102 protein-coding genes and 7 pseudogenes are annotated in these 115,343 nt (G+C 57.5%); 53 read left to right on the top strand and 56 right to left on the bottom strand.

Going from position 1 to position 115,343, the window contains the following annotated elements; translation table 11 throughout:
• Positions 1–497: 497 nt before the first annotated feature.
• Positions 498–1,412: a LysR family transcriptional regulator gene (locus tag IFT66_RS22530; protein ID WP_092665419.1), complete on the bottom strand. Its 915-nt coding sequence runs from the start codon at positions 1,410–1,412 to the stop codon at positions 498–500.
• A gap of 98 nt (positions 1,413–1,510) precedes the next feature.
• Here IFT66_RS22530 and IFT66_RS22525 point away from each other — a divergent pair, with 98 nt between their 5' ends.
• A complete protein-coding gene (locus tag IFT66_RS22525; protein WP_199864921.1) occupies positions 1,511–2,236 on the top strand; it encodes an SDR family oxidoreductase in 726 nt (241 codons plus the stop codon).
• Here IFT66_RS22525 and IFT66_RS23650 read toward each other — a convergent pair.
• Together IFT66_RS23650 and IFT66_RS22520 are read right to left on the bottom strand one after the other, a co-directional pair.
• Positions 2,222–2,714 (bottom strand): annotated as a pseudogene (locus IFT66_RS23650) (aminopeptidase P family protein); the annotation flags it as partial. The gene IFT66_RS22525 and the pseudogene IFT66_RS23650 overlap by 15 nt on opposite strands.
• 63 nt (positions 2,715–2,777) lie before the next feature.
• A complete protein-coding gene (locus IFT66_RS22520; protein WP_192079029.1) occupies positions 2,778–3,686 on the bottom strand; it encodes a LysR family transcriptional regulator in 909 nt (302 codons plus the stop codon).
• A gap of 168 nt (positions 3,687–3,854) precedes the next feature.
• On the opposite strand from IFT66_RS22520, the gene IFT66_RS22515 reads away from it, so the two are divergent.
• Positions 3,855–4,892 carry an aldo/keto reductase gene (locus tag IFT66_RS22515; RefSeq protein ID WP_192079028.1) on the top strand — a complete coding sequence of 346 codons (1,038 nt, stop codon included), beginning with the start codon at positions 3,855–3,857 and terminating at the stop codon, positions 4,890–4,892.
• A gap of 76 nt (positions 4,893–4,968) precedes the next feature.
• On the opposite strand, the gene IFT66_RS22510 is transcribed toward IFT66_RS22515, so the two are convergent.
• A complete protein-coding gene (locus IFT66_RS22510) occupies positions 4,969–5,376 on the bottom strand; it encodes a winged helix-turn-helix transcriptional regulator (RefSeq protein WP_192079027.1) in 408 nt (135 codons plus the stop codon).
• 72 nt (positions 5,377–5,448) lie between these two features.
• On the opposite strand from IFT66_RS22510, the gene IFT66_RS22505 reads away from it, so the two are divergent.
• Positions 5,449–6,255 carry an NAD(P)H-binding protein gene (locus IFT66_RS22505; protein ID WP_192079026.1) on the top strand — a complete coding sequence of 269 codons (807 nt, stop codon included), beginning with the start codon at positions 5,449–5,451 and terminating at the stop codon, positions 6,253–6,255.
• Between the two features lie 262 nt (positions 6,256–6,517).
• Here IFT66_RS22505 and IFT66_RS22500 read toward each other — a convergent pair whose 3' ends face one another.
• Positions 6,518–8,500: a putative bifunctional diguanylate cyclase/phosphodiesterase gene (locus IFT66_RS22500; RefSeq protein ID WP_192079025.1), complete on the bottom strand. Its 1,983-nt coding sequence runs from the start codon at positions 8,498–8,500 to the stop codon at positions 6,518–6,520.
• A gap of 262 nt (positions 8,501–8,762) precedes the next feature.
• On the opposite strand from IFT66_RS22500, the gene IFT66_RS22495 reads away from it, so the two are divergent.
• The 6 genes from IFT66_RS22495 (at position 8,763) to IFT66_RS22470 (ending at position 15,646) form a co-directional block, all read left to right on the top strand.
• Entirely contained in the window at positions 8,763–9,806 is a 1,044-nt protein-coding gene (locus IFT66_RS22495; protein ID WP_249406559.1) for a class I SAM-dependent methyltransferase, read from the top strand.
• 170 nt (positions 9,807–9,976) lie between these two features.
• The gene (locus IFT66_RS22490) at positions 9,977–11,362 is read left to right on the top strand and encodes an FAD/NAD(P)-binding protein (RefSeq protein WP_192079023.1); all 1,386 of its coding nucleotides are present in this window, start codon (positions 9,977–9,979) and stop codon (positions 11,360–11,362) included.
• Positions 11,363–11,792: 430 nt separating this feature from the next.
• Positions 11,793–12,716, top strand: a complete 924-nt coding sequence (locus IFT66_RS22485) for an ABC transporter substrate-binding protein (RefSeq protein ID WP_249406558.1) — start codon at positions 11,793–11,795, stop codon at positions 12,714–12,716.
• 11 nt (positions 12,717–12,727) lie between these two features.
• Positions 12,728–13,579: an ABC transporter permease gene (locus IFT66_RS22480; RefSeq protein WP_192079022.1), complete on the top strand. Its 852-nt coding sequence runs from the start codon at positions 12,728–12,730 to the stop codon at positions 13,577–13,579.
• Positions 13,576–14,298: an ABC transporter ATP-binding protein gene (locus tag IFT66_RS22475; RefSeq protein WP_192079021.1), complete on the top strand. Its 723-nt coding sequence runs from the start codon at positions 13,576–13,578 to the stop codon at positions 14,296–14,298. The genes IFT66_RS22480 and IFT66_RS22475 overlap by 4 nt, the downstream gene beginning before the upstream one ends.
• 10 nt (positions 14,299–14,308) lie before the next feature.
• Positions 14,309–15,646, top strand: a complete 1,338-nt coding sequence (locus IFT66_RS22470; RefSeq protein ID WP_192079020.1) for an LLM class flavin-dependent oxidoreductase — start codon at positions 14,309–14,311, stop codon at positions 15,644–15,646.
• A gap of 197 nt (positions 15,647–15,843) precedes the next feature.
• Here IFT66_RS22470 and IFT66_RS22465 read toward each other — a convergent pair whose 3' ends face one another.
• Together IFT66_RS22465 and IFT66_RS22460 are read right to left on the bottom strand one after the other, a co-directional pair.
• Positions 15,844–16,137, bottom strand: a complete 294-nt coding sequence (locus IFT66_RS22465; protein ID WP_192079019.1) for a type II toxin-antitoxin system RelE/ParE family toxin — start codon at positions 16,135–16,137, stop codon at positions 15,844–15,846.
• Positions 16,134–16,442 carry a type II toxin-antitoxin system RelB/DinJ family antitoxin gene (locus IFT66_RS22460; protein WP_092665447.1) on the bottom strand — a complete coding sequence of 103 codons (309 nt, stop codon included), beginning with the start codon at positions 16,440–16,442 and terminating at the stop codon, positions 16,134–16,136. The genes IFT66_RS22465 and IFT66_RS22460 overlap by 4 nt, the downstream gene beginning before the upstream one ends.
• 207 nt (positions 16,443–16,649) lie before the next feature.
• Between IFT66_RS22460 and IFT66_RS22455 the strand changes: the two genes are divergently transcribed.
• Positions 16,650–18,998 carry a hypothetical protein gene (locus IFT66_RS22455; protein WP_192079018.1) on the top strand — a complete coding sequence of 783 codons (2,349 nt, stop codon included), beginning with the start codon at positions 16,650–16,652 and terminating at the stop codon, positions 18,996–18,998.
• 305 nt (positions 18,999–19,303) lie between these two features.
• Here IFT66_RS22455 and IFT66_RS22450 read toward each other — a convergent pair whose 3' ends face one another.
• The 4 genes from IFT66_RS22450 to IFT66_RS22435 form a co-directional block, all read right to left on the bottom strand.
• On the bottom strand, positions 19,304–20,260 hold the full coding sequence (locus IFT66_RS22450; protein WP_446737953.1) for an aliphatic sulfonate ABC transporter substrate-binding protein: 957 nt from the start codon (positions 20,258–20,260) through the stop codon (positions 19,304–19,306).
• 23 nt (positions 20,261–20,283) lie between these two features.
• Positions 20,284–21,099, bottom strand: coding sequence for an ABC transporter ATP-binding protein (locus IFT66_RS22445; protein ID WP_192079017.1), 816 nt, complete (start codon positions 21,097–21,099; stop codon positions 20,284–20,286).
• Positions 21,096–21,830 carry an ABC transporter permease gene (locus IFT66_RS22440; RefSeq protein ID WP_192079016.1) on the bottom strand — a complete coding sequence of 245 codons (735 nt, stop codon included), beginning with the start codon at positions 21,828–21,830 and terminating at the stop codon, positions 21,096–21,098. The genes IFT66_RS22445 and IFT66_RS22440 overlap by 4 nt, the downstream gene beginning before the upstream one ends.
• Before the next feature lie 111 nt (positions 21,831–21,941).
• A complete protein-coding gene (locus tag IFT66_RS22435; protein WP_192079015.1) occupies positions 21,942–23,378 on the bottom strand; it encodes a sulfatase family protein in 1,437 nt (478 codons plus the stop codon).
• Positions 23,379–23,548: 170 nt separating this feature from the next.
• Here IFT66_RS22435 and IFT66_RS22430 point away from each other — a divergent pair, with 170 nt between their 5' ends.
• Positions 23,549–24,640 carry a LacI family DNA-binding transcriptional regulator gene (locus IFT66_RS22430; RefSeq protein WP_192079014.1) on the top strand — a complete coding sequence of 364 codons (1,092 nt, stop codon included), beginning with the start codon at positions 23,549–23,551 and terminating at the stop codon, positions 24,638–24,640.
• Here IFT66_RS22430 and IFT66_RS22425 read toward each other — a convergent pair.
• The gene (locus tag IFT66_RS22425) at positions 24,637–26,133 is read right to left on the bottom strand and encodes a sulfatase family protein (RefSeq protein WP_192079013.1); all 1,497 of its coding nucleotides are present in this window, start codon (positions 26,131–26,133) and stop codon (positions 24,637–24,639) included. The genes IFT66_RS22430 and IFT66_RS22425 overlap by 4 nt on opposite strands.
• Positions 26,134–26,291: 158 nt before the next feature.
• On the opposite strand from IFT66_RS22425, the gene IFT66_RS22420 reads away from it, so the two are divergent.
• Positions 26,292–26,963 (top strand): SDR family oxidoreductase, encoded by a 672-nt coding sequence (locus IFT66_RS22420; RefSeq protein WP_192079012.1) that lies wholly within the window; start codon positions 26,292–26,294, stop codon positions 26,961–26,963.
• A gap of 9 nt (positions 26,964–26,972) precedes the next feature.
• Here IFT66_RS22420 and IFT66_RS22415 read toward each other — a convergent pair whose 3' ends face one another.
• The 4 genes and pseudogenes from IFT66_RS22415 to IFT66_RS22390 form a co-directional block, all read right to left on the bottom strand.
• Positions 26,973–27,908 carry a formylglycine-generating enzyme family protein gene (locus tag IFT66_RS22415; RefSeq protein WP_192079011.1) on the bottom strand — a complete coding sequence of 312 codons (936 nt, stop codon included), beginning with the start codon at positions 27,906–27,908 and terminating at the stop codon, positions 26,973–26,975.
• A gap of 659 nt (positions 27,909–28,567) precedes the next feature.
• Positions 28,568–29,100, bottom strand: a pseudogene (locus IFT66_RS22400) (IS3 family transposase); the annotation flags it as partial.
• Between the two features lie 138 nt (positions 29,101–29,238).
• Complete coding sequence (locus tag IFT66_RS22395; protein WP_192079010.1) at positions 29,239–29,607, bottom strand: DUF6481 family protein; 369 nt, start codon at positions 29,605–29,607, stop codon at positions 29,239–29,241.
• 330 nt (positions 29,608–29,937) lie between these two features.
• Entirely contained in the window at positions 29,938–30,147 is a 210-nt protein-coding gene (locus tag IFT66_RS22390) for a cold-shock protein (protein WP_192079009.1), read from the bottom strand.
• 1,452 nt (positions 30,148–31,599) lie between these two features.
• Here IFT66_RS22390 and IFT66_RS22385 point away from each other — a divergent pair.
• A complete protein-coding gene (locus IFT66_RS22385; protein ID WP_192079008.1) occupies positions 31,600–33,411 on the top strand; it encodes a putative bifunctional diguanylate cyclase/phosphodiesterase in 1,812 nt (603 codons plus the stop codon).
• A gap of 510 nt (positions 33,412–33,921) precedes the next feature.
• Here IFT66_RS22385 and IFT66_RS22380 read toward each other — a convergent pair.
• Complete coding sequence (locus IFT66_RS22380; protein ID WP_192079007.1) at positions 33,922–35,442, bottom strand: GumC family protein; 1,521 nt, start codon at positions 35,440–35,442, stop codon at positions 33,922–33,924.
• 171 nt (positions 35,443–35,613) lie between these two features.
• Here IFT66_RS22380 and IFT66_RS22375 point away from each other — a divergent pair, with 171 nt between their 5' ends.
• Positions 35,614–37,134 (top strand): hypothetical protein, encoded by a 1,521-nt coding sequence (locus IFT66_RS22375; protein WP_192079006.1) that lies wholly within the window; start codon positions 35,614–35,616, stop codon positions 37,132–37,134.
• Between the two features lie 30 nt (positions 37,135–37,164).
• Here the strand turns inward: IFT66_RS22375 and IFT66_RS22370 are convergent, their stop codons facing one another.
• Positions 37,165–38,361: a cellulase family glycosylhydrolase gene (locus IFT66_RS22370; protein WP_192079005.1), complete on the bottom strand. Its 1,197-nt coding sequence runs from the start codon at positions 38,359–38,361 to the stop codon at positions 37,165–37,167.
• A gap of 817 nt (positions 38,362–39,178) precedes the next feature.
• On the bottom strand, positions 39,179–39,826 hold the full coding sequence (locus IFT66_RS22365; RefSeq protein ID WP_192079004.1) for a transcriptional regulator: 648 nt from the start codon (positions 39,824–39,826) through the stop codon (positions 39,179–39,181).
• A 787-nt stretch (positions 39,827–40,613) separates the two neighbouring features.
• On the opposite strand from IFT66_RS22365, the gene IFT66_RS22360 reads away from it, so the two are divergent.
• Together IFT66_RS22360 and IFT66_RS22355 are read left to right on the top strand one after the other, a co-directional pair.
• Positions 40,614–40,862 (top strand): DUF982 domain-containing protein, encoded by a 249-nt coding sequence (locus IFT66_RS22360; protein ID WP_113469383.1) that lies wholly within the window; start codon positions 40,614–40,616, stop codon positions 40,860–40,862.
• Between the two features lie 15 nt (positions 40,863–40,877).
• Entirely contained in the window at positions 40,878–41,150 is a 273-nt protein-coding gene (locus IFT66_RS22355) for a DUF6894 family protein (RefSeq protein ID WP_192079003.1), read from the top strand.
• 112 nt (positions 41,151–41,262) lie between these two features.
• Here the strand turns inward: IFT66_RS22355 and IFT66_RS22350 are convergent, their stop codons facing one another.
• From IFT66_RS22350 to IFT66_RS23985, 6 genes are all read right to left on the bottom strand, one after another.
• Positions 41,263–41,721, bottom strand: a complete 459-nt coding sequence (locus tag IFT66_RS22350; RefSeq protein ID WP_446737949.1) for a response regulator — start codon at positions 41,719–41,721, stop codon at positions 41,263–41,265.
• A 575-nt stretch (positions 41,722–42,296) separates the two neighbouring features.
• Positions 42,297–42,692 (bottom strand): ArsR/SmtB family transcription factor, encoded by a 396-nt coding sequence (locus tag IFT66_RS22345; RefSeq protein ID WP_192079039.1) that lies wholly within the window; start codon positions 42,690–42,692, stop codon positions 42,297–42,299.
• Positions 42,693–42,796: 104 nt separating this feature from the next.
• Positions 42,797–43,243 (bottom strand): periplasmic heavy metal sensor, encoded by a 447-nt coding sequence (locus tag IFT66_RS22340; RefSeq protein ID WP_192079002.1) that lies wholly within the window; start codon positions 43,241–43,243, stop codon positions 42,797–42,799.
• Between the two features lie 411 nt (positions 43,244–43,654).
• Entirely contained in the window at positions 43,655–43,984 is a 330-nt protein-coding gene (locus IFT66_RS23390) for a sigma-70 family RNA polymerase sigma factor (RefSeq protein ID WP_199864920.1), read from the bottom strand.
• On the bottom strand, positions 43,885–44,280 hold the full coding sequence (locus tag IFT66_RS23385; protein ID WP_249406557.1) for a sigma factor: 396 nt from the start codon (positions 44,278–44,280) through the stop codon (positions 43,885–43,887). Before IFT66_RS23385 ends, IFT66_RS23390 begins: the two co-directional genes overlap by 100 nt.
• Positions 44,231–44,512, bottom strand: a complete 282-nt coding sequence (locus tag IFT66_RS23985; protein WP_446737952.1) for a hypothetical protein — start codon at positions 44,510–44,512, stop codon at positions 44,231–44,233. Before IFT66_RS23985 ends, IFT66_RS23385 begins: the two co-directional genes overlap by 50 nt.
• A gap of 453 nt (positions 44,513–44,965) precedes the next feature.
• On the opposite strand from IFT66_RS23985, the gene IFT66_RS22320 reads away from it, so the two are divergent.
• From IFT66_RS22320 to IFT66_RS22310, 3 genes and pseudogenes are all read left to right on the top strand, one after another.
• Entirely contained in the window at positions 44,966–45,199 is a 234-nt protein-coding gene (locus IFT66_RS22320; RefSeq protein ID WP_192079000.1) for a hypothetical protein, read from the top strand.
• Positions 45,200–45,267: 68 nt separating this feature from the next.
• Complete coding sequence (locus tag IFT66_RS22315) at positions 45,268–45,768, top strand: helix-turn-helix domain-containing protein (RefSeq protein ID WP_342344815.1); 501 nt, start codon at positions 45,268–45,270, stop codon at positions 45,766–45,768.
• A 158-nt stretch (positions 45,769–45,926) separates the two neighbouring features.
• Positions 45,927–47,305 (top strand): annotated as a pseudogene (locus IFT66_RS22310) (chloride channel protein).
• 205 nt (positions 47,306–47,510) lie between these two features.
• Here IFT66_RS22310 and IFT66_RS22305 read toward each other — a convergent pair.
• Positions 47,511–48,470 (bottom strand): bile acid:sodium symporter family protein, encoded by a 960-nt coding sequence (locus tag IFT66_RS22305; RefSeq protein ID WP_113469374.1) that lies wholly within the window; start codon positions 48,468–48,470, stop codon positions 47,511–47,513.
• A gap of 748 nt (positions 48,471–49,218) precedes the next feature.
• The gene (locus tag IFT66_RS23640) at positions 49,219–49,389 is read right to left on the bottom strand and encodes a BA14K family protein (protein WP_249406567.1); all 171 of its coding nucleotides are present in this window, start codon (positions 49,387–49,389) and stop codon (positions 49,219–49,221) included.
• On the opposite strand from IFT66_RS23640, the gene IFT66_RS23635 reads away from it, so the two are divergent.
• The 6 genes and pseudogenes from IFT66_RS23635 (at position 49,318) to IFT66_RS22275 (ending at position 54,867) form a co-directional block, all read left to right on the top strand.
• Positions 49,318–49,572 (top strand): hypothetical protein, encoded by a 255-nt coding sequence (locus tag IFT66_RS23635; RefSeq protein WP_249406571.1) that lies wholly within the window; start codon positions 49,318–49,320, stop codon positions 49,570–49,572. The two genes, IFT66_RS23640 and IFT66_RS23635, sit on opposite strands and share 72 nt — an antisense overlap.
• A 412-nt stretch (positions 49,573–49,984) precedes the next feature.
• The gene (locus IFT66_RS22295; RefSeq protein ID WP_192078998.1) at positions 49,985–50,158 is read left to right on the top strand and encodes a hypothetical protein; all 174 of its coding nucleotides are present in this window, start codon (positions 49,985–49,987) and stop codon (positions 50,156–50,158) included.
• 24 nt (positions 50,159–50,182) lie between these two features.
• On the top strand, positions 50,183–50,836 hold the full coding sequence (locus IFT66_RS22290; protein ID WP_342344814.1) for a zeta toxin family protein: 654 nt from the start codon (positions 50,183–50,185) through the stop codon (positions 50,834–50,836).
• Between the two features lie 85 nt (positions 50,837–50,921).
• A pseudogene (locus tag IFT66_RS22285) lies at positions 50,922–51,158 on the top strand (pantothenate kinase); the annotation flags it as partial.
• Positions 51,159–52,223: 1,065 nt separating this feature from the next.
• A complete protein-coding gene (locus tag IFT66_RS22280; RefSeq protein WP_192078996.1) occupies positions 52,224–54,482 on the top strand; it encodes a PAS domain S-box protein in 2,259 nt (752 codons plus the stop codon).
• 4 nt (positions 54,483–54,486) lie between these two features.
• Positions 54,487–54,867, top strand: a complete 381-nt coding sequence (locus IFT66_RS22275; RefSeq protein WP_342344813.1) for a response regulator — start codon at positions 54,487–54,489, stop codon at positions 54,865–54,867.
• A 659-nt stretch (positions 54,868–55,526) separates the two neighbouring features.
• On the opposite strand, the gene IFT66_RS22270 is transcribed toward IFT66_RS22275, so the two are convergent.
• The 3 genes and pseudogenes from IFT66_RS22270 to IFT66_RS22265 all read right to left on the bottom strand — a co-directional run bounded on the left by IFT66_RS22270 (position 55,527) and on the right by IFT66_RS22265 (position 56,544).
• Positions 55,527–55,739 (bottom strand): hypothetical protein, encoded by a 213-nt coding sequence (locus tag IFT66_RS22270; RefSeq protein ID WP_062576813.1) that lies wholly within the window; start codon positions 55,737–55,739, stop codon positions 55,527–55,529.
• Positions 55,740–55,992: 253 nt separating this feature from the next.
• Positions 55,993–56,085, bottom strand: a pseudogene (locus tag IFT66_RS23630) (phospholipid methyltransferase); the annotation flags it as partial.
• 27 nt (positions 56,086–56,112) lie between these two features.
• On the bottom strand, positions 56,113–56,544 hold the full coding sequence (locus IFT66_RS22265; RefSeq protein ID WP_342344812.1) for a VOC family protein: 432 nt from the start codon (positions 56,542–56,544) through the stop codon (positions 56,113–56,115).
• Between the two features lie 661 nt (positions 56,545–57,205).
• On the opposite strand from IFT66_RS22265, the gene IFT66_RS22260 reads away from it, so the two are divergent.
• Complete coding sequence (locus tag IFT66_RS22260; protein WP_192078993.1) at positions 57,206–58,099, top strand: helix-turn-helix domain-containing protein; 894 nt, start codon at positions 57,206–57,208, stop codon at positions 58,097–58,099.
• A 71-nt stretch (positions 58,100–58,170) separates the two neighbouring features.
• Here the strand turns inward: IFT66_RS22260 and IFT66_RS22255 are convergent, their stop codons facing one another.
• Complete coding sequence (locus IFT66_RS22255; protein WP_192078992.1) at positions 58,171–60,306, bottom strand: TonB-dependent siderophore receptor; 2,136 nt, start codon at positions 60,304–60,306, stop codon at positions 58,171–58,173.
• 281 nt (positions 60,307–60,587) lie between these two features.
• On the opposite strand from IFT66_RS22255, the gene IFT66_RS22250 reads away from it, so the two are divergent.
• From IFT66_RS22250 to IFT66_RS22235, 4 genes are read left to right on the top strand one after another with little or no spacing between them, the layout of a single operon-like run.
• The gene (locus IFT66_RS22250) at positions 60,588–61,592 is read left to right on the top strand and encodes an iron-siderophore ABC transporter substrate-binding protein (RefSeq protein WP_192078991.1); all 1,005 of its coding nucleotides are present in this window, start codon (positions 60,588–60,590) and stop codon (positions 61,590–61,592) included.
• A gap of 2 nt (positions 61,593–61,594) precedes the next feature.
• Complete coding sequence (locus IFT66_RS22245; RefSeq protein ID WP_446737951.1) at positions 61,595–62,638, top strand: FecCD family ABC transporter permease; 1,044 nt, start codon at positions 61,595–61,597, stop codon at positions 62,636–62,638.
• Between the two features lie 2 nt (positions 62,639–62,640).
• Complete coding sequence (locus IFT66_RS22240) at positions 62,641–63,675, top strand: FecCD family ABC transporter permease (RefSeq protein WP_192079037.1); 1,035 nt, start codon at positions 62,641–62,643, stop codon at positions 63,673–63,675.
• Between the two features lie 8 nt (positions 63,676–63,683).
• Positions 63,684–64,487, top strand: coding sequence for an ABC transporter ATP-binding protein (locus IFT66_RS22235; RefSeq protein ID WP_192078989.1), 804 nt, complete (start codon positions 63,684–63,686; stop codon positions 64,485–64,487).
• Positions 64,488–64,638: 151 nt separating this feature from the next.
• Here the strand turns inward: IFT66_RS22235 and IFT66_RS22230 are convergent, their stop codons facing one another.
• Positions 64,639–65,850: an MFS transporter gene (locus IFT66_RS22230; protein ID WP_249406554.1), complete on the bottom strand. Its 1,212-nt coding sequence runs from the start codon at positions 65,848–65,850 to the stop codon at positions 64,639–64,641.
• Positions 65,851–65,960: 110 nt separating this feature from the next.
• Between IFT66_RS22230 and IFT66_RS22225 the strand changes: the two genes are divergently transcribed.
• The 10 genes from IFT66_RS22225 to IFT66_RS22180 all read left to right on the top strand — a co-directional run bounded on the left by IFT66_RS22225 (position 65,961) and on the right by IFT66_RS22180 (position 77,929).
• Complete coding sequence (locus tag IFT66_RS22225; RefSeq protein WP_192078988.1) at positions 65,961–66,569, top strand: TetR/AcrR family transcriptional regulator; 609 nt, start codon at positions 65,961–65,963, stop codon at positions 66,567–66,569.
• Between the two features lie 1,124 nt (positions 66,570–67,693).
• Positions 67,694–68,878 (top strand): GGDEF domain-containing protein, encoded by a 1,185-nt coding sequence (locus IFT66_RS22220; protein WP_192078987.1) that lies wholly within the window; start codon positions 67,694–67,696, stop codon positions 68,876–68,878.
• Positions 68,879–69,269: 391 nt separating this feature from the next.
• Positions 69,270–69,857, top strand: a complete 588-nt coding sequence (locus IFT66_RS22215; protein WP_446737950.1) for a bestrophin-like domain — start codon at positions 69,270–69,272, stop codon at positions 69,855–69,857.
• 380 nt (positions 69,858–70,237) lie between these two features.
• Positions 70,238–70,909, top strand: a complete 672-nt coding sequence (locus IFT66_RS22210) for a response regulator (protein WP_113469391.1) — start codon at positions 70,238–70,240, stop codon at positions 70,907–70,909.
• The gene (locus tag IFT66_RS22205) at positions 70,906–72,330 is read left to right on the top strand and encodes a sensor histidine kinase N-terminal domain-containing protein (RefSeq protein WP_113469371.1); all 1,425 of its coding nucleotides are present in this window, start codon (positions 70,906–70,908) and stop codon (positions 72,328–72,330) included. The genes IFT66_RS22210 and IFT66_RS22205 overlap by 4 nt, the downstream gene beginning before the upstream one ends.
• Before the next feature lie 77 nt (positions 72,331–72,407).
• Positions 72,408–73,400, top strand: coding sequence for a tripartite tricarboxylate transporter substrate binding protein (locus tag IFT66_RS22200; RefSeq protein WP_192078986.1), 993 nt, complete (start codon positions 72,408–72,410; stop codon positions 73,398–73,400).
• A 10-nt stretch (positions 73,401–73,410) separates the two neighbouring features.
• Positions 73,411–73,851, top strand: coding sequence for a tripartite tricarboxylate transporter TctB family protein (locus IFT66_RS22195; protein ID WP_192078985.1), 441 nt, complete (start codon positions 73,411–73,413; stop codon positions 73,849–73,851).
• A complete protein-coding gene (locus IFT66_RS22190; protein ID WP_342344811.1) occupies positions 73,743–75,380 on the top strand; it encodes a tripartite tricarboxylate transporter permease in 1,638 nt (545 codons plus the stop codon). The genes IFT66_RS22195 and IFT66_RS22190 overlap by 109 nt, the downstream gene beginning before the upstream one ends.
• A 9-nt stretch (positions 75,381–75,389) precedes the next feature.
• On the top strand, positions 75,390–76,295 hold the full coding sequence (gene prpB, locus IFT66_RS22185; RefSeq protein ID WP_192078984.1) for a methylisocitrate lyase: 906 nt from the start codon (positions 75,390–75,392) through the stop codon (positions 76,293–76,295).
• 200 nt (positions 76,296–76,495) lie between these two features.
• Entirely contained in the window at positions 76,496–77,929 is a 1,434-nt protein-coding gene (locus IFT66_RS22180; protein ID WP_192078983.1) for a CapA family protein, read from the top strand.
• Between the two features lie 879 nt (positions 77,930–78,808).
• Here IFT66_RS22180 and tnpC read toward each other — a convergent pair.
• The 4 genes and pseudogenes from tnpC to IFT66_RS22160 form a co-directional block, all read right to left on the bottom strand.
• Positions 78,809–80,401 (bottom strand): IS66 family transposase, encoded by a 1,593-nt coding sequence (gene tnpC / locus IFT66_RS22175; protein WP_192078982.1) that lies wholly within the window; start codon positions 80,399–80,401, stop codon positions 78,809–78,811.
• A 73-nt stretch (positions 80,402–80,474) separates the two neighbouring features.
• Positions 80,475–80,819 carry an IS66 family insertion sequence element accessory protein TnpB gene (tnpB, locus tag IFT66_RS22170; protein ID WP_192078981.1) on the bottom strand — a complete coding sequence of 115 codons (345 nt, stop codon included), beginning with the start codon at positions 80,817–80,819 and terminating at the stop codon, positions 80,475–80,477.
• Positions 80,816–81,103, bottom strand: a pseudogene (locus IFT66_RS22165) (transposase); the annotation flags it as partial. The gene tnpB and the pseudogene IFT66_RS22165, both read right to left, overlap by 4 nt.
• Before the next feature lie 210 nt (positions 81,104–81,313).
• Positions 81,314–82,021, bottom strand: a complete 708-nt coding sequence (locus tag IFT66_RS22160; protein WP_192078979.1) for a GntR family transcriptional regulator — start codon at positions 82,019–82,021, stop codon at positions 81,314–81,316.
• Positions 82,022–82,212: 191 nt separating this feature from the next.
• On the opposite strand from IFT66_RS22160, the gene IFT66_RS22155 reads away from it, so the two are divergent.
• The 4 genes and pseudogenes from IFT66_RS22155 to IFT66_RS22140 all read left to right on the top strand — a co-directional run bounded on the left by IFT66_RS22155 (position 82,213) and on the right by IFT66_RS22140 (position 85,197).
• A complete protein-coding gene (locus tag IFT66_RS22155; protein ID WP_192078978.1) occupies positions 82,213–82,872 on the top strand; it encodes an aspartate/glutamate racemase family protein in 660 nt (219 codons plus the stop codon).
• 445 nt (positions 82,873–83,317) lie between these two features.
• Positions 83,318–83,518, top strand: a pseudogene (locus tag IFT66_RS23625) (KUP/HAK/KT family potassium transporter); the annotation flags it as partial.
• Between the two features lie 568 nt (positions 83,519–84,086).
• Positions 84,087–84,575, top strand: coding sequence for a twin-arginine translocation pathway signal (locus IFT66_RS22145; RefSeq protein ID WP_192078976.1), 489 nt, complete (start codon positions 84,087–84,089; stop codon positions 84,573–84,575).
• 1 nt (position 84,576) lies between these two features.
• Entirely contained in the window at positions 84,577–85,197 is a 621-nt protein-coding gene (locus IFT66_RS22140) for a ferric reductase-like transmembrane domain-containing protein (protein ID WP_062463490.1), read from the top strand.
• A 390-nt stretch (positions 85,198–85,587) separates the two neighbouring features.
• On the opposite strand, the gene IFT66_RS22135 is transcribed toward IFT66_RS22140, so the two are convergent.
• Positions 85,588–86,586 carry a 3'-5' exonuclease gene (locus IFT66_RS22135; protein ID WP_192078975.1) on the bottom strand — a complete coding sequence of 333 codons (999 nt, stop codon included), beginning with the start codon at positions 86,584–86,586 and terminating at the stop codon, positions 85,588–85,590.
• A gap of 38 nt (positions 86,587–86,624) precedes the next feature.
• Between IFT66_RS22135 and IFT66_RS22130 the strand changes: the two genes are divergently transcribed.
• On the top strand, positions 86,625–86,807 hold the full coding sequence (locus IFT66_RS22130) for a hypothetical protein (RefSeq protein ID WP_192078974.1): 183 nt from the start codon (positions 86,625–86,627) through the stop codon (positions 86,805–86,807).
• A 562-nt stretch (positions 86,808–87,369) separates the two neighbouring features.
• Here the strand turns inward: IFT66_RS22130 and IFT66_RS22125 are convergent.
• Positions 87,370–88,023: a transcriptional regulator gene (locus IFT66_RS22125; protein WP_192078973.1), complete on the bottom strand. Its 654-nt coding sequence runs from the start codon at positions 88,021–88,023 to the stop codon at positions 87,370–87,372.
• Positions 88,024–88,467: 444 nt separating this feature from the next.
• Here IFT66_RS22125 and IFT66_RS22120 point away from each other — a divergent pair, with 444 nt between their 5' ends.
• On the top strand, positions 88,468–89,562 hold the full coding sequence (locus tag IFT66_RS22120) for a hypothetical protein (RefSeq protein WP_192078972.1): 1,095 nt from the start codon (positions 88,468–88,470) through the stop codon (positions 89,560–89,562).
• A gap of 196 nt (positions 89,563–89,758) precedes the next feature.
• Here the strand turns inward: IFT66_RS22120 and IFT66_RS22115 are convergent, their stop codons facing one another.
• The 5 genes from IFT66_RS22115 to phnF form a co-directional block, all read right to left on the bottom strand.
• Positions 89,759–90,271: a hypothetical protein gene (locus IFT66_RS22115; protein ID WP_192078971.1), complete on the bottom strand. Its 513-nt coding sequence runs from the start codon at positions 90,269–90,271 to the stop codon at positions 89,759–89,761.
• A gap of 117 nt (positions 90,272–90,388) precedes the next feature.
• Complete coding sequence (locus IFT66_RS22110; protein ID WP_192078970.1) at positions 90,389–90,886, bottom strand: hypothetical protein; 498 nt, start codon at positions 90,884–90,886, stop codon at positions 90,389–90,391.
• Between the two features lie 343 nt (positions 90,887–91,229).
• The gene (locus IFT66_RS22105; protein ID WP_192078969.1) at positions 91,230–91,493 is read right to left on the bottom strand and encodes a hypothetical protein; all 264 of its coding nucleotides are present in this window, start codon (positions 91,491–91,493) and stop codon (positions 91,230–91,232) included.
• 679 nt (positions 91,494–92,172) lie between these two features.
• The gene (locus IFT66_RS22100; RefSeq protein ID WP_199864915.1) at positions 92,173–92,961 is read right to left on the bottom strand and encodes a Type 1 glutamine amidotransferase-like domain-containing protein; all 789 of its coding nucleotides are present in this window, start codon (positions 92,959–92,961) and stop codon (positions 92,173–92,175) included.
• 311 nt (positions 92,962–93,272) lie between these two features.
• The gene (gene phnF, locus IFT66_RS22095; protein ID WP_192078968.1) at positions 93,273–93,992 is read right to left on the bottom strand and encodes a phosphonate metabolism transcriptional regulator PhnF; all 720 of its coding nucleotides are present in this window, start codon (positions 93,990–93,992) and stop codon (positions 93,273–93,275) included.
• Between the two features lie 108 nt (positions 93,993–94,100).
• On the opposite strand from phnF, the gene IFT66_RS22090 reads away from it, so the two are divergent.
• Complete coding sequence (locus tag IFT66_RS22090) at positions 94,101–94,811, top strand: HAD family hydrolase (RefSeq protein WP_192078967.1); 711 nt, start codon at positions 94,101–94,103, stop codon at positions 94,809–94,811.
• Positions 94,808–95,464, top strand: coding sequence for a pyridoxine/pyridoxamine 5'-phosphate oxidase (locus IFT66_RS22085; protein ID WP_249406552.1), 657 nt, complete (start codon positions 94,808–94,810; stop codon positions 95,462–95,464). The genes IFT66_RS22090 and IFT66_RS22085 overlap by 4 nt, the downstream gene beginning before the upstream one ends.
• 460 nt (positions 95,465–95,924) lie before the next feature.
• Here IFT66_RS22085 and IFT66_RS22080 read toward each other — a convergent pair whose 3' ends face one another.
• From IFT66_RS22080 to IFT66_RS22070, 3 genes are read right to left on the bottom strand one after another with little or no spacing between them, the layout of a single operon-like run.
• Complete coding sequence (locus IFT66_RS22080) at positions 95,925–96,323, bottom strand: nuclear transport factor 2 family protein (RefSeq protein WP_192079032.1); 399 nt, start codon at positions 96,321–96,323, stop codon at positions 95,925–95,927.
• Positions 96,324–96,328: 5 nt separating this feature from the next.
• A complete protein-coding gene (locus tag IFT66_RS22075; RefSeq protein ID WP_192078966.1) occupies positions 96,329–97,225 on the bottom strand; it encodes an MBL fold metallo-hydrolase in 897 nt (298 codons plus the stop codon).
• Positions 97,226–97,246: 21 nt separating this feature from the next.
• Positions 97,247–97,912 (bottom strand): DsbA family protein, encoded by a 666-nt coding sequence (locus IFT66_RS22070; RefSeq protein ID WP_192079031.1) that lies wholly within the window; start codon positions 97,910–97,912, stop codon positions 97,247–97,249.
• A 108-nt stretch (positions 97,913–98,020) separates the two neighbouring features.
• On the opposite strand from IFT66_RS22070, the gene IFT66_RS22065 reads away from it, so the two are divergent.
• A complete protein-coding gene (locus tag IFT66_RS22065) occupies positions 98,021–98,944 on the top strand; it encodes a LysR family transcriptional regulator (protein WP_192078965.1) in 924 nt (307 codons plus the stop codon).
• 433 nt (positions 98,945–99,377) lie between these two features.
• Here IFT66_RS22065 and IFT66_RS22060 read toward each other — a convergent pair whose 3' ends face one another.
• From IFT66_RS22060 to IFT66_RS22025, 8 genes are all read right to left on the bottom strand, one after another.
• Positions 99,378–100,565, bottom strand: a complete 1,188-nt coding sequence (locus tag IFT66_RS22060) for a hypothetical protein (protein WP_192078964.1) — start codon at positions 100,563–100,565, stop codon at positions 99,378–99,380.
• Positions 100,566–100,621: 56 nt separating this feature from the next.
• Positions 100,622–101,635, bottom strand: coding sequence for a succinylglutamate desuccinylase/aspartoacylase family protein (locus IFT66_RS22055; RefSeq protein ID WP_192078963.1), 1,014 nt, complete (start codon positions 101,633–101,635; stop codon positions 100,622–100,624).
• 148 nt (positions 101,636–101,783) lie between these two features.
• Entirely contained in the window at positions 101,784–103,097 is a 1,314-nt protein-coding gene (locus tag IFT66_RS22050) for an alanine racemase (protein ID WP_192078962.1), read from the bottom strand.
• Positions 103,090–104,046: an amidohydrolase family protein gene (locus IFT66_RS22045; protein WP_192078961.1), complete on the bottom strand. Its 957-nt coding sequence runs from the start codon at positions 104,044–104,046 to the stop codon at positions 103,090–103,092. Before IFT66_RS22045 ends, IFT66_RS22050 begins: the two co-directional genes overlap by 8 nt.
• Positions 104,043–104,984: an ABC transporter permease gene (locus IFT66_RS22040; protein WP_192078960.1), complete on the bottom strand. Its 942-nt coding sequence runs from the start codon at positions 104,982–104,984 to the stop codon at positions 104,043–104,045. The genes IFT66_RS22045 and IFT66_RS22040 overlap by 4 nt, the downstream gene beginning before the upstream one ends.
• On the bottom strand, positions 104,981–105,943 hold the full coding sequence (locus IFT66_RS22035; RefSeq protein WP_192078959.1) for an ABC transporter permease: 963 nt from the start codon (positions 105,941–105,943) through the stop codon (positions 104,981–104,983). The genes IFT66_RS22040 and IFT66_RS22035 overlap by 4 nt, the downstream gene beginning before the upstream one ends.
• Positions 105,940–107,472, bottom strand: coding sequence for a sugar ABC transporter ATP-binding protein (locus IFT66_RS22030; protein WP_342344810.1), 1,533 nt, complete (start codon positions 107,470–107,472; stop codon positions 105,940–105,942). Before IFT66_RS22030 ends, IFT66_RS22035 begins: the two co-directional genes overlap by 4 nt.
• Positions 107,473–107,482: 10 nt before the next feature.
• Positions 107,483–108,550, bottom strand: a complete 1,068-nt coding sequence (locus tag IFT66_RS22025; RefSeq protein ID WP_192078957.1) for an ABC transporter substrate-binding protein — start codon at positions 108,548–108,550, stop codon at positions 107,483–107,485.
• A 235-nt stretch (positions 108,551–108,785) separates the two neighbouring features.
• Here IFT66_RS22025 and IFT66_RS22020 point away from each other — a divergent pair, with 235 nt between their 5' ends.
• From IFT66_RS22020 to IFT66_RS22000, 4 genes are all read left to right on the top strand, one after another.
• Complete coding sequence (locus IFT66_RS22020) at positions 108,786–109,889, top strand: LacI family DNA-binding transcriptional regulator (protein ID WP_192078956.1); 1,104 nt, start codon at positions 108,786–108,788, stop codon at positions 109,887–109,889.
• A gap of 756 nt (positions 109,890–110,645) precedes the next feature.
• Positions 110,646–110,933 carry a metal-sensing transcriptional repressor gene (locus IFT66_RS22010; protein ID WP_192078955.1) on the top strand — a complete coding sequence of 96 codons (288 nt, stop codon included), beginning with the start codon at positions 110,646–110,648 and terminating at the stop codon, positions 110,931–110,933.
• Positions 110,934–110,943: 10 nt separating this feature from the next.
• Positions 110,944–112,152 (top strand): HoxN/HupN/NixA family nickel/cobalt transporter, encoded by a 1,209-nt coding sequence (locus IFT66_RS22005; protein WP_342344809.1) that lies wholly within the window; start codon positions 110,944–110,946, stop codon positions 112,150–112,152.
• On the top strand, positions 112,137–113,438 hold the full coding sequence (locus IFT66_RS22000) for an MFS transporter (protein WP_192078954.1): 1,302 nt from the start codon (positions 112,137–112,139) through the stop codon (positions 113,436–113,438). The genes IFT66_RS22005 and IFT66_RS22000 overlap by 16 nt, the downstream gene beginning before the upstream one ends.
• 117 nt (positions 113,439–113,555) lie before the next feature.
• Here the strand turns inward: IFT66_RS22000 and IFT66_RS21995 are convergent, their stop codons facing one another.
• Entirely contained in the window at positions 113,556–114,878 is a 1,323-nt protein-coding gene (locus IFT66_RS21995) for an MATE family efflux transporter (protein WP_192078953.1), read from the bottom strand.
• A gap of 102 nt (positions 114,879–114,980) precedes the next feature.
• On the bottom strand, positions 114,981–115,343 hold a 363-nt coding region (locus IFT66_RS21990), incomplete at its 5' end, for a zinc-binding dehydrogenase (RefSeq protein WP_192078952.1).

Raw genomic sequence — 115,343 nt, 5'->3', positions numbered from 1 at the left:
GGGAGGTCAGCCTCGGTTCGGCCTGACCTCTTCATCCCGGTTGTGGAGCATAGGAGAGACCCGGTTTCGCGGGTCCGTCTTGCAACCTAATTCTCCAACCTAGCCTGCCGCAAACCGCCAGATTGAAGCAAGGTTCCGCTCACGATGGCCTTGGTGCTCAACCCACTCCAGTCACCGTCCGGACAGAAATCCTACGATATCGTCGAGCACTAGCTGCATTATCTGCGCTATCTGTTTCGCAGGCCTCCATGAAGGTTGCGTTCGGAAATAGCAAGTTGCGTGCCCTGTTCCAGGGAAAGGGTCGCCGCGAACTGGACCGCCGCATCTTCTATTGCTGTGCGCACGCGGCCGGTCATCGCAGCATGCTGGTTCGAACGAGCAAGAGACATGAGCCCCACAGGAGCCATGTCAGCTTACGAAGGTATGCATTGGCAACCACTATGAAGGCGCGAAGCATAAGAGCGCCTTCCGGCCTAAGCGAACCACAATGGCGCAAGTTACTTACTTCTTTCCGAGGCAACAAAATCGATGAACGCTCTCAATGGCGCAGGCATAAACCTGCGGGAGAAATACAGTCGTGGACCGTCAAAACTTGTCCACCATTCCGGTAGCACGGGTTCGAGATCTCCGGAATCAAAGTGCGGTTGAAGCCAATTCTCGAACGTGTAGATCAGGCCACATCCGTGCCGGGCAAAGTCGATCGCCGCGGCGGCAGCATCCACACCGACGACCAGCCGTCCCTGAGGGTCGACCGCAAGTGCCTCGCCTTCCCTTTCAAACTCCCACATCACGTAAGCCCCGCTGGAGAACCTCAGGCGGATGCATTCGTGATCGAGCACATCGCTCGGATGCCGAAGCCTTTTTCCACTTGCGAGGTATGACGGACTGGCCGCGAGCGCGGCTCGCTGTCTTGCTGGACCCAACGGTACGGCAATAACGTCTTGAGCGAGATGCTCGCCATAGCGAATGCCGGCATCACATCCGGCTGCCACAGCATCCACAAGCCTATCCTCGACCACGAACTCGATGCGCACGCCAGGATGCTTCTCAAGGAAGCCTTCGACAAGTGGCGGAAGGATATCGACCATGACTGCGCCGGTTACATTCAGCTTCAGCAAGCCACGGGTTTCGGCTTGGGAGCTTGCGGCATCCTGAAGGGCCGCGCGCGCTTCCGCATAAAGAGGCAAGAGGCGTTCCGCCAATGAGCGGCCCGCATCCGTCGGCGAGACGCTGCGTGTCGTCCTTGTCAGCAAAGGAACGCCGATCTGCTGCTCCAAACGCTTCACACGTTCGCTGACCGACGACGGGGACAGCCCAAGTCGCTGCGCAGTCTTCCGAAAGCCGCCGGTCTCGCAAATGTCGAGAAACACCGCTAGGTCGTTGAAGCCAGAAATGTCTTCATTGTTCGCCATGACGATCACGGTATATAGGATTAGGGGGATTATCGGGCGCTAAATCTACATCTATCTCCATGAGCAGTCCACCGCAATGGCCAATCTCAAAGGAAAACATGATGCACAAGAAAACAGTGTTGATCACAGGTGCGAACAAAAGCATCGGATTTGAAACGGCGCGTCAAATGGGTCGCAATGGCTACAGCGTGTGGATTGGAACCCGCGATGCTGCGCGCGGCGAAGAGGCTGTGCAGTTGCTATCTGCTGAAGGCGTTGAGGCGAGGCCGATTTACATCGACGTAACGGACGAGGCGTCGGTGAGGCAGGCGGCCAATCGCGTCCAGACAGAGGATGGCAAGCTCGATGTTCTCATCAACAATGCGGGTATTCCAGGTGAGATGGTGCCGCCCTCTCAGCAGTCGATCAATGACATCCGCACCATCTACGATACCAACGTCTTCGCACCTGTTCTGGTGACCCAGGCCTTTCTTCCCGCTCTCAAGAAGGTTGGGAACGCAAACATCGTCATGGTCAGCAGCGGCCTCGGTTCCCTTGGTTGGCTCTCGGACCCGGGCAACCAGTTCTACGGTGTCAACTTTCTCGGCTACAACAGCTCCAAAACGGCACTCAACGCCATAACGGTGGCTCTTGCCAAGGAACTTGCAGCCTCGGGCATCAAGGTTAACGCGGCTGATCCAGGCTACACAGCAACCGACTTCAACGGTCATTCCGGCTATCGCACGGTCCAGCAGGCTGCAAGCGGCATCGTGTGGCTTGCGACGCTGGGTGAAAAAGGTCCGACAGGCGGCTTCTACTTCGACGGGGTGGTGGTGCCCTGGTAAGCTTATGCTGATCTGATATCCGTCACCCGTCTCGCCGCCGAAGGAGAGCTGTGATCGCATGAAAGGTTCATAGATCTCGTGGTCGGTCACGCCGGGTCTTGCCACGTGGTGAACCGCTGCGTGGCAATTCTGACGAGCTGAGCCGCGGCGAGGAACATTTCGATCTCACGTGGCGAGAATGGCGTTGTCGGCCACGAATTTGGCTTTGGGCATCAACTCATCGAGTCCTGCCCATAAGTCAGCGAGGTGCGATCAACGAAGCGGCCGATCTGTGCTCTCGTGCGCCCATACGCATGAGAAGTTAGGCGCATTTCACCGCTGTCTTGATGACGCTGTCGCCGGGACGGTCGACATATTCGTGAACGATCGGTCCGATCTGCCCATGTCCTCGACGAGAATTGGTTCTCCGCCCGGCCAGCAGCAACGATTGGGTGAGGAAGGACAGCAGTGTCAGCCGCTTGTCGCTGTCGGTCGGCAATCGCCGTCGGAATTGACGGGGCCGTCGCAACTTAGCAGAGCGATGACGAACAAGTCTTTACCGTCAACCCCGCACTTTCCCACGCTCGGCAAGAAAATCCAGGAGCGCGCGCACCCTCGAAGGGAGCAGTCCCCCCTGGCCGGTGTGGATCGCATGGAAGGCCTCGCGATCGCCGGGGTTGAACTGCTCCAGAACGGGTACGAGACGCCCGGCATCGATGTCGTCTTGGACCGTGAACTGGGCAAGGCGCACGAGCCCGACACCGCAAAGCGCCAGACGGCGCAGCGCTTCGCCGTCGCCCACCTGAACCCGCCCAACGGCCGGAATGACGACGGTTCCGGCTCCCGTCTTCAACGGCCATCCATCGACGTTACGGATATAGGAGAAGCCAAGGCAGTTGTGGCGATCGAGGTCTTCAACGGTCTGCGGCTCACCGAAGCGCGCTATGTATGCAGGGCTGCCTGCGACAATCATGGCTGTATCCCCAAGCTTGCGCGCCACCAGGCTTGAACTCTTCAGTGCTCCTGCGCGAACTGCCACATCCGTCCGCTCCGCCAGCAGGTCTACAATTACGTCGGTCTGCACGAGATCAAGGGTGACGCCGGGATAGCGCTCCAGGAACTCCGGCAGGATCGGAGCGAGAATGTGCGTGGCGTAGGATGCGCTGGTGTTGAGACGGATGCGTCCCACCGGCTGCTCGCCTGCACCAGCGCTACGCTCGGCATCGCCGATGTCGGCAAGAATACGGTTCGCCCTTTCGTAGAACGAGCACCCCTCGGCTGTGAGCTGGAAAGCCCGGGTTGATCGGTTGACCAATCGGGCCCCAAGCCGTGCCTCTAGCCGGGCGACAAGCTTGCTGACTGCGGACGGCGTCATGTGGCAAGCGCGCGCTGCGGCCGAAAATCCGCCGCGTTCTACCACGCAGACGAAGACCTCCATTTCACCGGATCGGTTGATATCAGAGCGCGCCATTGGTCTTTCAATTCACAGATGATGTTCTTCTGGGCAGACTATATCGGAAATTGGCAAGCGTCTACTTTGTGGCCTGGTCACCAGGGGTTGCGGGACAGATCGTGGCTAGCGCCCTCGACCTGCCACTTGAGCGACCGCTAAACCCTCGCTCGTTGCAAAGGACAAACAATGGATTATCGCTATCTCGGCCGCTCCGGTCTCAAGGTCTCGGTGCTCAGCTTCGGCGCCGGCACATTCGGTGGTTCAGGGCCGCTGTTCGGCGCATGGGGTAACACGGATGTCGAAGAAGCGCGACGGCTGATCGACATCTGCCTGGATGCCGGTGTCAACCTGTTCGACACCGCGGATGTCTATTCGAACGGCGCATCCGAACACGTGCTCGGTGCCGCTCTCAAAGGCCGTCGCGACAAGGTTCTGATCTCGACCAAGGCTAGCCTGCCGATGGGCGATGGTCCAAACGATGCAGGGTCTTCGCGTTTCAGGCTGATCCGATCGATCGAGGATGCGCTGACGCGGCTCGGGACCGATTACATCGACATTCTGCAACTTCATGCCTTCGACGCCGCAACGCCGGTAGAAGAGGTCCTGTCCACGCTCGATACGCTCGTTCGCGCCGGAAAGGTTCGCTATATCGGCGTCTCCAACTTTTCCGGCTGGCAGATCATGAAGGCACTCGCCGCGGCCGATCGCTACGGCTGGCCGCGCTATATTGCCAACCAGGTGTATTATTCGCTGGTTGGCCGCGACTATGAATGGGACCTGATGCCGTTTGGAGCAGACCAGGGGCTTGGCGCTCTGGTGTGGAGCCCACTTGGCTGGGGACGGCTGACCGGCAAGGTCAGGCGCGGCGATCCCATTCCGGACGGAAGCCGTCTCCACGATACGGCAAGCTTTGGCCCACCCGTAGACGATGAACTTCTGTTCCGTGTCGTAGATGCGCTGGAAGCGGTTGCCGCAGACGTCGGCAAGACAGTACCGCAGGTGGCACTCAATTGGCTGGTCCAGAGGCCAACCGTCTCATCCGTCATCATCGGCGCGCGCAACGAGGCTCAGCTTCGCCAAAATCTCGGTGCCGTCGGCTGGACGCTGTCTGCCGAACACGTCGCCAAGCTCAACGATGCCAGCGAGGTGACGGCACCCTATCCGCATTTCCCATATTACCGGCAGGAAGGGTTCGCACGGATCAATCCGCCGATTGCGAGATAACGGTTCAGGCTTGCTCAGTGGGTCAGGCGTTTGTAGTCAGCGACAACGCTGCTCGCACTAATCATAGACGCACGGCTCAAGCGCCTTGTCGTGCGTCAAAACTCGCCTGCGCAAGCTCGATCTGATGTTTGCTGTCTCGGCTCCATTCAACAAGAGCCGCGACCTGGGAAGCGAAGGAGCGGCCAAGGTGCGTGAGCTCATAGGTTACGCTTGGTGGAACGCTCGCTTCGACATGGCGCACAATATGTCCGTCCCTTTCAAGGCGGCGCAGTGTCAAGGTCATCATCCGCTGGGATGTGCCCGACAAGGCCCGTTCCAATTGACGGTAACGGCGCGGACCGGGAGTAAGCTCCGCCAACGCCATGACCGTCCACTGTTCGCCCAGTCGATCGAGGATGAGCCGCAGACCGCAGTCTTCGTGGCCGGGCGCTCCACAAGGGATCAGCACTGCGGCGGGACGAACATCGATGTGCGTATCGGACAAGATTGTGCCTCCTTATGCGTGCGGTCAGAACCTCCTAAGTGAGGGGCAGCACTGACACAAAAGGAGCATAGCATGATTTTGATAACGGGAGCATCAGGCCAACTCGCTTCGCTTGTTGCCGATAAGGCGAAAGAGTCGGGCTTGCCGGCTCTGACAGCCAGCCGGTCACCTACTGCTGACAGAAGAATGGACTTTGATCGGCCAGAGACCTTGGATTTCTCGGAAGTTGAAACCCTGTTTCTCGTCTCCGCCGGATATGCGGAGGACGATGTCGTGATCCGTCGACATGGCGCGGTGCTGGAGGCAGCCGGTCGGCAGGGGGTCAAGCACGTCGTTTATACGAGCCTTTCCAAAGCGAGTGATCATCTCGGCTTCGCGCTCGCCCATCGATGGACCGAACGGGCTGTCATGAACAGCGGCATGGCATGGACCATCCTGCGAAACGGCCTCTATGCCGAACTGATCGGCGCCCTTTCCGCACCTCGCGAAGGCCGGATCACCACCCCCTTCGGCACAGGTCCCATTTCCGCCGTGGCACGGGCGGACCTTGCCGACGCCGCCGTCGCAGTGCTGGCGAAGCCCGAAGCCCATGCTGGCGTCACATACGAGCTGTCGGGGATAACGCCGTTCTCAGTTGTCGATCTGGCCAGGCAGCTGGATGTTTCCTATCAGCCGACGAGCCTGGAATCGGAGCGCGAACGGCTCTCTGGCTTATCACTCTTGCCGTTTCAACCCGCCATGCTCTTGTCGATCTCGTCGGCTGCAGTGGCGGGTTTTCTCGGGACCGATGCGGGCGACCTTCCAAAATTCGTAGCAAATCCACGCGACAGCCTGTCCATCGCCTGCGTGGCGGCTCGGCAGGCCTATGCTCTGGAATGATGACGTAGGGAGTGAGCCGAGGGCAAACCTGCCACGTGATGACTAAGAGCTCAGCGCACTGCTTGTCGTAGCGGGTCGCGTAAGAAGGACGGCTCGTTGCATCGAAGTGCTAGCGCTCCTTCTCGCGACAAGATGAAAGATCCGTGCTCAGTTGTATGGCATTGAGAGGAATTGAACTCATGGCCAGGCGAGGTTGTCGAACACAGGCTGCGTTAGTCGCATCAGTGCCAACAGGCTCAAAACTACTCTCAATGCTTGGAACCTAGCCTACGCGGCTCTTCATCATATCGAACGGTAACACGTTGATGGATTGAAGTTGGTCTGCAGCTGCCGGTCGGCCAAGATAGTACCCTTGTAGCTGATGAATGCCGTACTGCTGCATCAGACGCTGATGCTCGATAGTTTCTACCCCTTCGACAAGAATGCGGGTTCCACGATTACGAAGCAGGCCGATGATGTCCAACATCATTCGTCGTCCTTTCTCCGTGTTGCAGTCATGGAGGAAGGACCGATCAATTTTGACGGTATCGAATTCTATGAGACGCAGCCACGACAATCCCGCGAAACCCGTACCGAAGTCGTCCAGCCAGACCTGGACGCCCAACTTTCGCAAATCGTTGATGCAGCGCACTACGTCTTGGTCTATTTCCAGCTCCATCCCTTCTGTAATTTCGAGAGCGAGCCTCGCTCCTGCTAAACCGAAATCAGAGAGAGTTGAAGCGACGAAACTTGAGAAATCCGACATTTTGAGCTCAATCGGCGAAACATTGACACTGGCTACCTCAACCTTATTTCCTGCCAGAATGTCGCTGCAGACGGTGCGTATCGCCCAACGCCCCAGCTCGATTATTGACCCTGATCGTTCCGCGACGGGGATGAAATCAACCGGCGCGATCGATGTGCCATCCGGCCGACGCAAGCGCATCAGAGCCTCTGCAGCCGCCACTCTGCCCGTCTGAACATTTCGGATCGGTTGATAGACGAGGGATACAAGCTGGTGGTTTACCGCGACCTTTAGGATCGCTGCTATGTCTTCCTCGTCATCCCGTGTCCTCGCGTCACCAGGATCGAACACCACCACCGTGTTCCGACCGCCTTTCTTCGCGGCGTAGAGGGCAAGATCCGCTTCGTGGACAACTCGGTCGAGGTGCTTGGTCTGGTTCCTAGCGAACGATAATCCGATGCTGACCGTAACGATCGAGGTTCCATCTCGTCGGTTCTCATGAGGTAAAGCCAGCGCACGTATGGCAGACTTGATCGCCTCTGCAAAAGCGATGGCGTCCTCAACGCTTTGCTGCTGCGCGATGATGATGAATTCCTCGCCGCCGTAACGTGCAATCCTAGCTCCGTGGGAATTGACAACCTCTTGAAGAAGATGGGACACAGCGACAAGGCACCGGTCACCCTCTTGATGACCATAGCGGTCGTTGTATCGTTTGAAGTAATCGACATCGAGCAGCAGCACGTAGAACATCGACCTATGGTCGAGCCAACGTCGCCAGTAATCACGCAGTCGCTCATCGACAGCCCGGCGGTTTTCCAGCCCAGTGAGCGAGTCAGTGTTGGACAAAAGGAGGAGAGCTTTACCCCTCTCCTCTGCCGCGTTGTGCTGGACACGGGCCTCGAGAGCGTTGAGGAACACGTTGTAACGCTCTCGGTTAAGTTTCAGGTTCACGTACGAAGTAAATATGAAGCACGAGATGCAGAAGGCTCCGAGGATCAGCTTATAAAGCGGCAACATGGGTGAATATAGGTAGAGCGTGCCCAGAAAGATGAGCATATTCGCTGCAGAGGCTGTGAGTGCAACGGGAAAGCGAAAGCTGAAAAACAGGTTCACGCTCATCATGAAGATGGCGCCGAAAACCATGTAGTAGGAGAGCGCCTCCACAGCACTGGACATCTGTGCAGTGAGAATCCAAACAAGATAGGCTACGGATACGGCTGTAGCCGCGACAGTGTCGATCAGGCCGGATCTTGCTCCGGCGTAGATCAAGACCTCTAAGATCGCTAAGGCACAGACCCCAACGACGAGACGGCCCGCGACGGTGTAGTAAGCGACGTCGGGAATAAAGAGGTAGTCGGTAAGAGAATACGCCAGATACGCGACGACGGCTATCCATAGGCCTTTGCGCGTGACGCGTCTCCTGCCCCGCTCGCTCTCACGCACGTACAAATCACGCAAGTCTTCCGGCGAGGGCGTCGTACCTGCTGCGACGTAACCTGCCTCGGCAAACATGTGCAGCATGGCCTAAGAACCAATTCGGTTGTAGCTACGCGTCGTAGATCGCCGCTGTACGTTAAGTAGCGCCATGTGACATCCGCGACAAACGATAACGAGCTTATCGTGCGCGCACTCGATACGAACCGCCCAGCTTATTTAATAATTTCTAAAGTTGGTGACGCTTGATTGGCCCAATGCGGGACAGGCTAATAATCCTTGACGAATGACAAATCGGTGAAGAATTTAACCTTGCATTAACATTCCATTAATCATGAGGTTATTTTTCTTGGCTCAGCCCCTTTTCTCGCCTGACGGCAAAAGCTTGATAATGCCCCGATCCGTCAGCGACAGTCTTATTTCTCAAAAACCGACCAACCAGGCAGAACTTCTAGCTGAAGCAAAAGCTCAATTTGCCATTGTCATAAACCTGGCGATGCAGCGGTTGGATGCCGGGAAGGATCTGCCCGAGATGACCAGATGGTTGATCGGTCAACTGCATGATATCAGGCAAAAAGCAGGGCTCGAAGTCTGGCAGATGCTCGTCCCAATCATACAAGCGCATCCTTCCGCGCAGATATTGCAGCAGTGCCCCTTCACCCGGTGGTCGTTCGAGAAGCCGCGTGGGTATTCGGGAGATGCCGGACTGATAGACTTCATCTATGGACATGAAGCGGTAGCTGAAGAAGTTGCCAAGGCGACTCCTGTCGGGCTTCAGATCTTTGAGTACACAATTAACGCACCAGGGCCGGTTGCGGTCAGGGAAAGGCGAGACATTCTAACCAGCTACGTCGATGAGACCGCGGCGAGGACCGCCTCGGATACTGAAATCCTGGCGATTGCCGCCGGACACCTCCGGGAAGCGGAGGCATCGACGGCCCTTTCAAAAGGCGAAATCAAGCGATGGGTCGCCCTTGATCAGGATCCCCAAAGCATCGGCTCAATCATAAGACAATTCGAAGGGACGTCTGTCGATCCAATCGATGGATCGGTGCGTGGGCTCCTCACGGGAAAGCATCAACTCGGAACATTTGATTTGATTTATGCCGCGGGTCTCTACGATTACCTTAGTGATAAAGTAGCGATTAGACTTACGCAGATTTGCGTCGAGATGCTGAAGCCGGGCGGAGTATTCTTGTTCGCTAATTTCTCCGATGAGATGTCTGACGACGGCTATATGGAATCTTATATGAACTGGGAGCTCTTGCAGCGTTCGGAGTCAGATATGTGGCGTATCGTCGGTGCCAGTGTCGATGCGGAGGCAATCGATGCCCGCGTCTGGTTCGGGACCAACCGCAATATCATCTACAGCACGATTAGAAGGCTGCCGTAGGCGCAACATCGAGAAGGTTGCGCGCTAGTAGCCTCACCTTCGCCTCCGTGATACCCGCACTTTACATCCCCTCAATCTCTACTAAATTCGTAGCGATTGAGGGAATGACCTGACTTGTTTGCGTCGGGCACCTCAGACAGAGCGCCCCCCAACGGCTAAGGAGAACGTCCTTGACCTACGATGTCGCCATTGTTGGAGCCGGTTTCTCGGCGATCGCACTGACAATCAATCTTCTCGATATCCTGCCACCAGAGGCGACTATTGCCGTGATCGGAGACGATCCGGGGTTCGGACGGGGAACGGCGTACCGGACAGAATTCTATCTCCACCGCCTCAACGTGCCCGCTGCGCGCATGAGTATCTTCCCCGACCAGCCTGACGACTTCACCGACTGGCTCACGTCGCGGGGTAAAGCCGTCAGTCCCGACGCTTTTGCGTCTCGAGGTGACTTTGGTCTCTACCTGCGTGACAGGCTCGCCTCCCGGCTTCGAGCGCGGGAGCATCGCGCACGTCTTGATTTTGTTCGGGCGAAAGCCGTGAGCTGCAACGATGGGCAGGGAGACGGGATCTCATTCGTTCTCGACACGGGTGGAAGCCTGCGGGCCCGAACTGTTGTCCTTGCGCTCGGCGTGGGAAGCGCAGGATTGCCGGTCGCGTCAGACCGGGTTTCGGCGGCTGCCCGCGGGCGAATTATCGAAAATCCATGGACCATGGGCTGGCTTTCGCACGTCGGGCGAAACAACGCGATCTGCGTGCTGGGCTCAGGCCTGACGATGATCGACCAAGTGCTGTCGCTTCGCGCCAGAGGGCATCGCGGGCAGATCCGCGCGCTTTCGCGTCGCGGCCTCGTGCCGATGCCGCATCTTGATCGCCGAAGCGAGCCCGTAGCGGTCGACCTTCCGGACGGAGCCGAGCTTAGCCAGGTGCTGCATGCACTTCGCCGGTCCGCTGACGATGTCGCGGATTGGCGGTCCGTCATCGACGGATTGCGTCCGAAGACCCAGGCACTCTGGCAGGGGCTAACCATGGCGCAGCGATCGCGGTTCATGCGTCATGCGCTGGCCTGGTGGAATATTCACCGTCACCGTATCGCTCCGGATGTGCACCGGAAGTTCCAAGCCCTGGTGGCGGACGGCACAGTGAAAGTTGAGGCGGGCTTTCTCTCCGGCATCCATGACGACGGGGACGGCGTTCGAGTCGAGTACCGGCCAAGAGGCAGCCAGAACGCCACGACCTTCATCGCAGATCTGGTGGTGAACTGTACGGGAATGGAAAAGGCCGGAACCCGACATTCGCCACTTCTTAGAACGATGTGCGACCTCGGGCTGATCCGAATCGACGAACTGGGCCTCGGGATTGTCGTCGACAAGACGTCGCGTGTCCTCGGTGATACGCAGTTGCAGAACGCAGGACTGTTTGCTGTCGGGGCCCTGACTGCAGGCCAGTTCTGGGAAATCACGGCGGTGCCGGACATTCGTGTCCAGGCCAAACGGATCGCAGAGGCAATATCCGCGGAGCTTCACGTCGCCGAAGGACGCGCGACGCGCCGAGCATAATCCAACCGATCTCGATGGCTCTTTCTGGCGCGACACGGATAGCGAAGCTGACTTCATCTCATAGTCCGGCAAATACGGAGCCTGAGCCAGGCAGAAGGGCGGCAACAGCGCCAAAAACCGTATGGGCTCTCAACACGGAGGCCAGCCCCTTATGAAAAAAATATTGAGGGCAAACATCCTACCCCAGCGTTCCAGTTACTCGTGAAATTAGAATGATCGCCTCAACAGATTCCATCTTGAAGAACGAAAATGCGCAGCTCCGCTGTTCGGCGCATCGGTATCTCTACCAATGCGGTCGAGTTAAACTACACTGAAATCTCTTTCCTCACCACCGCGTGTCCTCCGGGCTTGCAGGTTCAGAATGGAGCTTTCTTTGTATCGTAGAACATTTCTGCAAGCGTCCGCGTCCTGCGTATTCGCGGGTCTTTCCTTGGTCGCGTCTGCGGCGAGCGCAGCCGATCCGGCAACCAAGCTGATCGTAGCCGACCAGGCCGAACTCGTGCGCAATCTGCTGGACGCCAGCGGAGAGCGAAAGAACCTGGCATTCGACATCGAGTTCCCAAACTTTGCCGGTGGCCCAGCCATCCTCGAGGCAATCCGGGCAGGCGCGGTGGACATAGCCTATGTCGGCGACACCCCGCCGATCCAGGCGCGTTCCTCCGGCACCTTGCTGCCAATCGTCGCCACGTTCACACGCGAGATCGCCCAGTATCGGCTGACCAGTCGTCCCGGCCTAAATATCAACGCGTTGTCCGAACTCAAGGGCAAAAAGCTAAGCTATGTGGAGGGTTCCGGCCGCCAGGTCTTTCTGATCGAGGCGCTCAACCGGGCCGGGCTGACGCTGAAGGATGTTACCCTGGTTAACCTTCGCGTCGCGGACTTGCCCGATGCTCTGCGGTCCGGCGCCGTCGATGTCGCGGTCCTCCAGGAGCCCTTCGTCACACGGCTGACGAACCAGTCCGGCGCGAGCCCGGTACTTGATCCAGAAGAGCGCAAGCTTCTGCCGAGCACATCCTACTTCTATGCACGTCCAGATGTTCTTGCCGACCCGAAGAAGACGGAATCGATCAAGCAATTTCTGGCCGCCTTCGTTAAAGCCGGCAACTGGAGCAACGAGCACCAGCAAGAATGGGCGAAATTCTACTATACCGCCTTCCAGCGTGTATCTCCGGAAGACAGCGCCGCCATCCTTGCAGGACAGTCGCCCCTTCTCTTCCAGACATCGGTTGAGGCGATCCCCCATCACCAGAAGCTGATCGACATCCTGTACCAGGCAGGCTCCATCAAGGAGCGTCTGGATGCCAAGGGATCGTTCGTCGATACGTTCGACAAGGTCGTAGAGCAATCACGCTGATCGGAGGTAGTATGATGGACATATCTTCAGGCAGGGTAGTCAACGCGCGCGCGGAGCGGATAAAAGGTCGTGCCCTCGACCGCAGGCCGACACAACTGACGCCCGCAAAGCTTCCACCCGGATTGAGGCTTCTCGGCCCCATCATCCTTCTGATCGTTTGGGAGACGGCGGCTCGCATCGGCGTCCTCTCGCCCAGCACGCTCGCCGCCCCTTCCACGGCGGTAAAGACAGGCTATGACATGGTCGTGGACGGCAGCCTTCTGCCTCACCTCGCCGCCTCGGCAGCACGCGCCTATTCCGGGCTCCTCCTTGGCGTTGTGGTTGGTGTTGTCCTCGCTCTCCTGTCGGGACTGACGCGAACTGGCGAAGCCCTGATTGATGGTCTTGTGCAGATCAAGCGTGCGGTGCCGACACTTGCGCTCATCCCGCTAGTCATCATTTGGCTCGGGATCGGCGAGGCCATGAAGGTCTTCCTGATCTTCACGGCGGTCCTCATCCCCGTCTACATCAACACCCATGCGGCGTTGCGCGGAATCGACATAGGGCATGTGGAGCTTGCACGCACGCTTGGTCTGACCCGCGCCGAGTTCATCCGTCATGTCGCACTGCCCGGGGCGCTACCCGGCTTTTTCGTGTCACTGCGGCTTGCCGTCGCGCTGTGCTGGACGGCACTCGTCGTGCTGGAACTCGTCAATACGCAAACAGGGATCGGCTATCTCATGAACCGGGCACGCGACTGGGGCCAGACCGACATCATCGTCGTCGGCATTATGATCTACGCGCTGCTCGGACTGCTTTCCGACGCTGTCGTCAGATTCATCGAGGCCCGCGCGCTTTCCTATCGACGGGCTCTGGGCTCATGAATGCGCATGTGACGAATGCCGTGGTCCTTCGAGACCTTTCCCGCAGTTTCAAGGGGAAGACTGTGCTCGACCGCATCTCGCTCGATATTCCGACGGGGCAGTTCGTGGCTCTTCTTGGAGAGTCCGGTTCCGGCAAGACAACCCTGCTGCGGGCGCTTGCCGGGCTCGACGACGATGCGGAAACCAAGGGACATTACAGTACGCCGGTAAGTGTCTCCGTGCTTTTCCAGGACTCACGGCTTCTGCCGTGGAAGACGGTGATCGACAACGTCACGCTCGGGCTGCGCCGCGCCGATGGTCAGGCTGCCGCACGTGATATGTTGAGGGATGTCGGGATAGGTGACAAGACGGATGTCTGGCCGTCGACACTCTCTGGCGGACAAAAGCAGAGGGCGTCACTGGCGCGTTCCCTCCTGCGCGAGCCAGACCTTCTGCTGGCGGACGAACCGTTCGGTGCGCTTGACGCGCTCACGCGGCTGAAGATGCAGGCGCTGCTGATGCGCCTTGTCGAACGTCAGCGACCGACCATTATCCTGGTGACCCACGACGTCGACGAAGCCCTGCTTTTGTCAGACCGCGTCCTTGTCCTCAAGGATGGCAGCATCATCGAAGATCACTCGATCTCGCTTCCCCACCCGCGCCACGAGCATCAGGCCGAACTGTTTTCGCTTCGGTCAAAACTGCTCAAGAGCCTCGGCGTCGAAGCCGACAATATTTGAAAGGCACCCCATGTCGCACAAGTTGCATCTCAATCTCTTCCTTATGTCCCGCGGCCACCATGAAGGGGCGTGGCGTCATTCGCATGCCAACCGCAAGGCTCTGACCGACCTTCAGCTCTACGTTGAAGCTGCCGCGATCGCGGAGAGCGCAAAGTTCGATGCTGTCTTCCTTGCCGATACATTGGCGGCCGGAAACAGCAGCGGCCTGGCGTCGTCGGGGTCGTTGGAGCCGATCGTGCTGCTGTCGTTGCTCGCGGCTAATACAAGGAAGATCGGTCTCATCGGAACGGCCTCGACGACCTACAGCCTGCCCTACACTTTGGCACGCCAGTTCGCCACGCTCGACCACCTCTCTAATGGTCGCGCCGGATGGAATATCGTCACATCCTGGGCACCTGAGGCCGGTGCGAACTATGGCCTGCAGCAAAATCTCGACCACGCGGATCGATACAAGCTGGCGGAAGAATTCGTCGAAGCGGTCGATGCCTTGTGGAAGAGCTTTCCGGCAGAAGCTGTTCTCGATGACAGGGAACGAGGACTGTATCTAGACGTCGATCGGATCAAGCCTGTTAACTATGCAGGTGACCACTACCGCACCAAGGGTCCGCTCAATGTGCCGGCAAGTCCGCAGTCCCGCCCGGTCTACATTCAAGCAGGTCAATCCGACGCCGGTCGCGGATTTGCGGCAAGATGGGCGGAAGCGATATTTACCGCCCACATGACGAAGGAATCTGCCAAGGCCTTCTACACGGATGTGAAAAACCGCGCTGTGGGTTATGGACGCAGCCCGGAGGATGTCGTCATTCTGCCAGGCATCAGCGCGGCGATCGGGTCGACGACAAAGGAAGCGGAACAGGTCTGGGAGGAGCTCGACGCGCTGACCAGCACGGATGTGGGACTGACGCGGCTCGCGGCCCGGTTCGGCGGTCACGATTTCAGCGGCGTCCCGCTGGACCGCACTTTGACCAAACACGACTTTCCAGATCCGGATTCCGTCGAAGCTTCGAAGAGCCGGGTCATTGGCTATATCGACATGACATTGAAGGAAAATCTGACGCTCAGGCAATTGCTGCGCAAGCTTGCGGGCGCCCGTGGCCATTTCGTAGCGACCGGCACGCCCGAACAAGTCGCAGACATCATTGAAGACTGGTTCCGCACCGGCGCCGCCGACGGCTTCAACGTGATGCCGCCGATTATCAACAGCCAGCTCTCACTGTTTGCCGAGGAAGTCGTTCCAATCCTGCAGAAGCGGGGGCTATTCCGGACGGAGTACGAAGGCCACACGCTACGCTCACATTTCGGACTGGCCCCCGTTGGAAACTCCGAGTCGCTTGCACGATCCGCGTGATCCCCACGGCGAACTTCAAGAACGGAAGTCACCTTAGCTTCCGGGTGATGGGAAAGCTTGTCATAACTTCCTTGCTCATCGCGCGCAGCCGCTGTTCAGGTAAAACGAAATTGCATCGGTCAATTTCGCAGGATGTGCTCTTCGCCTTGAACCAATTCGAACCGCGGACCCGTTGCTCTTTGCCGTGACGACGAATTTTAGCTCGTTGGCAAAGTGTCTGGCCATTCCTGCGCTCCATGAAGGACGCGAAGGATACGGACCACGGTTTCGGAAATTTCATATGCCGCGACGTACGGCGTCCCCTTGATGACAAGTTCGCGGGTGCCGGCAATTCTGCCAACACGACCGCTCGCGGAAAATTCCCCCAACCGGCTGACGGCGGCAACGATCCGCTCATCGACCAGAATGGCCGCTGACGGATTTTCTAATTCTATATACGTAAAGATGGCGTCGCGATCGGATAACGCGAACGCAGACCAGGTAAGCTTCAAGCTTTGCGCTCACCCGCGTTGAGACGGGCTGCTGCTCGGCGTTTAGCGAAATGCAACTCGACTTCATCGTCCGAAACGTCCGGTCGAGTATCGTTTAGCGCTTCAAGTACCTTGGTGCGAAACCAAGCGTCATGCGCCTCACTGCCAGAAAGAAGTTCCAGCGGCAGCGCACCCTCGTTGGCCGTCCGGGTGAGTAATATACGGACCGCGTCCGAGACGGTCAGTCCCATATTTCCAAGCACCGCTGAGGCACGATCCCGGACCTCGGCGTCAATACGAGTTTGTACCAGTGCATTTGCCGCCATAACCAATCTCCACTTTGGCCAAGATCATAATTCATATGAATGACAAATGCGATAGCTAGTAGGGCTGCCGTCACCAGTTCTCGTTTCACTTACTGCTCTTGAGCACCTGGCCCCAAATGCTTGCAGCTGTGGCAAAACCATTTGTTAATTATCCGCTCCTATTCCGGCCCGCCCTCGGCACTGGTGTCGAGAAAATGGAATAAGAGCATGGCAAAAAACAATCTTTCAACTCATCGCTTTCAACGAAAAATCTCTGATTTCTGCGAAGTGCGCCTTGCGCCAATCGCCTCAAAGCGGATGCTGGAATGCATTCGGCCCTACCTCATAAGTCTCGTCGTCCACCGCCAGCCGCCCCCGGTAGCGAACGGCCGCATTGACTGGACGATCATTGGCCAGGCATGCGGGATTGAAGGCGAATTGACGGCTGAGTTTAACAAGGCGCTCCGTCCGGGCCTGGACGCTATTATCCGCTGGCTCGGAGCGCCACCTGCCGCTGAGGACATACGGTCCACAAGACAACGTGCGAAATCGAACAATGCTGTTCGGCGCAAGCTGGAAACTGCGACGTGCTCCAAACCACGACAGATCCTCTCCGATACGCCCACCGTTCAATCTTCGTCGTTGCCCAGAGGGCCAGAACCGAAGCCGATCAGTCCCTTCCCTGAGCCTTTGTTCGAGGCGACCAATGATCCGGCCAGCTTTCACGATGCGCTCATTTATCAGATGCGCCGGTTCGGGGAGAGTTATTGGCAACTCTATCGCGCCGTGGTTCGATTGGGCGAGACCTTCGATGAAAAGACGCTACTGTCCTGGATACAGGGCAAGCGAGTACCGCGATCTTTGACAAGCTTCGAGATCCTGTCCCGCATCGAACGGCGTTATCGGCTGGAGCAAGGCTATTTCAAAGCGAAGTTGCCGCACCAATCCCGCTCCCTGTATGGCCATGATATGGGTGACATCAGCGCTGCGGAACATCGACGGCTTGCATGGCATCTTCCGGACGATTTCAGCAGCCTGCCGTTCTCCAAGCGGGAGGAGATCATCGAGTGGGTGCGCAGGGTCATCATCTCGGGCTCAACAGACTATCGCCGCTATCAGGCGGCGGCGAGCAAGCAGCGTTATGCAATTCGGTTCCCAGGCGTGACCTATGGCGGAGGAGCTCTGTCCCCACGATCGCAAATCAATCCAGACAGCACGGGCCACAATTCCGAAACCTTTGAAGATCCAGATCTCCTGTCAGGCGTCGTCGATGCGCCACCACGGCTGGCTATGGAGATGGCCGATCTCATCCGCTTCAAGACATCGACGCTGACAACTATCGGCTTCCAACGAAATGGAGTTTGGGGAGAGGAAACCGCGTCTCAGAAGGTCGAGCATCTCGGCCTCATGTTCGGTGCGCTCGCCGCCTCGCCTGCCGGCGTCGTCAAAGGGCGTGGCGTGCCTCTCAGCCAACTGACCTTTGGACTGCTGATCTTCCCAGGCGTCTGGGATTGGTACCTGCAATGGCGCGAGCAGCGGCGTGGCTTCTATACCAAGTGGGAGGAAGACATGTTGATGGTGGCAATGGCGCTGACCCGTGCCGAAGTCGGCTGGATACGCCAGCATCCAGAATTGTTGACGAAGGTTCAGCCAATCGAAGGGCTGATCGCGCCCGAGGAGATAGAATTTGCGGCGCGAGACTGGCACGGCGCATGCGATGCATTCCACCGGCATGCCGCCAATCGCTCGAAGGAGATCCAGCGGGTCATGCGTGTGCATCGCGACCCGTTCGAGCCGATCATGGTGATCCTTGAGGCGGACAGCCCGCTGGCAGAATATCGCAAGATCACAGACGAGATCCTGAAGCGAATGCCGGACGAAAACCGCTATCCCCGGCCGGCCGCAGAGGCTGTACGATCCTTTCTGTTACTCCGCCTTGGCCTGCATCTGGGACTTCGGCAAAAGAACCTTCGACAGCTTCGCTTGTGCCCACGCGGGCATTTTCCGACGTCAGAGCGACGACTGGAAGACATGAAATGCGGTGAGCTACGCTGGAGCGATCGAGAGAACGGATGGGAGGTACTCATTCCATCGGTCGCCTTCAAGAACTCAGGCTCATCCTTCTTCGGACAAAAGCCGTTTCGGCTGATCCTGCCGGATCTGCTCGACCTCTACAAATACCTCGAGGCGTATATCGACAGGCACCGCGGCGTACTGCTGGGCAGCGCCAAGGATCCTGGCACCCTGTTCGTGAAAACGGTGAAGACGACAAGCATCGACGCGGCGTACGACTCGACGAAATTCTACGAGGCTTGGCGAACCGTGATCCAACGTTATGGGATTTACAACCCCTACACCGACCGCGGCGCCATAAAGGGGCTGCTGCCGCACGGACCGCATAACCTTAGAGATATTCTAGCAACGCATATCCTCAAACAGACCGGATCCTACGAGCAGGCCAGTTATGCCATACAGGACACACCGGATGTCGTTCAGCAGCACTACGGTCGCTTCCTACCCCAAGACAAGGCGGCACTTGCGGCGAAAATTCTCAATCAGGTTTGGGAAGCTGCATAACCAGTAAGTTGAATAGCTGATCCACATCGCCCAGGCAGATGCGGAAACGATCTCCGCGTCTGCCTGGGCGTCAGTCGTCTTCGCCTTGATGAGGTTCGAAGCTTTGGGAGCCGCGTTATGATATTCGAACCGTTCCGACGCGTTGAACGGCTCTGCCCCATGACCGGTCGATTGGACTGCTCATCTAGATCAACAAACTAGTATCTACTGTAACTTCAGCTTCCTCCCAGATCTGCGTGCTGCTAGGACAGTCGGAGCGACTTTTGACTGCTGTGCAATCTTGACGTCGACTTCTGTCTGCACGATCAAGCGCTGGTGAAGAGCTCGCCGGTGTAAAACTTCTCCGGCGCCAGCGGGTCCTTGACCGTGCCAAAATCCTGGAACATCCTGTTGAAATCAGCCAGCCATCTGTTGACCGTGCCGTCCTTGGTAAAGCCTTCAAGTTCCTTGGATGTCAGCATCTTGCGGCTGCGGGCAACCTTGTCGGTTGCTTCCTTAGGTGCGTTGAGAAACGCCGTGGTGATCTCGATCGAGTGATCGAGATTGGCGACGCGGTAATCCATCGCCTTCTTCATCACCCGCAGGAATTTCTTCACCAAGTCCGGGTTCTGTTCGACGATTTCGTTGCGTGCCACAAACGTGTTGATGAACGACGTCTGCGGATAGAAATCCTGGTTCGAGGCCAGTTCCTTCATGTCGGGCACGCGCGGCTTGATCGTGTCGATCAGCGGGTACCAGATGCCTGCGCCATCGATTTGTTTCGACGTGAAGGCCGCGACAACGGTCGACGGGTCCATCGGCACCATCTGGATGTCGGCGATCGTCATGCCAGCTTTTGTCAGCGCCATGCGCAAGATCATATCGCCAGACGTTCCTTGAGGAACGCCGACCTTCTTGCCCTTGAGATCGGCCATCGAGGCGATACCGGCCTGGGCGATAACGCGGTCAGAAAAGCCGATATCGTTGACGCCAACCACCTTTGCGCGGCCGCTCGCTGGCAACCAGAGGGCGCCGGGGCCGATCGTCCCGAAATTCAGACTGCCCGCACCCATCGCCTGGATCTGGATCGGACCATTGGTAAAGACCTTCACCGTTGGCTTGAGACCTTCTGCCTCCCACAGCTTCTGGTCCTTGGCGATTGCCAGCACACTGGCATTCGGGAAATCGGCGATATAGCCGATCGTCATCTCGGCGGACTGGGCGCGAGCCCCGGCGCCGATGGAAAACGCGCTGGCGCCGGCAAGTGCGGCGCCGGTTACCATAAGATGTCGTCTCGTCAGCATGGTCATTCCTCCTTTGACGGGCTGCAACGCTTCATAGGCAAGGAACAGGCGGCTGCGGCAGGGTGATACACCGCCCGCCAGACCTCGTTGCGCAATTCTGAAAATTCTAACGAAAGCCGCATATCCTCGGTGCGAGGATAGGGCAGATCGACATTGACAATCTTATAAAGCCGGCCCGGCCGGGCTGCCATGACAACGACACGGCTTGCGAGATAGACGGCCTCGTCGACATCATGGGTAATGAACATTACCGTGCGCCGTTCCTTGCTCCACATCGTCAGCAACTGATCCTGGAGCTGCACGCGGGTCAAAGCATCGAGCGCTCCGAACGGCTCGTCCATGAGCAAGATCTTCGGATTGACCGCATAGGCACGGGCAATCGCGCAGCGTTGCTTCATGCCGCCAGACAGAGTCTTCGGCAGTGAATTGGCAAAGTCGGTCAGCCCGACAAGGGCGATGAAATGATCGGCGATCCGCCGCCGCTCATCCCGTTTGTGGCCGGCAATCTTCAGGCCGAACTCAACATTCTGCCGCACAGTCAGCCACGGAAAAAGCGCATATTGCTGAAAGATCACGCCGCGTTCCGGTCCCGGCCCACTGACTGGCGTGTCGTCGACCAGAACCTGTCCGGAAGACGGCGCGGTCAGGCCGGCAGCAATATTCATCGCCGTCGACTTGCCACACCCGGAGGGTCCGACGACGGTGATGAACTCGCCATCCTTGATATCAAGGTTCAGACCTTCGAGTGCCGTAAACGCTGGCCGACCGGCGATATCAAACGTCTTGTTGACGTTTTTGAATGAGATTTTCGGGGTCATAGCTTCTCCTGCCAGGCGGTCAGCACACTGTCGATCGCCATGACGATGCGATCCATGATCAGTCCAAGAAGACCGATCGAGATAAGGCTGACGAAAATGGTCGCCAGGTCGTAGTAGAGTTGTGCCTGCTGCATCCGGAAACCGAGGCCCGACTGTGCTGCGATCAGCTCGGCAGCCACCACGGTCGACCACGAAGAACCAAGACCGATACGGACGCCGACCATAATATAGGGCAGCGACGCCGGCACGATGACGCGTCGGAAAATGGTGAAATCGTTGGCCCCCAGCACCCGCGCCGCGTTGATCATTGTCCTATCGACGCTGATGACGCCTTGATAGGTGGCGACGACGGAAGACAGGAAGGATGCGAGGAAGATGACGAAGATCTTCGGCGTCTCGTCGATGCCCATCGTCACGATTGCCAGCGGAATGATGGCAAGTGGCGGAATGGTGCGGAAGAACTGGACGTAGGGCTCGATGATGGCGCGGGCGACTTTGTACCAGCCCATCAGGAAGCCGACCGGAATTGCAACGAGAATGCCGAGCGCGAAACCGGTAAAGACGCGGCCGAGACTTGCCAGCGCGTCGGACCATAGAAGGCCGCTTTGCGCTTGGATCACAGCTTGTCTGGCGACTGCCAGCGGCGTAGGTAGCCCGACAACACCATAGGCTGTTACCAGGGCCCACATCGAGATACCGAAAACGACGGCAACGATGTTGATCATCAGCATTGTGAGTGGACCCGAACGCCGAGGCACAACACCTGCTCTATCCGATGTGTTTTCGTTCTCTATAACTGCCAAGACCACTCCTCCCGAGCATTCGGCCAGTCCGTCATCCGGTCAGCGCGCCGCCGCCATAACATCCCGAGTCTTGAAATTTGATTCGATTAGCCAGTCGCGCATCACGTCCAAAAGCTCGCGCTTGCGATCCTGATAGTCTGAATCGCTCCAGAGGTTTCTAACCTCCTTCGGATCATTCTCGAGGTCAAACAACTGTCCGTCGGTCGAGCCCTTGAAATGAACCAGTTTCCATCTGTCGCTGCGCACACCGGTCATGAATTCGACGCCGCCAACCATTGCCACGTCGCCGATCTGCTCGCAGAAGACGTGCGTGCGGGGCGTCCAGTCCCTGCCTTCCAATGCAGGCCGCAGGCTTTTCGCCTCAAAAGTCTCCGGCGGCGTGATGCCGGCATAGTCGAGAATGGTCGGCCCCAGGTCGAAAAGCTGACAGAGCCCGTCGATCGTTCGACCGCCCTCGAACCGGCCGGCAGTCGACCAGATGACCGTCGGAACGCGGGTCACGATATCGTACATCGACCATTTTTGGATCAGCCCATGTTCGCCAAGGCACTCCCCATGATCCGAGGTGAAGATGACGATCGCGTCCTCAAGATATCCACGCTCTTTCAACGATGCGAGCAGTTCGCCGACCTTTTCGTCGATCAGCGTCACATTGCCGAGATAGTGAGCCCACAGCCGCTGCATCTGGTCCTCACTCGGATCCAGACTCCAGACGACGGAATCATGGTCAACCTCGACATCGTGCTGACGCTTGTCCTTCAGCTCCTGATGCAGGCTGTCGAGTTCCTCTTTCGTCGGCTTCGGCAGCGGCAGATCGTTGCGCTTCAAATAACGCTCGGTATAGCGCGCCGGCGGATCGAACGGCGGATGGGGCCCGGGAAAGCCGACCTGCAAGAACAATGGCTCTGCCGGCGGATAGGTCTCGACCCACCACTTCGCCATGTCGCCGACGAAGGCATCGGAATGCATGTTTTCTGGAAGCTCCCAGTCAAAACATCCAAGCCGCTCTCGATAGTCCGCACGCTCGCGGTAGAATTCGCGCTGCTGCTTGACGAGACCTTGAGCGGCGAGCGCCTTGTCCCACTCGTCAAAGTACCAGCGTCCCTCCATGTAGCGGTCCTTGTTTTCCACGACGTAACGCTCGTGGAAACCGCTGTCCGAATTATAGGGGATGGTGTGCATCTTGCCGACATTGACGCAGCGATAACCGGCGTCGCGCAGGCTTTCGACCCAGGTCCGCTGCCATTTCTGACCGTTGGCGAGAACGCCGGTCGTATGCGGGTAATAGCCGGTAAACAGGCTTGCTCGTGACGGCACGCAACTCGGCGCTGTGATGTGGCAGTCGGTCAGCGCCACACCTTTCTCGATCATCGCATCGATATTCGGCGTATGGGCGTAAGGGTAACCGAGCGCCGAAATGGAATCGTAGCGCTGCTGGTCGGTCATGATCAAAATGATGTTCGGCCTGTCAGCCATCAAACAGCTCCTCCCCACTGCAGCCAAACGGCGCGGCGGACATTACAGCATGCGAAGGAACCATCCCCCTGTTTCGCTTGCCTCTCGACGCAATGGATGACACAAAGTTATCGATAACGCAACGATCACTATCGCTGCTCGAACGACGTTAGTTGGCAGGTTTTGGATCTATGACGATCAGTACGAAAGCCAGGGACGGGGACGACGACCGAAGTGCGAGTGAGAGGAAGGACCGCCCTGCCCCAACGCTCGCCTCGATCGCCGAACGGGTGGGCGTTTCCGTCAACACCGTATCGCGCGCACTTCGGGCACCCAATACGGTAAGGGTCGAACTGCGCAAACGCATCAACGTGGCGATGGAAGAACTTAATTACGTTCCGAACCGCCTAGCCGGTGGCCTTTCCGGCACGCGCACCGATATCGTCGGCGTCGTCGTGACCTCGCTGTATTATTCGGAATTCGCCAGCATCATTGATACGTTGCAGTCATCCCTTCTCGAACACGACCTTCAGGTCATGCTTGCCAATACCCGCTACAATCCCGACCAGGAGCTGAAACTGGTCCGCTCGATCCTGAGCTGGCGGCCGGCGGCCGTGGCGATCATCGGAATCGACCATCCGCCAAAAGTGGTCGAGCTCCTAAAATCCTCCGGCATACCGATCCTCGAGATGTGGGATACCAGCGGTCCGGTGATCGACACGGCGATCGGCTTCGACCACCAAGCGGTGGGGGCAGCCCAGGCCCGACACCTGATCGATCGCGGTTACCGAAAGCTAACCTTTGTCGGCAGCCTCCGCGAAAACGACCGGCGCGCCCGCAAACGTCTTCTTGGCCTCGAAACCGAAGCGGTCAAAGCCGGGCTCCCACCAGTCGTCACCTGCACAGAACCAGTAGGGGGCAGCCCCGATCTCGGCGAAAAACTGGCGCTTGACCTGCTCCAAACCCATCCCGGCATCGATGCCATCGTCTGCAACAGCGACGTCGTTGCTTTCGGCGTGATGCGGGGCTTGAGGAAACTCGGCTTACGCGTGCCGGAGGATGTCGGCGTGATTGCATTCGGAGACAACGAGGCTGCGGCCTGCATCACCCCGCCCCTCACCACCATCCGTCCCGATCGCGAACGGATTGGACGCTTGACCGCCGACGCCATCGTCGCCCGCATCAACGGCGGCGAACCGCAGACCACCGTCGTCGACTGGAAACTCGTTGCCCGCCAGAGCACACAACGCGATACGGTTCGGGCGGAGGCGAGAGACGGCTAGGCGCCGTCCTGCCGCGATCTGTTTTCTGGCGTGCGACTGGAATTGGCGCCGAGGCGCACACTCGCGAGCGTCCACCCTTGAGTCCTCAGCGAACTTTCGATGCGCCAAGCCAAGATCGCGCTAATCAGTTCCTGCTTCACGGCCTGGTGCGCCGGGTCGGACCATAAATTGTTCACCTCCGTCGGATCGTGGTCCATGTCGAACAACTGGCCTTCGTGGCTGTCGACGAAATGCACGAGTTTGTGGCGCCGGCTGCGGATCATCGTCATGAACGTCGTGCCGCTGAATATGCGGTCGCCGGCATGTTCGGAAAAGACGTATCGTCGGGGCTCGCACTCCTCACCGCGCAGATAAGGCATCAGCGACTGTGCCTCCATCCAGTCCGGCACCGGCACGCCAGCCATGTCCAGAACAGTCGGAGCAAAGTCAAAGAGCGAGACGAGATCGTCCACCACCCTGCCCTCGGCCACCCGCCCCGGCGCCCAGACAATTGCCGGCACACGAACACTGTGCTCGTACATCGACCATTTCTGGCTGTGTCCGTGATCGTTTAGGCTGTCGCCGTGGTCCGACGTGAAGATGATGATCGTATCGTCCAGCACGCCGCGCCTTGTCACGGCCTCGATCAGCTTGCCCATCTGTGCGTCGATCATAGAAACGTTGGCGAAATAGTGCTGCCGCTGGCGGCGCGTCTGTTCCCTTGTCGGCTCGGCTAGATGCACGACGGCATCGTGGTCGACCGCCAGATGCTGATCGCGCAGCACTTTCAGCGCCGCCGGCTGCGCGGCGATGTCATCCTTGCTGAGAATAGGTTCCGGCAGCTCGGCATCCGCATAGATGTCGAGAAATTCCTGGGTCGGATCATAGGGCGGGTGCGGCCCGGGGATACCGATCTGCAGAAAGAAAGGTTCATTGCCGGTGTAGGTATCGAGCCACATCTGGGCGAGCGCCGAGACGAAGTTGTCGGAATGCAGGTCCTCGGGCAGGTTCCAGACGAAGCCGCCGAGGGACGAGCGGTAATCCTCCCGCCGACGATAGGTGACACGGCTCGGCTTTTCAAAGCCGCGCGTCCAGATCGCCTTGTCCCACTGGTCGAGGAAAAACGGGAGCCGCGGCGTGGCACGGTCTTTGTTTTCCACTACGTGCCGCTCGTGAAACCCGAACGAATCCTCGAAGGGAGACGTGTGCATCTTGCCGACGTTGACGCAGCGGTATCCCGCCTCGGCCATCAGTTGCACCCAGCTGAACGCCCACGGCTCGTCATTGCGGAACACGCCGTTGGTATGCGGATACACACCCGTAAACAGGCTTGCGCGCGACGGCGCGCAGGAGGGCGAGGTGACGTAGGTCTGGCGGAAGTAGGTGCCTTCCCTGACCATCCGGTCGAGATTGGGCGTCTTCATATAGGGAAAGCCGCCGGCAGCAATTGTGTCGAACCGCTGCTGGTCGGTGATGACAAAGATGATGTTCGGCTTTTTCTTCTCGTTTGACATGATGTTTCTCCCAGTCCGACACCCGCTTACAGCCCGAGCGACCGCAAGCCTTTCACTCTCAACAAGCAGCTGTTCTCATCTGCCGAAAACTCTAGTACCAAATATGATGCTGCGCCCAATGCGGACGCAAGCAATGCCGGCGAGCAGGAGGAGAACCAATGGCGACCGTTCTGATCACCGGGTGCGATCGCGGGCTTGGCGAGGAATTCGCGCTTCAATACGCGGCCAAAGGCGATCGGGTCATCGCCACTTGCCTTGATCCCGACGCTTTTAGCAAACGGCACAAACATCTCCGCACTATAGAAACCGTCAAGCTGGACGTGACCGACGAAGCGTCGGTCCTTCGCCTCGCTGCGGAGCTGGACGGCGTTGCAATCGACGTGCTGATCAACAATGCCGGCATTCCGGGCCCGCATCCGGACTTGCACGAAACGGACCTCGTGCTCTGGCGAAACATGCTGGAAGTCAATCTGATCGCGCCTTTCGTCGTCACAAGGGCCTTCACCGAGCACGTTGCCCGCAGCGAGCGCAAGGTGATCGCTTTCATAACAAGCCGCATGGGGTCGATCGGGCTGAACAATACAGCTAGCGCCTACGCCTATCGATCCAGCAAGGCAGGCCTCAACATGGTCATGAAGAGCCTTGCCATCGATCTCGCGCCCCGCCAGATCTGCGTGCTTGGCCTTCACCCCGGCAAAGTCGCCCGTCAAGGGGACGGCGGACTGAGCATATCCGAGAGCATCGTGCGGATGCGCGAGGTCATCGATCATTCCGGCCCGCACCAGACAGGCAGCTTCTACGATTACAATGGCCAGATCCTCCCTTGGTAAAAGTCACGGTTACGGCAGCACGTCATAGGCGACACGGAAACCCGTATTGCTCGAAGCACTGTCGGCCGAAAGGCCCATGCGGGCAGCTATTCGGTAGCGATAGCAGTAGCTCTTGTGGCACAAGAATGAGCCACCTTTCAGAACCTTGTCAGCGGACTTTTTCGCCTGGTCGTTGCGAAGCTTCGCAGCCTTGGAGAGCGACCGCACTTTGAAGGCATCCGCGGTCCATTCCCAGACGTTACCGGAAAGGTTGTAGAAACCTGCTTCTGATGGTTCGAAGCTGCGTGCCGGCGCCGTGCCGAAGTAGCCGTCAACCATCGTATTGTGGTTCGGAAACCGGCCCTGCCAGATATTGCAGAAACTCAGATCGTCGCTCGGCTCAATGTCGCCCCAGGGATACCGGCGCCTCCGGTTGCCGCCGCGTGCGGCATGTTCCCATTCGGCTTCGGTAGGCAGTCGGCCACCTACCCATGCGGCAAATGCCATCGCATCATGCCAGGAGACGTGCGTTACTGGATGATCCAGACGGTCCTCGATCGAGCTGCCTGGCCCTTCTGGTTGATTCCAGGTCGCGCCGTCGACGCGTGTCCACCAGGGGGTGTTGACGACACCTCCAGTAGCGAGGGACTGGTTTTTGAGGAGTGGGGAGAACACCGCCGACATGCCGAACCGCTCCGATTCCGTCACATGGCCCGTCGCCTCGATGAAGTCGGAAAACCGGGCGAGCGTGACGGTTTCGACCTCAAGATGGAAATCCTGCAGCAAGACCCTCCGCTCCGGACCTTCACCATCAGCGGCGATGACGGGATCATGGGTACCGACGAAGCTCTCTGCTCCCTTCACCGCAATCGTCTGGCCAGGGCAACCTCGAACCGTGAAACTTTTGGCTCCTGCCGCCGCCTGGCCGTCCCCGGCTCGCGCCGCTCCCGAACAACATCCACTCATGTGTCCCTCCTAGAAAGCGGTTCGACCCGCCTTAAACTGCGAAACCTGTATCAGCCCTTGAGGCCGACAGCGCAATACTCATCCAGAGCTGGCTCGGGCAGTTTGCACAGCTGGGAAAAGTGGAATGTCTGCCTGTCATCGCGTTAGATGCCGGGAACAGGACATATCGATACGACCGCGCGGGGACCGTAGCCCGGCTTTCAAGGCAAAGATGGCGCTCGCTGCGATCCGTGGCGAGCAGACGCTGGTGGAATTTTCCCAGCAGTTTGACGTGCATGCGAACCTAATCAAGCAATAGAAAGACCAGACTGCGCGAAGAGATCACCAGCACCATCGTCACAGCAGGAAAGCAAAAGATCAGCTTTACCACCAGCGTTGAGTGCAAATTGGGGACCACTTCAGCACGCGCTTTGGAGGATGACATCCAGCGTGCAGATACTGCTCTATACGAGGCAAAGACAAGCGAGCGCAACTGTGTGACAATGGACGGCGTTGCTGCCGAAAGCCAACGAACGCTTGAGATCATTGCACCTCATTATCGGTGTGAAAATAGTGACTGAATTTCGGGTTGACCGCCACCCTTTTAGGGTAGTGAACATTCACGATTGCAGTGCGAGGGCGTGGCGTGAATAGCCGCGAGTTTCGTAGACACCCTCCGGTTACGTTTTCTGCTGCTTTTCGAACTCGACGGGCGACAGCATCCCGTTTCTGACATGTTTGCGCTTCGGGTTGTGGAACATCTCGATATAGTCGAACACGTCCTGCCTGGCTTGGTCTCTTGAGCGATAGACCTTCCGGCGTATCCGCTCCCGCTTCAACAGATTGAAGAAACTCTCAGCGACGGCATTGTCATGGCAGTTGCCCCGTCGGCTCATCGAATGAACCAGATTGTGGTGCTTCAGGAACGCTGCCCGGTCCATACTGGTGAATTGCGATCCCTGTCCGAATGCACTGGAACCTTTTCCTCTGGCTTTCGCCTCCAGACAGCCATCAGCAACGCCTGCATCACGACATCCGTTGTCTGATGGCTCTGCATCAACCAGCCGATAACACGGCGGGAATAGAGATCGATCACCACCGCGAGATAGGCGAAGCCTTCGTTGGTCCGGATGTAGGTGATGTCCGTGACCCACGCCTTGTCTGGAGCAGCAACGTCGAATTGACGGTCCAGAGTGTTGCCGATGACAATAGAAGTCCATTGTCGCCGAACGTTTCGGTGAGGGCGTGACCTCGACCCATGGCCCGCCGGACGGCAGGCCTAGAGACCTTAGTTTGGTGAGGACGACTTAAGACCTGGAGGCCCCGACAGCTGTAAGGCTTTAGCAGTTAACTAACGCTTCCGCGCCTTGCGATTTGCGTATCGGCGATCGCGCTCGGCTTTCCGTTCAGCTTCATCTTTAACAACGCGCGCAACGAGTTCGTCCTCAGTCGCTTTACGTGTCTCTATTTGTGCTTCCGCGGTAGCTTTTGCGTCGGAAGCCACTGCCTCTAGCCGGAGCCGCTCTTCGAACCTGATGCGATCTCGTTCAACGCGGCGAGCTTCACGAGCTTCAACAATCGAGACACGCTCAGCCTGTCTGGCAACTCGCGAAAGTTCGATGGAGCTCTGCGCTTCACGGTAGGCATTGAGGAGGGATGCCTTCGCGTCAGCCGCTGCAGAGCGACGGTCAACAAGCTCGTTGTTTCTTGAGTTTTTCAAATCGTTTCCTTATTGGGTATTAAGCGTCTGTCAGCTTACTGCCATGCATTCGTAAATAGGAATGGACTCTAGTGGCCAAAGCTCGATCTAATACAGGCGATGTATAGTAACGGTTTGCCATCACTTCCTGCACTACCTACTGAGAAGACGTTGAGCGAATCGACGCGGCACCGGCAAACGCCGAAGGCGATCACGTGCTTCTGGCACATTTGCTAGATCTTTTTTCAATGGTGATGGAGTCTAATAGATGAGGCAAGCCGCAACGCCTGGCGTTAAGCTAATAACGTAGTTACAACAAAATTTGAACAGTCCGTGAACGACGAAAAAGGATTACGTGGACTGCAAGTTGCCAGCCGACATCTTACCGGATTTTGCATCGCGCTCGAACTCAAAAGAGACCTTTTGACCTTCCACGAGTTCGCTCCTACCTGCACGTTCTACAGCCGAGATGTGAACGAAGGCGTCAGCGCCGCCGTTGTCGGGCTCGATAAAGCCGAAACCTTTGGTGGAATTAAACCATTTTGCTGTGCCAGTGGTCATAGCGAAGCCTTTCAAAGCAAAGAGTGAGCCGCGCAGCAGGTGCTGTGCAGATGACGACCGAATATTTTTGAAAGAGAAGTTCGCTCAAAGCGCGGTGCCAATCGCGCGGTAGACAAAGCTCGGCAAGCAAAAGATCGATCAGTCATTCCTAAGGGCTAGAAGCTTTTGCGTCAACGTTTAGTTTCCGGCAGCGGACCTGTACAGTGCGGAAGGCGGACAAGGATTCCCCTGCTGGACACGTTCGGCGCTTCCATGTGAGCAGCGGCTTCGTAAGGTGGCGGACGCCATCCTTGCATGCGCGACCGAAGGATACCCTCCGCTGCGGATAACGCGCGACTCTACCGCCTACATCGGTTTGTGATCCGTCCTACAAACTTGACTTGCCGAACTAGAGGTCCTGCAGGATGTCACAACGGCTAGCGACAGCCTGACCGGACGCGAGGCTATACAGGCGCAGTATGCCTACTGGCACAGATCAGTGCGTGGCAGTTCGCCTTCACAGAATGCCTCTCTCCAGTGCTGCAAACGGACTGGCGGCAGCAACAGTTGGATAGGGTTTGGCAATGGCCGCTATCTCTGCAGCTGCCGCTTACACAGCCAACGGTAGGCTCTACGTCACTGTATCCATGGAGGACGTCGCGGCTCAGCTCAGTGTGCGTCACGACGATCTAACCTTTTAAGAATTACTGTCCGCGCATTCGGCTCTCGCGCATGACTATCACTAAAGCAGTTATCTGAGGTCATTTGGTCATTTTTAGCATATGAGCTCGGCATATGCTTGACCCTCTGCCACCGTTTTGGCGAAGCAACCGTTGCTAATACCAACAGCTGCAAAATCCTTCCAAGCCGCTGAGACGACAGCGTACTTTAGAATCTCGTATTTTAGCGTGTCTTAATGTTTCTGAAACCTCGACGTATCAATGTCTAAACGCTTCGAGTCGTGAGAGGTAAGAGGCAGTTGGTGGGCTCGCTTCAATCAGCACGGGCGAGCCTACCTTCTTCATCAATATCGACGTCCTTAAAGAACTTGTCCCCGGCAGGCTCATTGGCTCTTCCCGACGGCCTCAGGCGAGGATCACTGTGGCCGCAACATGGGCAGCCGAGGCCCGCTAGTCTTGAATGACTCGTCCGCCTGCGGAGACCGATATGGTCGTCGAGATAGCGAAAGGGAAGTGCCACGGCTCGATGAGGCATGTAAGGCCTCAATCTCATTGCCACCGAAGCATTTGTTTTGGTTTGGTGGCAGGGGGGTAGCATGACGCGCAGTCAAATAGGTGAGGCGCCATTGGGTGATTATCAAGGAGCATGTCCGCGAGGGGTATAGCACGTTCTTGGTGCCGGGTCGGGTTTGCGTTGAACGACAGAATTGCCTGTGAGGCTAAGATTACTATCGACAATGCATGGTTAAGGATCTGAGCTGGCAGCCTTCCAGCCTCCGAGAAAGCAATTGCGATGATACTAAAACTGCAGAACACCATTTTGGAAATGATCGCCCGCGGCGAAGCTTTGCAGGCAACGATCGAGCGGCTGTGTGTCGAAACTGAAGCCTTGCTCATCGGGACGGTGTGTTCAGTGTTGTTAGTTCGTGATGAACGTCTTCAAGCTCTCGCTGGCCCATCACTCCCGCAATCTTTTCAAGAAGCCTTGGATGGTTTGCCGATCGCGGGTTTTATTGGGTCCTGCGACACTACAGCTTTTGAAGGGGAAGCGGTGACCGTCACAGAGATCGAACATGATCCTCTTTGGGCAGGCTTTAACGCCATAGCACTCCCGCTCGGCTTCAAATCACGCTGGTCGACGCCGATTTGCAGTGGCGGCCGCGTCGTCGCGACGTTTAATTTTTACTTTCAGGACTGCCGAGGCCGAAACGAGCTAGAACAGCGCATAGTCAATGCGTGCACTCATCTTTGTGCTATCGCCATAGAGCGAGATGATAGGGTTCGGGAGCGCCAGCGCCTGACTTATACTGACGTACTGACCGGGCTTCCGAACCGGGCAGCGTTCAATCAGGTTCTTTCAGCGCTAGCCGGGCGCGCAGGGGGCGGTTGGGCCGTAATCCTAGCGGACCTGGATAATCTCAAAGTCATCAACGATACATTCGGACACGGCGCCGGTGACGAACTCATACAGATCGTTGCAAAAAGGATAGACGCTGTAGCCGGCACGGGTCGTGCGTTCAGGATCGGTGGCGACGAATTCGCAGTCGTTGTTGAGAGCGACACTACGTCTCCGCTTTCGACTTTAGCAGGAAGGCTCCTTGAGGCCATCAAGGGGCAAGCGCATTGCGGCGACCACGTTGTCCTCCCCAGCGCCACGCTAGGCGGGTGTGTCGCGAGCCCAGATGAGCCTGCCGATCAAGTGCGCCAAGGCGCTGATGTCGCGTTGTACCATGCTAAAGAGCGCAGTCGCGGCCAATTCGTCGAACACCGACCTGGGCTTGGAACCGCACTAACGCGGCGCTTTAGGGCGATCCGAGACGTTAGTCTCGCACTCGTTGAAAAGCGAATACATCCTTACTACCAACCAATCGTACGGCTCGAGTCGGGTGAAGTGGTAGGGTTTGAAGCGTTGTGTCGGATGTCGGAAGCCTCAGGTGACATCATCGCGGCTGCCAATTTCCACGAAGCAACCAAAGATGCCCATGTCGCTGCCGAACTAACCCAGTGCATGCTCCAACGTGTCGCGCGTGATATGCGCAGCTGGCTCAACAGGGGCCTTCCTCTCCAGCACGTTGGCATCAATCTTTCTGCTGCTGATTTTCATGCGGGTCGGCTACAGGAGAGGATCTGTACAGTCTTCGCGGACGCCGGCGTCCCGCTTGATCATGTCGTCCTTGAGGTGACCGAGTCCGTCTATCTTGGCCACCGCGATCATGTGGTTGCCGACGAAATCAAACTGCTTCGCAGTTGCGGAATGCGCGTCGCGCTCGACGACTTTGGGACAGGGTTCGCATCACTCACTCATCTCCTGACGGTCCCGGTCGACATCATCAAGATCGACAAATCTTTCGTCGACAGGCTGACGCCTGATGACGGGGCTGTCGTTATAGTCGAAGGGCTGGTCAGCATAGCAAACAAGGTGGGTCTCAGGGTTGTCGCCGAAGGGATCGAAACGGATCTCCAGCTTAAGCAACTCGTGTCGTTCGGCTGCAAACTTGGACAAGGATACTTATTCTCCAGGGCCGTTGATGCAGATGCTGCTGCAAGCCTAATGGCCCTCTACGGTCAGCATGTAGGAAATGATCACGAACCGCTTAGAGCCTGATTGGCCGTTTGCCGTCAGTTTAAAAATTGACTGGGAACCGGCAGTCGCCGACTTTTCAGAAACTGTACGCATGTACCGCTATGCCTTGAACTAACCAATTTAAAGCAAACATAGTCTTCTACCAACCGCGGCGGCTGCCGCAGACGACTGCTGATCACATGTCCTATCTCAATGGTCCCAGTTCTAATCACTTTAGTTTCCTCAGTATTACCTTCTTCGCTAGAGCCAAGCGTTCCATCGGGTGCCGAGACTGCATCGAACGCGCCGGCCAGCGAGCTCATGCTTCGCGCGGCCCCTTGATGCAGGCGTGTAAGAATGACGAGGCGATATTCTGGTTCTATGCGGGACAGCTTCGATGGCGCTCTCAGCTGAACGCAAACCCGGACAAGGATCCGACCGGAGGCCCCACTTTGTTTTCGTTGTTGTTCGAGACTCTAGGACCTGCAGTCAATGGCAGGGTATCTGGAACGGCAGCACCAACGCACAGCGTGGTCTCAATTGCACGATACCTCAATGAGCCCGGTTATCAGGCAGGAGAGAGAGTAGAGACCACTGTTCGCTCCGATACTTGCGATCGGAACTTTGACCTGGCTCGACCGCATTCTCCGGAGGGTTTTCCGAATAGGACGTGGAATTTTGGCGACGAAGCGCAGGTTTTAGTGGTCGAAAACTGGCTAGAGCGACAAGAACGATTGCCAACACCAAGCTGATGAAACCAATGACTGGCACGAGAAGAACTATTGGCGGACGGGAGGATAGGATTGGAACGACTGCTGGCGATACAACGCGGACGTTATCGGTCGGCTGCTGGACAAGTTCGTTGGTTGCCTTGTTGCGGCTGAGAAGCTGTTGGTAGAGTTCGCGGTTAGCATTCGCCTCCCGTTCCAAGCTTGTGAGCTGCACGCGCTGGTCTTCCGTTTGAGAGATATTGCTACTGAGATCGTCGACCTGCCTTGCCAGCTGCTCTTGCTTGACGAGATTGATATCGCGCTCTGACTTGATCTGTTCTGCCAGCCGAGTCCTCTGCTGCGTGATCTGGCGCTCGAGCCCATTGAGCATCTGCTGCGTATCAACGAGACGCGGGTGGCGAGGGCCATATGTGAAGATCTGCTGATCGCGAGCCTGGATCAACTGCGTCCACTGCCTCCTGAGAAACGAAAGCTGCTCGTTTTCGTCATTTCCCTGGGTTGCGGAGCGCGTGAAAGTTCCGTTTGCCAAGAATTCTGCATAGCGGGCACCGGCCTCCTCGGACGCACTCTTCACCGTTGCCAGTTGCTGACTGAGGTCGGAGAGCTGGCGCATCTGAACGGTGTTGCGTTCATCGATATAAACGATGTTATTATCAGCTTTGAACTGGGCGACCGCCTCTTCTGCTGCATTGAGCTTCGAGCGTAACTCTACGAGGCGGTCGGTCAGCGCGCGCGAGGCGTTAACATTGGCACTGCTGCGCAAGCCATTCTGGTTTGCGGCAAAGGCAGCGGCGATCTCGTTAGCAATCCGGGCCGCGTCGTTGCCGTTCGCTGCGTGGTAGGAAATCTTGACGAGATAGGTGGCGCCCATTCGCTCGATGTCGATCTTCTTGCGCAATTTCGCCAGTTGCTTGATTTGGTCTTCACTACCTGTCCAGGGCTGACCGTCTTCGAGGAGATGGAGCTTCTGTATGAGGTCAATCAGGAAACCGTCAGACCGTACGATTTGGACCATACTTTCCAACACGGCGGCGTCTGTGCCTATCGCTGGTAAAACCTCCTGCTGCATCGTGACGTTCTGGTCGCGTGGATCGACGAAAACCACGGCCGTCGCAGTGTAGGGAAAACTGACAAGCAAAACTGTGGTCAGGAGGAGAGCTGCGATGACCATGGCAACGACAGCGATGAGAACCCCCTTGCCGGCCAAAAAACCCAGAATGCGAGCGATATCGAAGAGCGCGTCGCTTTCGCGGTTACGTGATATCATGTCATGGGAGCGGCGACGCGCGAGAGCGGCGTTCGGCAAGCGCTCGGATTGATCTGACATATCCCAAGCCGACATCGGATTCTCCTGCATCTCAGCCCGGTCGCGTCCGCCGGTGGAGCCATTTATGGACGCAATTATTAAACCTCCAGTTAACCTATCGGTGACCGAAATCCGATAGTCTTCTTATCATGCTGGAAGACTCCGAACTGGCACCATGCAAGGCAGGCGATATGGGCAGTTCCTGAGATGCAGATACCGCAGGTAGATAGGGGCTTATCCAATCGCGGCGGCTCGACGACGGGTTATTTCATCAGGGATATCGAAGGTTCGGTTCTGACGCTGATGGCAGCCTTCGTCATCGTGGCGTTGCCAATCGTTGCACATATCGTGCATCCTCTTCTGGGAATACTGACCGTCCTGTTGCTTGCAACGATATGCGCGATCGTCGCGCCGGGCGTCGCCATCGTGACGATCCTTGCCTCGTTCATGTTTCAAAATCTCGTCGTCTCGCTCGTTTCGAACTGGGTTCATTCGAAGGCCGAGTTCGACGTCATTCGCGCCTACAACTTCCTGATCCTGTGCACGTGCTGGCTGACGATTGCGATCCGGTTCCTCATGAACTGGCGAACCAAGCCCGGCAATATCGTTATATTCCTAAAAGTCACCACCGCGGCACTCACTGCCATCGGCGTGTACTTCGTTGTCGGCTTCGTGCTTTACGGAACCGCGGCGATCGTCAATCTGCGCAATATCGCGATGCCGCTGCTGCTGTTCCAGATATGCCTCGTTGTGTTTGCCGAGCGGACGGTGCGGATCACGCCGGCACTGACGGGTCTTGGGATATCGGTAATTTTCTGTGCCATCATCGAAGTCCTGTTTCGAGATCAGTGGCTGAATTACACGAACAGCGAGAAATACTGGACGCTTTTCAACGGGCCGAACTGGGTGACGCTACAGCTTGACGAGCAGGCCAGAAAAACCGGGGAAGTGATCACCACACTCACGGATACGTTTAGGATTTCCTTCTTTAATTCCCCGCTGCTCTCCGATATCGGCGTTCCCGTCATGCGCATATTCGGCCCGAACATGCACGCCATCAGCTTTGCCTATTGCCTGATCATGTTCGCCATCTTCACGCTTTATCGCGGGCGACTGCTGCAGGCGACAGTCTTTATTGCACTTGCCGTCCTGTGCAGCGTCAAAGGGCCGGTCATAGTGTTTCTAATGGTGGCGATCAGCTGGTCGATCTACTGCATAATTGGATCTAGGCTTGCCTTCGTGTTCCATTCGATCGCGGTCGTTGCTTATGCGGTGGTCGGGGTCATCGTGGGTTCGCGGATCGGCGATTACCATGTGCTCGGATTAATGTCGGGCTTCTACAATTTCTTTGAGAACCCGATCGGTCGTGGGATCGGCATCGGTGGCAATCTTTCTCCGCTGTTTAACACAATCGACTTCCAGCAAGCGCAAGCAGTCGGCCATACCCCGTTTCCGGTTGAAAGCTCAGTAGGCGTCCTTCTCTATCAAATGGGAATTTTTGCTCTAGCGCCGATCGGCGCTTATGTGTGGCTGTCGTGGAAACTTCTGAAGCTTGGAAGTATCACGCAAAATGGCCTCCATGTTGCCATGGCATTCACCCTGCTCTCGATCGTCGCCAACGGCCTGTTCCAGGAAGAGGCGTATTTTGCACCGCTATCGCTCACCAGTTTCCTTGCGCTCGGAGGCATGATCATCGGAGCCGGCGTCCGCGAAGGAATGACCGGGTGAACCGGCGTCGTCAGTATTTTATGGGAGCACCTAATCGGCATCCCGTAGCGCCCGCATGATACCGGCATCAGGCAATCGGGTCTTGCGATCGATGAGGCCGAAGCCCTGCTGGAAGTCCCAATGCGTCCAGCCGAGACATCTTTTCCGAGCCAATCGGTTCACGTTCTCCAACCAGTTCAGCCTGGATTGCCGGTCAACGACGAAATCCAGAACGCCGAACTCGTTGATGATGACGGGCCTTGAATAGGTCTTCGCCCAACCAGCCATAATGTCAAACGCCTCACGCAGCGTGTCTTCGTTCCAGTCACGATCGAGGCTCTTGCGGATCGCCGTCGCGGCTTCGAACTGCTCTTTCGTATCAAGTTCGGCGAGGATCTTCACGATGCGGGCATCCCTGAGCGATGCCGGAAACGGCAATCCTCTCATCACCCGCAGGGGATCGGTTTCTCGTCCCCATGTCGCGCCCTGATGCGTGAACAGGAATGGATCGTAATAGTGGATCGCATACACGATATTGGGGTCTTCGAACGGCTGCATGCCGGAGAGCGTCTCATGCCGCTGCGGCCCGGAGGGGCCGACGATGATCGTGTGTTGCGGCGCGATCTGCCGGATTGTATCGATCAGGCCGTCGGCTGCACGCATCCAGTCTTCCTGTCCGATATTGGGTTCGTTGAGTAGCTCCAACGCGACCTTTTCGGAGTCCAGGACCTGCGCCATCAAGGCCACTTTTTTCCAGATGCTTTGGAGATACAGGAAGCCGATTTCATATCCTTCAGCGAACTTCTTTGAAACGGCGTCATCCGCATGAAGATCGAGCGAGACAACATATCCCATGCTAATCAGCGAAATCAGCTCGTCATAGATCTCGTTGAGATAAACACTCGATGACGCGTCGCTCAGCCGGTTGTTGTTCAGCAGCAACCGAATATGCGTCAACCCTTGTGCCCGAAGAGCTTTGAGGGCCATGGCTCCCGGCCGTTGCGAACGATCGGAATGATCCCAATCCGGAAGATTAACGCCGCGCTGTAACGCGTTCAGAAGGGAGGGATTTGGAAAGCGATGCGGCGGGGTGCAGGACCCTCCAGCGGAGGCTGCTTCAATGGACAAGACCGATAGGATCAATACCAGAACAACTGCCATGACTTTACCGGAAGATCGCTTCCTCAGCGTGCCTATCGAGCAGAGGATTTTGCCCTTATTGAAGTAACTCCGCGACGCAATGTCCACACTCAACGACCCCGACACGTTACGCGTCCTCCTTGCAAGGTTAAACATCACATCCAGCCGCTTTACCGAGGAAGACGACGCGTTGGTGAAGGTGAAGCGTTGGGTTCCCAGCTCAATTGGGAGTAAGGACGCCTGCGCTATCGCTCAAACCGCAAACATTTTCCTCAGTTGCGCGTTCTGCAGTCGAAGCTTTTCAGCTAGTTGGCCCCTTAGCACCCTGATCTCGTCGTCGAGGCTTAGCGGATCGTCAGACGGGCTGCTTTGGTCAGGTGGGAAAGGCGCTGTTTCAAATGGATTGGGTTTCCTGGCTCGACCCATCTGCTTGCGCGGTTTGGTCTCTCCTCGCACCTGCAAATCCGCTGAGTTCGGAGATGGGAGGACGGCGATGTCCGGGAGATCGGAGGGCGTCAGATCATGATCAGCGACAACGTCAGCTACGACATTGGCTGGCATGTCATCAGCTTCGCCTGCAGCGCTTGCAATCGTGGGAGGCTCTACCGAAACAGGATCCGATCTATCAGTCGGTGGTAGCTCAGTAGCTGCGCGTGCGCTTGAGACCGATGGGCTCTCCTCTGCAGCGGTCTCCGCTTGGCCGGGAAGAGCCAGGACATTCGGCTTTGCATCGGCAACCTCCGCGTCCTGCTTCGGCTCACGGCGGCGTGGCACAAGTCGGCTTAGAAACTTCCAGGGAGATGCCATGAGACAGGCCTCGCATCAGTTAGTGATCTATGCGCACTCAGTCCGGCGACTGGCTAAGGCCGCCAAGCTGACTATCTTAAACTAGAGATGTGAGACGTTTCCGGCCGCAGCGGTCAAATCAATCGAGATTGAGCTTTTTGCGCAAATCAGCGTTTTCAGCACGGAGCTTTTCAGCCAGCATCTTGCGCAACTTTTGGTTCTCCGCCTCTAGCTGCAGAAGATCAGCCATTTCGTCGCGAGATGAAGTCGCAGCGTCATCAGCGATCCGGTCAGGCGTCGGAGCAAGCTTCGGCGCGGCGGGCTCGACCGGCGTTGGGTCTACGCTCACACGTGGCTTGCGGCCCCGCTTTTTTCGGCCATCGGTACCGGCTGTACCTTCTGCTGTCGTTGCGACAACGGAGGTCTTCTTCGCCCGAGGCTTACGCTGCTTCTTTGCGGCAATAGGCTCTTCTTCCGGCGCGGGCATTTCAACATCGTTCATTGTCTCGGTATCGTCGGCCATGAGCATCTCCTTCGGTTCTTCAGCAATTGTCGGCGTCGCGTCAAGTAGTGTCAATAAAGTCTGAGTGGGTTCCACCGGCGCTAGTGAGTCAAGGCCGGTTTCATCCGCCACCAGTCCTTCCGGCAGCAATGGCATCGCCTCCTCCTCTACATCACGGGCAACGGACTTGAGGTCCATATTTCCCCAGATGGAGTTGGGCTTGGCGTCAAGTTTCCGGCCGCCGGATTTGTACGCGACGGCAAAACTACGTTGCGGTTTTTTCACTCAAAACGCTTTCAAATCATCTGGAAGGGACAGGAACACCGACGCGACAAGCTCGGGCTCACCTGCTTCACAGTATATATCCATTTCAATCTGAGATTTGCAACGCCCGGCATTCGGTCCTTCTTTCGCAAAGGGAACATTTCTCCAGAACATTGATTAGTAGGCGATCAAACGCTGATTTTTGCGGCACCCCTTCCACAACCTCAGCCAATGTTTAGCAGGCCAATCTCCATCGGTCCTTATGAACTCAATACGGTGTACCTTGACTGACGACTCGCACCTTTCCTCTATCGAAAAACTGACTGAATATTTGAAGCTTTTGAAGGAAAGATCAAAGACCGGTGCCAAAAACAGATCTCAGGTTGAAACAGTGATCGAAACTCTTCGGCGAATGGGTCGACGCTCCGACCGAGATTACAAAGCTGAAGACGAATAACGCCGCTAGATGGTTTTTGGACGTTTCGGTATTTTTTCGGCGTGTACACAATGCCGATATTCCATTCCAATTTAAAGCGACCTTTGCCTCGTTTCAGCCCGTAGCATTCCCGGAGTTCGAGACGGCCCTTCGCTTCTTCCTGCCGACGCGGCCGAGAGCAAATCCAAACGTCGCCGCAATGAAGTCTTACACTTGGACAGTTTTTTGGCAAAAGTTGCGAGCAGTACGGTCGTCAGGTCCCCCACTAAATCATTGTATGATGGCTGCTATTTTAAATTGATTATTTTGTAGCGGCAATTTCTGCGCGATGGTAAGCTGCGGACTGCTGGTATTTCCCGGCTAGGGGCTGCGATGAAACACAACGAGCCCACCTGGTTGATGCCAGTGACGATACAAATTGCCTACGGTGAAGTTGAAGTCATTGCGGGTCCACCTGAAGCACTTGAGTGTCTTCTAAGCCGATGGCCAGCAGACTCCGGTATGTATTTCGAAATGGCCAAGCGGAAATGCGAGCGCTTCGCAAAACGTACCGTGACCTCTCAGGAAGCTCGAGACGCTTTCATCGCTGCCGCGATTGAAGCGTTTGTCTTAGTACCATGAAGCGCCGGAGCATCCATGCCGAGATATAAGTTTCAAATGCGATTTACGGACCGCATTGTTGAAGACGACGACGGCGCAGAATTTTCGGATCTTCACGCAGCAAGTTCCGATGCGGCAAATGTGATCTTGGAGGTTGTTGCCGAGCAACTTCGATCGGAACGGAATGTAGATCTCGTAGGTATCACCGTCATCACCGAGATCGGGACTGTTGCGGCGCATATCGAGACCGCAGATGTATTGGCAGGGGCAATACATCTGCTTGTTGCGAGGATTGGCTCGCCTTACTAAGTAACATCAATGCACTCGGCGGACCCCAGCGAGTGTCAGGTCAGCAACTTCCACAAGAAAATTGCGTCGACAACGAGAGCGAGGCATCGTGTCGTCAGTCATCGTTATGGTCTCACTGCTGAAAAAACAGTTTGAGGTTACGGGGTGGCGGATGGCTGGACCCGCTGCAGTGAGATGCTGCATATCTGACTAACTCACCCAACTCAGCATCAAGTACTGGTTTTGATATGACGCCAAGCGCGCCATCAACCCCACCAGAAACTTCGTTGGGATTACCGGTCATGAAGATGACGGTCTTGCCAGCTGCCGCTAGCGCGGCTCCGATCTCTGGCCCTGTTCTTCCATCGCGCAAATTGATGTCAACCAACGCGATGTCTGTTTGCGGCACAAGGTCCATTGCCTCCTTTTTGCAGGTTGCCAATCCACAGACCTCAAAGCCAGCTTCAATTACAGCATCCTCAACGGAGATAGCGATCAGGTACTGGTCCTCGACAATGAGGACATTCTGGCAGGGCTTTTTCTTTTCCATGCCGCTAGAAGCGTCGAGGGGCCAGAACGTTCCGGTCGACATGTCGTTTCGGGAGCTGGGACACATGTCTGTAGGGTGCAAAACAGTCGTAGCGTGGGCGGTGAGCTATCAGTTAGGTTTGAACATCAGACGTGGCCAGCGGCCTTGACTGACTCGCACCCGTTTACATAGGGGTGTGGCGGGAAAGGAGTTCAGTATGCGCAGATTTCTCGAAACGGCGTTCGGACCACAAGAGTTATTGCTTGTCGAACAGGCGTTCAACGACTGGCTGAATATCCAAAAAATTTAAAAGGATAGTCCTGAGGGTGAGCTCGCCGCCGCAATAGTTATCAACCTGTACCGTGAGGGACATGACACCAAGAACGCTCTAGAGCTTGCTATGGCCGACCATCGCGGTCTCAAGGATTTGATCGACTTAGCGTCCTGAACCAAGTTGCACACCGATGCGGTGAATGCCGGATCCGTGAAGCATCATTCTGCTCTGGGTAAATTAGCGGGCTGATGTACACCGGACCTCCGCCTGCGCCTCCGCATCAAGCGACCTACCGGAACGAGTTATGCGTAGATGCACGCTCCGGGGGCGCCGCTGCTGAGTAGCACACAAAAAGAGCTCGTTGTCACTTTGCTCTGGCTATCCTCCGCACTCGGCCAGCTTGCTCTCTCGATTCCACAACTGAGCAATCATCCACCAGTTCTGCCAAGACCGTCAGAACGGCCAGCACTGCTGTCGAGTTCGATGAATAGAAAATTCGCTGAGCGTCTCGCCGGGTATCCACCATTTCGGAGGCCCGAAGTTTTGCGAGATGCTGGGAGAGCGCTGATTGCGTAATTTTCAGCTCCAGTGACAGCGAGTTTACATCCCACTCCCTCGCCGTAAGCCTTTTCAAGATCTCGATCCGGACGGGGCTTGCCATCAGGTTTAGCAGCTGAGCTGCTTTGTTTTGATGGAATGTGAAGTGTCTAGCGGGCACGTCTTGCAACTTATTTCTCCAATCTGCCCCGCTGCAACCCATTGGATCGAAGGAAGGTTCCGCGTACGATGACCGAGGTGCTCTTCCACTCCAGTCATCGTCCAGACCGATACGACGATATTCGAGCACGAGCTGCATTATCTCCGCTATCTGTTTCGCCGGCCTCTGTGGAGGTTGCGTTCGGCAATGGCGTCAGCAAGTTGCGTGCGTTGTTCGAGGGGAAGGGTCGACGCGAACTGGACCGCCGCATCTTCTACTGCGGCGCGTACGCGGAAGTTAGCCTCGCGTCCTTCCTCTAAAGTGTCTTTTACAGCTGTTTGGTCGACGTCTGGCGCTTTGAGAAGTTCAGCGGCGTTCGCGCGCGCGCGGCGAGACTGTTGTACATGCTCGTTTGCGCCGGCACGGGCCTGTCGAAGAACCTTGCGAAACGCTCGTGCCTGGTCGGCCGGGAGCTCTGACCCTGCTACACGAAGTGATCCGGCTGCGATCATTCTTGAGCCGTAGTTCAACCATGCGGCGCCACCGCCCAACGCGCCGATTAAAAAGACGTTCAGAACGATCGACAAGGCCAAGATAGTGCGCATCTTCGTCATCAGTCTAGTTGTCCCCTTCGTCATCGACGTCCCCGAAGATCGTGTCGCCTGCCACGTGCTGGGGCATCACAAACATCGCAGTGCCCGCTGTGCCTGTGGCTGCCCCAGAAAGCGCTGCAGCAAGACCAATAGCCGCCCACCAGTATCGGGTCGTCCCCCAGGATCTGCGAACCGAATTTGCTGCGGTTGCGGCAATCTGCTGCCGGAATGAGGGCGATGGGAGAGGCATTGTCCATTGATCAAGGACTGCATCAAAATCGGCCTCTGCCTGGAGAATAGATGCACCGCCAGGTCGCGATGCCAAAAGGCGAGCAGACACCTGAACCTCTGAGGGCCACCGGTTGATGTCGGACCCATAAGTCTCAGCAACGGCTTTGAACTGTGCAAGATCGATGGGCTGCGTTGACGGGCTCATATGCGATTTTCCTTCGCTAGCAGTTCTTGCTTGAGACTTCTGCGGCCCCTCGCTAACAACGATTCCAAGGCTTCGATGCTGATATCCAAAACACGGGCGGCATCGGCGGCGTTCATATCCTGGTAATGAACCAACATGATCGCTTCCCTTTGCCTCTCTGGCAATTGGCCTATTGCAGCCGATACCTGTTGGCCTCGCTCTGACTCGATCAGAGCCTCTTCGGGATTTAACGCCGCGTCGGCGCTATCAGGCACCTCAGCGGTGCTGGCTCGTTGACGCTTGCGAAGGCGATCGCACAGAGATTGAGCACCACCGCATGGAACCATGTATCCAGCCTTGCTGTGCCTGATTGCCATCGGGGTGCATAGCGCACAGCGCGAATGACCGCCTCCTGTGTCACGTCTTCAGCATCTGCGTTGTTACCGAGGATACGGGCAGCGAAGGCGTACAAACGTGAACCCGCCATCGTTGTCAGTTCGCGCATCGCACGGGGGTGCCCCTGTGCAATGCGCTTCATCAGCAAGTCGTCCTGATTATCGTGATTCAAAGCAACCTGCCCTACGGCATCGCCATCAACCGTTTTTCTTCCTGCCCGGACGTTCCTTAGAGGACAACGCGCCATTCTTATCTCTGTCCAGTCGGTCGAAACGACGGTCGAGAACAGCGTTCAATTCTTTGGCGTCGATGGATCCATCTTTGTTTGCATCCATCCTTGCGAACCGCTTTGCACGTTTGTTTGCCTGGGCGGCAGCACGGTGGGTGTCAAACTCCTGCTGACTGACCATACCGTTGCCGTCAGCGTCCGCTTGAAGGAAGCGCTTCGTTTGTCGCGCTTCGTATTGCTGCTTGGAGATTTCAGCTTTCCCATCTGCGGCAAATGCCGTCGACGTGACATGTCGTCGTCGTCCTCTACCGATGCGTACTTTTCGCCTCCCTCCACCCCGAGACCGATGATGGCGAGTTCGCTTTTGGTGACGTTCATGTCTGACGGAAGCGACGCTATCGCTCGCCAGCTGCGCTGTCTGTTGAGCGCGACATCGCTGATCAATCCCGCGGCTGGTTGATTGCTTTGCTTTGCTTCAACTATGGTGAACTTGAAGCGATCGCAGTCGGCGAGGGAAGTGGTTATTGACCCCCACGACCTACGGCTACGTCGCTGTACCAGGATGCGGGTTTCCGATCGACCACGTCTCGGCATCCCGAGCGCTATGGTTTCGGCAACCATTGCAGGAAGTTTTTATCAATGCACTTGCTAAAATTGTAGTATGCTGGGACGCTGATGCAGCGTCCTGACGATTGGAGAGCAGATGCCAAAGTTCAATTTGCACATTATGGACGGCAAAGAGGCGGAAGTTGAGATCGAAGCCATGCACTCGCATGAGGCCATTGAGACAGGCGTAACCGCGCTCGCTCAGTTTTTCTGTAACCACTTCCCGCCGCCTGAGAATTTACAGGTGGACATCAGTGATGAACAAGGTCGATCCGTCGCCACAGTCAGTTTTGCCTTCAATATAAAAATAACTCCAGGTGTGGCAAACTGACCTTGTGTTCAGAGCCGGGTCCTTTCGAGACATAGGAGAGCAGTTAGCGCCTCTATCGAATGTAATCGATGACTGCCTGTGCTATGGGCAGCTTGGCTCTCGTTGAGTCGCGATTGAAACACGAGGGACTGATGAGCCGAGGCAAAATGAACGCTGAGGGCCCGCACCCTGTCGATATTCACGTGGGCCGCCGCGTCCGGATGCGGCGAAACGAGGTAGGAATGTCTCAGACAAACCTCGCGGACGGGTTGGGGATTACATTCCAGCAAGTGCAGAAATATGAGCGAGAGACGAACCTTATAAGCACGTCGAAGCTCTACGAGATAGCGATCGCTCTTGAGACGCCAATAACGTACTTCTTCGAGGATCTGGCTCTCAGCGACAAGATGGCTGGAGAATCCATTGCAAACCTCGAACTTCAACAGTCGTACAGATCGAGCAAAGAGGGATACGACGTCATCGATGCAATGAGTAAGCTTCCCCGTTCGACAAGATCGAAGATACTATCGCTCCTACTGGTACTTCAGCCTGGACAGGTCGCGGACGACTGCGGTGGTATAGACGCGTAGCGCTCGGCGGTTCCGTCCTCGTTGTATCGATTATAGCCCAAAGTCAGCTGCGAGTGAGGGCGTTCCCGCCTAGTGGTCGCTCAAGCTTGTTCTGAATGCTTGCATCATTGTTCGGCTGAGCCGATAAGCCTGCGATCCCTTTATAACCGGCAGGCAGAATGTCCATCTCCTATCGCAAGTCTAAATTCATACGGCGATCTCGCCTGTTTCGCGGATCGTTCAAGCTGTGGAACCTCGTCTGATCTTTTGGACTGGGGCGATGGCAATCGGAGTGACGAGCGTTGCGTTTGCTTGGGTCGCCGACATGGCGCAGAACGCTTTCTTAGGTATCACGACATCGGGTGGTCGTACCCCTCTCCTGCCGCTTGTCGTAACACCGCTCGGTTTTATCCTGTCCGCTTGGCTCGCGATAACTCTCTTTCCAAACTCCCAAGGAAGCCGCATCCCCCAAGCTATTGCTGCTAGGCACCTGCATGACGAGGCAGACCGCTCGGCTCTCCTGTCACTCCGTATTGCATTTGGCAAGATTGGCATGACCGTCCTCGGTCTCTTTTGCGGTGCCTCAATCGGACGAGAAGGTCCAACAGTTCAGGTAGGCGCTTCCTTTATGTTAGCCGCAGCCCGCTTTGGTGGAATGGCCCAGGCGCGAGGGCTCATTCTGGCAGGCTCTGCCGCCGGTATCGCAGCAGCATTCAACACGCCGCTTGCAGGCATAGTCTTTGCGATCGAGGAAATGAGCCGGGCCTATGAATCACGCGCCAACGGGATCGTGCTGACGGCGGTCATCTTGTCGGGCCTTGCAGCACTCGGCCTGTCGGGTAATTACAACTATTTCGGGACGGCGAAGGCTGCTCCTTTCAATGTCATAGATTGGCTGCTTGTGCCGATTTGCGGGATCGGCGGCGGCATGCTCGGCGCCGCGTTTAGCGGGTTCGCACTGTACTCGGGTATTCGCATTCGTCGATGGGCTCAGCCCTCCCCTCGTAAGCGCATGATTCTGCTCGCGGGCATATGTGGGCTCGGCGTAGCCGTCGTCGGTGTCGTGTCTGGCGGTGATACCTTCGGCACAAGCTATGATCAAGCGCGTGGTGCGATTGAAGGTCACCCTACACAATCGCTGTTTTTTGCTGAGAAACTGTTAGCGAGTTTCCTGTCGATGATGTCTGGAATCCCAGGTGGCATATTCGCCCCGTCACTTGCTGTGGGCGCGGGTTTCGGCAGCACCGTTGGCTCACTTCTTGGAACAAGTATAGCGCTTGCGGCTATTCTCGGCATGGCCGGATACTTCGCTGGGGTCGTCCAGGCCCCGATGACAGCCTTCGTCATCATTCTGGAAATGACCGGAGATCGTCAGGCCGTTATCCCAATCATGGCGGTGTCTATGCTGGGATATCTCACTTCGCGCGTCTTCTCGCGCGAGCCGCTCTATCACGGTCTCTCACGCAATTTCATTGCAGGGGCGATGCGTGCCAAACGTGCGAAAAACCATGCGGCCTTGAACGAACAGCAGGGACGTGATCAAACCAACAATCCATAGCGATATTGGCCTAACTTAGTCCAGTGTGACTTTGTGGCTCAAAGCGACCTGGTCTCGTATTACGGCGGAACGTTGGCCTTATCGCCGGTCTTTCTACTGTCATCCCTCGTATCTCAGACAAGGTGGTGCCTAAGGAATTGCGCACACAAGCCTTTGGCACTCGCGCCTAGCTCTCAAGCATGTTGAAAACCTACAATCGCCTTTGTCAAATCGGCCGCTCGGATCCGACTTGTGTATCCTCCTCAACCCTTCCAGAAAACCAGTTAGCCAAAAGCGCACCTGAGATATTGTGCCAAACGCTGAAAATGGCGCTTGGGACGGCGGCAAGAGGCGAAAAGTAAGCCGTCGCCAATGCCGCACCAAGCCCCGAATTTTGCATTCCCACCTCGATGGCGATCGCCTTGCGCTTAGCAAGAGACATTCCACTTGCTCTCGCTGCAAAATACCCGAGCAAATAACCTAAACCATTGTGAAGAACGACGACCGCAAAGATCATTAAGCCAGACTGCACGATCGCGCCCTTCGAAGCCCCGACAACGGCTGAAACAATCAACACAATACCGATGACGCTGATGAGTGGCAGCGCAGGAACTGCGGCCTTGACTACACCGGGAAGCAATCTTTGCAAGATTGCACCAAGAGCCAGCGGCATGAGCACGACCTTGACGATGCTCAAAAACATCGCCCATCCATCGACCGGAAGGAACTGGCTGGCAAACAACCAAACCAAGAACGGCGTCACCAATGGCGCGGCAAGCGTTGTCACCGACGTGCAGGCAACCGACAAGGCCACGTCGCCCTTTGAAAGATATGTCATCACATTGGATGAGGTTCCGCCTGGGCAACAACCGACCAGAATAACACCGGCCGCTACTTCTGGGGACATCGGAATGATCTGCGTGAGAAGAACGGCGAGAAGGGGCATGATTAGAAACTGACAGAAGACGCCGATACCCACGTCTACCGGACGCTTTACGACTTCACGGAAGTCATCGACCGATAGGGTCAGGCCCATACCGAACATAATGATCGACAGTAGTGTTACGATAAAGGGAACGATCTGTTTGAACGTATCAGGGAGAAAGAACCCCAGAACCGCAAAAAGAATCACCCAAACGGCGAACGTCTTGCCTACAAATGCCGATACGGTTGCTATCGATTTCATGCCCTACTCCCATACTTCCGCAATTCGTCACGGGGGTCCTAGTCGGGTGCGTTGTGGTGTCAAGGCCAGGATAAGCTAGCAACGACTACATTGGTCAAATGAACGGTCGTTCATACATCTAAGTCGCGAATTGTAATCCAAACGTCTGGACCGAAAATCGTACAGACTTAAGTTCCCGTGTCATCTGCCGAGGAACCTGAGTGTCGTCTACGGACTGCAGCAATGACCGGATAGCTCCAGACAATCAGAGTCACCACACCAAGCGTCCCTGAAGGCGGACGGTCGAAGAAGTTAATGTAGCTGCCGTTCGGTGGCCTCGTTTCCGCATATAGCGCCAATAAAAGCGGAGTTGCGGCTGACGAAGTACCTTGCGATTGCCTATGCAGCGGAGAAGACATGAGTATTGGTAAGGACGGCGAAATTGAGACATTCCCGTCGTCGCCGGCGCGCTAACATCACGCTTCGATATGTGTACGCTTCCTTGCGTCTCCAACGCTACGCTAGAGAAAGCTACGCAGGTCCGGTGGTCCCTTCCCGCTAGATATGTGCTCCAACAGAAAGACTTGCCTATCCGATCCCTGCCAGATTCAAATCAGCGGCATGGCAGCGCATAAGTTTATGAGCAGTTGATGATAACAACCAGTCGAGACTGTGTAGTTAACCGTAGATCTGGAGCAGCCGGGTGTAAAGCAGTATCAGCCCTCAAAAAGGCGGTATTCCTACCGCCTTCCTTCATGCGTTGTTACTTTCAATAAGGCGAAACGCACTGAGCTCGATAACCTACACGCGGAACGTATGTGTTGTCGGAGGCTCGGTAGGTCCGGTAGCGGTTCGCGCACCATGACTGATGACTATTACCGGCATATGCCGGTCGCGATGGGCTAGCGAGAGCACCGCCGATTATCGCACCTGCTGCCAACCCACCTATAATTGCGCCAGCGTTGTTGCGATGATGACGGCGGTAGTGCCGACCGTAGTGTCGATCACCGCGGTGGTGGCGGTAATGGTGACGGTGTCCGCGATGATGTCTGAATTGATGGTGTCGGTGATGCCGGTGATTTCGAAATTGCACCTGCTCGACATCGCTGACCTTTGGAGCTGAGACCGCGGGCAACGGCATTGCCGAAACGGAACCTAGCGACGTCAAGGTTAACATAACCGAGATCGATAGGGCAGAAAAAGCTTTCGTCAGTTTACGCATTGGTGTCTCCTCATGCAAGAAATCAGAATGCATAGCTGAGGACATGTGTTCCACGAACGAGGCACGAGAGTTTATCTGCATTTGCAGAGGCAAAAGGCTCGATCTAACTGCGCGCAGATCGTTTTGTCCCCAGGTGCGGGTGTTTCAGACTGGTGCGATTAGTAGATACAGGCACCCATGACACGTTGATCAAGCCCTGTCGCTGGTACGTGGCGGTTCCTCGGTCCAGTGTTGCTGTCGGCAGGCCTGGCCAAGCAGAATTTGCAGCGGATGGCTTGAAGCGGTATATCGAGACAAGGAAGGGAGATCTAACATGCTTTTGAAGAAGTACCGCGAAAACAAGGAAGCTCTAAAGCAGATTGGCCGTGAAGCTATTGCCGAGAGCCGTCGCATGGGTTTGTCGATCTCCGCTAAGGACAAGCAGAACGAGGCAAAGGATCGGTCGGCAACCGAGCGCAAGGATCGCGCCCCGGCGACGGTGAGGTAGCAGTCGCTTCATGCCGGAATTGTCGTGCATACTCCTCGCAGGCCGAATGGCTCCGGCAAGTCTTCCGCGTTCGCGAAGCTCGATCTCGAAGGTGTCTGGATCAACGCAGATGAAATTGCCAAGGCGATACCCTCGGACCACGACGGCAGATCGACCGACTTGCAGGCTGGCAGAGCCGCACTCCTGAAAATTGCCGAGATGATCGAAACTCGGCAAAGCTTTATTTTCGAGACTACACTGAGCAGCCTGCAATCAATACGGTTGATGCAGGAAGCAAAGGCGGCCGGGTTCACAGTAGGACTGTATTACGTCGCCCTGGATTCCGTCGAGACGAATGTCGAGCGCGTTAGGCAGCGTGTCCTCAAGGGCGGTCATGACATTCCTGAAGAAAACATCCGCCGGCGGCATAAGGGATCACTGATGAAGCTGACCGAAGCCCTGAGGATCGCGGATGAAGTCCTGCTGATCGACAATAGCGGCCTTGAACCTCATGAGGTCTTCGCAATTAGCTCCGGCGTGGTCCAGTCATTCGACATCGACGACAGCCAAGAGTTGCACGTTCAGATGGTGGCCAGGGTCTGCGAGGCCTACGATCTCGTCCGCGTAAAGGAGGGCTTTCGATCTACGGAAAAGGTTCAAGGATCCGGAGGAACATCCAGTCGGATCCCTAGCCTATAAGCATTTCGGGTCTCAGTCTAAAGCCTGCTGGCGTGAATGAGAGCGGAATGTTCGTGAGACACAAGCCGCGGAGGCAGTTTATCANTACGCTCAGGCTGTCCGGGAGTTCGACGACTACGCTCTCCAGCATCCCAACTCATTCCACGTGTTTGAGTCCAGCCCGGCGTCGCTCCTGTCCAAGCTTCGCAATTTCGACGAAAAACTCGAAATGGCCAAAGGCGACGCCCGCAAAGGCGCGGGCGACAATCTCGAATGGCTTGTCTCTGACTACAACACGATGGTCTCCACCTCAGAGTCCGCTACGGTGTTTGCCAAGGACTAAGATCCAATTACGCCATGCGCTGACCTCCGTTACTCAGGCGCTCGCTCCCTACGACGAGACGGCGTTCTCCGGCCGTTTCAGGAGAGGTGCCGAGGATTGGGTAGCAGAGGCATATGTGACGGGTCGGGTCTTCTTTGGCAGCGATTGAGCCGAAGGACGTCTCGGGGTCGGTCGACGGCGACGACGTGTTTTTTGCCTGAACCGAAGAGGCGCTCCCGAAGTAATTACACCGCAAGGTGCGGGTAGCTACCGCAGCATTCTGATTTAGCGGACCGTGTCAGCCCATCTTGGCGGAACGTTCTCCTATCACTGGGCCGCGGTCGGCGCCCTTGTCACGCTGACATTGGATGCGCGCCGCCTGGCCTCCTGATCGCTTCTTCCGGTAACTTCAACCTTGCATTGAGGCAAACTTGGATCGAGTTTGTAAGGATGGCGACCTCCACTTCGTCCGAACAATGTGTGGTCAGCGCGGCAACCCCACGTTAGCCTGGGATGAGATAGCGAGAATAGATGTGATCGTGCTTGTAGAACCCGCACGAGGGGAGGCAGTGTCTCCACAGCATGTTCTGGCCGTTGCGGCCTCTTCCAGGTGCCTTTTCTGGGGGATCGGCGAAGATTTCGACGTTCTCTGCCTGTACAAGGTCATCATCGGCAATGGCAGGTTTGACAGTAGGCCGGTTGCGGATGCCATCTAGGTAAGGCGTTGCCTCGCCGCTAGAGAGGAGGCGCTGGAGCGAGCGCCTCAGCTTATGAAAGGCGATTGGGACGACGGGCCAGCAGACTACGGACGGGTACACTGATGGCGCTGTTCCAGTACTCGAACGCGAGGACCGGGCTTCTCGACCTCTCTGCGCGCAACCGCCTTCTCAACGTCCCAGGTTTACAACTGCGCAAAGACCATCGACCTACTCGATGAGAGCTGGCTCGCCCCCCCTTTAAGATCACACTCTCAGAAAGTCCCTTGCCCTTGCTTTGTTGACAGACATGACATTGGATTTGCCCTAGACAGCTCCATATCGGCTGAGTGATTACTCCGACAGTGCTCGGACCGTTTTGGTGGTGAAGTTGCGCGACAGCATTTCCGAGGCAAGAGACGAGACGCTCATTTTGATACCTACAAATAATCGCATCGATGCCATTAGGCGAAGCGGACTTCTGGATCGCGCGGGGAGCGAGCAGTTCGGACATCTGACGGAACATGTTCGAACTTCCCTTGAGGTGCCCGTAGCTATCATCTCCATCGTTGATCGGCACAGGCAGGTATTCGCGGGGCATTGCGGACTTCCCGAGCCTTGGGCATCGCAGGGCGAGACACCTTTGACGCATTCATTCTGCCAGCATGTGGTCGAAGACAACGCACCTCTTGTCGTAAGGAATGCCAACGCTCACGAGCTGGTCATGGATAACCATGCGATAGGCGACCTTGGCGTCGTCGCCTACCTCGGTGTTCCGATATCCCTCCCTACCGGTGAACTTGTGGGTGCCTTGGCGGCTATCGACACGAAGCCGCGGAACTGGACAGAACGGGATCGTCGATCGCTTGAGTCGTTGGCCAAAGTCGTCGAGAAAGAAATCGCCGTCGGGATTTCGGAGCTTAAATACCGCAGCCTCTTCGCTGACATGCACGAAGGGTACTACGTCGCGACCGCGATCAGAAACCAGCAGGGTGAGTTGACGGATGTGCTTTTTGAAGACGTGAACCCGGCATTTACGAAACTGACGGGACTGCCTTCTGAACGAGTTGTCGGAAGCACTTTGACGGGTCTTTTCCCGGATGTCGTCCAGGAAATGATTCCCGCCTATGATCGTGTGCTGAAGTCCGGTGAAAGCTATCTTCATTCCAACAGCGCGACTGTACTCGGCGGACGTTGGTTCGAGAACCGTATCCGTAGGCTGGATTCCGAGCGTATCGCTTCGATCTTTACCGACATTACGGATCGAAAGACGGCTGAGATCCGCCTGTCTGAAAGCGAGGCCCACTGGCGCGGACTGTTCGAGCAACTCGAAGAAGGTTTCATCCTCGGAGAACTGATCCGCGACGACCGGGGAAATGCCGTTGATTGGCGTTACAAAGAGGTCAACCGCGCATGGGGCGAGTTGGTCGGAGTGCCCTCGGAAACTGCTCTGGGCCGTACGATCCGTGAGGTGTTTCCTGGGATCGAAGACGAGTGGGTCATGGAATTTGCCGACGTGGTTGGTTCCGGGACGGCGAAGGTCTTCACCCGTCAGGTCGGCTCGCTCGAACGCTGGTACGAGGGCCATGTCCAGCCACTAGATGACGAGCGTTTCGTCGTGATGTTCGTGGAAGTGACCGAGCGCCTTCGTATGGAAAACGAACTACGGGATCGCGAGCAGCAGTTGCGGACGGTCCTTGACAGCATGCCCGTGGGCGTGGTCCTCGCCTCGGCCCCAAGCGGCCGGATCGTCATGCAAAACCAGCGTTTGCGCCAGATCATCGGCCAGGACGCAACCGATGTCGGAAGCAAAGATCAGTACGACGTATTTGTCGCTGAGCACCGCGACGGGACTGCGGTAAGGCCGGAGGAATATCCGTTATCTAAGATATTGGCGGGAGAGTGCCTTTCGAACAGGATGGAAGTGCGATTCAAGAAACCTGACGGAGACTGGGTGTGGGTAGCAATCGTAGGAGAAGCTATTCATGACAATGCCGGGAAACTTTCTGGTGCAGTCATAGTCGTTTCCGATATTGCCGACCAGAAGAAGCAGGAAGAACAGCAGCGGATCATCAACCGCGAGATGAGCCATCGCCTGAAGAACATGCTTGCTATGGTGCAGGCTATCGCAAGCCAGACACTGAGGCCAGTTAGCGACCGTTCCTATGTTGAGGCTTTTGATAATCGCCTCAGGGCCCTGAGTTCCGCTCAGGACGTGCTGTTGCTGGATAACAGGGACGAGGCTCCGATATCCCAGATCATTGATGCAACCCTCAACCGCCTTGTTCCGACGGAGCGACTAGCAGTAAGGGGACCAGAGATCACCATTGGGCCAAAGGGCACACTATCACTAGCTCTGATGCTCCATGAACTGGCAACCAACGCGCTCAAGTACGGGTCTCTTTCAGTTGATGCGGGCCGTGTCTCGATAGACTGGTGTGTGAAGACCGTTGAAGACGAGCCATCCGTCATATTCTCATGGCAGGAATCCGGAGGTCCGCCAGTCCGCGAACCGGACAGAAGGGGGTTCGGTTCCAAGCTTATTCGCATGGGACTAATCGGAACAGGCGGCGTAGAAATCAGTTACGCTCCTACAGGCTTCAGAGCAGAGATGACGGCTCCGTTACACCAACTCCAGCATGCGGAATAACCGGGTGGGACAGGCAAATGCACCGAAGAAGCAGGTGGTGCTCGTCGTAGAGGACGAACCGCTTTTACGGCTGATGGCGATCGACCTTGTTGAGGACGCTGGTTTCGAAGCAGTTGAGGCCCGCGATGCCGCCGAAGCCATCCACATCCTGGAGGGACGCAGCGATATCCGCATCGTGTTTACCGACATTGACATGCCAGGGACAATGGACGGATTGAAGCTCGCGGCGGCTGTAAGGGCTCGCTGCCCACCGATTAAGATCATCATCACATCCGGTCACTTCCGGCTCGAAGACGGCGGCATTCCTGCCCACACCGTCTTTTTTCCAAAGCCCTACGATCCGGCAGAGATAACATCGACCATGCATTGGTTGGCTTTAGACTAAGAGGGTTTGCGCCAATCGCATCAAATGGTGACAGACGATGATCGACCAGCATCTGTCAGCTAGGCGGGCGGCGCGACGTAAGATTTCTTTTCACGCTGATGCGGTCTGATCGCAGGTGTTGTGTAGTCATTCGAAAAACGCTTGAGTCTCAAACGGAGCGCGTCTTCGACATATCTCATCGTACGCAGTCGGCAGTGCTATTGGGGCATCAATGGATACTGCATGACTGGCGCCAATGGTACCTGAAATCGATTTGCAGGATACGCGGCACGCTTAGCAGTCGCTATCCGGTGATGCCCCTTGGGAAAGTCCAAGCATAGGCGTGCCGCGCTGATGTTGTCTTTCCTTTGCGGCGTCGATATCTCGGCCTCTCTGGCGCAAGTAGGACTTCAGTGTGAACGGATGACAGCGGACCCGATGGAGCTGAAGATTGTTCGGTGATGCCGGATGTAGAAACGCGTTGGTACTCCGCCCGGAAAAACAAAATGGGCGGATGAGCAGCTAATCCGGCGAGTTTTTCAACGATATCGGCGCTTCTGCGTCATGCCGCCTGTCGGCCCTACGCAGAAACCGCCGAGAAGAGCAGCGTACCTAAACCCGATCAAGGATGTCAGGAGGTTGACAGGAAATTTGTGAGGGCCGCCAAAGCTAAGAGTTGCTTATAACTTGGATCGGTCCCTGTCCCGCCTCCATTGGATGAGGTAGCCAAAACCTGGACCGATCAGCGCTCCGCCGATAATCCAATGGATCATTGTCAGCGGCTTTTCGTCAGGATCATGCCCTGTCACAAAAAGGAAAAGAAAAAACGCGGCGACACCAGCAAACATGAGAGTGATCGGAAATAATATGCTTTTACGGAAGCCTTGCGTCATAGATCTCTCCTATCATTCAGAGTCACGGATTGACTGGCCCTAGTCCTTCATAAGGTTGGCTGCCGCCACGAACGTGGAACACAGCCTCGCAAATATCCTAGTTATAACGACACTTATTTTCCTGACTTCTGCGACGTGGCAGAATAGGGAGTTTTGCGGCAGCCGCAATGACCGTAATTGGTGCATCGGAGACCTCATTTCTTAGCTCGTTTCGGCCCAAAGCGGACAAGTCAGGGTGTGCAAGCTGTCCGGTTCATGCGACTGTCGTCCTCATGATGCGATATACGCTTGCAGGCGGCAGGTTTGCATAGGTGGTGCTGATGCGAATAGCCTTGAGCCCCAGCCGCTAGAGTAAAGTATCAGCAATCCTTCACTAAGCAGGCGGCTGCATTAGTTCTATAGTGATACCATCCGGGCCGGAGATGTACGCGACCATTGTTCCGCATCGGGGGCCGGCTGGTATCGGCTGCGGCGAACCGTTCACTGCCCACCCCGCCGTCTCAACCCGCGCGATCGCCGTGCGGATATCCTTAACCGTGAGGGCGATATGAGCGGCGCCGATCGCACCCGCGCTACGAGGTGTCTGGCCCAGCGTACGGCCTGTCGAATACTCGAGAAGCTCGATAGGGTAGCCATTTGGAGCCGTCACCAGCGCCATTCGGCAACGGGGGTCGTCAACCCCAGTAGCCTCCCGTAGAAACTCCCCACCCATCTCTCCTTGGCGAGCAAGGTCGAAACCCATCGCCTCAGTCCAGAACTGGATCGCCTCCTCCAACGAGGCGACCGAGAATCCCGTGTGGTCCACAGCTATTACGCCGGCATCTTCGGCCATCTTTAATCCTCACATACCTACCAGTTACGTCTGCCCGATCTAGCGTCGGTTGGATAGCCTTACGAACTTTCTTTCGTCTCTCGACACCATTCCGAGCATCACTTCACGTCACTGCGATGACTGCTTTTGGCGCATAGGCGACGACGTTACATCGCCGCGAGCAATGTCTGCTTTCAGGTGCGCGCGGCGATGACTTCTACGACCGAATTGAAGGCGCAAAGCTGCCATGGGCGGCAGCCCCTGTTGAGCAAAAGGTCGAACCATTGGTCTTGATTGGATCTGAGCCAGCGACGCCTTCCACGACTTTCTCAAAATTCAATAAGTTAGGATTTGCAAGCGACGTTGTCCGGCACTGTTGTATCTGCAATCGCCGCTTAGATTTTTAAAGCTGAACATTGCCGGAAAACGACAGAATTCTGCAAAATATTCTACTATTTGAGCCAATATTATTTTCGTTCTGGAAGCCTTGAGAAATCCATCCAGCGGACGCCTCTTTACCCTGATATCAAACCGAGCCCGGCCGACTGATCCATCACCGTTGATGAATCTCTCTCTAGCATGATACATCTCTCAAGATTGTTAGACATGCATTGGTGTTAACGCGCAACGCGAGCCGCTAGGAGCTGTGTGCCCTTTGACTTTCTGGCATTCCATGATTTGGCGCACAGATGGCATTCGCGTGATCTCCCAGGTCAAATGGAGACGCTTCGATGGCATAGTCGGCGCTCTCTGGGAGGCGGAAAGCCAAGCAGGCGCCAGCGGCTATTACCTTGCAGCCGACCCGCGCATCATGGTCTTCTTCGATGACGTATCATCGCGGGTCCGCATCTCGAACCAGAGTGGCGACTTCGAGCTAAATCACCGGCCCTTGACCCGGGCAATCTACATTCCGGCGGGCGTGCCGATGTGGACGACGAGCACGTCACTTCATCGCTTCTCGCATCTCAACCTGCATATTCATAAAGACCGTCTGCTGCGCTTCCTGTCGCCATCGGTCGGGCAGGCTGCCGCATTGTCAGCGCTGAAACAGCCTGCGGAATTACAGGATGCGCCGGGTCTGCAGGTGCTTGCCGGTCTGCTCGCCGAAGAACTGGACAATCTCTCTCGTCATGAGGTCTATGCGGAAAGCTTGGTCGGCAGCATCGTCACCGGACTGCTCGAGATCTCCGAACAGGGTGCTGGCAAAGCCGACGGCCGTCTGACCCAGGCGCAGATGAACAAGCTTGCCGCCCGCATCGACGGGCTTGGTGACTGCCGGATGACCGTCGCTGAAATGGCGGCCACCGTCGGCCTGTCGGAAAGCTGGTTTGCCAACGTCTTCAAGCAGACGACAGGCAAGACCCCTCTCCAGTGGCAGCTCGCCCGGCGGATCGATCTTGCCAAGAAACTGCTGCTGGACAATGACTTGAGAGTTGCAGGTATTGCAGCGCAGCTCGGTTTCTCCGACCAGGCGCATTTCACTAAGGCATTCCGACAGGTCGCCGGCGATACCCCCGCCGCCTGGCGGCGGATGCTGCAGGTACGCTAGCCACGATGTGATCCCAAAGAAAAAGCCCACCCGCTTTAAGGCGCGTGGGCTTTATCGTTTCGAGTTCCGCGTTACCAGGTCTGGCGCAGCGTCGCCATGACGGTACGGCCTGGATTGTAATAGACGCCGCCGCTGTCCTGGCTTGCAATGTGCTTTTCATCGAACACGTTGCTCATGTTGAGCTGGAACGTCGTATTCTTCTGGATCTTGTAGGTGAAGGAGGCATCGAACACGAAGGCGCTTTCCGAAGATCCGCTATTGGCAAGATCGAGGAAGTAGGAGTCCATGTATCGGCCGCCGACGCCGAACGTCATGTCGCCGCGGGCGCCCTCGCCGTCCAGCGTGTAGGTCGTCCACACAGATGCCAGGTGCTTGGGTACACGCATCAGACGATTGCCGTCATTGACGCCACCGGGCTCGTCGATCTTAGAGTCGATATAGCTATAGGCTGCGATCACGTCGATGCTCTCGGTCACTTCTGCCTTAGCTTCAAGTTCGAAACCACGGTGGCGGACCTTTTCGACTGTCGACGGCAGATAGGTGACGCTGTCGTAGACGGTGATATTGCTCTTCGTCAGGTCATAGACGGACGCCGTGAACAGTGCGGGGAAGGCTTCCGGACGGTACTTGATGCCAACCTCATACTGGCGTCCAGTCGTGGGCTCGGTCCCGATGCCGGGAGGTGCAGCAGACTCGGCGTAGCTTGCGAATGCTGCGACTTCCTCGGTGATCTTGTAGCTTACGCCGAACCGCTTTGTGAACTTGCTCTGCGTATCGGAATCCGACGCGCTCGAGAAAAGGTCGTCCTGGCTCAGATCGAACCAATCGTTGCGCACGCCGATGCTGGTGGTGAGCTTGTCCCAGAAGGTCAGATCCTGCTGCAGGTACAGGCCCGTCGTCTTCTGGTCGTTTGCGGTACCGTAGGTTGGGTCGGTCGAAACCGGTCCGCCGGTATAAACCGGATCGGTCGTGCTGATCGGCGGTGCACTCGTATCGTACAGCCCGTAATTGTCCGACTTGAAGTTGTTGTAGTCGATGCCGACGAGCGTCCGGGTCTCGACATTGTCGAAATCCTTTTCGTACATCAGGTGCGCATCGACAACGAATTGCTCGGTCGAGGTATCGCTTCCAAAGAAGTAGCGATCCGCGAGGTTCGAGCCGTCGGTACGCGTATTCGACAGATAGGCGCTTCCGAACGCGGTATCGGAATTGCTGTAGCGCGCTTTCGAACCGAAGCTCAGGCCGTTGTCGAAGTCGTGGTCGAACATCAGGCTGTAGGAATTGCGGTTTGTGGTCAGGAAGTAATAGTCCGGCTCACCGAAGAACTTGTCGCGATCGAAGTCCGACCCGATCGGCTGACCGCCGCTGCCCGGAATGCCGTCCTTGTCGAGATGATCGAAAACGAAGGACAGGCTGGTAAGATCGGTCGGGCGCCATGTGAGGCCGCCCATGAGGAACTTCTCGTTGTCCTTGGAATAATCGTATTCCGCATCAGCATTCTGGAACTTGCCGGTGAGACGGTAGGACAGCGTATCGTCTTCGGTCAGATTGTCGCCGAAGTCGAAGCCACCTTCCTTGTGGCTGAATGAGCCGCCGGTGGCATAGGCCTCTCCGAAGCGTTCGGTCTTCGGCAGCTTCGTCACGTAATTGATTGCGCCGCCCGGTTCGGCCGCGCCGAATCCCGAAGAACTCGTGCCCTTCAGAACCTCGATGCGCTCATAGGCATAGGGTTCTTCCTTGACGCCGCCGAATGTGCGGCCGATCGCCAGCCCGTCGCGATAGGTGTAAGGCGTGAAACCACGAATATCGATATAGTCGTAACGATCGTCACCACCGTAATAGTCGGTCACCACACCAGCCGTATACTGCACCACCTTCTCGACGCTGTCGGCGCCACGCTCCTCGATCTCCTTCGACGTGATGACGGAGATGGATGCCGGCGCAACGAGAATATCGGTCGGCATTCTGCCGACTGCGGTGGTCTCCGTCGCGACGATCGATAGGGAATCGTTGCTCGTATCGAGCGTCGTGCCGCTTCCGCTGATCACGATCGGCGCCAAGGTCGTATTGGACATCGAGCTGCCGGCTTCCTGCGCGGCCAACATGGTCGGTGACAGCGAGACAAGCGCCGTACAAGCGAGGAGGACAGCTTTCGAGGAGCGAGTGGTAATCCGGTACGCGCAGCGGCCTGCTATATCCATATCCATATTGCGAATTCCAAGGTTGGCGTGATCTTCGGGGGAAAGGCCGCAAAGTCATTACCCGCCCAAGCAATGAACTGCTTTAGCCGCAGCAAGTGTCTTACCAGAAATGTCCCCTGAAACGCTGATAACTTGAGAATGATACTCCGGTATTGTATCTTTTTCTGAAATTGTAGAAAACCACGGAAATTGCAAGCCGACATTTGCGCAACTGTCGGCTTCTCGTTGACGCCGTCTCGTGAACCTGAGAATGAGTGTCCACTTTTAAGTGAGGAAAAGGTCACCCGATGAAGCTGTCTTTTATCCTTGCCGTGCGATTTGCGGCAGTATGTCTTTTCCCTGCGCTTCCGGGCGTGGCGGCCGCAGCCGACGGTCAGGCCTATCCCATCGTCCTCAAGAACGCGCTCGGAACCGCTGATATCACGAAGAAACCCGTGCGTGTCGCAACGGTCGCCTGGGCCAATCACGAAGTGCCGCTCGCGCTTGGTATCGTGCCTGTCGGCTTTGCCCGCGCAAATTTCGGCGATGATGACGGTGATGGCGTACTGCCTTGGGTGGCGGAGCGACTGAAGGAACTTGGAGCTGAAACGCCTGTGCTGTTCGACGAGGGAGACGGCATCGATTTCGAGGCGGTCTCCGCGACCCGGCCCGATGTGATACTCGCCGCCTATTCCGGCCTCAGCCAAGCGGATTACGACACGCTGAGCCTGATCGCGCCGGTCGTTGCCTTTCCCGACGCGCCGTGGTCGACCGACTGGCGGGCAATGATCCGGCTCAATAGCGCCGGCATGGGAATGTCGGCCGAGGGAGAGGCCCTTATCACAAGGATCGAGGGACAGATCGTCGATACAGTCGCAGGCCATCCGGAGATAACGGGCAAGTCGGCGATGTTCATCACCCATCTCGACCCGACCGACCTCAGCACGGTCAACTTCTACACAGCCCACGATACCCGCGTGAAGTTCTTTGCCGATCTCGGCCTGACCTCGCCGAAAAGCGTGGTGGAAGCATCGCGCTCAGGCAAGTTTTCCGGATCCGTCAGTGCCGAGCGGATCGATGCTTTCGACGACGTCGATATCGTCGTCACCTATGGGGGCGAGAAGCTTTTCGATGCTCTGAAAACCAATCCGCTGACCTCGCGCATGCCGGCGGTGGCGAAGGGCGGGCTCGTCATGCTCAGCCGCAATCCGCTCGGCACAGCCGCTAACCCGACGCCGCTTTCGATCTCCTGGCTGCTGAAGGACTACGTGGCGCTATTGTCCAAGGCCGTGGGCACGACCGCTCTAAACTGATGATGACGGCTCGCCCCCCCGACGCGAAACACCGCGTATCTGCCATCGCGCTAACGAACCGCAACCGCGCCCTGTGGCTTGCCGGTGTCGTGGCGCTGCTCGCCGCGCTCTGCGCGTTGTCGGTTACGGTCGGCACACGCGACGTGAGCTGGAGCGATATCACTGCTGCTCTCGCTGGCCGAACGGACAGCCTCGGCCAGGCTGCCGTCGCATTGCGTATCCCGCGAACGCTTCTTGGTCTCTTGGCCGGTTCGGCACTTGGTCTTGCCGGCGCCGTGATGCAGGGCGTCACCCGCAATCCGCTTGCCGATCCCGGTATCCTTGGGGTCAACATGGGTGCGTCGCTCGCCGTGGTGATCGGCATTGTCTGGTTTCAGATCGAGACAGCGGAAGCCTTCATCTGGTCGGCGATTTCAGGAGCGGCGCTCGCTGCCGTGTTCGTCTACACGATCGGCTCGCTCGGACGCGGCGGCGCGACGCCGTTGAAGCTGGCACTGGCGGGGGCCGCGACGTCAGTCGCCTTTGCGTCCCTCGTCATTGCCGTGGTTCTGCCCCGCGCCGATATAGCCGGCGGCATCCGCTCCTGGCAGATCGGCGGCATTGGCGGTGCGACATCAGAGAGGATCTGGCCGGTCCTGCCGTTTCTCGCCGTCGGTTTCGCGATCAGCCTTATCTCGGCCCGCAAATTGAACCTGCTGGCACTGGGTGACGAGATTGCTGTCGGCCTGGGCGAACGGGTTGCCTTTGCCCGAGCCTCCGCCTCGATCGGCGCTATTCTTCTCTGTGGCGCAACGACTGCCGTCTGCGGCCCGATCGGCTTCCTCGGACTTGTCGTTCCGCATGTCTGCCGGCTTCTGGTCGGGATAGACCACCGCTGGCTTCTACCGTTTTCGGCGGTCGGCGGCGCCTGTCTTCTGATCGCAGCCGACGTTGCAGGCCGCATTGCCGCGCGGCCGGCGGAGATCGATGTGGGTATCCTGACTGCATTGATCGGAGCGCCGTTCTTCATCTGGATCGTACGCCGCCAGCGCGTGCGGGAACTCTGATGATGGTTTCCACCTCGCTCCGGACACTGATTGACAATCGCCGACGCCGACAGCGCCGCTACCGAAGCGTGATCTTCATTCTGACCTTGCTTGTCCTGGCACTGTTTGCAGTCAGCCTCACGATCGGCCAGGCCTTCACGCCACCACTCGATGTGATCCGTGTCCTGCTTGGCGAACAGATCGCCGGCGCATCCTTTACTGTCGGGCAGCTGAGGCTGCCGCGTGCTGTGACGTCGGTTCTCGCCGGATTGAGCTTCGGTCTTGGCGGCGTCACCTTCCAGCTGATGTTGCGCAATCCCCTAGCCAGCCCCGACATCATCGGGATAACTTCGGGCGCAAGTGCTGCGGCGGTGTTTGCCATCATTGTCCTGTCGCTGAACGGTCCGATCGTTTCGATCATCGCGGTCGTCGCGGGACTTGGGGTCGCGATGCTTGTCTACGGCCTCTCCTTCCGCAACGGGGTGGCCGGAACGCGGCTGATCTTGGTCGGCATCGGCATTTCGGCCATGCTGGAAAGCGTCATCGCCTATATTCTCTCCAGCGCACCAGCCTGGAACCTGCAGGAGGCGATGCGCTGGCTGACCGGCAGCGTCAACGGCGCGCAACTCGCTCAAGCAGTTCCGCTTCTGGCTTCGCTCGCCGTCTTCGGCGGGCTCCTACTCTCCCGTATCCGAGATCTGGAAGCTCTTCGCCTGGGAGACGACACGGCATCCGCACTCGGTGTCGAGGTAGCCCGCACCCGCATGCTGATCATGGTTGCGGCCGTCGGCATGATCGCGTCGGCGACCGCGGTGTCCGGGCCGATCGCATTCGTCGCATTCCTGTCGGGGCCGATCGCTGCGCGCATTGTCGGCAATAGCGGATCACCACTTATCCCGGCGGCTCTAATCGGCGCTGTACTGGTGTTGGCGGGCGATTATGTCGGTCAGTTCATTCTGCCGAGCCGTTATCCGGTCGGCGTCGTCACCGGAGCGCTCGGCGCGCCCTACCTCATCTACTTGATTGTACGCGTCAACCGGATCGGAAGCTCGCTATGAAAGAGGCAATGCCAGACCATATGCTCGATGTCCTCGGGCTGTCGACGGGATACGGCACGAGTGACATCCTGCATGACCTCGACCTTTCGGTCGCGCCGGGCCGGATCACGGTTATCGTCGGCGCCAATGCCTGCGGCAAGTCCACGCTGCTGAGAGCCATGTCGCGGCTTTTGTCGCCGCGTGGCGGTCAGGTCCTGCTCGACGGCAAGTCGATCCACCGCATGTCGCCGCGACAGCTCGCCCGGACCATGGGCCTCCTCCCCCAGTCGCCGATCGCACCTGAGGGCATTGCGGTCGCCGATCTGGTCAGCCGCGGCCGACATCCGCACCAAAACCTGTTCTCCCGCTGGACGCGAAAGGATGATGAGGCCGTCGATGCGGCATTGACCGCCACGCGCACGACCGAACTTGCGGAAAGACCGGTAGACGAGCTTTCCGGCGGTCAACGCCAGCGCGTCTGGATTGCCATGGCACTGGCGCAGGAGACCGACATACTACTGCTCGACGAGCCCACGACATTCCTCGACATCAGCCACCAGATCGAAGTTCTCGACCTACTGACCGATCTAAACCGCGAGCGCGGCACGACGGTCGTCATGGTTCTTCACGATCTCAATCTCGCGGCGCGCTACGCCGACCATCTGGTCGCCATCGCCAACGGTCGGGTGCATGTCTCCGGCTCGCCCGAAGAGGTCCTGACACAACAGAACATGCGCGCCGTGTTCGGCCTCGAAAGCCAGATCATCACCGACCCGGTCTCCGGCCGTCCTATGATGCTGCCGATCGGCCGGTATCGCGTTTTAGGGTGTTGAACGACAAGATCATATAGCGCCTTGAACGGAATCGAACCGCTGACCCGTTGTTACTACGTGCCAATGGGAGACATGGCTCCGCATTTCAGTCGCGGTCGTGTTTCGGCCCCATCGCTGCAACGATAGGACCGATCCATGTCTTGGTGAAGCGTCAGTGTCCCCCCACCTTTGCGTTGGAAGTGCGTGCACCCGGAGTAAATCCGCGCGCCCGTCCGGACCAGGCGATCAAAAGGGCGATGATCAGCAAAACGGTCAGCTCCCATGGAAACGCCGTTGGGCCATAGGCGTCCAAAAGAATACCGCCCATGATTCCCCCGCCCGCGATGGCGCCATTCCAGGCGACGACGTTCATCGAAAGAGCAACGTCTGCACCATCACCCGCGGTGTCTGCCAGGGCGGTTTGCAAGAGCGTTGCGGCGCCGCCGAATGTCAGGCCCCAAATGGCAACGCCACCATATATCAACCAAGACGACATCGAAACGGTCCCGAAAAGCAGGGATACCAGTGCAAAGGCGGCCAGACTGGTCAGCACGGTCGCTCGCGGGAGACGGTCGACCAGCTTTCCCGCCATCCAGATACCGACGAGCGCGGCCAATCCAAATACAAGGAGAACAAGGTCGACCCGATCCTGGAGCCCGGCCGACTGAACGAAGGGTGCGATATAGGTGTAGAGAATGTTGTGCGCGAGCATCCATGCAACGACAACGGAAAGGACCGGTCGAACGCCGGGGGTTGAAAATACCCGAAGCAGGGGCAGTCGATCGCCCTTCTTCTGGCCTGGATAGTCCGGCACTTTCATTATGACCCAGCCGATCAGGATCAATGTCAATATCGACATGATCCAAAAGGCGGTTCGCCAGCCGACCTGCGCACCAAGCCATGTCCCCATCGGCACGCCAAGCGACAGCGCGATCGGCGTTCCTACCATAGCGATCGCCATCGCCTTCCCCTGTTGATGTGCAGGGACCATGCGTCGTGCATAGCCTGCCAAAAGGCTCCAAGCCAAACCAGCGGCAACGCCAGCAAAGAAACGTGCGACCAATGTGAGTGTGTAGTTGGACGAAATCGCAGTCACAGTGTTGAAGATCAGAAACCCAATGATGGTGGACAGCAGGACTGTCCTGCGCCGCCAACTGCTTGTGGCAATGGTCAAAGGAATCGCCGCGAGCAGCGAACCGAGGGCGTAGACAGTCACCATCTGGCCAGCAAGGGATGGAGAAACGGCTAAACCCTCAGTGATCTGCGGCAGAAGCCCCGCGGGTAGGGTCTCTGTAAGAATACAAATAAAGCCAGTCATCGCCAGTGCCAGCAACCCAGCAACAGGCAATCGTTGGGTGTCTTTTTCAAATTCGGTAGTTCTCATTGATTTCATGAACCTCGACATATGGATCGAACGATCCAGATATCGACATCAAGCACCCTTGGCAAGATATTCTGGATCGAATAGTACAGAATAAATCACGGAGGCACGATATGGCTCGAACTGGGCGGCCAAGGGCGTTTGACAGAGACAAGGCACTGCATGCCGCGATGATCCTATTCTGGGAGCAGGGCTATGAGCCGACCTCTCTCAATCAACTGAAAGCCGCGATGGGAGACATTTCTCCGGCAAGTTTTTATGCGGCCTTCGGGTCTAAGGAAGCCCTCTTCGACGAGGTCGTCCTGCGCTATCAGGCCTCCTACGGGCGCGTAACTGCAAGCCTAAAGAATGACGCTCTGCCACCACGCGAAGCTATCGAGACGGCTCTGAGGCTTTCCGCAAGGATGCAAACCGACAAGACACACCCGCCAGGATGCTTAATGATCCTGGGGGCCAACAACTGTGCGCCCGAAAATCGTCACGTAGATGATGTGCTCGCAGCCGACCGGATGCGAAATCGTGCGGGCATCGAAACCTGCATCAGGCGTGCAGTCGATGGAGGAGAGCTTGTCAGCACCACGAATGTACGTGGGTTGGCGACCCTGTTTCATACCTTTCTGATGGGTATCGCATTTGAAGCACGGGACGGTGCTGATGGCGGCGATATCAACGAAGCTGTGACAGCACTGATGCAGATATGGGATCGGCACATGGCGACGTGAGAGTGGCCTGGGCAAAGGGGCGGTACTGGATGACTGCTTTGGGGCGACTGCAAACCAATTGTGTTTAGCTTAGCTTTTGATGGGATCAGAACCTACGACCCGGTCATTAGAGATCAAATCACTAAGATTCCTTAGGCAGTTCATCAGCTCATTAGTGGAGGAACGCTGTGTCAGCCTGCCGAGGGATTACAAGTTGGCGGGTAGATGAGCCTACGCCCTCCGCAATGACGACCAGATCGTACTGTTCGATCTTTCCGCTTTCGAAGGTAACCGAGACGGCANTCGTACTGTTCGATCTTTCCGCTTGCGAAGGTAACCGAGACGGCATCTGCTACCTCATCGCTCTCGATCGGGTCAAAGGGCGCAAGGTCGGCTTTCAGCAACCACGCTTCGGCCGCTGTCAGCAGTTTCTTCTCGTCTCTCATTCCTTCCTGGAACAAGCGGAAAAGCAGCATCGCGAGCTCGTCGGGATGCGTGTCGTGTATCGGCACTGCCTGCGCAAATACTCTTTCGAGCAGAGCCAGGTCTTCAGGCCGGAGAAGAACATCAGATGGAATTCTACCGCGCATAACGTAAGCTATTGTGAGGTTGGTCGATTGGCAAGTGTTCGTGGAAGTATGATAGCGCTACCACTTCGTCGTCGGCTCGTTCTCGCCAGACTGACCAGGCTGCCACTGTTCACAGAAACACGACCCAGACTTTGTTGCGGCGCAACACGGTTGAATCTTGCCACACGGGCGCCGAGCCGCAGAGAACGCGCCGCCCAGCGAGATCATGCTTCGCTCGGCTACCTTGGTGCAGGCGGTTGGGAATGACGAGGCGACATTCTGGTTATATGCCGGGCAGCTTCAATGGCGCTCTCGGTTGGATGCAAACCGATGATGTTTTCTGTACTGAAAACGATATCACCTTCCACCTGGTGCGGGTCTAGCGGCGGCTAAAGATGCGACCGTCTCATTCGATTCGCTGGAAAGTTGTATGACAGCGAGAAACAACCCACTGCAGTAGTGCAGGCATTTAACGCCACGCTTAACGTTACGCCAACCATGTCGGCGGCATAGGAGGCTACGTAAAGAATCCTTCAAACACCTCTCTGTAAGCTTTGACTCGAGGCAGGCAAAGCAATGCAGATCGATTTACAAACTCTCTGGTACTTAACAATCGGAACGCTGCTGGTGTCAGCTTCGCTTCTCCTTTGGGAAAGGCAGGCTCATCCAGGTCGCGCACGCGTGCTCGGTGTTATGGCCGCGGCTCTCTTCGCGTTTGTTCTCGGCTGCGCACTTGCAATGAACCGCAGCCACATCTCGGTCGCGCTCGGCATGGGGGCGACGAACATCCTGATGATGTTGGGCTACCTTTTGGTCCTAAACGCCATCGCGGGCCTTGACGGTCACCGATATGTCTGGTCGTCTGCTGGAGCGCTAAGCTTCCTGGCCCTCGCCTGGGCGATCGCGGGCACGCACTTCCCGGCCGCCTTCTGGAACCATGTCTCGTCTCTCCCCATCGCGCTGACCTGCGGCCTGACAGCGTGGATACTTCTGCGCAGCCGCACGGTTCAGGGACTGCGCTCACGTCCGATCGCAGTAGCGATCTCGGCCGTCCATGCCGTGTTCTACCTCGGCCGCGCGTTCATTGCCCCTATCCTCCTCCAGCGGTACGGGGCAGATATTCTCTCCACCATCGGAAAGGCGACGATGTACGAGGCCGTCTTGTATTCTGTAGCGATGCCGATGTCCTTTTTGATGATCGTTCGAGAGGAGGAGAAGCAGCACCTGCTCCGCCTGTCGCAAACCGATCAGTTGACCGGGCTTGCGAACCGCCACGCCTTTTTTGAGCAGGCAGCTCGGATCATCAGGGAGCGGCAAGGCCACCCCGTCTCCCTGCTTGCCTTCGATCTCGACCACTTCAAGGCGATCAACGACCGTCACGGCCATCCAGTCGGAGATCAGATTCTCAAGCTGTTCGCAGAGACCGCCCGCGAAGAAGCGGGACCCGACGCGCTTCTTGTCCGGCTGGGTGGTGAGGAATTCGCCGCACTCCTGCCACGGTGCGACCATCATCAAGCTCTCAGTCGTGGCTCGGTGATCGCACGCCGGTTCGCCATCACAGCCGCGCGAGCAGAGGGCCTGAAGACCCAGGCGACCGTCAGTATTGGTCTTGCGGCACCGGACTGCCATGACCTCGCCGAAATGCTCGCGAGCGCCGATGGTGCTCTGTACCGAGCAAAAGCCCTTGGACGAAACCGGGTTGAGACCGCCTGCCTACACGAAATGCCCGCTGCGGCCTTGAGCCGTTCCCTTGCATCTTAAGTCAGTGATAGCGGTGGCCGGCGCGTTCTAATCCAATGTCGCGTTTTTCGAACGAGAGCGCCATCGCTTCAGAGCTGTCAGTCGATCTGCGCGCGTGGCTGGACTATTGCGGCTCTTCGCTGCCGAGGCATCATCCATAAGAAGCAGGATCTTAAGAATCAGGCAGCTTGGCTCGACAGCATTTGATACGGTAGGATAGAGCGATACCTGATCTATGCGCGCTGGAATATCGATGAACGAAATTTGGATTGCCGCTACGATATTCCTAAGCCTGTCGGCCGCATCTAACGGAGCGATGGTTCTGTCCCCGAAGATGCCCGCCCGGCACCGCGACGATGAGACAAACGCGGTCGTCCGGCTTGTTGCCAACATCTTCGTTGTAATGTCGTGACTGGTTTTCGGTCTTATGATCAACTCGGCCAAGAACACCTACGAAAGCATCGATACCAGCGTCCATGCTTTCTCGACCAATATCATCCTACTCGACCGCTCGTTACGGACGTACGGCCTTACAGGCAGGGAGGCCCGAGACAGGCTTCAGGACTACCTGGTGCATGCTGTTGAAAATCCCGCCAGAGCTGACATGACCAAGCCTGATGAAGCCGGGCGTGCGCTCGATGCGGTCGGAAACGCGCTCCTCTCAATCCAGCCGTCTGGAGACTTCCAGCAGAATTTGCTGATCGACATCCGGCAGCAGTATCACCGGCTGGTCGAACAGAGGTGGGGTATCGTGGAAAACGCTGAAGGTGCAATACCAATGCCGTTAATCGCCCTGCTGGCCGCCTGGCTCACGCTAATCTTCGGCAGCTTCGGTTATCGTGCCCCCCGCAATGCGATCGTGGTTCTGTCTTTTGCGGTTGCAGCCGGTCTGATTGCAACGGCTTTTTACTTGGTCCTGGATATGGACATTCCGTTTCATGGTACGATCCAGATTTCAGATGCCCCTCTGCGACGCGCTCTTGCGGAAGTGAAGTCCTGAGCGCGCTCCAGATTTCGGCACAACCGCTGTTGGTTTAAAGGGATGATGGTGGCGCCGGCTAAGAGGATGACTGCTCTCAGTTAGGCGAAACGGTGGCCTCAGTGACCGACATGAGGGCGTAAAGGTGCCGTAGCGATACGCTCATTCGCCTTGAAAGAATATTAACCAGCGACAGGTCGGCCAGATAGAGCAAGTGTCTGAAAAGATATACTTCGTGAGATAACGGTCGAATATGAGACTTGATACTGCCTGTTCTGCAATTTCAAGGACGGTTGCTAAACGTCCTCCGATGAGCCGAATGGCAGAGTGAAGCTCGCCAAATTTCTGGTCTTGTCATCTACGAAGACATGCGGACATATCTCCAGCACTGGAGGACGCTCGTGAAAATACTACTGATCGAGGACGATATCGAGCTGGCGGAATGGCTCATGAAAGCCTTGAGCCAGCGATACGACTTCATGACCGAATGGTCAGAAGACGGCCTTGTCGCCAATAAGCGCCTCCAGACGGAAGAATTCGATGCCATCATTCTTGACCTCGGATTACCACAGATGGACGGGCGGTCGCTGCTCTCAGCAATGCGATCAAGGGGTGACACTACGCCTGCCCTGATCTTGACTGCACGGGATTCTCTGGCCGAGCGCATCGAAAGCCTGCATCAGGGGGCTGACGATTTTCTGGCCAAGCCTTTCGCTATTGAGGAGCTCGAAGCGCGACTTGTTGCACTGGTTCGACGTGCTCACGGCAAGAACGCCGGCACTTTTGCATCCGGTCCCTTGAGTTATCATTCGGCCGAGCAACGCTTCTCTCTCGATGGAGAGCCTCTTGAGCTTACACCGAGAGAGCATTCGATGCTTCGCATCCTTCTGCAACATGCCGGCGAGCCGATGTCGAAGCAGAAGATCATCGACCGGATGTTCTCATATGATGCGGACATCCAACTTGATGCAATCGAGGTGATCGCACACCGATTGCGCAAGAAGCTTGGGGAAGCCGTACACATACGAACACTACGTGGACTAGGCTATGTGCTGGAAGTGGATGCAACGTGATCAATCGGAAGGCTGGGGCGCTGCCCGGCCGCCGGCTGGCGGTCACACTGGGTTTATGGACCCTGCCGGCGTTGATCGTTGGGATGATTTCAACGCTCTGGTTCAGCGCCACCACCATTAACGAACTGGCAGACAGCGCCTATGATCGCTCACTCGCCGGCGCGATCCGCGCGATCGACTCCAATGTTTCAACACAAAGCGGTGGTGTCGGTGTTGAACAGCCTTACCAGCTATTCAAATTCTTCGAGTTGACAGCACAAGGCGCGGTATACTTCAACGTCACGACCGACGACGGGTTCGTGCAAATAGGTGACGTTCTGTTGCCGCCTCCTCCTGACCTGACCAGCGGCGAGATCCGCTTTTCGGACGATACCTATCTCGGCCAGGCGATCCGCGTCGGTTCCCTGAAGCGACCGCTCTCGCCGACCGCTCCCGAAGGTACGCACATCATTATTCAGGTTGCCGAGACAAAGGGCTCGAGAGTGGCGTTCCAAAACGAGCTGATCGGTCGTGCGGTGTTGCGAGATTTTCTGGTTATCCTGGCGCTGGTATTGCTCCTTGCCGCAGGAGCCTATGCGGCGGTCAAGCCGCTCAATCGGCTGCGTGAGGCAATCGACAAACGTGAACCTGACGACCTGACGCCTGTGGAAGTCGCTTCGCTGCCGCTTGAAGTGCGGCCGCTGGTCGAGGCGGTCAATCGGTTGATGCAACGAAACGTCGAGCAAGCTGATCAGCAACGACGTTTCCTGGACGATGCTTCGCACCAGCTGAGAACGCCGATGGCGATAATGAGGACACAGCTGGATGTCGCATTGCATCAGCAGAACCTCGACGATATCAGGCAGACCTTGCTGTCATCCCGGAACGTCCTGGATCGATCTGTCCGCACCACCAACCAGTTGCTTGCACTTGCGCGCGCCCGGACCTCTCAAGGTTACGACGCCTATCCACAAGAGCAGATCGCGCTTGAGGAAACGATCGCCGAGACGGTGCGTATGTTGTGGTCACGTATTCGCAGCCGGCGGATGGACTGCGTGTTCGAGCCGCCGGATGCCACGGTGGTCGTGCGGGCAAACGAGGGGCTGCTGCAAGAAGCCCTCGTCAACGTAATCGACAACGCCATTGCCTATGCGCCACCCGGCTCGCTCATATCGATCCGCTTGCAAATCGAGAATGATCGGGCCCTTACCGAGATCATGGATGAAGGCCCGGGCATGGCTGATGACGAAATCGCGCATGCGGGTTCGCGCTTCCGGCGTGGCTCGACCAAGCGATCGGTCGATGGCAGCGGCCTTGGACTAGCAATTGCCCTCACCGTCGCACGTGCTTCCGGTGGCAGCATGGAGGTCCGCAATCGTCCGGACAGAAGCGGCCTTGTGGTCAGCATCAGCCTACCTGTCGTCTCACCCATCCCCGGTTGAAAGCTGTTTGAAAGCTTCGATCCGATATAGCGCTTCCACGCAGATGGAGGTCTGCGAAATCTTGGAGGAGATTGTTGATGACCAAGCGTATTCAAGCCACCATTGCAGCTGCTTTTGCGTCCGTAGCCGTTCTGGCGTTTCCGACGGTCGGCAAAACCGAGCCCGCAAAACCCGAATGCATCGCACCTGCACAGCCAGGCGGCGGTTTTGATATCACCTGCAAACTGGCCCAGGCCTCACTGCAGAACTCAGGCGCCCTGAAGGCACCACTGCGCGTCTCATACATGCCGGGTGGCATTGGCGCCGTCGCTTACAATTCAATCGTCGGCCAGCGGCGTGCGGAAGCAGGAACGATCATCGCGTTTTCTGCCGGATCGCTTCTCAATATCGCCCAGGGCAAGTTCGGCGCCTACACCGAAAAGGATGTCCGCTGGGTCGCCAACATCGGTACCGACTACGGTGCCGTGGTGGTTCAGCAGGACAGCGTCCATAAGTCACTCACCGAATTGATGGCGGCGATCAAGGCCGACCCAGCATCGGTAATCATCGGTGCAGGCGGAACGATCGGCAGCCAGGATTGGATGAAAGCCGCGCTTACGGCCCGCGCAGCCGGTATCGACTACAAGACGATGCGTTTCGTCGCATTCGAGGGCGGTGGTGATTGCGCGACGGCACTGCAAGGTGGGCACGTCCATGTCTGCATGAACGATGTCGGCGACAGCCAGGCGGCAATCGACGGCGGGGCACCTTTGAAGCTGCTTGCGATTTTCTCCGAACAGCGCCTCCCTGGCAAGCTGGCTGAGGTACCAACCGCAGCCGAGCAGGGATTTGACATAAAGTGGCCGATTGCACGCGGCTTCTATGTCGGACCCGACGTCAGCGATGCCGACTACAGGTGGTGGGCGGATGCCTTTGCCACGACGATGAAGTCGCCCGATTACGCCAAGCTTCTACAGGAGCGCAACCTGTTTACGCTGCCGATGACTGCCGAGGAGACGACAGCTTTCGTCCACAGCCAAGTCGCCGCGTACAAGAAGCTTGCCACCGATTTCGGCCTCGCAACCAAGTAGGGCTGCATACATGACCCAGGACCGCTTCCTCGGACTAGCCGCGATCGCGTTAGCGGCCGTGATGGTCATTTTCGGCTATGGCCTGCAGGCGCCGTTTGCATACGAGCCCGTTGGACCCCGCGCATTCCCGTTGATGGCAGCTGCCGCCATCGCAGTCTGCGGCATCATCCTGGTTTTGAAACCGGGTGAAGCGAACACTGAGGAAGGATCGGGCATCAGTCGCCCGATCCTCATCCTCTCCGGCTGCCTGCTGGCCTATGCTTTGCTGTTTCAACCACTCGGCTTCGTACTATCAACGACAGTGTTGATGGTTCCGATCGCCATGGTGTTTGGAGCGTCGTGGTGGCAAGGGCTTATCACCGGTGCGGCGCTGGCAATATCCTCCTATCTGCTTTTCGACAAACTGCTCGACGTCATTCTGCCCGTAGGCCCGTTCGGAGGATTTATCTGATGGAAACGCTCTCCTATCTGGCGCACGGTTTCGGAATCGCGCTTGCCCCGACGAATTTGCTTCTAGCCGCCATCGGCGCGATCGTCGGCACCATGGTCGGCGTTTTGCCGGGGCTTGGGCCAATTAATGCCGTTGCGATGCTGGTGCCGGTCGTCTTCGCACTCGGCCTGACGCCCGAATCTTCGCTGATTCTGATGGCAGCAATCTACATCGGATCCGAATACGGTGGGCGCATCAGCGCGATCCTGCTTAATGTCCCAGGCGAAGCGTCTGCTGTCATGACTGCGATTGAGGGGTATCCCCTAGCCCGGCAGGGAAAAGCTGGCATAGCGCTTTCGCTGTCTGCCTGGACCTCATTCGTTGGCTCGGCGATTGCCACACTCGGCATCGTGATTGCCGCGCCTCTTCTGGCGAGATGGGCGTTGGCCTTCGGGCCTATCGAATATGTCGCACTGATGGTGTTCGCCTTTGCATGCTTGACTGGGCTGCTTACGGATCAACCCGTAAAGGCACTGCTCGCAATCATGCTTGGCCTCGGGATATCGACCATAGGCATCGACGCCAACTCAGGCGTTTATCGCTACACTTTCGATTCACCGAACCTGGTCGACGGCGTCCAATTCGCGACGGTCGTGATTGGGCTTTTCGCCATCAGCGAATTGTTGATCATGCTAGAAAGCATGAAGGGTGGAGCAGCGCCACGCATCGAGCAGCTCGGCCGGCCACTGTTCAACCGTGCCGAAATGAAATTCACAAATGCAGCGACAATGCGCGGTTCGCTGATCGGTTTCTTTGTCGGCATTCTTCCAGGTGCAGGCGGCACCGTCGCCTCGGCGCTAGCCTATACGACGGAAAAACGCGTCGTTGAGCGTACCGACCCGGAGGGCAGCCGTTTCGGCCAAGGCGACATGCGCGGGCTCGCCTCCGTGGAAGCTGCAAACAACAGCGCTTCAAACAGCAACTTCATCCCGATGCTAACGCTCGGTATCCCAAGTTCTGGAACCACAGCAATCATGCTGGGCGTTTTGACCCTTTACAATATCACTCCCGGGCCTGCACTATTCCGCTCTCAGCCAGATCTCGTCTGGGGTTTGATTGCTTCACTGTTCATCGGCAACGTTTTTCTGCTGGCCATCAACATCCCGCTGGTTGGGCTGTTTGCCAGAATGCTCTCCGTCCCAGCCTGGGTTCTCGTACCATTTATCGTCGTGGTCAGCACGATCGGGGTATATTCAGGAAAGTCTACGACGTTCGACCTCGTGCTGATGGTGGCTCTTGGCGTCGGCGCATACTTCCTGAGACGCTTCGGAGTGCCGATGGCGCCGCTAATCCTGGGCCTAGTGCTTGGCAAGATCCTCGAGCAGAGCCTTCGGCGCGCGCTTTCGCTATCGGCGGGGGACGTCGCAATCCTCTGGTCCAGCCCTATCGCGATCGTCCTGTGGGTGATGGCTGCATTAGTATTGCTGGTTCCGCTTCTCATGCCTCGGTTTAGACGTTGGCGCGAGGAAGCAATCACTGAGCCGGATTGAGGTCGTCCAATGCCATATCTCGTCGGAAATGACCTCGAAACCAGTTCTGCCGGAGTGCGTCTAAGACAGTTGTTGAATAAACCTGCCATCGTCAGGATGCCAGGCGCTCATAATGGTTTCGCTGCCCTGCAGGCAAAGCAAGCAGGATTTCAGGCACTATACCTTTCAGGCGCGGCCATGAGTGCTTCGATGGGCATGCCGGATCTCGGCATTCTGACGCTCGAAGACGTCCTATTCTTCACCCGACAGATCGTACGTGCCAGCGACTTGCCGCTGCTGGTCGATGCAGACACCGGGTTTGGTGAAGCGCTGAACGTTATGCACACCGTTCGAAGCCTTGAGGACGCCGGAGCTGCCGCCATCCAGATAGAAGACCAGCTGCTGCCAAAAAAATGCGGCCACCTGAACGACAAGAAGCTAGCGCCTGCTCAAGACATGGCCGCGAAGGTTGCCGCGGCAGCCCGTGCTCGGCGGTCGTTGCTGATCCTTGCCCGAACCGACGCGGTTGCGGAGGAAGGTCTTGCACGGGCCATCGATCGGGCAAGGCTCTACGTCAAGGCAGGGGCCGATGCGATTTTTCCCGAGGCACTGACCTCGCCAGCGATGTTTGCAGAGTTTTCTGAGGCAATGAAAGGAGTTCCGCTGTTAGCCAATATGACCGAGTTCGGCCGCTCGCCACCCATGACGGCTGAGGAGCTGGAAACGCTTGGTTATCGGATAGTCATCTGGCCGGTTTCTTCGCTGCGGGTGGCAAACCATGCCCAGCAGAAGCTTTACAAGGATCTGGCGCTCGCCGGCACGACGGAAAACATGCTCTCGAGAATGCAGACCCGAGCCGAGCTCTACGAGACGATTGGCCTCGACGCATACGAGGCGCTTGACACGTCTATTGCGAAAAGCCAGCTGCCGGGCTGAACCGGATGCAACAGACTTACGAAGACTGGTGATCATAGCGTGTTCAATCGACACGATCTTCCGACCGCTACCAACGGGTAATCCAAACTTCGCAACCAACAGGAGCGTCGTGGCGTAATCAACCAGCGTTGCAATCAAGGAAACATTGAATGAAAAACCTTGCCATCTATCTCCTCGCAACATCGGCAGCCGTCTGCAGCGTGGCGACCACCGCCCACGCACAGTCTTCACGCACCCGCACCGATCCCGACAGCTTTGTAGCCCGCGACCTGACCAAGGAACTGCGCAACAAGATGACGGGAAACTATACGCTGGCGCTCGCCGGTGACGTACTGATGCAGGAGCCAATGGGCAAGCGGATCAGCCCAGAGCTGAAATCCGTCTTGCGCGATGCCGACACAACGATCGGCAATGCGGAAGTGTTCATCGTCGATCGTCGTTTCTGGGCAGGCCCTAACGGCTATGGCAACAACTGGGCACCGAAAGAACTGGCAGCGGACTGGGCCGATCTCGGTTTTGACCTGATGGGCGCCGGGGAGGCTGCCGGTGGCGAAGCGGGAATGATATCGACCCTCAAGATCATGGAAGAGGCCGGCATCAAGGTCGGCGGCTATGGTCCCAACTTGACCGTTGCGCGCCAGCCGGTGTTCCAAGAGCTAGAACAGGGCCGCGTCGCGATGGTCTACGCGCTTCCCGTGGGACCTGTTGCGTCATCGTCCGAGACGGCGCGCGACAAAAAGGGCAACGAAGGCGCTGAGCAGTGGGGATTGAATACACTGAAGCTCACTCAAAGCATGACGGTGACAGCCGAGCAACTGGCGGAGTTGAAGGCGATCCGCGACTCCGTTGTGGCCCGCCGGACTGAGCCTGACGTCACGCGGCCGATAGACATCCCCAGGGACAAACCGGACTTTGTCGAACTTCAAGGCAAAAACTATGTTCTCGGCGACAAGCCCGGCAACTATCTATACGCCATGGACCCGAAGGACGAGCAAGCTCAGGTGCTGGCGGTTCGCGGTGCCAAAGAATATGCTGACTTCGCGATCTTTTCGATGCACATGCACGAAAACCGGTATGCTTTCCAGGCTTATTCGCAGGATCACTATCCAACCGACTATGCGGTCCGCCTTGCTCATGAGCTGATCGACAATGGCCTTGATGTCTTTCATGGCCAAGGCAACCATACCATGCAAGGGATCGAGATCTACAAGGGCCGTCCGATTTTCTATAATCTCGGTAATCTCTCTGTCCATCGTTTTGGCGCCGATGGCACCCCGGACGGTGGAGACGGCAAGACCTATATCGAGGACGGTGAAGTCGGCGAACAGTGGCTGCAGCAGGATATCAATCTGATGGCCTATCTTGCTGAGGTTGACTACAAGGACGGTCGCCTGACTCAGATTAGAATTCATCCGACCGACCTTGGGCTAGGCAGGGAGCGGCCTTGGTCGCGTATGAACATTCCGATGAAGCCATCGCCGGAGAATGCCGAGCGTATCCTGCGACTCGTTCAGGAATACTCAAAGCCCTTCGGAACTGAGATGATCATCAAGGGCGGAGTTGGCTATATTGACGTCCCTGAAACTGCGACCGTCTCTGTTGGTGCAAATATCCGGGCCGGCTTTGCAAAATAGCGTTTAACGGATCTCGGGGCGGCCAACAGGCCGTCTCGCAGGTGCTGCACGCGCATCAGTACTCGTTGCCTTGAAGGGATCTGAACCATCTACCCGGTTATTGGATAGGGCTAACGGGCTGAAGTTCGACAGCGACAAACGACGGTTTGTTTTACGGTGAACGACGGATATGGGGCCGAAAGGGGACTGTCCGGTTCTGCGCCAAGGAGGGGATAGCTGTCGTTCGCGCAAGGACGGTTATTGATCAGTAATTAGTCGTTCCACGGTCTCAACGTTAACGTCTGTTACCGACTGAAACAGCTATCTACTGGCGAGAAGGAGCGTGACGGATCCGACGGCACCTCCACCGAGTATGAGACACCACACAGCAACTCCCGCCGAACCGGACGGGGACATTTCAGGTGGGCCATGGATGCGCTCGTCGTATTCCTGGTGACAGTCGTGGGCTGGGTCCACCTGACTATCGGGGAAGGCAGCGACTCGGCTCCCTCCGACGCGCAGCAGATCGCTGACGATCCGGCCAGAGTTCTGGAAGGATAACGCACTGCGTTCAAAAAGCGGTGTCGGCAAATTCTGGCCCCATGTCGCGCTTAGCAAGAACCACATTGGGAGCGGTAATTATTTCCGTTTTGAACAGGCACCGAAAGCGGACTGGTTTAGCATCCATAGACCTTCCGCAACAGCGAGCCGCTTCTTTCGCATGTGCCAACGACGGGCCTGATCGCGCGGAGAGTTTTTAAAACCCTAAAAATATGGTGCAGTAGGCCAGGCCTTTAGCGCAAGAACTATAGTCATAGCTGTGAGCTATTGGTTCATTGGCGATAGATGCAATTTCCTCAGGAGTCATTCACAGGTTAGTAAGCGGCAAGCTGAGGCCGTTCAGGCTTCGTAGTTCCAGGGCATGAGTGCATCGAGATCGCTGCTCGGCCAGCCGTTGGCGATGCGCTCGAGGGTCTGGGTGAGCCAGGCCTGCGGATCGACGTTGTTCATCTTTGCCGTCTGAAGGAGCGTGGCGATTGTCGCCCAGGTCCTTCCGCCGCCGTCGCTGCCAGCGAACAGACTGTTCTTTCGCGTAATTGTCTGGGGCCTGATGGCGCGCTCAACGATGTTGGAGTCGAGCTCGATGCGGCCGTCGGTGAGGAAGCGCTCGAAGATGGTGCGACGCGAGGTGGCATAGCGGATCGCCTCAGCGAGCTTCGACTTGCCGGAGATCCGCGGCAGGGTCTTCTGCCAGAGAGCGAAGAGCTCCATGACAACCGCAGCAGATTTCGCCTGGCGCGCCGCGACACGGGCGTCAGGGATTTGACCACGGGCCGTATCTTCCACCTGCCAGAGCTTCGCCATCAGCTCCACTGTCTCGGTGGCGATCCTAGAGCTGTCCGAAGCGTGCAGCTCGTAGAACTTGCGTCGGGTGTGGGACCAACAGCCAGCGAGCATCATGCCGTCATTGCCGCCGTCAGATCGGGCAAGCTTGTTGTAGGCACCATACCCGTCGACCTGAAGGATGCCTCGATAGCCACTCAGATGCCGGGCGACCCTATCGCCAGCGCGGCTATCTTCGAAGCGATAGGCGACCATCGGCGGACCGCTGCCACCGAAGGGTCTGTCATCCCTGGCATAAGCCCATAGCCAGGCCGTCTTGGCCGATCCGGATCCGGGCGCCAGCGTGGGCAACGTCGTCTCGTCAGCGAAGATCCGCTCAGCTTTCTTGATCTCGACCAGGATGTAATCGGCCAGAATATCGAGCTCGAAGCCGAGCTTGCCCATCCATTGAGCCATCAGCTTCCGGTCAAGCTCGACCTTGTCGCGTGCATAGATTGCCTCCTGCCGATAGAGCGGAAGGCCATCGGCATACTTCGAGACCGCGATCTGGGCCAGAAGCGCTTCCGTCGGAATGCCGCCCTCAATGATATACGCGGGCGCGGCTGCCTGGATGACGCCGTCTTCGTTTTTGAAGGCATATTTCGGCCGGCGGGTGACGATGACGCGGAACTTCGCCGGCACGACGTCCAGCCGCTCCGAGACGTCTTCTCCGATCAGCACCTTCTGTTTGCCAACGTGCTCGGGCAGATCATCTGGCTCGATCACTACTTCGACCCGTTCCAGATGAGGTGCAAAGCCCTTGCGCGGCCGGGGCGGACGTTTGCCATCGATATGGATAACACTCTTGTTCACCTGGGCTCGGATTGCAGCGATGCCGGTTTCGATTTCCTCGAAGACAAAAGCCTGCTGCTCATCGTCGATGCCTGGAGAGCCGAGCTTCTCCGATCGCCGACCGAAGCGGGCTCGATCGAAGGCTTTCAGGATCTGGGTCAGTCGCTCGATGCGTTCATCAGCATCGGCGTTTCTGGCCTTCAGATCTGCGACCTCGCTCTCCAGAGCATCGGCGCGCGCAGCCTTCTCGGCCATGGCAAGGACCATGCCTTTCAGGGTCTCTACATCATCCGGGAGCTGCAGATCGGGCGGCGTCATAAGGCCTACCAGAGCATATTTCGCTCCGGTTTTCCTGCCCTTTCAGGCGGTTGATTCACTTCGCCGCAGGCCTTTACCCAACAATCTCCGGCGGCTTTACCGCCACCGAGCGGACCCGTTTCCAGTCCATGCCATCAACGAGCGCCATGAGCTGGGCATGGTTGAGCTGCACCCGATTATGGCCGATCCGAGGCCAGCAGAACTGCGCCTTCTCCAGCCGCTTCGAGTAGAGGCAGACCCCGGATCCATCCCACCAGACGATCTTGACCCGGTCCGCCCGCTTCGCCCGGAAGACATAAAGGGAGCCATTGAACGGATCACTGCCAGCATCTCGCACCAGCGACAGCAAGCTGTCCGGTCCTTTGCGGAAGTCGATGGGATGGCTGGCGAGGAAGACCTTTACACCTACAGGGATCATGCTGAGCGAACCGCCCGGATCACGCGCTGCAGATGAGCTTCGTCAGCATCAACGGGAGCGCGCACGACGACATCGCCAATCAGAACTTCGATTATCGCAACGCCTGCCGATGGCGTGACTGCCTTATGACCGCTCGAGCCTGTGCTCTCCTTGTGAGGACCAAGCGCGGCGCGACGCCAGCCAAATAGTTGTGACGGGTGGATATCGAGCCGACGTGCAATCGCTGAGACGCTCGCACCAGGCTCAAGTGCCTCTGCCACCGCCCGCGCTTTAAAATCATCCGACCAGCGTCGGCGAAGCTACCGGGGTGCGCCCTCAAAGCGGTCCGCAACAGCCTCGATCATATGGAAAGTTCTAGTTCCAGAGCTAGGCGCAGACATAGAAGCTCACAGCGGTTCATCTTGTCCGCTACCGATAGCCGACCGCTAAGCTGCTTCGCCAGATGGGGTCTGCTTGTCGCTTACACAGGTTAAACACGCCGTCACTTTGAACGACTATAGCGTCAACGCCGTGGTGTCGCTTGAAAGCAACGCCTTGAGGATACCCTTCTGCGTGTGGTCGCTGTGCTCGACCATCGCCGCTCGGGCAAGATCCGGGTCGCGCAGACGCAGGACATCGACAATACGTCGATGATCCGCACTGGTTTCCGGATTGACGTCTCGGCTGACGGCGCCGAGGTAAAAGAGACGCGTGCACTCGTCGAGATGTGCGGCAACCAGCGCCAACAGCCGGGAATTGTTCGCTCCCTCGGCGATCGCCAGATGGAAATCGCGGTTGGCTTTGACGAAGGACTGTACGCTCTCGCCCTGTTGCGGGTCGTAGCGAGCCTCCGCCAGAGCTTCGAGCCGATCGAGATCTTCAGCTGATAGATTTAGAGCGGCCATGGCAGCGGCGGTGCCCTCCGTCATCGCGCGGATGGCGAAGAGATCGTTGATGTCCTTTACCGTCACGGGCGTTACCCGGTAGCCCCGTCGCGGAAACGCTTCGATCAGACCTTCCGCCACCAAGCGACCGAGCGCTTCCCGTACCGGCGTCTTGCTCATGGCAAGCTGTTCTGCCAACTCGAGCTCGGAAAACTCGGTTCCGGGCCTCAGGGCGCCGGAGAGCACGCGCGCGCGCAGAGAAACATAAGCGGTTTCCGTCAGGGAAATTTTCTTCTGCCGGGCCGGCGAGGTATCACTTTCGACGCTGAGGCTCTGCAAGACAGCTTCTCTCCAAGCTCGTGGGATCTGTTGGACCCGCTCGCGGATCACGAGGCTTCACGCCCCTTTCTGTCTTCCTCCACTTTTTCTGACTTCGCAAGACGGCCAGCCTTTGACATGAAATATTTTGTAGTATATCACAATGCATATCACAGTTTGACGGCTTGGGAGAGCCGCCCTTGGGAGGAACCGTGGCACAGATCCTAGTGATCAATCCGAACAGTTCGAAGGCCGTCACACGCTCGATGGAGGCGTGCCTGAAGCCGTTTGAAGGCAATGGCCACGAAATCCGCTGCACCGAGCTCGAGGGCGCGCCTGTTGGTATCGAGACGGATGCCCATGTCGCCGAAGTCGTGCCGATGCTGATCGAAGCTGTGCGTGCGGCAAAGGCAGACGCCATTGTGATCGCTTGCTTCTCGGATCCCGGAATTTCGGCCGTACGCGCCACCACGAATGTCCCGGTCATCGGCATCGCCGAAGCAGCCTATCTGACAGCACTCGGACTAAGTCGGGGTTTCGGAATCGTTTCGATGGGACCCTCCTCGATCGACCGCCACCGACGCTACCTTGAAGCCCTGCGACTCGACGGTAGGCTTGCAGGCGATCGGTCGATCGACATGACGGTTGCAGAACTCGTCGCCCAAGACGCGGTCATTCCCGTCACTCGGATCGCCTCCGTGCTTCGCGATCAAGACGGTGCCGAAGCAGTCATCCTCGGCTGTGCCGGTCTTGGGACCTACCGGGAGGCTTTGCAGGCGGAACTGGGCTTGCCCGTCATCGACCCGGTTCAAGCCGGCGTCGCGCTTGCCTGCATGCAGGCTGAACTCGGCTACCGCAGGAGAACGCTGTGAGCATTGATCTCGTCATTCGCGGGCGTATCGTTACACCTCAGATGACCATCCCCAATGGTTGGGTCGCGATCTCTGGCTCGCTCATCCACGCGATCGGTGAGGGCGAAGCCCCTGCCGCAGCCACCGTTCACGACGCAGGAGATGCCTTTGTCCTGCCGGGCATCNCATGACCTCGCCGAAATGCTCGCGAGCGCCGATGGCGCTCTGTACCGAGCAAAAGCCCTTGGACGAAACCGGGTTGAGACAGCCTGCCCACACGGATTGCCCGCGACGCCCTTGAGCCGTTCGCTTGCATCATAAGTCAGGGGCAACTGTGGCGTTATAATCCAGTCATGATCTGGCGAAGAGCATCGCGTACATGATACTGGCGAAAGGCTTCGACACCACATACCTCGCAACTCAGCTTTTCGAGATTTCCTGACCACACCCCGCGCTGTACAGCGAGAAGGCAGGCTTCGAGTTCGAGATCATGCAAACCTCATTCTACCTTGGTCGCCGAAACCTGGTTTCGACCCCGAACACGGGCCTGCCGCGGTGGCAGGAATGCCTCTAAATCGCGCTCGCCGACTTTGGAATCGACCCGTCCGCTTACTTCAAGCTACCCCCGAACCGGGTCGTCGAGCTTGGCGAACAGGTTGCGATCTGATGGTTAGATCGCAGCTATGCGAACGACCACACTTGCCGCCAAGAGCATGCCAAGCGTCGCGACCGTCAGGCAGAAAACTCCTAGCGACGCATTAAGCCGCTTTCTGCTGGTCACTTCGATGTTGTCCTTGTTCGCCGCAGTTGTGGTTATGGCGAGCCTTTGTCGTTGTCCCCGAGCTTCAGCGAGATGAAGGTGGTAGAAGTATCCCAGGCGTCCGTACATGTGTCATGTCCTTGTGTAGGCGCGCGCATCCGCGGCACGACAAACGTAGCGACATGCTCATATGTTTTCGATTGGGACTGGATGACAGAGAAATAGGAAACTCATAGGGTTCGGTAGGGTCGTCGCTTCGCCTCTCGGCCGCCCTTCTTGCTGTCAACTGGACACGGATCTAGGCCTCAGAGTTCAACTTTGAAGGCGCCACCGATATGACGCAGATGGCGACGTTTTGACCCAATCGATCTCCATCACGTAACCATGGCTCTTAGTGTTCAAGGTCCCAATTCGTTGCGGGCAGCGAAGGTGCTAACCTTCGAGCCAACTGAATGCGAGTTCGAGGGTTATCGATATGTCTGAAATCGGTTTCGAGCGCCGGGCTTTGCTTCTCGGAGGCGGCGCACTTGCAACAGCCGGCGTTGCTGGTCTCGACTTGCCTGCTCGAGCCTCTGGGCTTGCGGCAACGCCAACGATACGTGGAGGCGCCAATAATTATATCCCGGGCGCTCAGATCGTTGAGCGTATCGGCGGCGGAGGCTTTGTCATTTCGGGCACAGTGCGCCGCGCTGGCGACGGCGCACCGCTGGCAGGGCAGCGGATCCAGATGTGGGCTCATACCAAAGAAGGTAGTGAAAGCGATCCGCGCAGCCACGGCGCAACGCTGACCGACGCCAATGGTGTTTTCCGCCTTGAAATGCCGCAAATCATTCCGGCGCTCGGTCAAGCCCACGCGCATCTTGCCTACGATAGCATGGAATTCGAGACCGTCTTCCTCCGTCCCTTGCTCTCAAGCGCAAGGGATACCAGTCTAGAAGCGCATTTTGTCCTGCAGCGGGCCTGACTTGGGCTCAACAGCGCGCAGGACTCGTGCATTCTTTATCTGGACCGGGTTGCTTCTGACGCTTGGCGTTCCTTTGGGGTTTGCCGCATCGAGCGAATACCTGGCTTGGCGCGATCCGATCTACATCTCCGCTGGCTTTGCGGGCGTCATCGCCCTCTGTCTGCTGCTTGTGCAGCCACTTCTTGCCGCTGGTTGGCTACCTGGCCTGCATGTGTTGCGCAGTCGTCGCGCCCACCGGGTGGTCGGAACCGCACTTGTTGTTTCAGTCATCGTTCACGTTACCGGCCTTTGGATTACCAGCCCGCCGGATATCGAAGACGCGCTTCTGTTGCTCTCCCCTACCCCTTTCTCCGTTTGGGGCGTCGCTGCCATGTGGGCGCTATTTGCCGCCGCGCTTCTTGCTGCCGTCCGCCGCCGGTTGTCGCCGCGGACGTGGCGTCTCGCACACACGAGCCTTGCCAGCGTCGTGGTGTTCGGTGGTGCAGTCCATGCAATGCTGATCGAAGGCACGATGGAGCCGATCTCGAAGGCCGTGCTCTGCGCACTCGCCGCTATTGCAACCGCTGTCGCGGCGGTCGTCCCTTGGCTGCGTGCCCGGCGGCGCGCGCCAGGGAGAAGGTAAATTCTTCCCGAGATGGCGTGATGGCCAAACCATGTCATACTTTTGTGGAAGTGTTGCGCAGAACGCATCTAATCCAGAACTTTCTGGATCCACTAGCGCGGCTGATCAATCCGGCATTGCACCAGTCAGGAAAAATGGAAAAGCCTGCCGCGGGAGGAGCGGCAGGCTTTCGAATAATCGAACAGCGGCTGGGAGGAGGAGCGCCGTTGTTCTGCCAGGTGCCCCATGGGAGGAGCGTGGGCGCCTGGAACACGAAGCTCGGCGGGAGGAGGTGCATCGCTTCGTTGACGCCAATCTACCCTAGCCAGCGATATTAGTAAGGAGGTCAGGCGCAGCGCAGCTATGCACTTTATGCATCGCCTCCTCAGAAAACGCCCAAGTGTTGTCCTGTCAGGCTTTAAAACGATCAAACGCCGTTAGGTTTTTGGTTTGCGGATCTGCTTCGGGATACTGGTAGATCTCGGTTCGCAGGTAGCGGAGCTCGTCCTCGAGGTCGGGCTCATCGACCTCTATCCACCAGCTTCTCGGTCCACCCTCTGCTCCGTCCGACCAACGATAGCCACGAGCCTTCAGATGATCTTTGAAATCGTAAGGGCTGTTTTCCGCGAAGATACGGACACGTGACCGCTGGCTCGCGTTGTAAAGCTCTGCGAATGGTGAGATGCCGTCGGCTTCACCCTTCCGATCGAGGATCTCCAGTAGCGCAAAGCAGTCGTCAACCGCTCGATGGCCATTGTGGAAAAAGCCAGCCTGTCCGATCAGGTAACCGAGCTTCGTGCCTTCGAAGCCCCGCGACGGCCAGTCGATTTCGGCGTTCGAGCACGCCCATGCCTTGCTGGAAAACATCGGCGAAAATGCCTCGCAGAAGGGGCGGTCGAATCTGGCATTGTGGGCGATAACCAGATCAGCAGGTTCGATGAGCGACCGTAGCATCGGGATATCGATGAACTGACCGTCAACCATCTCATCAGTGATACCGGTAATCTTGGTAATTTCGGCTGGAATGGTGGTTGCCGGCTGCTGCAGCCCGCCATACACTCCGGTGATATCGCCGATGACCCCGCATCCGTCGAAGGTGAAAGCAATCACGCCAATCTCGATAATCTCATCTTTGCGATGATCGAGACCGGTAGTTTCCGTGTCGATGATGACGCCGTGCAGAGGGTATTCGGGTCGAACGCTGCCTGCGACCTGACGAGGTTCAAGCCTGTGCAGGATCCGGTAGCGGCCCGTCGCGGCAAGATGCGCCAGCATCTCAGCCTCTTGCATACGGTGGCTTCTAACGCGTCTGACAAGCGAGGGGGAGTAGCCCGATCCCTCTTCGCCGTTAGCGTGGTCGATGAACATATCGAATTGGGCTGGCTTGCCCGTCAGATGCTGCTGCGTCATCCTTTGAGAATTATCATGCACTTCTACGGATATGTAGCTTGAAAGAGCTGAACGACACCGAAACGGCGCCCAATCCCCGCTTTTTAGATTGGCACCGTCTTGCGCTAACGCTCGAACCGCTCGAGCATCTTTCGCAGTTGCGCGTTCTGCAATCGAAGCTTTCCGACCAATTGGCCCCTGAGCAACCTGATCTCGTCGTCGAGGCTCAGCGTATCGTCTGACGGGATGCTGCGGGCAGGTGGGACTTGAGTCGTGTCAACCAACTCCGGTTTCCTGCCTCGACCCAACTGCCTGCGCGGTTTGCTCTCTACCCGCAGCTGCAAATTCGCTGCGTCCGGAGATGGGATGACGACGGTACCCGGGAGATTGGAAGGCGCAGTATCACCAACGACTACGTCAGCAACGAAAGTCCCTGCCCCATCATCCGCCCTGCTTACAGCGCTTTCCACCGGCGTAGGCTCTTCCAAATCAGGATCGGATACAGCCGACGGTGATAGCTCAGCAGCTGCGCGTGCGCTTGAGACCGATGGGCTCTCCTCAGCAGCGGTCTCCGCTGGGCCGGAAAGAGCCAGGACATTCGGCTTCGCATCGGCAACCACCGCGTCCTGCTTCGGCTCACGGCGGCGTGGCACAAGTCGGCTTAGAAACTTCCAGGGAGATGCCATGATACAGGCCTCGCATCAGTTAGTGATCTATGCGCACTCAGTCCGGCGACTGGCTAAGGCCGCCAAGCTGACTATCTTAAACTAGAGATGTGAGGCGTTTCCGGCCGCAGCGGTCAAATCAATCGAGATTGAGCTTTTTGCGCAAATCAGCGTTTTCAGCACGAAGCTTTTCAGCCAGCATCTTGCGTAACTTTTGGTTCTCCGCCTCTAGCTGCAGCAGATCAGCCATTTCGTCGCCAGCTGAAGTCGCAGCGTCACCAGCGATCTGGTCAGCCGTCGGGGCAAGCTTCGGCGCCGCGGGTTCGACCGGCGTTGTGTCTTTGCTCACGCGTGGCTTGCGGCCTCGCTTCTTTGGGCCATCGGTACCGGCTGTAGCGCTTTCTGCTGTCGTTGCGACAACGGAGGTATTCTTCGCCCGAGGCTTACGCTGCTTCTTTACAGCAACAGGCGCTTCTTCCTGTGCCGGCGCGTCAACATCGTTGATTGTGTCGGTATCGTCGGCCATGAGCATCTCCTTCGCTTCTTCGGCAATTGTTGGCGTCGCTTCGGGTGGTGTCAATGATGCGAGACGAGGGTCTGCACGATGCACTGACAACTCCGGTTTCGGGAAGTCCCCCTCGATACCTGGTAGCAGGGATGGCATTGCCTCGTCCTCACCGTCACGAGAAACAGACTTAAGATCCACGTTTCCCCAGATGGAGGTGGGCTTGGTGTCAAGCTTTCGGCGGCCGGATTTGTACTCGACGGCAAAATTGCGTTGTGTTTTCTTCACTCAATAGGCTTTCGGATTCACGGGGGGTTGTTGGCGCGATGGGCTCATGCGTCCCTCCATCTTAGAAAATATATGTTATCCTGCTATCAGTCCATCCGTGAATATCCGGTGCAACTGCTCTGTCCATTATCTGGCTGTATGGAGAGCGAGACGTTCGAGCACAAGCTGAACCTGCCGGTCCATTGGAATCTGGCCACTGCGACCCTTCAGTCTGAGCGACCATCGCCAAGATCGTAGCCCTCGCGGAATTTTACAGTCAAGCGCCGCTGTCACGTCGCGCATGGGGTCAACAGGCTACCAACTGCTGACAACGTTGTGTTTTTGCGACTCTGCCATGTTTTGGTCAGGTTAAATCGGGCGCTCCTTGATCCAACGAGGTGGCTTACTGGGTTCTAATTTCGTCTTCTTTGGGATATTTCGATTAAAAAATCGAAAGGCTTAGTTTTGACGCCCACGCTCATTCTTCCAAATCGACCGCTCTCTCTGTCATCTGACGTCATCTCCACACCTCGCGCGTATTTCTGGTCGACCCCCATTATTCTCGCCCTCGCCATTTTGATCTTTGTCTGGGAAGCACCCGGAATATTTCGAGACTTTCAGATCAGCCAAAACCCGCTGGTGTTGGAAAGCGGGGATGTCCAGAATGGCCGATGCACCACGCGGAAAGCTATCGTTACAGACTGCGAAGCTCGTCTCGTCTACAGCTACAACGGGCAGAGCTATGACACCGAAGTGGAGGTCATGTTTGTCGATTTCCATACGGGCGACTACGAGACCGGCCTGGTGATTTCAGCTGATCATCCTGAACTGGCGACAATGAGCCTCGGTTTGGACAAGCTCTGGAACCGTATCATTACGCTCACCGCCTTCACAGTGGTTCTGGGCGGCATGGGCCTCGGAATGATTTTCCTCGCGTTACGGATCTGGCGGGTCAAAAGCCAGTTGCGCAGACCTGCAGACCTTAGGCCTGCGGCCGTCGAAATTACCGCGTTCGATCGCAAACGTGACATCCTGTCCATCACGTATAACGACAAGATCGCAAGTGATAAAACCGGTCGTTCCGCTTATACCCGTATGGGCCAGAATGAAGAGCCATTGATCATAGACAACGCCAATGGCAAGCTCATCGGGTTGGCGGTCCGGCATGGGAAAACGGCTTTGCCGGTGCTGCTCGATAGTCGTCTCCAGCGCATATCCATGACAGACGACGAGCGTGCCGTGGCCCTCGCCCCGTTTGCCGGTCGGCCCGACAGCGGTCAGCAGGCCGGTGTGCTCGAGACACCAAAGAAGACCATTTCCATCTGGAAACGATTTCAAATTTTTCTCGGGACGTTGCTTTTGATATTCCTCGGCGTCATCGGCTTCTGGCTATGGTACGTCACAAGCTCCACAACGCAGTTTCAATCTCCGGGGATGGACATCAACAACCTGATGCCGGCGCCCCTGAACGAATGGGGATGCGACCAGCTGAAAAAGCGTTTCGGTCAGGACAGAGCGCCATTCGGATGCGCTGCCGCCGACTACACCAGCTGGAAATAGGACATACTCTTTCTGTCAAAACGACGCCTTGGAGACAGCGCGTATAATGATGAAAGCCTGAGCCAATACCCGGGGGACCGTTGTCCCTTCGGTTTTGTATAGAAGCAGAAAATGGTGGCTGGTCATATGCAGACCAACCTCATGGTCATGTCGATGCGTATGCTAGCACCCCCAACGCGTCCAAATCCGGCCTATGTCAGCGATTGGTAAGCCCGTTGGCGGCGCGCTTTCGCTTTATGCTGTCCACATCTTTCCCGATGCTGGTCCTTAGATTCCGCAATCCGGAACGGCTCGACTCAGCCGCAGCGGCGGAGACAGTCGGATCTGGATAACGGCGGTCCCATTCAAGAACAGAGGCGATGGTTTTTTGGAGCGCGGGAATGTCTCCAAATGCCCACTCGTTTACGTCAGGGCCTATCGTCGCCATAAACGACGAAAATAACGCGGGCTGTCCGGTTGGATCCTGATCCGGGTGAGAAACAAGCTGCGAGCGCCACCGCAATTGTCCGGCATAAAACCAGAAAACCGCCTCGTCCTCGCGGCCTGTTTTCAAAAGAGGCAGCGCCTTTTTCATTAACTGGCTCGGATCAAGTCTAGATGCCGCTTCTGCTCCGGCCGGGAACCGAGGGTTCTGCGCGAGAGTAACCTCGGGGAGCACGACCAGACACGAAACGACAAAAACGAGGAAGGCGAGACGATGAAGCATCATTTGTATTCCGATTGGAGAAGGAACGCCGCTATCGCGGCGAGCCGCCTTGCGGCCTCGCTCGCCGCTAAGAACACTTCGCCGACGCCATATCAATGAAACCGGCGGTCTCAAGAGCGACTACAGCGCCGCTTCAAGCACGCTGATGATAGCGTTCGTTCGCTCGTCGACATCAGCGGAATTGGTAAAGGGCCGAAAGTTGATGTCCAGCGTGCCAGATCCGAATTTGACGCGGTCCTTGTAGGCGGACGCCGAAATTCCGGCGTCGATGTAATGGATATTGATGGTCGTAAGCTTAGCCTTCAACGCTTCCTTGCCCATCGCATCCTTGGCAACATTTTTCATCGCATTCTCGATGGGAAGAAAAACTGTTTTGACCAAATAATCGTCCTGACCATAGTACTGGTCGTCGCCGGGCAGCGCGAGGCTATTCCAGTCGACCTTGATGGCAACCTCAAAGCCGGCGGCGTCCTGGATTCTCTTCTGAACCGCTGGAAATTTGTCTTTCTCGACAGCAGAAATTGCCCGGCGCTCTCCAAGAGTTGGCAAGATCTGAGCCGCCGTAAAGGACGCTGATAGCGCCAACGCCGCAACTGCAAATACAACAATTTTACGCATGTAAATTTCTCCATCAAACTAAGTTCGGACGTTTAAGTTTTTCTGGTTGGACACTTCTTCAGGTCAACCCAGCTTTCCGTGCGCTGAAGACATTCGGACCGCGTCCGGCCCCAAGCAGACCGATCGCTGCCATCACTCTCAACGCTACCACTAGGCGCCCCATGCGGAATTTTCCCAAGAATATCAGGTTGCAGGCAATCTGGAGCCGCTGAGCGCAAAGGCAATCCCAGGATGCAAACAATCGCCCGAGCGATGGCGAGGTTCAGCCAGATGCAGGCAGAACGGCAAAGCTTGGTCGGAGCTTGAGTTTCGCCCGTTCGGCTCACTACAGACAAGGGCGCGTCTAGTGCGGTTCCGCACTCAGGGCGTTCAAAACGGTTTGCGCTTCCGCAAAGCGACGGCGCAGGTCGGCCTCCTCTGCCTCAACGTTGTCGCAACCCAGTTGCTTTAAGGCTTTATCTATCTCAGCGGCACGCTGATCGTCATAGGCCTCCTCGTCGGCCCAGTGGGTACACTGGTTACGGCGTTCTAGAAACGCGCTCACTTCGCCGGGCAGCTGATCTGCTGCCGCGAGTATCACCCCAGCAATCCAAAAACCGATTATCAAGCCATTTTCCAGTACAGTGATGGCGTAAGGTCGCGCGATTTAAATTCGTCGAAATGAGTCAACCTTTGCGGCGATACAAGCCCGAAAAACTAACGTTGAGGCCGCCGCAATTTTTGTTGTCGCGCGCCCACCAGATACGGATCGCGAAGGATCATTCGCACACGGCAACTGAACTCGTCCCCGTCGTCGTAACGAAGTGTCGCCTCATCGCCCTCAGTGTAGGCAAGAACTCCTGCGTCCAGCTTTGCTGTCCCGGACACCGTTCCAGTGTGCACAGTCGCTTCTTGTTGCGGGTCTTTCATTCCGCGGGTTGCATCCCCGGTGACGGTCAAAGCACCGTCAGCTGCGGTTGCAATCAGGATGTCGCACTCTCCTGCCGACCACTCCCCAGTCCAATCGTTAAGCGACCGTGCAACCTTCCGCCAGCACGATCGGATGCGAAAGTCGCGAAAGGAATCACATTCGAGTCCTCGAAGAAGGGTAACCCCTTCCCCGGCTATGAACTCTATTACCTCAGCGGGCGCTTGCGCCTGCCCTTGCCCACCTTCGCCGTACTTCTAGGGCTCTGAGCTATCGAGGCTGAGCGACGTACGTTGCACGCTTCCAAGGAAATCGAAGCGGCAACAACTTAGAGACGATTTAGGGCACTGAGGTGCTTTGTTCTGCAGCTTATTGACAACTATGGAGACAAGGCACTTTGCTTCACACGGCTAGATAGGAAATGCTCCCCTTGCCCATTGTGGATAGCGTACACGTCGCCATCGGTCATCGCTTTAAACGGGATTTGAGTGGCTTTCATGAAAGCTACGGCCTTTTCGGCAGCCTCTGCCTCGTGATGATCAGAGCGATAGTGCGGCACGATGGCAAAATCGACAATTCCCATCCCCTTCCAAATAATGTCGGCGTCGTACCCTTCGGCAAGCTGTTGTGGCTCATCCATAAGCTCGATACCCCTTAAATGAGGGGTCGCGACCACAGCCCCGGCGCTGAAGCCGCCGTAAGCTATCTCGTCTGCCGCCAGCATCGGACGAATGACATCCTCAAAGCCACTTTGCCTAATAGCTCGCATAAGAAGAAATGCATTGCCGCCTAACAACCACACCATTCCGAATTTCCGCAACGCGTCTGATAATGCACGTGGATTGCCAAAATACGTCCTTAGGTCGAGGGGAGCAGCCTCTAAACCAAGCGCTGCAAATTCGTTGAATGGGTTATAGACCTCAGCCTCGTACTGGCGTCTTGCCTCCGGAGGGCGGAAATCGAGTGCGTTGCCAATGATAGCCACGCGCCCTTGGCCACTGATATCTACCAGCTTCTCTGGATAGTCACCAATGCGGTACGATGATAAATAGACCCGCACGTTTGCGTTCCTCTTCGTTACTAAAGGCCGGTACGCCTGGACTACCTCAAGCACCGGCTGATTCAAAGAACCAAAGCCGACGTGGAGAAAGTGAATAACTAATCTCATGGCTTTGCGGCTGAAGCCTATTGCAGTGGCGCTCCGAAAGATTGCGAGGTGCTCGAACAAAGTATTTTCTACTCACCGCCCTCCTTAAAATTCAACCCTGACCACGTTGTAGCCGGGTTGGCCCGTGCATGCTGTCCCCAGTTCCCGCGCACTTCTGGCAAGGAGCAACGGAGCGAAACCGCAACGTCCGCAGTATGCCCTTGCTGGAAATTGGTTGACTAGGGCAGTCCCCGTCTCTGGAACTAAAGGGATCAGATGATGACGCGTTTATATCACCTTGTCGCCTTGGTGGGGTACGAACCGTCAATTGCTCAGCTAGTAATGTGAATCTCAACGGCACGAGCCGAAAAACAACCTGTGAAATAGGATATCGCCTTGTCCGCAGGAGCCTCATCAATCGCAGTGTAAGCCAATACAGGTTGCGATCTCGACGACCTGAGAAAGTCGCATTCGACGGTCGTCGGCATCCTCGCGACGACGATTGTGCTAGCTCTGTGAAAATCAGCGATATTGAACTGCTTTAGCGCCATACTGATTGAGCCAAGCTCGTCAAAAATCTCGGCGAAACCAGCAAATCGTGTCGCACAGCAGTAACGCCTCCCAATTCCGATTGGATGGCCGCTGGCATACGCACCGATCTCAATCGCGATTACGGGCGATGCAATTGTCAACGCTAGTGGAACTGCAACCTCTTCATTTGCGGGCTCCAACCAGTGTCGGATGATTTTTCTTTCCGGAGTTGCGCCCACGGCTTTCAGATTTTGGTCAAACCTTACCCTAGCGCCAATAGCATAAGAGATCGGCGTATCGGCAACAAAGGTGCCGTTGCCATGAAGGATGCGGAGGAGCCCGTCTTTCTCCAATTCTGCTAGGGCGCGTCGGGCTGTCATCCGGTTGATCGCAAATTCTTCAGCAATCTGGTGACTGGAAGGCATTCTTTCGCCAGGCCTCAATATGCCTTCTTCGATCCTTTCACGGATTTTGTGCGCCGCCTGCATCCATAGCGGTGCCCGTGAACCAGCGTTAGCCATTTTTTGAACGCCCCCTTTGTCATTCCACTGTCATGTTGACGATGGTAGAGGTATATACCTCTCGTAACGCGAACATACGAATAGTACGTTATAAACTGTAGGTTCTTGATGTTGTCACCGCAGCTCTCCAAACGCTACCTACTATGGGATTTCGACGGAACGTTAGCGGCGCGCAAAGGGCGCTACACAAGTGCTCTCGAAGCCGCAGCCATCGCTGCCGGTCCCGCATTCGCCGGTACTGCTGATTTCATCAGGCCATTCCTATCGGGTGCTTTCCCTTGGCACGGTGCCAAGCTGGCGCATCCCTGGGCAGGGAATGCCGATGGGTGGTGGAGCCCGATCCTTGCCGCAGCTGAAACGGCTCTCCTTACCCTTGGCATGGAACCGAGGCTGGCCGTTTCGGTCTCGAAAAGATCGCGTGTGGATCTTGCTGGTTGGCAGGTAGATACCGATGCTGTCGAGGTATTGGAACATCTGTCTGCTCTAGGTTGGCACCATGCAGCTCTTTCCAACTTTGCTCCAGAGCTTCCGTTGTTGATGGAGGGCTTGGGCCTTACCGGTCATTTCGATAAAGTCTTCTGCTCAGGGCGGATAGGAGTTGAAAAGCCATCACCAGCTTTTTTCCGATACGCGATTGCATCGCTGGCTCCCGGTCGGGCTCTGTGGATGATTGGCGACAACCCCGACGCGGACATCGCGGGCGGCCAAGCTGTTGGGCTGTCGACCATACTTGTTGGGCGCGGTAGTCACGAAGTCAGCCTCGTCGCTGAAACACTGTCCGAAATTCCGGAAATTCTCCTCAAGGAACATCGCCAATGAGCATCTCTAATCCGAACCATTTGTCGATGAAAGACAGGTTACGTCAGATCCCCTCCCTAAAAGGGCCGCTTCCTCATATGGACCTGGAGAGATTTCCCGACACACCGCACGCGGCATTCACAATGTGGCTTGAGGATGCTCTTGCAGCTGGCATCAAAGAGCCACATGCGATGACGCTATCCACGGCAGATGAGAGCGGCTGGCCGGATGCCCGAGTTCTTATCTTGAAGAATGTCGATAAGCGCGGCTGGCATTTCGCAATTAAGGCCGAAAGCCCGAAGGGTAAGCAGATAGAAGTGATGCCAAAAGTCGCGTTGACATTCTATTGGCCTGACCTTGGGCGCCAGGTTCGCATACGCGGCGAGGCTGCCGTGCTCAATGCAGAAGAATGCGCCAAAGACTTCCTGGAACGACCCTCCGGTTCCAAAGTGAGTGCGATAGCATCGAGGCAAAGTGACGTTCTGAAAGACAACCGAGAGCTCGAGCAACGTCTTAGCGATGCCCGGACCTTCCTAGCGGCAAACCCCGACCACGTTGCACTGGATTGGCGTGTGTATGCCGTATCTCCTGTTGTTGTTGAGTTCTGGCAGGGGGCGTCGGACCGCAACCATATTCGTTTGCAGTACGCCCTTGCTGGAGATGGAATGACCTAGGAAATGCACCGTCTGTGGTCCTGAAGGGGTCAGACAAAACCCGTTTATACTACCTTGTCGCCTTGAAGGGATCCGAACCAATGGCACGTTTATTGGCTGAACTAAGCCGCCGAAAAGGTGGCGTAACGCTGGGTGATGGAACCTGAGCTTGCGAATGGAAGCGTCATTCAGATGCTTACCGACTGGGAGCTGCCAAGCGCCGACTTGTGGGTCGCTTTATCCAAGCGGGAGACTGCCGACCGCAAAGGCGCGTGCCTCCGTCAACTGGTTTGAAAACATTTTCTCGAACCTGTCGAGCTGATCCCCCGCCCTGAAAGAATCTGAACCAACGACCGCCATTTCGAAACCTCAACTGCCAAGGAAAAATCGATAGTTTCCTTTGGAGTTATCTCAAAGACGGATTGGGGGCGTTCCACATTGGCGAGCCCCCAACCATACAGCGTTCTCAGTCATCCGGCTGTCAGGCATCTGGGACGATGGCCCGGTTCACCAGCAGCGTATCGACATATTGGACCATACTGACGATCTTACCGTCGCGGACCTCGTAGAGATGGGCAAAGTGCGCCGTCATCGACTTGCCTGTCGCCTTGTAGGTGCCGGAGTAGATGCCGAACGCCGCAACACGATTGCCGTCCTCCATGAGGGTATGGACTTTCGCGTTGTAGCCGATCCACTCCGTACCGAGCCTGTGGAATACCCCGGCGACAATGGCGTCGGGGCCGACATAGGTGCCGGCATAGGGGAAGCCTTCGGCTTCCGTCCACGTCGCATCGTGCGCCAGGGCCGCAAGCAGGTTGCGGCCGTTATCCTCGGATGAGCCCTCATAGGTGGCCCTGATGAGATCGAGATTGGCGCCCATCGCGATCAGCCCCACTTCATTTCGCCGGTGGCGACCTTGGAGCCGATGTCGAGTGCCACACCCATGCCGAGACCCGGGAAGCGTGCTTCCATTGCAGCCTTGAGCGATGCGGAGTCCTTATGCTTGGAGAGTTCCTCCTCGAACGCTTTCAGGTAAGCGATGGTGTGCTGAACACCGGAAAGATCGGTCTTGGCGTCGGGCACCATGTGTCCGGCCACCACGACAGCCGGCTTGCGCGCCGCGATCTTTTCGAGATTGGCAACCCAGGCAGCCCGGAGTTCGGCGCTGTTGGTGTCTGCCGTCCACACATGGACACCGTTGAAGATCATCACACCGCCAAACACGGCGTTCAGGGATGGAACGAAGAGATAACGCCGATTGGCGAGGCCTTCCGCTTCGACGATCTCGATCGTTTCACCGTCAACCGTCAGGGTCTTGCCGTCGAAGATATTGGGCATGACGACATCGGCCAGCGTCTGCGGGCCATTTTCCTTGAGTTGCGGTCCCCAGACGGCAAGCTTCTTTTCGACACTGGCCTTGATTGCGTCAACCGTGGCTGAGGCAGCGAGCACCTTGGCGTCGGGGAAGGCGACCTTGATCGGACCGAGGCTGAAATAATAATCTGGATCAGACTGGCTGACATAGATCGTTGTGAGCGTCTTGCCCGTTGCCTTGATCGCTTCGGCCAAGGCCTTGCCGTCGGGAAGCGTAAAGCCGCCATCGATCAGTACAGCTTCAGTCGGGCCGGAGACCAGAACAGGCGCACGGAAGAAGCCAGTCTGCCCGGCGGGAAAATGCTTCCAGGTGAGGCTTCCTGCGGCATGGCCCAAGTCAGCGGGCGCGAAAACCGCGGTGGCGCCGACGGCGAGAGTGGTTTTCATGATGGTTCTCCTCGTGAACATGATTGTCTCCAGGTTTAGGCTTTAGGAAAGGGTGGGCCGGGCCCTGCCAAGAGCAGAAAGCCTCGCTATAAGATCATCGGCGTTGCCGAACAGCTCGTGGGCCTTGACCAGCTCGGTTCGCTGTCCGTCATCGACAATCAACGCTGGCACGCCACCGGCTTCGAACTCCCGCATCAGCAACTGGGCCCGCTCGACACGCTTGCGGTTTGCCACCAGCAGCTCCGCATCCGGTGCCGCAAGGCAAGCGGCGGCGGCACTGAGGTCGGCCCTCTCCAGGATATCGCGCAGTTCCGACAGGTCGGTAACGTCGCGACCAGCGACATAGCGCGCTTCCTGGATGAGCCGAATTGCATCAATTTCGCGAGACGGTTCTGTCAGAGAAACGGCTGTGACTGCCAGCGTCGGTGGGCCAGAATCCAGCAATCCGCCACCGCCGAGCACCTTCACGCGATAATCCTCAGTGAACTGCTCCCCCGTTAAGCTCGCGATGCGAACATCATTGGACCAGGCAAAATTCGCGAAATGTTCGTCTACCACCCGTGCGCCTGTCCCTGAGAAAAGACCAGTCGGCGCGAGTGCGACGATAAGGTTTGGCAGCGCGGCGAGTTGTGCAAGCAAAGGCGACGCGCCATAGCACCAGCCGCAGAGGGGATCGAATAGGTAGGTAATATGGGGCCTATCGCTCATATCTTGCTCCTTGCGCATCTTTAGATGGCATAAAAGGATTAGAGCGAGAAGTCCGTCGAAGACGACAAAATGTATGCTATAAGCAAACAATCAATTTGGAGCGCACGCATGCAGGAAGCGACCAATCTCAATCGGCTGGCCTATTTCGTCGCTGTCGTCGATGCGGGTTCTTTCACGCGCGCAGCCGAATATCTCGGCATTACCAAGGCTGTCGTCAGCCAGCAGGTTGCGAAGCTCGAAGAGGAGGTTGGCACCACGCTGCTGATGCGCACGACACGCCGGCTCCAGCCGACCGAGGCAGGAAGGATGTTTCACCTTCGTTGCGTCCTCGTCTTGCGCGAGGCCGAGGATGCCCTGAGAGAGTTGGCTCAAGCCAGAACAGAGCCAAAGGGTCTGCTGAGGATCACCGCGCCATACGACTATGGCACCTCGGTGATTGTGCCCATGGTGACCGCCTTCACTGTCCGATATACGGACTGCAAGGTCGAACTCTGCCTCAGCGACAAAATGGTCGATCTCGTCGCCGACAGCATGGACCTCGCTATTCGCGTAGGCTGGCTGCCCGATTCAGGCCTGCAAGCCCGCCGGATTGGCGCGTTTCGACAATATCTGGTTGGCGCACCTGAGCTCGTGAGCAAGGTGGCCAAACTTAACGAGCCTGGCGATTTGCCATTCCTGCCCTTCGTCGCCAACAACGCGCTAAAGGAGCCCTTGGAGTGGACCTTTGTCCGCAACGAAGGAGGCGAGGCACGAACTGTGCGTTTCAAGGCCGACATTGCGATCAACACAACGCCGGCCGTGATGGAAGCTGTGCGGCAAGGCGGCGGGCTATCAGTTTTGCCGGACTTCCTAACGGCCGCAGACATAGCGAGCGGACGGCTGGTTCGTGTCCTTCCGGACTGGCATCTACCATCGGGTGGTGTCTATACGGTATACCCGGCCGCCCGCTTTAGACCGCCTAAGGTCTCTGCGTTCGTAGACCTGTTGATTGCGTCCGTTAAAAGCGTAACGGGATCCAATGGAATAGACTGAAGAAAGGTAAAGTCAGAAGAAACACATCGGATTCGCTTCAGCGTGCCACCATCAAATTTCCTTGACGAAAGTTAGAAGATTGCGAGTTGTTGCAACCTGATATCCGTGGGCTTGAACCAATCCGAACCTACGACCAGTCAGTTGATCGACATCAAGGTGCTGAAGCTAGGTGATAATCTTTTTTATATCGGGCGACGGCGAATGAACAGTTCGGATCTTATCCAAGGTCACAAGATCGCGGTGCGAACGCAACAATGGTGGCCGGCTGTGATGAGATCGACTTTCCGGAAACTGCTACCTTGTCGATACTGGCACTCGCAAGCCAGTCATTCAGTGGAGAAACAAGTACTCCCCCAATCGAAGCCGATATGGTTCTTGCGGGCTCACAACGAGCATCATGCCGAAGTAACACCGTCAGATAGAAACCTCGCAGTTACGTTCGCAATCCATGAATGGCTTGTCGAACCCAATCGAGTCTCCGTTGCGGAATAAGCCCGTAGTTGTAAAAGTTAATGCCATCGGCGCCGCCATCGATTGCCGCTCGTGCGCGCGCCGCAAGTGCCTCAGCCGATGTGACTTCGGGATAAAACACCCGAAATCCGGCTCCGAGATACTTTTCTGGTCCGAGGGCAGTACGACCGGCCTGCATCAGGTCTGACACGGCGTCCGGCTCCATGGAGTAGCAGCACAGGATCGCACCGTCGCAGATCATGCCGACTGCGGCGAGATCGACGCCGCCGAGCCAGCCGTCTTTAAGGTCGATGAGAACAATGCGCGTTGCCGGATCGGCCGCGGCGCGGATCTCCGCCACGAGGCTCGTGACCGGCTCCGTACGCCAGCTGAGGTAACTATACAGGTCGGGCCAGGCACGGAAGGCATCGATGCCCTCCGCCGGGAAACCGGGAACCTGCGCCTCCGGCACCTCCCGCTCGCAAAGCTCGGCGATAAACCGCTTCACCGTGTCGCGTGCTCCTTCAACCGCAACACCCGCCTTTTGCGCCCGCGCCATGCAATGATCGCAGAAGCAGAGAGACATGAAAAAGTCATCCTCCGGCAAAAGCCCGACGCCGTCTTTTTCGTGATGATACTCGTGCGCGAAACCCATGAAACTCGGGCTTTCGAGCTCCACCATGTCGGGTTTGTAGCTCTGCGTAATTTCGGCGACCATGGTCACGACATAGTCGCGGGCGGCCGGGCTCGACGGGCAGAGATTGTAATAGTTGGCGTTGCCGAAGGCGTTGCGCGTCACATGTTCCGGATGGAGCATGCCGAGGCGCGTGTTGTGCAGGCAGACTGTCCAGCAGGAGACCTTCATGCCGCCGGTCGCCCGTGCCTGCTTCAGTGCCGCCAGCATGTCGCCGCGCTCGGTCACATTTTGGGCCATCAGCGGCCGGATTTCCCTTCCGACCCAGGTCGTGTCCTGCGGACGATAGTAGACCGTACCGTCTTCGGGAAAATATGCCTTCTGAAGCGGACTGCGCGGCTGGAGGAACCGCCCCGCATGATAGGAGGTCGCGAGACTGATGCTGTTGAGACTGGCGCGGTCTCGCAGTTCGGCGGTGGCTTCGACAAGTCCCTGGTCCTGAAGGTCCCAAGGATAGGTCCACATGGAAAGATGCATGGCGCTGCCTTTCGTCCGTTGAAATGAAGTCCGCAAGGTAGGATCGAATGGCCCAGTCAGCCGTCGATCGGCTCGGCCACCTGGATGAGGCAATCGCCTGCCTGGCTGTCGCAATGCAGCCGGCTCGAAATGACGACGCCGCCTTCGGCAAAAAGCAGCGCCTCCTCAGGTTGATCCAAACGCTCGAGGTCGTGATACCAGCCTGCAATGTCCCCTTGAAGGACGGCAGCGCCGAGCCGGACGGCCGGCTCGAACCAGCCGCGTCGCTCCGCATAAATACCCTGACTATGGCGTGACAGGGACAGCAGTTGCAGGGGACCCGGTGCTGGCAAAGGTTTTCTCGACAGGATCGGCCCGTCAACGATCCCGAGTGTCAGCAAAAGGCGGTCGATGGCGCAAGCTGTAAACGCCATGCTATCCGGAGTGACCGTTCCACCGCCGCCAAATTCGCCCGAGAGCCCGATCGCGCCGGCACGGCTGGCGGCACCCATCGATGTCGGCGCGGACTGACCATTGTCGGCGATAAAGGCATGGGAACCGCCGATGGCGGCTAGAAGTTCGGCCGAGCGCCTGAAGCGAGCGTCATCCGCCTGTCGCTCGATCAGGGTGCAGGGGAGATGCGCCATGGATGTGCCGCCCGAATGAAGATCGAGGACAATGTCGTGGAAGGGAAAGAGCTGTGTCTCGAGAAAGTGCGCTAGGCGCGCTGTCGGCGTGCCGGAGGGATCGCCGGGAAACGCGCGGTTGAGATTGCCGCCGTCAAACGGCGAGCAGCGTTTTGCCGCCATGACCGCCGGCACGTTGGCAATTGGCAGGATGGTCATGGCACCCCTGATCTTTGACGGCTCGAGGCGCCGCATCAGGCGCGCCAACTGAAGTTCACCTTCATACTCGTCGCCGTGATTGCCTGCCATAAGCAGGATGCTCGGCCCCTCGCCGTTCTTCAGGCGCAGGACGGGAATACGGATCTGGTAGTAGGGCGAACGGTCGATCGAAAAAGGGATCGCGAGAAAGCCGGCCTGTCGGCCCTCTTTCGCAAGATCGATCGGATTGACGAGGCCACTGTGCATTTTGTCTCCAGTCTAACAGCGCAAAAAGTGGGCGCGCCGCGGCGTATGTTGAAGGTCGACCCATGCGTTCAAGACGCTCGGTCATTCCGCCAGGCGTCGAGTCTCCGACGAAAGATATGTCGGTACCGCAACCGGCACCCTACGATCCTCAACCAAAGCTCGTGAGATAGGCATGCCTCACGCGATGATCGGGGCCGAGCCCATAGACGACGGCATGTCGGTCGAGGCAGGTGCAGGGATGCGAAATGCCGAACGCGATGACGTCGCCGACAGCAACCGTGCTTTGCGTGTCGACCCGGATGAACGCGTGCTGGTCGTTGAGCCGCAGCACCTCGCACCCGTCGAGATCAGCTTGATACTGCCCGTCGCGATAAAGCTTAAGCGGTCGCGGCAGACCCTGATCGTTGGCGACATCGCGCAAACCCATGCCGCAGATGGCAAGTCCGGGTTCCGGGCAAGACAGCACTTCCGCCCAGATCCTGAGCGCCGGAACGAAGGCCGCAGCGGCGGACTCCACGATCCCTTGCCGGACATAGCCTTCCCGGGCATCAAGAGCGGCAAGCCCGCGCTCATAAACGCCGTGATCGTGGAAGAAGATGGCGCCGCTACGCAGGACCAGTCGGCAGTCCGGATCCGCAGCCACCGCATTGGAGAGCTCGGCAACCACCATGTCAAAAAAAACGGATCCCCCCGCAGTGAGGATCAGGGAGCGCGCATCGCAAAGGCGCTTCCGGACCAGGACCAGAAATTCGGACGTCATTTGCAGAAGCCCATGTATGCGCTCCTCCGTTTCCCGGGCGTCGCTGGTCGCCGCCGCCCCTTCATAGGCAGCAATGCCTGTCAGCCGCAGACTTTGCGTTTCCGAGGTAAGCACGAGGTCGAGGATGTCCAGCCCGGCCTGCACCGTCCGGGCCCCTCCCCGGCCGACACCAAATTCGACGAGGAGGCCGAGCAGTGGAAGGTCGTCCCGCTCGCTCCAGGCCTGACGAAGGGATTCCACCGCCTCCCGCGAGTCGACGAAAATGTGAACTTCCGCGTCCGGGAACCCGGCCAGCAACGCGGACAGCCGCCGCGCTGCTGCGAGGCCGCCGATTTCATTGGCTAGGATGAGCTGTCTTTGACCCGCATTTAAGAAAACGCTTAACTGGCGGATGTCGGCAACTGTCGTACCCCATGCGCCCGCAGAAAGGAGCGCCTCTGCGAGAGCAGGCGCCATCGGCGTCTTTGCATGCGGCGCAATCTGGACACCGTGGTCGTCCACAAATCCCATCATTGCATCGACGTTCCCGGCGAAGGCGGTTTCATCCAACGACATCAGCGGCAGTGCCATATGCCCGTCGTAAGGCGTCCAGTTCTGCACGCCGATCGCTTCAAGCGGCAAAGGCCGGTGTCCCGGTGGAAAGCCGCGGATGCGGTCGTCGAGGACTGGTGTGGGCGTGGTGTTCAAGGTGACGTCAGACATGGTTTTCTCCCATGGCAGGCGTTTCGACCTCGTCAAGGCCGAGCCGGTAGGTGTTGTTGGCAGTGGTGAAGAACAGCGATGTTTGCTCATCCAGCGACAGCGGTTCGGCGGCGCGGCGGAACACCTCGTAGACCTCGTGGAATGTGGCGTGAAGGCCGGCAACCGGAAAATCGCTGGCGAACATGCAGCGGGCAGCGCCGAAGCTTTCAAGGCAGTGCTCGATGACCGGCTTCAGGCTTTCGAAGCTCCAGCCGTGGTCATAGGCGACCAGATCGGAAATCTTCAGGCGGATATTGGGCTCTTCCCCGAGAGACGAGAGGCCGTCTCTCCAAAGAGCCATCCCCTCCTCTGTCCGATCCGCCGGACTGCCCCCGTGGTTCAGGACGAAAAGCGTCTCCGGAAAGCTGCGAACGAGATCGCAGGCCTCATGCATCTGCCAGGGATAGAGCATCAGGTCGAAGACCAGGCCGAGACCGGACAGATGCGAAAGCCCCAGACGCCACTGCGGATCACTCATCCGCCCGGCATGCGGCGCAAAGCTTTTGTTGGCATCCGGATGCCAGCTGACGATATCGCGTATCCCGACAACGCGCGGATTGGTCGCTTCGGCCTCGATCTTGATCCTTGCATCGGGATCGTCCAGCCGGACACGGGCGACATAGCGTTCCGCAATGCGGCCTGTGTGGTCGAGCGTGTCGAGCCACGCGCTCTCCTCCAGCGGATGACCGTCCGACCAGCCTGCCTCGACATGAACGGTGGCCACGATATTCTGCCGCGCGGCATCCCTGGCATAGTCCTTGACGCCGTAATCTCGCAGCAGGGACGACATCTGGCCGAACACCATCTCACTTGATGCACCAAACTTTTTTTCCAGCCAGGGATGGCGCTTGAGGCCGAGATCCCAGAGATGATGATGCGGGTCGATCACCGGTCCGTCATAGCGCGTCATCGGCGTGCCTCCCTGCCCGAGATCAGCAGCAGGCCAAGAATGAGGGACCCGAACATGATCGAACGCCAGCCGGGCGAGGCGTTGACGACCGTGATCAGTGCCGTCGTGGTGACCAGAAGGAGGGCGCCGGGAATGGTTCCCGCATAGGTACCGCGCCCGCCGAGGATTGAGGTGCCGCCGAGCACGACCGCCGCGATCGAAGTGAGCAGATAAGGATCGCCGATGCCCACATAGCCCTGCCGGTTCATGCCGAGAAGAAGAATGCCGGCAAGCCCAGCAAAGAAGCCGGAGAGCGAGTAGAGGATGAGCGTGTTGCGGGTCAAACTGACGCCCGACAGGCGGGCGGAGAGCGGGTTGGCACCGAGAGCGAGGAAGCGTGCACCGATCGGCATGCGATGGATGAGCATCAGCACGACAGCCGAGACGACGATCCACAGAACCACACCTGCAGGGACCCCGAGAGGTCTTGCCTGGCCGAGCAGGATGACGGCCGGGTTCTGGACGGTCACCGCGCTGCCGCCGGCGACAAGAACGAGCATGCCTTGCAGAAATGTCGCCATTGCCAGCGTCATGATGATTGGTGGAACCCTTAGAACCGCAGCGCCAAGCCCGTTGAGAAAGCCTACGCCGATGGCAATAGAGAGTGCCAGGACGACGCCGACCAGTCCCGTCGGATCCCAGGCCGGCGACAGAAGCGGCAGCAGGATGGCCGTGACGGTGATTACCGCGCCCACGGACAGGTCGATGCCGCCCATGAGGATCACCAGCGTCTGGCCGGCGGCAGCGATGCCGATGACCGATGCAAGCTCCAGCAGGTAGCGCAGATGCCCAAAGGCACCGAAACCGCGCAGCGTGAGACCGGCAACCAGCCAGACGAGCGCAACGAGTAGGAACGTCAGAAGTGGCGGATTGCGAAGGATGGTCTTCAAGAGGCTCATCGGTTGGTCCTCCAGCGTCCGAGCAACTCCGGTACGGCCACGGCTCCGACGATGATGAGCCCTTGCGCGACATATTGCGCGACCGGAGAAAAACCGAGAAAGAACATGACGTTGATCATGACTGACAGCAGCAGGCTGCCGCAGACCGCCCCCCGCATCGTTCCCTTGCCGCCGAGAAAGCCGACACCGCCGAGAACCGCCGCCGCGATAGAGTTCAGGGTAAAGGGTGTGCCAATTATGGGATCGCCCGAACCCGTCTGAGCCGCCACGAAAAGCCCGGCAAGCGCTGCAAGAAGACCCGACAGCGCGAAGGAGACGATCTTCACGCGATCGATCGGCACGCCGGACCGATAGGCGCCAACAGGATTATCCCCAGCGGCATAGATGCCGAGCCCGAGCGGCGTGGCGAGGAAGAGTTTCCAGAGGCCGAGGATCAGCACCAGCAGCAGGAATGCCACCGGCGTATGGCCCGCCAGCAATGTGGAGAGCCATTCCGGCACGAAGCCGCCCGGACGAGGCAATAGGATAAGAGCAACGCCGGAAATAATGAAGGAGCCGGCCAGCGTGACGATGATCGCCGGAAGGCGCAGAAGTGCAACGATTGCGCCTGTTGCCGCCCCGATGCAAAGACCGGCAGCGGCGACCGCGAGAAATCCACCAAACGTGCCGAGGGGTCCGCCCATGGTCGTTGCGGCAATGACCGCGCCCAGACTGACCATCGGACCAATGGCAAGGGTAATGCCTCCGTTCAGCATCAGCAGCGCTTGCGCCATGGCAACCAGCGCTAGCGGAAACCAGTTCTGCGTGAATTTTGAAAACCCGCCGACCGACAGGATACCGGGAAAAAGCACGGCATAGAGAATCAGAAAGGCGGTAACGACGATGTACAGGCCGAGAAGGCCACGATTTCGCCGGCGTTGCACGGCGCCGTAAAGGCTCGATGAGGCTGCAAGAGTCATTGGGCAACCTCTTCTCTAACGATGCGTGTCTCGCCATCGGCCTCGATACCCATCGCGGCGCCGACGATCGCTTCCTCCGTGATCGCGTCCCCGCGCAATTCCAAAACGACCCGGCCTTCCCGCAGCACGAGCACCCGGTCGCAGAGATGAACGAGTTCCGGCGTATCCGAGCTTGCAAGGATGACAAGACGGCCCTCGCCTGTAAAACGCCGCAACATCTTGTAGATTTCCCGCTTGGTCTCGATGTCGACGCCGCGCGTGGGATCATTGAGAAGCAGGACGCCAGGATCCAGCGGAAGCCATTTCGCCAGAGCGACCTTTTGCTGGTTTCCACCAGAAAGCGCCTGGACAGGTCGCGCCACGTCACCCTTGATCATGAGCTGGCGGGCAAGATCGCCGATCATGTCGGCCTCAGCGCCCCGGCTGCGCAGACCCCGGCGCGCCAGCTTGGCGAGCGACGGCAGGATGATGTTCGAGGCGATCGAATGCGTCAGCACAAGACCTTCATGCTTCCGGTCGGCCGGCACATAGACAATGCCCGCGGCATTGGCGGCGGCAACATTGTTCGGAAGCCCGGATTGACCGTCGATCTTCGTCTCGATGGATCTCGCTGGAATGGCGCCATAAAGGCCGAGAAGAAGATCCTCCTGCCCCTGCCCGACCAGCCCGCCTATACCGAGGACTTCTCCGGCGTGCCCGAGAACATCGGCGTCGCGCACAATGCCGGCGGAAAAGCCCTTCGTGCTGAGGCGAAGAGGGCCCGGCACGATGTCTGGACGAGGCGGAAAGAGTGCGCCGGTTTCGCGACCAACCATCAGCCGGACAAGGCCTTCCCCGTCGATGCCATCGAGCGACCGGTCGGCCGTGATGCCGCCGTCCTTCAGAACTGTGACATGCGAGCAAAGCGCGCGGACCTCGTTCAGCCGATGGGAGATGTAGAGGACGGCCACACCACGGTCCCGCAGCGTGAAGATGACGTCAGCAAGAACGCTGGCCTCATGGGCAGAAAGGGATGATGTCGGCTCGTCCAGGATGAGGACGCGTGGCTTGGCAAAGAGTGCCTTGGCGATCTCGACCATCTGGCGACGCCCGAGTGACAGGCTCGACACTGGCGTATCGAGCGGCTCTGTGACCCCGACCAGTTCGCAGACATCCCGCGCTCCAAGCGCAAGCGCGCGGTAGTCGATCAGGCCGAACCGCTTCGGATAGGCGCCCAGCCCGATGTTCTCGGCAATCGACAACTGGCTGGCAAGGCTTAGCTCCTGCTGCACGACACCGATCCCGGCCGCCCGCGCCATAGACGGCGACAGCCGTGCCACGGCTTTCCCGTCGATGGCGATCGTGCCCTCGTCCGGCGTCAGGGCGCCGGACAGAAGATTGATCAGAGTAGATTTGCCGGCTCCGTTTTCGCCGAGCAGGGCATGCACCCTGCCCGGCTGAAGGGCGATATCGATGCCCTTCAGCACCGGGTTGCCGAAAAACCCCTTGAAAAGCCCGCGCGCCTCCAGGATCGGCCGAACCTCTGTCACGTCGAATACCTCACTGGGCGAGGAGTTTATCGAACAATGCCTTGTCGTAGTCCGAGTAGATATATCCATCGGCGGGGAAGTTTTCGGCGCGTGCGAGGTAACTCTCAACGGAACTGTCGTCGATGACCGGCAGCGGAACCTTGATGAAGGCTGGAACGGTTTTTCCTTCCAGAGCCTGCACCGCCGTATAGACCGAAAATGCACCCAGCCAGTTCGGCTGCATGGTCGCCCATCCCTTCAGGCCCTTCTCCTTCCAAAGTTCAAGGAACTGGCGGGCATTCTCACCCGTGATCGGCACCTGTTCACGCCCCTGACGATCAAATGCCAAAACGGAACCGGCCGATAGCGCGCCACCGAGGGACAGCACCCCGTCGATCTCCTGATTGGCGAAGAGCAGGCTCGTCATAGCTTCCTGGGCAGGCGCGACATTGTACTCCGAATTGGTTTCGGTGATGACTTCAATGTCTTTGTTGGCATCCAGAACCGGCTGCGCACCCTTGCGGCGATCGTCTGAAACCGAAATGCCGGCCGGACCATTCATGACGATGATCTTGCCCTTGCCGCCCAGTTGGCCGACCAGCCACTTTGCTGCGGCCCCGCCCCATTCGGCGGAGTCGGTGTTGATCTTCGCAGTCACCTTGTCCGTGTTGACGAGACTGTCGAAGTTGACGATGGCGATACCCTTGTCGCAGGCATCCGAGATGACGCGGTCCAGTGCGTTGGAAGAACCGGCGATGACGACGATGGCATCAACATTGGCATCGATCATCGACTGGATATGCTGGATCTGGGTTTGCGCATTACCCTGGGCGTCGGTGATCATCAGGTCCTTGACGAGGCCAGACTTCTTCAGTTCGTCGACTTCGGCTGTGATGGTACCCTCGGTCTGCTTCATCCAGGTCGGCACCGAATAGATATTCGCCCAGCCGATCGTGTAAGGCGCCTTGCGGTCACCCTTGATGCATCCCGATGCAGCGGATGCACCGCTTGCAGTTGCAGCAACCATGATTGCGGCAGTCGCTGCTGCAGCAAGAAGACGGCGCATGGAGGCGCCGATTGGCGTTGTCACTGTGATCATGTCGTTCCCCATTTTTGCAGGCGGCAAGGTTGTGAACAAGGCTCTGCATCGCCGCTTTATGACAACGTTACCATCAGTAATAGTGGAGTCAATGACAACGTTACCATTCGCGCAAGAATCCGATTGCATGGCTTCGCGCCGGACAGCATCCAAGGCTGGCCTCCCTCAAGATCTGGCGGTTGCCTGGCACCAGAGCGCGGACTAAACATCATCCGGAACAAAGGATTGGAGACCAATGGCTATCGAGCGCAAGGAAGACGAGACGACCTTCGTATACGACGAGGTCGTACGCATCACCGGCGCCGGTGGGTCAAAGCCAGTCCTGTTTGATGGCCGAGAAAGGGAAAAGCTGGCGCGGGTCGCTATTGGCGACGTCGCGCGCCTGGCGGAGGTTGCGCCGATCACCGTCTCCAGGGCGTTGCGAAACCCGGAAAAGGTCAGCGCAGACAAGCGCGAGCGAATCCTGCGTGCCGTTGAGCAAACCGGCTACAGCGTCAATCCGCACGCCAGCGCGCTGAAAAGCGGACGGTCAAATGTCGTGCTGGCGTTCGCGTCCAACCTGATGAGTGAACAATTTTCTTCTGCATTGAAAGCCTGCGCTGCCGTGCTGGAAGACGCCGGCTATCTTTTTCTTGTGGGTCAGACGTCCTATTCCTACGAGCGCGAAACCGCCGCCATCCGCTCCCTGCACGCGATGAAGCCTGCCGCCGTCATGTTCACGGGTGTCATAGAGCTGGAAACCAATCGGGAGCTCCTGCGCGGACTTGGCATACCCATCATGGAAACCTGGGCTTTGCCGCGCGACCCCATCGACATGCTGGTCGGGTTTTCCAACACGGAGGCTGGACGACGTGCTGCAGAAATGCTGCACCGGAAGGGTTACCGCTCGGTCTCCTACATCGGCCGGCGCAGTGGACGCGGTGCCCTGCGCCTGCAGGGCTTCCGCAGGGGATGTGAGGCACTCGGATTAACGTTTGTCGGCGAACATCTCATCGACGACGTCAATGGAGTTTCGGACGGACGACGTCTGCTTGCCGCTGCATTGTCCCAGCCGGTCAAGCCGGAGGCGCTCTTCTGCAGCAATGACGTGCTGGCGCTCGGATGCCTGATGGAAGCCCGCCGCCTAAACATACGCATACCCGACGATCTCGGCATTCTCGGTTTTGGCGAAAGCGACATCGCCGCCGAGATCCCACCCGGCCTGACGACGATTGGAATCGACAGCGCGCTGCTTGGTCGTGAAGCGGGTGAAATGCTGATCGCAAGCCTGTCTGGAACGCCGCCTGCTCTTAATTTGAAGTGTCTTGAACTGATCGAAAGCGAACGGGGCAGCATCTAGTAGATGATAACGGTCTCGGTCAGCAGGACAGGCTTAACCTTCATGCGGACATCGCTCACGACCGTTTCATTGTGGACGTACGACTATCTGTGGCAATCAACTCCACCCACTTAAGTGAATCAGAGGTCTTGATGAGATACGAACCGCCGCGCCCGTAATCAAGACGGCGGCTTCCTTGACGATATCGTTCTGCTATGCGTGTGTGCATTGGCTGGTTAGCAATGCCGGAAATACAGCCTGTCACGTACAAAGCCGATCAAACGCCGTCAGGACTTTGGTGCGTGGATCGGCTTCCGGGCTCTTCCTCGCTCGGACCGTCGGGAAGCCAGGAAAGGTCCCCTGCGGGAAACAGTCGCCCGCGACAAGTCAACGCGGCCGTGAAACGGCGAGTCCGGAAGCTTGACGGCCGCCCGAGCCTCGACACGAATGGACTGGTGGATCCCTGCCGTTCCATAACTCCAATCACGAGGGTCGCAAACGGTTTCGCAATACCGGCAGTCCCGACTTTCGACGTCAAATACGCTGCATGCCGCGTTACAAGCTGCATTACACTGACATCGGGGAGCTGACACGGTAAAATGAATTTTTAGCCGGAGCGCTCGGCAAAAAATGATCGACCGCCAGCATAAACTATCCATCGTGCGTCAGGCCAAGCTTCTCGGCTTCAGCCGAGGCAGTGTCTGATATCATAGCGGCAAATGAAGATTCAAACAGATGCCGATTGAGATATCCTCTCCAGGGGGATAGGAGTGTGCAATGAGCGAAGCAACCCACGGCCACCGACACGACACCCATTCCGACATCGTCAAGCGGCTCAAGCGGGCCGAAGGACATCTGAAAAGCGTCATCGCCATGATCGAAGATGGGCGCCCTTGCCTGGACATCGCTCAGCAGCTCCACGCCGTGGAGAAGGCTATCACCAACGCCAAGCGGACGCTGATCCAGGATCATCTCGATCATTGCCTCGAAGACTCCGTCGGCTCTCTCGGCCGTCAGCAGCGGCAGGCGATCGACGAGTTCAGGACCATCACCAAGTACCTGTAAGGATACTCCGATGCCTAGTTTCGCAGACCCGTTCGCACGAGGCTCGGCGCACGCCCGGCTATTCGTCCCGAGTGCGATCCTTCTCGGTGCCCTGCACGGTCAGGAGCCGGGTCATTCCAAAACCATGATTGCGGCCCTCATCGTCGCCGTGCGCGGAACCGTCGGCCAGGCCGTCCCTCTCGGCATAGTCGCCACCATCTTACACGCCGCCGTCGTCTGGGCGATCGCATTCGCTGGCATGTCCATCTGGCAGGGCGTGGATGGCGAGACGTTCGAGCCGTATGTTCAGCTCGTCTCGGCCGCGATCATCATCGCGGTCGCGCTGTGGATGTTCTGGAGGACCTGGGAAGACCAGCAGATGGCGAAGGCGGCCTCCGGGCATACGCATGGCGGTCATTACGGCGGGCATGGACACGGCGGCCACGACGAAGTGCGCCGGGTCGATACCGGGCACGGTGTGGTAGTGCTCGAAGTCTTCGAAGACGGGATTCCACCTGTCTGGCGCATGTGCACCGAACGCGGGCATGCTTGGGAAGCGTCCGACTTGACCGTGACGACGGAACGTTCAGATGGCTCGACGCGGGCCTTCGCCTTCGTCGACAGGGGCGGCTATCTCGACTCGACCACCTCCATCCCCGAGCCGCACGAGTTCATGGCGCGCCTGAGCCTTGGCCACGGCAACCACACGCATGATTACGACCTGTCCTTCGTCGAAAGCGAGGGCCACGACCACTTTCAAGAGGGACTCCATAGTCTCGACGTCGCAACGGACGGTTATCTGGATGCTCACGCGCTGGCCCATGCCAACGAGATCCGCCGCCGTTTCGCTGACCGTAACGTCACCAAATGGCAGATCGTCCTGTTCGGACTGACGGGTGGTCTGACCCCGTGTCCTGCCGCAATCACCGTGCTGCTTCTCTGCCTGCAATTGAAGGAGTTCAGCCTTGGTTTCGCGCTGGTTCTGTGCGTCTCGATCGGTCTTGCGATCACGCGGGTGATGGTGGGAGCCATCGCCGCTTTTAGTGTGCGCCATGCGACTACGCTTCGGATGGTGAAGCACGGTCGCCCGTCGCGCAGCCTAAATCTACGGTCTGCTTATCATCGCCGTCGGCATCTATGCCGGCATCCACGGCTGGCAGGGACTATCCGCACATGCGGAGGCTCCCGCGGTCACGACACAACAGCCGACGCGAGGTTGAACCGATGCTATCCGTCCTGAAGAACCGAACTTACCGCCATCTTTTTCTCGCTCAGGTTATCGCCTTGCTCGGGACAGGGCTGGCGACCGTGGCGCTTGGTCTGCAGGCCTTCGAGCTCGCGGACGGCAATGCGGGCGCTGTTCTCGGAACGGCGTTGGCCATCAAGATGATCGCCTATGTCGCGGTCGCCCCGATCGCCACGGCGTTTACCGAACAGATGCCGCGACGGGCGATGCTGGTGACGCTCGACCTGATCAGGGCCGGCGTCGCACTCTGTCTGCCCTATATCACCGGAGTGTGGCAAGCCTATGCGCTGATCTTCATCCTCCAGGCAGCCTCCGCGGCTTTCACGCCGACGTTCCAGGCGACCATTCCCGACGTCCTTCCCGACGAAGATGACTACACCAACGCACTGTCGCTCTCGCGCCTGGCCTACGATCTGGAAAAGGTCGGCAGTCCGTTGCTAGCGGCGGTCCTGCTGGCGCTGATGAGCTACCACAATCTCTATCTCGGAACCGTCGTCGGGTTTCTCGCCTCAGCAAGCCTGGTTGTATCGGTTGTGTTGCCCGACCCGAAGCCTGGCCAACCGCGCAGCATCTACGACCGTACGACCCGTGGCCTCCGCCTTTACCTGACAGTACCGCGCCTTCGAGGGCTGCTGGCGCTCAACCTCGCTGTCGCAGCAGGTGGATCGATGGTGTTCGTCAACACAGTGGTTCTGGTCCAGGGTGTCATGTCGCTCCACGAACGCTACACGGCAACCGCTCTCGCTGCCTTTGGTCTCGGTTCCATGCTGGCGGCACTTCTTCTTCCGCGGCTTCTGAAGAGGATCGACGACCGCCCGACCATGCTGTCGGGAACCGCGGTCCTGGTCTTGGCACTGCTGGTCGGCATGTTCACAAGTTCCTATGCAGGCCTTGTCGTCGTCTGGGCGGTGATCGGCGTTGGTTACTCGCTCGTTCTCACGCCATCGGGACGCATCCTGAGACGCTCGGCTTCGCCCGAGGATCGTCCAGCCCTTTTCGCAGCCCAGTTTGCGCTCTCGCACGGATGCTGGCTGATCACCTATCCGCTTGCGGGCTGGCTCGGTGCGACGGCGGGCATGACCGCGACCTATGTGGTTCTCGCCGCGATGACCGCACTCGGTGCCTTCGCGGCCGCGTCCCTGTGGCCCGCGGCCGACGAGGATGATCGGCACGTGCACGCCGACCTTTCACCGGATCACCCGCATCTATCGGGCGCGAAACTGGTCACAGGCGGACACGAGCATGCCCATCCCATCCGAAAAGATCTCCTCCACCCGTGACAGGATTTCTGGAACGGGTCACGATGGCGCTTGGGATCGCGCCGAAATCGTCTCCGCCAGGCATGGATCTTGCCGCTGTTCCGGCTCTACTCATGGTCCGTATACTCGGTCAACACGTCATATCTCTTCAAAGACATACTTCAATTTGAGACCTAGCGTCACCGCGCGAGCGAGCATCAGGATCATCATTGCTATCCACAAACCCTGATTCCCCCAAATCTGCTGCAGGATATACGCGGCGGCAATGAAGATGCAGGTCGAGATGATCATGCTGTTGCGCAGATCGCGGGCACGCATTGCCCCTATCATGACGCCGTCGAGCATAAAGCTGGTCACGGAAACGAGCGGCAACGCGATCAGGAAGGGAAGCAGGGTTATGGCAGCGGCGCGGACATCCTCCTGATTGGTGAGGAGAGCGATGATCGAAGGTCCAGCGACGGCGTAGGCCACCGAAAACATGCACGCTACCAAAACCGACCACACAAACGCGGCCTTGATCACCTGGGCGAGCGCCTTTTTTTGCCGCGCACCGATGACTGAACCGACCAGGGTTTCAGTGGCATTCGCAAACCCGTCCAAACCATAGGAGGCAAAGCCGTGCAAATTGAGCACAATGGCATTGGCGGCGAGGATCGTGTCGCCTTCCTTGGCACCGCTGCGGGCAAACCAGCCGAAACAGAGCAGAAGGAAGAAGCTTCGCAGAAAGATGTCCCGGTTGACCGCGACCAGCCGTCGAAGCGCCAACCCGTCCAGCAGCTCTTTCATCCGCACTGCGGGATGCGCACCGAATGGCTTAATGATGAGGAGACCTGCGATCAGGGCAATCCATTCCGCGACAGCTGTCCCTGCCCCGATACCGGCGACGCCACAGTCGAAAACGAGCACCACCGTCAGAGTTGCGAGCAGGTTGACGATGTTAAGGGCGATTTGCAGCGCGAGAGATATCATCACGCGCTGGCAACCGAGAAGGAAGCCGAGAAGGACAAAGTTGCCGAGCGTAGCAGGCGCCGACCAGATCCTGGCGAATGCATAGGCCGACGCGCTTTCGTAGACCGCTTCGCTGCCGCCGAGAAATCCCAGGCCGATCTCGATGATCGGCTTTTGCAGCAGGATGATCACCGTGCCGCCGACGGCTGCGATGAGCAGCGCTCGAAACAGATGCATGCGCATGAGCACGCTATCGCTGGCACCCCATGCCTGGGAAACCAGACCGGTCGTTGCCATACGCAGAAAACTGAAACTCCAGAAAAGGAAATTGAACAGCACGCCGCTCAGCGCCACACCGCCGAGAAAGGACGACCCCGGAAGATGTCCTGCCACCATCGTATCAACGAGCGACAGGATCGGCTGGGCAAGATTTGCCAGAATGATGGGAAGCGCCAGAAAGAGCATTCGGCGGTTCCAGTTTACCTCCGTGCCCTGCGTGGTTGAAGCGGTCATAAGCTACAAAGCCTTGACGGGTAGAAATTCGATAGCGCTACAGTCTCGATCGGCATCTGATCGCCCCCATCCTCCGGATTTTCATTGGACGTGATGATGGCCTCACCAATCCATGACGACCTTCCCGGAATTGCCGGAGCGCATAGCCTCGAACCCGTCTCGAAAGCCGTCGATGCCGATGCGATGGGTAATAAGAGGCGAAAGGTCGAGGCCGCCCTGCACGAAGGCGATCATCTTGTACCAAGTCTCGAACATTTCCCGCCCGTAGATGCCCTTAAGATTGAGCATCTTGAAGATCACTTTGTTCCAGTCGATCTCGAACCCGGTCGGCGCGATGCCGAGAATCGCAATCTTGCCGCCATTGTTCATCTTGTCGATCATGTCGCGGAATGCGGGGGCCGCGCCCGACATTTCCAAACCGACATCGAAGCCCTCGGTCATACCGATGCGCTTCATCACGTCCGA

Origin of the sequence: Rhizobium sp. CFBP 13726, from assembly GCF_014841925.1 — a bacterium.
Classification (GTDB): domain Bacteria; phylum Pseudomonadota; class Alphaproteobacteria; order Rhizobiales; family Rhizobiaceae; genus Neorhizobium; species Neorhizobium soli.
The sequence above is the reverse complement of the archived record's forward strand: the minus strand, read 5'-3'. Positions and strand labels throughout refer to the sequence as shown.

What these genes read in the sequence shown, in the direction of transcription:
- IFT66_RS22530 (WP_092665419.1), bottom strand. Translation starts at nt 1,412, where the DNA reads ATGGCGAACAATGAAGACATTTCTGGCTTCAACGACCTAGCGGTGTTT.
- IFT66_RS22525 (WP_199864921.1), top strand. Translation starts at nt 1,511, where the DNA reads ATGATGCACAAGAAAACAGTGTTGATCACAGGTGCGAACAAAAGCATC.
- IFT66_RS22520 (WP_192079029.1), bottom strand. Translation starts at nt 3,686, where the DNA reads ATGGCGCGCTCTGATATCAACCGATCCGGTGAAATGGAGGTCTTCGTC.
- IFT66_RS22515 (WP_192079028.1), top strand. Translation starts at nt 3,855, where the DNA reads ATGGATTATCGCTATCTCGGCCGCTCCGGTCTCAAGGTCTCGGTGCTC.
- IFT66_RS22505 (WP_192079026.1), top strand. Translation starts at nt 5,449, where the DNA reads ATGATTTTGATAACGGGAGCATCAGGCCAACTCGCTTCGCTTGTTGCC.
- IFT66_RS22500 (WP_192079025.1), bottom strand. Translation starts at nt 8,500, where the DNA reads ATGCTGCACATGTTTGCCGAGGCAGGTTACGTCGCAGCAGGTACGACG.
- IFT66_RS22480 (WP_192079022.1), top strand. Translation starts at nt 12,728, where the DNA reads ATGATGGACATATCTTCAGGCAGGGTAGTCAACGCGCGCGCGGAGCGG.
- IFT66_RS22475 (WP_192079021.1), top strand. Translation starts at nt 13,576, where the DNA reads ATGAATGCGCATGTGACGAATGCCGTGGTCCTTCGAGACCTTTCCCGC.
- IFT66_RS22470 (WP_192079020.1), top strand. Translation starts at nt 14,309, where the DNA reads ATGTCGCACAAGTTGCATCTCAATCTCTTCCTTATGTCCCGCGGCCAC.
- IFT66_RS22460 (WP_092665447.1), bottom strand. Translation starts at nt 16,442, where the DNA reads ATGGCGGCAAATGCACTGGTACAAACTCGTATTGACGCCGAGGTCCGG.
- IFT66_RS22455 (WP_192079018.1), top strand. Translation starts at nt 16,650, where the DNA reads ATGGCAAAAAACAATCTTTCAACTCATCGCTTTCAACGAAAAATCTCT.
- IFT66_RS22450 (WP_446737953.1), bottom strand. Translation starts at nt 20,260, where the DNA reads ATGGTAACCGGCGCCGCACTTGCCGGCGCCAGCGCGTTTTCCATCGGC.
- IFT66_RS22445 (WP_192079017.1), bottom strand. Translation starts at nt 21,099, where the DNA reads ATGACCCCGAAAATCTCATTCAAAAACGTCAACAAGACGTTTGATATC.
- IFT66_RS22440 (WP_192079016.1), bottom strand. Translation starts at nt 21,830, where the DNA reads ATGCTGATGATCAACATCGTTGCCGTCGTTTTCGGTATCTCGATGTGG.
- IFT66_RS22435 (WP_192079015.1), bottom strand. Translation starts at nt 23,378, where the DNA reads ATGGCTGACAGGCCGAACATCATTTTGATCATGACCGACCAGCAGCGC.
- IFT66_RS22430 (WP_192079014.1), top strand. Translation starts at nt 23,549, where the DNA reads ATGACGATCAGTACGAAAGCCAGGGACGGGGACGACGACCGAAGTGCG.
- IFT66_RS22425 (WP_192079013.1), bottom strand. Translation starts at nt 26,133, where the DNA reads ATGTCAAACGAGAAGAAAAAGCCGAACATCATCTTTGTCATCACCGAC.
- IFT66_RS22420 (WP_192079012.1), top strand. Translation starts at nt 26,292, where the DNA reads ATGGCGACCGTTCTGATCACCGGGTGCGATCGCGGGCTTGGCGAGGAA.
- IFT66_RS22415 (WP_192079011.1), bottom strand. Translation starts at nt 27,908, where the DNA reads ATGAGTGGATGTTGTTCGGGAGCGGCGCGAGCCGGGGACGGCCAGGCG.
- IFT66_RS22390 (WP_192079009.1), bottom strand. Translation starts at nt 30,147, where the DNA reads ATGACCACTGGCACAGCAAAATGGTTTAATTCCACCAAAGGTTTCGGC.
- IFT66_RS22385 (WP_192079008.1), top strand. Translation starts at nt 31,600, where the DNA reads ATGATACTAAAACTGCAGAACACCATTTTGGAAATGATCGCCCGCGGC.
- IFT66_RS22380 (WP_192079007.1), bottom strand. Translation starts at nt 35,442, where the DNA reads ATGTCGGCTTGGGATATGTCAGATCAATCCGAGCGCTTGCCGAACGCC.
- IFT66_RS22375 (WP_192079006.1), top strand. Translation starts at nt 35,614, where the DNA reads ATGCAGATACCGCAGGTAGATAGGGGCTTATCCAATCGCGGCGGCTCG.
- IFT66_RS22360 (WP_113469383.1), top strand. Translation starts at nt 40,614, where the DNA reads ATGAAACACAACGAGCCCACCTGGTTGATGCCAGTGACGATACAAATT.
- IFT66_RS22355 (WP_192079003.1), top strand. Translation starts at nt 40,878, where the DNA reads ATGCCGAGATATAAGTTTCAAATGCGATTTACGGACCGCATTGTTGAA.
- IFT66_RS22350 (WP_446737949.1), bottom strand. Translation starts at nt 41,721, where the DNA reads ATGTCGACCGGAACGTTCTGGCCCCTCGACGCTTCTAGCGGCATGGAA.
- IFT66_RS22345 (WP_192079039.1), bottom strand. Translation starts at nt 42,692, where the DNA reads ATGGGTTGCAGCGGGGCAGATTGGAGAAATAAGTTGCAAGACGTGCCC.
- IFT66_RS22340 (WP_192079002.1), bottom strand. Translation starts at nt 43,243, where the DNA reads ATGACGAAGATGCGCACTATCTTGGCCTTGTCGATCGTTCTGAACGTC.
- IFT66_RS23390 (WP_199864920.1), bottom strand. Translation starts at nt 43,984, where the DNA reads ATGGTTCCATGCGGTGGTGCTCAATCTCTGTGCGATCGCCTTCGCAAG.
- IFT66_RS23385 (WP_249406557.1), bottom strand. Translation starts at nt 44,280, where the DNA reads ATGGCGCGTTGTCCTCTAAGGAACGTCCGGGCAGGAAGAAAAACGGTT.
- IFT66_RS22320 (WP_192079000.1), top strand. Translation starts at nt 44,966, where the DNA reads ATGCCAAAGTTCAATTTGCACATTATGGACGGCAAAGAGGCGGAAGTT.
- IFT66_RS22315 (WP_342344815.1), top strand. Translation starts at nt 45,268, where the DNA reads ATGACTGCCTGTGCTATGGGCAGCTTGGCTCTCGTTGAGTCGCGATTG.
- IFT66_RS22305 (WP_113469374.1), bottom strand. Translation starts at nt 48,470, where the DNA reads ATGAAATCGATAGCAACCGTATCGGCATTTGTAGGCAAGACGTTCGCC.
- IFT66_RS23635 (WP_249406571.1), top strand. Translation starts at nt 49,318, where the DNA reads ATGACTATTACCGGCATATGCCGGTCGCGATGGGCTAGCGAGAGCACC.
- IFT66_RS22295 (WP_192078998.1), top strand. Translation starts at nt 49,985, where the DNA reads ATGCTTTTGAAGAAGTACCGCGAAAACAAGGAAGCTCTAAAGCAGATT.
- IFT66_RS22270 (WP_062576813.1), bottom strand. Translation starts at nt 55,739, where the DNA reads ATGACGCAAGGCTTCCGTAAAAGCATATTATTTCCGATCACTCTCATG.
- IFT66_RS22255 (WP_192078992.1), bottom strand. Translation starts at nt 60,306, where the DNA reads ATGGATATGGATATAGCAGGCCGCTGCGCGTACCGGATTACCACTCGC.
- IFT66_RS22250 (WP_192078991.1), top strand. Translation starts at nt 60,588, where the DNA reads ATGAAGCTGTCTTTTATCCTTGCCGTGCGATTTGCGGCAGTATGTCTT.
- IFT66_RS22245 (WP_446737951.1), top strand. Translation starts at nt 61,595, where the DNA reads ATGACGGCTCGCCCCCCCGACGCGAAACACCGCGTATCTGCCATCGCG.
- IFT66_RS22240 (WP_192079037.1), top strand. Translation starts at nt 62,641, where the DNA reads ATGGTTTCCACCTCGCTCCGGACACTGATTGACAATCGCCGACGCCGA.
- IFT66_RS22235 (WP_192078989.1), top strand. Translation starts at nt 63,684, where the DNA reads ATGCCAGACCATATGCTCGATGTCCTCGGGCTGTCGACGGGATACGGC.
- IFT66_RS22230 (WP_249406554.1), bottom strand. Translation starts at nt 65,850, where the DNA reads ATGAGAACTACCGAATTTGAAAAAGACACCCAACGATTGCCTGTTGCT.
- IFT66_RS22225 (WP_192078988.1), top strand. Translation starts at nt 65,961, where the DNA reads ATGGCTCGAACTGGGCGGCCAAGGGCGTTTGACAGAGACAAGGCACTG.
- IFT66_RS22220 (WP_192078987.1), top strand. Translation starts at nt 67,694, where the DNA reads ATGCAGATCGATTTACAAACTCTCTGGTACTTAACAATCGGAACGCTG.
- IFT66_RS22200 (WP_192078986.1), top strand. Translation starts at nt 72,408, where the DNA reads ATGACCAAGCGTATTCAAGCCACCATTGCAGCTGCTTTTGCGTCCGTA.
- IFT66_RS22195 (WP_192078985.1), top strand. Translation starts at nt 73,411, where the DNA reads ATGACCCAGGACCGCTTCCTCGGACTAGCCGCGATCGCGTTAGCGGCC.
- prpB (WP_192078984.1), top strand. Translation starts at nt 75,390, where the DNA reads ATGCCATATCTCGTCGGAAATGACCTCGAAACCAGTTCTGCCGGAGTG.
- tnpC (WP_192078982.1), bottom strand. Translation starts at nt 80,401, where the DNA reads ATGACGCCGCCCGATCTGCAGCTCCCGGATGATGTAGAGACCCTGAAA.
- tnpB (WP_192078981.1), bottom strand. Translation starts at nt 80,819, where the DNA reads ATGATCCCTGTAGGTGTAAAGGTCTTCCTCGCCAGCCATCCCATCGAC.
- IFT66_RS22145 (WP_192078976.1), top strand. Translation starts at nt 84,087, where the DNA reads ATGTCTGAAATCGGTTTCGAGCGCCGGGCTTTGCTTCTCGGAGGCGGC.
- IFT66_RS22135 (WP_192078975.1), bottom strand. Translation starts at nt 86,586, where the DNA reads ATGACGCAGCAGCATCTGACGGGCAAGCCAGCCCAATTCGATATGTTC.
- IFT66_RS22115 (WP_192078971.1), bottom strand. Translation starts at nt 90,271, where the DNA reads ATGATGCTTCATCGTCTCGCCTTCCTCGTTTTTGTCGTTTCGTGTCTG.
- IFT66_RS22110 (WP_192078970.1), bottom strand. Translation starts at nt 90,886, where the DNA reads ATGCGTAAAATTGTTGTATTTGCAGTTGCGGCGTTGGCGCTATCAGCG.
- IFT66_RS22100 (WP_199864915.1), bottom strand. Translation starts at nt 92,961, where the DNA reads ATGAGATTAGTTATTCACTTTCTCCACGTCGGCTTTGGTTCTTTGAAT.
- phnF (WP_192078968.1), bottom strand. Translation starts at nt 93,992, where the DNA reads ATGGCTAACGCTGGTTCACGGGCACCGCTATGGATGCAGGCGGCGCAC.
- IFT66_RS22090 (WP_192078967.1), top strand. Translation starts at nt 94,101, where the DNA reads ATGTTGTCACCGCAGCTCTCCAAACGCTACCTACTATGGGATTTCGAC.
- IFT66_RS22085 (WP_249406552.1), top strand. Translation starts at nt 94,808, where the DNA reads ATGAGCATCTCTAATCCGAACCATTTGTCGATGAAAGACAGGTTACGT.
- IFT66_RS22080 (WP_192079032.1), bottom strand. Translation starts at nt 96,323, where the DNA reads ATGGGCGCCAATCTCGATCTCATCAGGGCCACCTATGAGGGCTCATCC.
- IFT66_RS22075 (WP_192078966.1), bottom strand. Translation starts at nt 97,225, where the DNA reads ATGTTCACGAGGAGAACCATCATGAAAACCACTCTCGCCGTCGGCGCC.
- IFT66_RS22070 (WP_192079031.1), bottom strand. Translation starts at nt 97,912, where the DNA reads ATGAGCGATAGGCCCCATATTACCTACCTATTCGATCCCCTCTGCGGC.
- IFT66_RS22065 (WP_192078965.1), top strand. Translation starts at nt 98,021, where the DNA reads ATGCAGGAAGCGACCAATCTCAATCGGCTGGCCTATTTCGTCGCTGTC.
- IFT66_RS22060 (WP_192078964.1), bottom strand. Translation starts at nt 100,565, where the DNA reads ATGCATCTTTCCATGTGGACCTATCCTTGGGACCTTCAGGACCAGGGA.
- IFT66_RS22055 (WP_192078963.1), bottom strand. Translation starts at nt 101,635, where the DNA reads ATGCACAGTGGCCTCGTCAATCCGATCGATCTTGCGAAAGAGGGCCGA.
- IFT66_RS22050 (WP_192078962.1), bottom strand. Translation starts at nt 103,097, where the DNA reads ATGTCTGACGTCACCTTGAACACCACGCCCACACCAGTCCTCGACGAC.
- IFT66_RS22045 (WP_192078961.1), bottom strand. Translation starts at nt 104,046, where the DNA reads ATGACGCGCTATGACGGACCGGTGATCGACCCGCATCATCATCTCTGG.
- IFT66_RS22040 (WP_192078960.1), bottom strand. Translation starts at nt 104,984, where the DNA reads ATGAGCCTCTTGAAGACCATCCTTCGCAATCCGCCACTTCTGACGTTC.
- IFT66_RS22035 (WP_192078959.1), bottom strand. Translation starts at nt 105,943, where the DNA reads ATGACTCTTGCAGCCTCATCGAGCCTTTACGGCGCCGTGCAACGCCGG.
- IFT66_RS22025 (WP_192078957.1), bottom strand. Translation starts at nt 108,550, where the DNA reads ATGATCACAGTGACAACGCCAATCGGCGCCTCCATGCGCCGTCTTCTT.
- IFT66_RS22020 (WP_192078956.1), top strand. Translation starts at nt 108,786, where the DNA reads ATGGCTATCGAGCGCAAGGAAGACGAGACGACCTTCGTATACGACGAG.
- IFT66_RS22010 (WP_192078955.1), top strand. Translation starts at nt 110,646, where the DNA reads ATGAGCGAAGCAACCCACGGCCACCGACACGACACCCATTCCGACATC.
- IFT66_RS22005 (WP_342344809.1), top strand. Translation starts at nt 110,944, where the DNA reads ATGCCTAGTTTCGCAGACCCGTTCGCACGAGGCTCGGCGCACGCCCGG.
- IFT66_RS22000 (WP_192078954.1), top strand. Translation starts at nt 112,137, where the DNA reads ATGCTATCCGTCCTGAAGAACCGAACTTACCGCCATCTTTTTCTCGCT.
- IFT66_RS21995 (WP_192078953.1), bottom strand. Translation starts at nt 114,878, where the DNA reads ATGACCGCTTCAACCACGCAGGGCACGGAGGTAAACTGGAACCGCCGA.